The sequence below is a fragment of the Pseudomonas sp. Tn43 genome, assembly GCF_014192635.1.
Classification (GTDB): Bacteria; Pseudomonadota; Gammaproteobacteria; order Pseudomonadales; family Pseudomonadaceae; genus Aquipseudomonas.
The window spans coordinates 1-90,386 of record NZ_JACHYG010000010.1 but is presented as its reverse complement, the minus strand read 5'-3'; the positions used below and the strand labels follow the sequence as shown (position 1 = coordinate 90,386).

Here is a 90,386-nt window from a genome sequence, read left to right as displayed (position 1 = left end):
GCCGTTTGCGAAATCGGCGGACGACGAAAAACCTGTGGGAGCGTGGCTTGCCCGCGATGGGGCCCGAACAGTCACCGAAAATCTAGAAGGACGGAGCTGCCGCCGCCGCTCCCACAGGTTTCGTGCCGTTTGCGAAATTGGCGGACGACGAAAAACCTGTGGGAGCGTGGCTTGCCCGCGATGGGGCCCGAACAGTCACCGAAAATCTAGAAGGACGGAGCCTGCCGCCGCCGCTTCCACTGGCTCAGCCGCTGCTGCAAATTCAACGGGCTATGAATCTGCTGCTGTCGCGCCCGGCTGAACAGAATCAGCACCAGTTCCGCCGTCGCCAAGGCATCGGCACTGGCGTTGTGCCGCTCGAAAACCTCCAGCTTGAACCAGTCGATCCACTCGTCCAGCCCGGCCTCGCGGATGTGTGCCTGTGGGCAAAGCAGCGGCGCGATGTCGGCCACGTCCAGAAACGGATGCTGCAACTTATAGCCCAGATGTTCTTTCAGCGCGCGCCCCAGCATGTGCTGGTCGAACGGCGCATGAAACGCCAACACCGGACTGTCGCCGACGAACTCCATGAATTCGAGCAAGGCTTGCGCCGGGTCGCTGCCGGCGGCAATGGCGCTCGGGCCCAGACCGTGAATCAACACGCTGGGGCCGAGTTTGAGTTCGGTGCATTGCAGCGTGCGTTCGAACTGCTGGCTGAAATCGATCGCTCCGTCCTCGATCACCACCGCGCCGATGGACAGCAGCCGATCCTTATTCAGGTTCAGCCCGGTGGTTTCCAGGTCGAGCACCACCCAGCGTTGTTCGCGCAGGCTGCAATCGCACAGCTCGGTCACGGCAGGCAAACGCTCCAGACGTTGTTGCAGTTCGCCGGGCAAAATGGGGCTGACCGGGCGCAGCCATGAAAAAAGGCTCATAACTGATACCGCAGGGTCAGGCTGCTTTGCAGGCGTTGGGCCTGGCGCAGGGATTCACGCAGGATGCGTCGATCCAGATGGTTGAGACTGTCGGGATCGACGCGGTTGGAGTAGGGAAAATTCTCCCGGGTCTGTAGCTGATGTTGCTGCATGCGGGTTTGCTGGATGAAGTGATACGCCTCTTCATACGCCGCGCCGTCCAGCCGCTCGATGACTTCTTTGTCCACCAATTGGCGAAAGCGCTCCAGGGTATTGTTGGCGTCGATGCCATGGGCCAGGGCCAGTACTCGAGCGCCATCGACGAACGGGGTCAAGCCCTGGAGTTTCAGGTCGAGGGTGGCTTTCTCGCCATTCTTGCGCGCCAGCACGAATTCGCGGAAACGTCCTACGGGTGGACGGTTACGCAGGGCGTTTTCGGCCATCATCCGTTGGAACAAGCGGTTGTCGCCGACTTGATCGAGAATGCCTTGGCGCAGTTGCTCGCAGCCTCGCTCGTCGCCCCAGACCACGCGCAGGTCGAAATAAATGCTCGACCCCAAGAGGTTTTCCGGCGTCGCCTCGCGGATAAACGCCGCAAAACGTCGCGCCCATTCGGCCCGGGACAAACACAGTTCGGGGTTGCCGGCCATGATCTTGCCTTTGCACAGGGTGAAGCCGCACAGCGCCAGGTTCTGATTGATTTGCTGGGCGATGGGCAGCAACTTGCCGCGAATCTCGGCGGCGTGGGCCGCGTCGCGGGCCTCGAACAGAATGCCGTTGTCCTGATCGGTATGCAGCGTTTGCTCGCGGCGGCCTTCGCTGCCGAAGCACAACCAACTGAAGGGCACGCCGGGGTCACCTCTCTCGGCGAGCACCAGTTCGATTACCCGGCACACGGTGTGGTCGTTGAGCAGGGTGATGATGTGGGTGATCTGGGTCGAGGACGCGCCATGGGCCAGCATCCGCTCCACCAATTGGCCGATTTCACCGCGCATCGCTACCAGGTTTTCCAGCTTCTGGGCGCTGCGAATAGTCCGCGCCAGATGCACCAGATCAACCCGTTGCAGGGAAAACAGGTCGCGTTCCGAGACCACGCCGCACAGGCGCTGGTCCTTGACCAGGCAGACGTGGGCGATGTGCCGTTCGGTCATGGCAATCGCGGCATCGAAAGCGCTGTGGTCCGGCGTCAGGTAAAACGGCGCCCGGGTCATATGCCCTTCGATGGCTTCATTGAAGTCGCTGGTGCCGTTGGCCACCACATGTCGCAAGTCGCGCAGGGTGAAAATGCCCAGCGGCGCCTTGTGCTCATCAACCACCACAATGCTGCCGACTTGTTGATTGTGCATCAGCGTTACGGCTTCACGCAGCGCAGTGGTCGGGCTGCAAGTCACCGGGTGACGCATGGCCAGTTCACCCAGTCGGGTATTGAGCGAGTACTGGGTGCCGAGGGTTTCCACGGCTTTTTGCTGGACTTGCTGGTTGACCTGATCCAGCAAACTGCTGACCCCGCGTAGGGCAAAGTCACGAAACGGGCTGGAAAGGGCGAACAGTTTGATGAACGCCAGCTTATTGAGCTGTAGGCAAAAGGTGTCTTCGGCCGCCAGATGTTCGGTGCGAGTCGCCCGTTCCCCCAGCAGCGCGGCGAGGGGGAAACATTCGCCGATGGTGATTTCGAAAGTGGTTTCGGTCCCGCCCTTGGCCGTGTGCGGGCGTTCGCCCACGACCCGGCCCTGTTTGACGATGTAGAAATGCTCAACCGGGCCATCGGCGGGTTTGATGATGCTTTCGCCGGGGGCATAAAAACGCAGCTGACATTGCTCGACCAGATAGGCCAAGTGGGCGTTTTCCATCTGATTGAATGGCGGGAAGCGCTGCAGGAATTGCAAAGTGCCCTGGATGTTCTGCAACACCGCGGTTTTCCCTGCCTGGGTGAAGGCGTCCGCTTTACTCATAACCATTACCGCAGTCTTTTTTGAATTGTTGTGTCGGATCGTTGTGTCAGATCGTTACGGGCATGGTCGGCCCCTACGGGCAGGGTGCCCATTGGACGTAAGTCTAGGTAGGCAGTGCAGCGGCCGAAATACGGGAAAGGTCCGACACGATTGTGGGAAAAACCCCCTACATTGTCTATTGGAACAATTTCCGACGAAGTGCACATTGAAGCTCTGCTGAGCGATGTCAGACACACTGTGTCAGGGTTCGAATCAAAAACGTTGAGAAAGCCATGTCCGACCACGATATTTTGAGTGATGCCGAGCGCGAAGCGCTCAGTTCCGTCATGTTGGAACCAGACTTGCCGCCGCAACGGGTGCTGATCGTCGATGACGATAAAGACTCCAGGGAGTTGTTGTCGGAAATTCTGGGGCTGGACGGCATTCACTGCATGACGGCAGCCAGTGGCAAAGCGGCGCTCAAATTGCTGGAGACGAAGTCATCAATCGGGCTGGTGATAACCGACCTGCGGATGGCGAACGTCGATGGTCTGGAACTGATTCGTCAGGTACGGGAGTCGGCGCGAGCAGCGTTGCCGGTCATCATCGTTTCCGGTGATGCCGACGTGAAAGATGCGATCGAAGCCATGCACTTGCACGTAGTGGACTTTCTGCTCAAGCCCATCGACAGCGGCAAACTGCTTGAATTGGTCAAGCATGAGCTGGGGATGGATGTGTAGCGGCTCTCAGTTGTTGCACGTCGCCGTTGTGGCGAGGGGGCTTGCCCCCGTTCGGCTGCGCAGCAGTCGTAGATTCTGCCGATGCTGCGTACGAAAGAATGCATGGGGTCGCTTCGCGACCCAACGGGGGCAAGCCCCCTCGCCACAGGACCTCGCCACAGGAAAAGCATGCACAAATGAAAAAGCCCCGATCTTTCGATCAGGGCTTTTTCATTTACGACATCAGCGTTTACTCAAAGGCCATTGGCAGCCTTGAACTCGCGACGACGACGGTGCAACACCGGCTCGGTATAGCCGTTTGGCTGTTTGGTGCCTTCGACCACCAGTTCGACCGCCGCCTGGAAGGCGATGTTACTGTCGAAATTCGGTGCCAGCGGACGGTACAGCGGGTCGTTGGCGTTCTGACGGTCAACCACCGGCGCCATGCGCTTGAGGCTTTCCATCACCTGATCTTCAGTGACGATGCCGTGGCGCAGCCAGTTGGCGATGTGCTGGCTGGAAATACGCAGCGTCGCACGGTCTTCCATCAAGCCGACGTCATTGATGTCCGGCACTTTCGAGCAACCCACGCCCTGGTCGATCCAGCGCACCACGTAGCCAAGAATGCCCTGGGCGTTGTTGTCCAGTTCGTTCTTGATCTGCTCCGGCGTCCAGTTCGGGTTGACCGCCAACGGGATAGTCAGGATGTCGTCCACCGAAGCGCGAGCGCGTTTGGCCAGTTCGGCCTGACGGGCGAACACGTCGACCTTGTGGTAATGCAGCGCGTGCAGCGCGGCGGCGGTCGGCGATGGAACCCAGGCGGTGTTGGCACCGGCCATCGGGTGAGCGATTTTCTGTTCGAGCATCGCGGCCATCAGGTCCGGCATGGCCCACATGCCTTTACCGATCTGGGCGCGACCTTGCAGGCCGGTGCTCAGGCCGATGTCGACGTTCCAGTTCTCATAGGCACTGATCCATTTCTCGGCCTTCATGTCGGCCTTGCGCACCATCGGGCCGGCTTCCATGGAGGTGTGGATTTCATCGCCCGTGCGGTCGAGGAAACCGGTGTTGATGAACACTACGCGTTCGCTGGCAGCCTTGATGCAGGCCTTGAGGTTGACCGTGGTACGGCGCTCCTCGTCCATGATTCCGACTTTGAGGGTGTTGCGCGGCAAGCCCAGCACGTCTTCGATGCGACCGAACAACTCGTTGGTGAACGCCGCTTCTTCCGGGCCGTGCATCTTCGGCTTCACGATATAGACCGAACCGGTACGGCTGTTCTTGCGCGAGCTGTTGCCGTTGAGGCTATGCATCGCCGCGAGGCAGGTCACCAGACCGTCGAGAATGCCTTCAGGCACTTCGTTGCCGTCTTTATCGAGGATCGCGTCGATGGTCATCAGGTGACCGACGTTGCGCACGAACAACAGCGAACGACCGTGCAGGCTCAGTGCTTTGCCATCGACACTGGTGTAAGTGCGATCGGCATTCATGGTACGGGTGAAAGTCTGGCCGCCCTTGGCGACTTCTTCCGACAGATCGCCTTTCATCAGGCCGAGCCAGTTGCGGTAGATCACCACTTTGTCATCGGCATCGACCGCGGCAACCGAGTCTTCGCAATCCATGATGGTGGTCAGCGCGGCTTCCATCAGGATGTCTTTGACGCCGGCCGCATCGGTCTGGCCGACCGGGGTGCTGGCATCGATCTGGATTTCGAAGTGCAGGCCGTTGTGTTTCAACAGCACAGCGATCGGTGCCGAGGTATCGCCCTGGAAACCGATCAGTTGGGCATCGTCACGCAGGCCGCTGTTGCTGCCACCCTTGAGCGTGACGACCAGTTTACCGTCGATGATTTTGTACGCAGTGGAGTCGACATGGGAGCCGGCCGCCAGTGGGGCCGCTTCGTCGAGGAAGGCGCGGGCGAAGGCGATGACCTTGTCGCCGCGAACCTTGTTGTAGCCTTTGCCTTTCTCCGCGCCGTCCGCTTCGCTGATGGCGTCGGTGCCATAGAGCGCGTCATACAGCGAGCCCCAGCGGGCGTTCGAAGCATTGAGCGCGAAGCGCGCGTTCATCACCGGCACCACCAGCTGTGGGCCGGCCATGCGGGCGATTTCATCATCGACGTTTTGCGTCGTTGCCTGGAAATCGGCCGCTTCTGGCAGCAGATAACCAATGTCTTGCAGGAAGGCTTTGTAAGCCACCGCATCGTGCGCAACACCTGCACGAGCCTGGTGCCAGGCATCGATACGTGCCTGGAAATCATCACGTTTGGCGAGTAGGGCTTTGTTCTTCGGCGCCAGGTCATGGATGACCTTGTCGGCACCGGCCCAGAACGTGTCGGCGGTGAGGCCGGTTCCGGGAATGGCTTCGTTGTTCACGAAGTCGAACAGGACTTTGGCGACCTGCAGGCCACCGACTTGAACGTGTTCAGTCATTGCTTGCCTCACTCTGCTCAGCTATTTCGCTTTTCAGCTCTTCAATTTAACAATGAAGCCCCTGGCCATTTAAACCACAAACCCCTTCTACCAGTACATGCCATTGCTGGCGGCTGGGTTCGATCCGATCAACGGCTTTGCGGCCTTGCTGACAGGGCTTTGAGGGGTTGCGACGGACCTGCGGCAGACATCGATCCAGCGTTATGTAGTGCGTGCTGCGGCATACTACATGATGAATTGCGGTTGTGAAAATTAGACTAAATACGTCGTTCTGCGACCCCATGACGCATTGCGGTCATGGCGAGGAACAGGATGTTCTCAAAAAACCATTGGATTGTTCCAGTTAAATATAAAAACTTGTACACGATTTATGGTTTGGCAGAATTGCTGGAGGTGCCCCTTCGCGGGCAAGCCTCGCTCCTACAGATCTGCGTCGTTCATGCCAACGCTGACTTGTAGGAGCGAGGCTTGCCCGCGAAGACATCATCCGATTCAGCGCATGATCAACCCTTGCCTATACTTGTTTTTCTATAACAAAAGTCATGACCAGAGGGCTGCGCCATGGACCATCTCGTACTCACTGTAATTGCTCCAGACAAGCCCGGGCAGGTCGAGCGCATCGCTCAATGCATTGCCGCGCATGGCGGTAACTGGCTGGAAAGCCGCATGTCGCGCATGGCTGGACAGTTCGCCGGGATTCTTCGGGTGGGTGTGCCGGCCGAAGCCTACGACGAACTGGTCGATGCCCTACACGGATTATCGACCCATGGCATCCGTGTACTGATTGCCGAAAGCGGCATCGAACAGTCCTGCACCTGGAAGCCGATTGCCATGGAACTGGTGGGCAATGATCGGCCGGGCATCGTGCGAGACATTACGCGCCTGCTGAGTGAGATGGGCGTGAACCTGGAACAGCTGATGACCGAAGTTCAACCGGCGCCCATGAGCAGCGAGCCTTTATTCCGCGCTGAAGCGATTCTCGCGGTACCGCTGACCTTATCGTTGGAGAAGCTGCAATCGAGCCTGGAAACCCTGGCCGACGATCTGATGGTCGAATTGGTCCTGCGCAGCGAACCCTGAAAAGGTTATCCAAGTTATACGTGCACCGGCCTGTGGATAACCTGTAGAGACACCTCGCCAGGCCACGCCGGCCGAGGGTCTTCAGGATTTGATCAAAAAACCAGCAGTTTCAGTGACTTGCGCACAATCGCCGGGGATCACGCTGTGGATAACCTTGGGGCTGATCGATGCAGGCCACGGAAGACGTGGCCTGTAGAGGTTTGTACGTTTTCTGATCAGCTGCGGCGACGCAGACTTATCCACGCGTCGACGCTGTAAACCGCCAGACCTGCCCAGATAAAGATGAACGCCACCAGCGTGCTGGATGACAAGTGCTCGCCGAACAGCAGAACGGCCTGCAACAACACCAGCGTGGGCGCCAGGTACTGGAGAAATCCGAGCGTGGTGTAGGGCAGGTGTCGGGCGGCGGCGTTGAAGCACACCAGCGGCACCAGCGTCACGGGACCGGCAGCCACCAACCACCAGGCTTCGGAGGTGGTCCAGAATTCGGCTTGCGCACTGCTTGCCGTTGGATTGAACAACAACCAGGCGATGGCAATCGGCACCAGCATCCAGGTTTCCACCACCAGCCCCGGTAGCGCCTTGACCGGTGCCTGCTTGCGGATCAGTCCGTAGAAACCGAAGGTCAACGCCAGCACCAGCGACACCCACGGCAAGCTGCCGACTTGCCACACTTGCTGCGCGACACCGATCGCCGCGAGGCCAACCGCCAGCCATTGCATGCGCCGCAACCGTTCGCCAAGGATCAGCATCCCCAACAACACGTTGACCAGTGGGTTGATGTAGTAACCGAGGCTGGCTTCAAGCATGCGCCCGTTGTTCACCGCCCAGACATAAGTCAGCCAGTTGGCCGCGATCAGCGTGCCGCTCAGGGCCAGGATTGCCAGCCGTCGCGGGTTATCACGCAGCTCGCGCCACCAGCCGGGATGTTTCCAGACGAGCAGCAGCAAAGCGCCGAACAGCGCGGACCAGAGCACTCGGTGGATGATGATCTCTACGGCGGGTACGTTGGCAATGGCTTTGAAGTAGAGCGGGAACAGGCCCCAGATGATGTAGGCACTCAGGCCCAGGATATACCCGCGACGCAGGTTGGCGGCTTGCATGAGAATCCTTGCTTAGGCAGCTAACAAAGAGGGGATTGTATAGATGTGTCATGTTTTTTGTAGGAGCGAGACTTGCCCGCGAAGAACGATAACGCGGTTTGTCTGACGAACCGCATCATCGTTCTTCGCGGGCAAGCCTCGCTCCTACAGGGGGTGTGGGGTTTAGAAGAGTTTCAGTGGTTCTTCATTCAGCGCAGCCAATTGCTCACGCAATGCCAGCACTTGATCGCCCCAATAGCGCTCGGTGCCGAACCACGGAAAGCTGCGGGGGAAGGCCGGGTCGTCCCAGCGACGGGCGAGCCAGGCGCTGTAGTGCATCAGGCGCAAGGCGCGTAGCGGTTCGATCAGCGCCAGTTCCCTCGGGTCGAAGTCGTGGAATTCGTTGTAGCCGTCCATCAATTCCGACAACTGCCCCAGACATTCCTGACGATCACCGGCCAACATCATCCAGATATCCTGCACCGCCGGGCCCATGCGGCAATCGTCGAGGTCGACGATGTGGAACATCTCATCGCGGCACATCATGTTGCCGGGGTGGCAATCGCCGTGCATGCGGATGTTCTGATGCGGCGTGGCCTTGTAGACCTCTTCGACACGCTTGAGCAGGTCACGGGCCACGGACTCGTAGGCCGGCAGCAAGCTTTTGGGTACGAAATTGCCTTCGAGCAAAGTCGTCAGCGAATCCTGACCGAAGTTCTTTACTCCCAGCGCTTCACGGTGCTCGAACGGTTTGGTTGAACCGACCGCGTGCAGCCGACCCAGCAGTTGCCCCAAGCGATACAGCTGATCGAGATTGCCTGGCTCCGGCGCACGGCCGCCGCGACGGGGAAACAGGGTGAAACGGAAGCCGTTGTGTTCGTGCAGGCTGGTACCGTTGTGAATCATCGGTGCGACCACCGGTACGTCGCACTCGGCGAGTTCGAAGGTGAATTGGTGCTCTTCGAGAATCGCTTCGTTGGTCCAGCGTTGCGGGCGGTAGAACTTGGCGATCAGTGGCTCGGAGTCTTCGATGCCGACTTGATAGACACGGTTCTCGTAGCTGTTGAGCGCCAGAATGCGGGCGTCGCTGAGAAAGCCGATGCTTTCGACGGCATCGAGCACGAGGTCTGGGGTAAGCGTTGCAAACGGGTGGGCCATGCTGACTCCTGCGCGCGGCAGGCTGCCGCGTCGGGCCAGACATGGTAGCGCAGACGGGGCTTCTTTAGGGGGTGGGGTTGAGATCAGTGGTGTTTGGGATGACGCCTTCGCGGGCAAGCCTCGCTCCTACAGGTGCAGCGTGATCCCTTGTAGGAGCGAGGCTTGCCCGCGAAGAGGCCCGATCAGGCGCCGACGATCCCGCCATCCTCGCGGGAGATCGCCATCACCGAAGACCGCGGTTTGCCGTTGGGCAGGTGCTCAGGGAACGTCGAGCCGCCATTTTCCCCCGGATGCTGAATCCCGACAAACAAGGTTTTCTGATCCGGCGAGAAGCTGATCCCCGTCACCTCGCAGCCCACCGGGCCGACCATGAAGCGACGGATCTCGCCCGTCATCGGGTCGGCACAGAGCATCTGGTTGTTGCCCATTCCCGCAAAGTCGCCTGCGTTGCTCGAGTCGCCATCCGTGAGGATCCACAGGCGACCGGCCTCGTCGAAGCCCAGGCCGTCCGGGCTGTTGAACATGTTCTGCGGGGTGATGTTCGACGAGCCGGCCTTCGGCGTGCCGGCGTGCACGTTCGGGTTGCCGGCGACCACAAACAAGTCCCAGGCAAAGCTTTTCGAGCCGTGATCATCATGGTCGGTGCGCCAGCGCAGGATTTGCCCGTAGACGTTCTTCGCGCGCGGGTTGGGCCCGTCTACCGGTTGGCCTTCTTCGCCGCGTTTGGCGTTGTTGGTCAGGGTGCAATACACCTGGCCATCCTTGGGGCTGACGACAATCCATTCCGGGCGGTCCATGCGCGTAGCGCTCACAACGCTGGCTGCGAGGCGTGCATGAATCAGCACTTCGGCCTGATCGGCAAAACCGCTGCTGGCATCGATGCCGTTCTTGCCATGGGTCAGTTCGATCCACTGGCCTTGGCCTTTGGGGTGATCAACATTGCCATCGCCCGCGTCGAAACGCGCCACGTACAAGGTGCCGTGATCCAGCAGGTCGTGGTTGGCCTTGGGGTTTTTGTGGTTGATCTTGTCGCGGCTGACGAATTTATAGATGAATTCGCCACGTTCATCGTCGCCCATGTACACCACAGCGCGACCGTCATTGGTTTCGGCCAGGGCGGCGTTTTCATGTTTGAAGCGGCCCAGCGCGGTGCGTTTGACCGGCGTTGATTGCGGATCGAACGGGTCGATTTCCACCACCCAGCCATGACGATTGAGTTCGTTGGGGTTTTTCGCCAGGTCGAAACGCGGATCGTGTTGATGCCAGTTGATCTCTTTGCTGGCCGCTACCGCGCCGTAGCGTTTCTGCGCAGCGTCGAACTTCTGCTCGGCATTGCTGCTGCCGAAGCAGTCGGTGAAGTTCTCTTCGCAGGTCAGATAAGTGCCCCACGGCGTTTTGCCGTTGGCGCAGTTCTGGAAGGTACCGAGGACGTTCTTGCCGTGTTTGTCGGCGCTGGTTTTCATCAGCTCGTGACCCGCCGCCGGACCGCTCAGGTGCAACGGCGAGTTGCCGTGAATGCGGCGGTTGTAGCGCGAGCCCTGGACGAACTGCCACTGGCCGTTCTTGCGTTGCACTTCGATGACCGACACGCCTTCACAGGCCAGGGCCTTGCGCACGTCTTGCGCCGATTGCGGCATGCCGCCGTGGGGGTAAAGGTAATGGTAGTTGGTGTATTCGTTGTTGATTGCCATCAGCGCACGGTCTTTTTCACCGGGGAATTCGAACAGGCTCATGCCGTCGTTGTTGTCGCCGAACTGGACTTCCTGTGCCTGGGCCGTGCCGTTGCCGCTTGGGTCGAACGCCGGACCGTTCTTTTGCAGCGGCTGGCCCCAACTGATCAGTACCGAGGATTTGTAGCCCGGCGGCAAAGTGATAGTGTCGGTCGTGGCAGCGGCGATGCTGTCGAAACCCAACAGATTGCTGGAGCCGGCGCTGACGCTGGCGGCCAGTACGCTGCGACTCAGCAGGTTGCCGCCGAGAAACATCGCCGCACCGCAGAGGGCACCCGCGCTGATGAAGCCACGACGGCTGAGGCCGACCATTTTTTCCAGGTCGGTGGGTTGGTTGTCTTCTAATAAGCTCACATCAGGCTCCCTGCGGGTTTTTGCAGCCACCTTAATGGTGGTCGATGAAGCTTTTGTTGCAGCCGATGCTTTGATCTTCGTAGGAGCTGCCAAAGGCTGCGATCTTTTGATCTTAAATTCAGGATCAAAAGATCGCAGCCTTCGGCAGCTCCTACAGCGGTGTGCCCAGCAGAATGTTGGACGGAGCGAATTGCACCTGCACCGGTTTTCCGGCGGTGAGTTCGAGGGTTTTCAAGTGCCGCTGCTCGGCCAGGGAGCAAAGTGTCTGGCCATTGGGCAAGCCGATGCGCACTTCGCTGGGGCCGTCATCGGCGTCAAGGATTTCTTCGATAATGCCCTTCAGGCAGTTGTTGCCGGGCGTCGCGGCTTGATCGATGCCCAGCAATTCCAGCCAACCGGCTTTGATCAGTGCCACCACTTCGGTGCCGGTCTGCAGTTCCAGGCGCAGAGTGCTGTCATGGGTGATCTGTGCATCGATCCGCAAACCTTCGGCCAGTTCAAGGCATATGCGGTCGTTGCGTCCTTGTGCGTCGATCGCCACGACTTTGCCGTGCAGTTGGTTACGCGCACTGGTTCTGAGCATCAGCCGACCGAGCAGGTCCAGGTCACTGGCCTCTTCGGCGGCTTCCAGCACCTGCGTCTGCAAGGCTTGCAGCTTTTGATACAGGCGCAATACACGCTCACCTTCGCTGGATAGCTTGGCGCCGCCACCGCCCTTGCCGCCGACGTTACGCTCCACCAGCGGTTTCTGCGCGAGATTGTTAAGCTCGTCGATGGCATCCCACGCCGCTTTGTAACTCAGGCCCGCGCTTTTCGCCGCGCGGGTGATCGAGCCTTGTTCGGCGATGTGTTGCAGCAACGCGATGCGCTGCGGGCGGCGGGCAATGTGCTGGGACAACAACGTAGGCAAGGACATGGCGAGACGCTTTGGGCTGTGACGATGGACAGGACGTTGGCGGCTTGGCGTGCGGGAGTCAAGTCAGTCTCCATCGCCAGGTTTTGGGGTTCGGGCCAGGCAATAGACATCGACCTGCGCGGCGCCTGCCTCCTTCAACAAGCGAGCCAGGGCCTGGGCGGTGGCGCCGGTAGTCAGCACGTCGTCGACCAAGGCGAAGTGGCGGCCCTTGATTGAGGCCGCAGGCGCCAGGGCAAAGGCGTGGCGCAAGTTCTTTTTACGGGCGTCGGCATTCAGCTCTTGTTGCGCGCTGGTGTCCTTAATCCTCTGCAACAGCGTTTCATCACAGGGAATGTCGAGGCTGACGCTGAGCCAGCGGGCGAGCATCGCCGCCTGGTTGAAACCCCGCTGGCGCAGACGCCTGGAAGCCAATGGTACCGGTATCAGCGCAGCGGGCCGATCCAGATCCTCATCGAAGCGATGTTGCAGGAACTGAGCGAGAAGCTCGGCGAGCAGGCGACCAAACGGCCACTTCGCGCTGTGCTTGAAGCGCGTGATCAGACTGTCGACGGGAAAGCTGTAAGTCCAAGGCGCTGCGACTCGCTCGAAGGCTGGCGGTTGTTTCAAGCATTGGCCGCACGTCAGGCCCGTGGCAAGCAAGGGCAAGGCGCACGTCTGGCAATGCTCGCCCAGCCAGGGCAGGTCGGTTTCGCAGGCCATGCAGATTGGCCGGACATCTTCTGTCGCTTCGCTGCAGAGTAAGCAGTGTTGGTTATTGTTTAACCAGATGTAAACCGGTCCTACGTATCGTGGTTGACAGCGCATCGCTCTTCCTTAAATATGCCGAACATCCGTGTCGCGTCTGTGGGTATTCCATTCCCCAGCCGCTTGCCAAGCATAAACAAGGAAACGCCCATGAGCGCCAGCACCACTGCAACCCTGCGTCATGACTGGTCTTTGGCCGAAGTCAAAGCACTCTTCGTTCAGCCATTCAACGACCTGTTGTTCCAGGCGCAGACGGTGCATCGCGCGCATTTCGACGCCAACCGTGTCCAGGTCTCGACGCTGTTGTCGATCAAGACCGGTGCGTGCCCGGAAGATTGCAAATATTGTCCGCAGTCCGGCCACTACAACACTGGCCTGGAAAAAGAAAAGCTGATGGAAGTGCAGAAGGTCCTCGAAGAGGCCGCGCGCGCCAAGGCCATCGGTTCGACCCGTTTCTGCATGGGCGCGGCGTGGAAGCACCCGTCGGCCAAAGACATGCCTTACGTGCTGGAAATGGTCAAAGGCGTGAAAGCCATGGGCCTGGAAACCTGCATGACCCTCGGTCGTCTCGATCAGGACCAGACAGTCGCCCTGGCCGAAGCCGGCCTGGACTACTACAACCACAACCTCGACACCTCGCCGGAGTTCTACGGCAGCATCATCACTACCCGTACGTACAGCGAACGCCTGCAAACCCTGGCTTACGTGCGTGATTCGGGAATGAAGATCTGCTCCGGCGGCATTCTCGGCATGGGCGAGTCCCTCGACGACCGCGCCAACCTGCTGATCCAGTTGGCTAACCTGCCTGAGCATCCAGAGTCGGTGCCGATCAACATGCTGGTGAAAGTTGCCGGTACGCCGCTGGAAAATGCTGACGACGTCGACCCGTTCGACTTCATCCGCATGCTCGCTGTCGCCCGCATCCTGATGCCCAAATCCCACGTGCGTCTGTCCGCTGGTCGTGAAGCGATGAACGAGCAGATGCAAGCCCTGGCGTTCTTTGCCGGCGCCAACTCGATTTTCTACGGCGAAAAACTGCTGACCACCGCCAACCCTCAGGCGGACAAGGACATGCAACTGTTCTCGCGTCTGGGCATCCTGCCGGAAGCCCGCGAAGAGCACGCCGACGAAGTGCATCAGGCCGCCATCGAACAGGCGCTGGTGGAGCAGAAGAGCAGCGAGATGTTCTATAACGCGGCTGTCTGAAACCTTCACCGATTCTTCTGATGTTGGAAGTCATGGCCTCGCTCCCACAAGGAACTGCATAGAACCTGTGGGAGCGTGGCTTGCCCGCGATGGCCGCGACTCGGTTTGCAGTCACGTCCATTGTTCCTGCATCAGATTGTCAAATGACCGTCGAGGCCTGCATGTCTTTCGATCTCGCCGCACGCCTTGCTGCCCGTCGTGCCGAAAACCTTTATCGCCAGCGCCCGCTGCTCGAAAGCCCTCAAGGGCCGGAAGTGGTGGTCGATGGTCAGCCGTTGCTGGCGTTCTGTAACAACGATTACCTGGGCCTGGCCAATCACCCGCAAGTGATCGAAGCCTGGCGCGCCGGCGCGTCGCGATGGGGCGTGGGCGGTGGTGCTTCGCATCTGGTGATCGGTCATAGCGGCCCGCATCACGCACTGGAAGAAGCCCTCGCCGAGTTCACCGGCCGCCCGCGAGCCTTGCTGTTCACCACCGGTTACATGGCCAACCTCGGCGCGGTCACCGCATTGGTCGGGCAGGGCGATACGGTGCTGGAAGACCGGCTCAATCATGCGTCGTTGCTGGATGCCGGGTTGTTGTCCGGTGCGCGTTTCAATCGTTATCTGCATAACGACGCGGCCAGTCTGGCCAAGCGCCTGGAGAAGGCCACCGGCAATACGCTGGTGGTCACCGATGGCGTGTTCAGCATGGACGGTGACATCGCCGACCTGCCGGCGCTGGCGCGGGAAGCCAAGGCCAAAGGCGCCTGGCTGATGGTCGATGACGCCCACGGTTTTGGTCCGCTGGGTGCCAATGGCGGCGGGATCGTCGAGCATTTCGGTTTGAGCCAGGAAGACGTGCCGGTGTTGGTCGGCACGCTCGGCAAGGCTTTCGGTACGGCGGGTGCTTTTGTTGCCGGCAGTGAGGAGCTGGTCGAAAGCCTGATCCAGTTCGCTCGCCCTTACATCTACACCACCAGCCAACCGCCGGCGCTGGCCTGCGCGACGCTGAAAAGCCTGGAGCTGTTGCGCAGCGAACACTGGCGACGTGAGCATCTGCAGACGCTGATTCGCCAGTTCCGCCAAGGTGCCGAACAGATTGGCCTGGAGTTGATGGACAGCTTCACGCCCATCCAGCCGATCATGATTGGCGACGCCGGGCGTGCGGTTCGCCTGTCGCAGATGCTGCGCGAACGCGGACTTATGGTGACTGCGATTCGTCCGCCGACCGTGCCCGCGGGCAGCGCACGTTTGCGCGTAACCCTCACCGCCGCTCACAGCGAAGCGCAGGTACAGCTATTGTTAAATGGACTGGCCGATTGTTTTCAGCAACTGGGACCGGAGCCAAGCCATGCGTGATCGTCTGATTCTGCTACCAGGCTGGGGCCTCGGGATTTCGCCGCTCGAACCCTTGGCGGCGGCCTTGCTGGGATTGGATGAGCACCTGCGCGTCGATATCGAGCCGTTGCCGGAACTGGAGTCGAGCGACCTTGAAGAATGGCTCGATGAGTTGGACGCGACGTTGCCCCAGGATACCTGGCTCGGTGGCTGGTCATTGGGCGGCATGCTGGCGTCCGAGTTGGCGGCGCGACGCGGTGACCGCTGCTGTGGTCTGGTGACGCTGGCGAGTAACCCTTCTTTTGTCGCCCATGAACAATGGTCGAGTGCGATGCCCGATGAGACCTTCGATGCGTTTCTGACCGGTTGCAAGGCTGACCCGCGCATGACCTTGAAACGTTTTTCGCTGCTATGCGCCCAAGGTGGCAAAGACCCGCGCGCACTATCGCGACTGTTGCTCGCTGGCGCACCGCATACGTCTTCGCCGGTACTGATGAGCGGCCTGGAGTTGCTCGCACAACTGGACACCCGGCAAGCGTTGCAGGCGTTTGGCGGTCCGCAATTGCACTTGTTTGGTGGCCTCGACGGATTGGTCCCGGCCGAAGCGGCAGGGGATTTGCTGGCACTGCTGCCGGATGTCGAAATCGGTCTGATTGAACAGGCCAGTCACGGGTTTCTTCTGGAAGACCCCCACGGTTTGGCGGGGGCGATTCAGGCTTTTTTGCATGAGTTCGGTGATGACTGATTTATCCCTTCCCAACCTGCCCGGCGGCTTGCCCGACAAACGCCAGGTGGCGGCGTCCTTTTCCCGTGCGGCGGCGAGCTACGACAGCGTGGCCGAATTGCAGCGCGATGTGGGTAGCGAGTTAATACGTCGGTTACCGCAAGAGTTTGTCCCTGCTCGCTGGCTGGATATGGGCTGCGGCACCGGGTATTTCAGCCGAGCCTTGGCGCAGAGGTTTCCTGGGAGCGCCGGAGTGGCGCTGGATATCGCAGAAGGCATGCTCAATCACGCACGTCCCTTGGGCGGCGCGACCCATTTCATCGCGGGTGATGCCGAACGCTTGCCATTGCAGGATTCAACTTGCGACCTGGTCTTCTCCAGCCTGGCGGTGCAATGGTGCGCAGATTTCGCCTCGGTGCTCAATGAAGCGTATCGGGTACTGAAACCGGGCGGAATTTTCGCGTTTGCTAGTCTGTGTGTAGGCACGCTGTACGAATTGCGCGACAGCTGGCGTCAGGTGGACGGCATGGTGCACGTCAACCGCTTCCGCGAGTTCGGTGTTTATCAGCAGCTTTGCGCGGAAAGTGGCTTGAGGGGCATCAGCCTTGAAACGCAGCCGCATGTGCTGCATTACCCCGATGTTCGCAGCCTGACCCATGAGCTCAAGGCACTTGGGGCGCACAACTTGAACCCCGGTCGGCCGGGTGGTTTGACCGGCAGGGCGCGAATCCTCGGCCTGATTCAGGCTTACGAGCAGTATCGTCAGGCACAGGGATTGCCGGCGACTTATCAAGTGGTTTACGCCGTGTTGGAGAAACCCTTATGAGCGCAGCCTATTTCATCACCGGTACGGACACCGATGTCGGCAAGACCACCGTCGCCGCAGGGTTGCTGCATGCCGCGCGGTTGGCGGGCTTGAGCACGGCAGCGGGCAAACCGGTGGCCTCCGGCTGCGAGCGGACGCCCAAGGGATTGCGCAACGCCGATGCGCTGGCATTGTTTGCCGAGTGCTCGATACCGTTGACCTACGATCAGGTCAATCCGGTTGCGTTCGAACCGGCGATTGCACCGCATCTGGCGGCGCGAGAGGCTGGCGTGGCATTGACCGTGCAATCGCTGCTGACACCGATGCGGCAGATTCTCGATATGCAGGCGGACTTCACCTTGATCGAAGGCGCCGGCGGCTGGCGAGTGCCGTTGGCGGATCAGGACAATCTGTCGGACCTGGCCATGGCGCTGGGTCTGCCGGTGATCCTGGTGGTTGGTGTACGGCTCGGTTGCATCAATCATGCTCTGCTGACAGCCGAGGCGATCGCCCGGGATGGTTTGCAGTTGGCAGGATGGGTGGCCAACATCATCGATCCGAAGACGTCGCGCCTTGAAGAAAACCTCGCGACATTGGCCGAGCGCATCCCTGCGCCATGCCTGGGACGAGTGCCAAAACTCAAGTCGGTGACCGCCGACGCGGTGGCCGCGCATCTGCAGCTGGACCTGCTGGACTGAATTTGCTGGCTCGGGTTTTAGCTATGACAAGGCACTGTGCCATTAGTGTTTTTGTCGGGCCTTTTGTTGGTGTGTCTGATTCAATGGCCGCTGTTGATCCTTTGCAGGACGAGTTCTCCCATGGAAATCTCAGGAAACACCGCTTTTTATGCCGGTCTGAGCACTATTCAGACCGGGCAGAACCGCGTCGATCAGGCTTCGGGTCAGATCGCCAACAACACTATCGAGCGTTCGGTCACCAGTCAGTCCTCCCAGGTTCAGGTCGATCGCCTGCGTTCGGTAGACCGCAGCCAGCAATCGGACTTGGCCAGCAATATGGTCGAGATGTCCCAAGGCAAGTTCCAGGTGGAGCTGGGCGTCAAAGTCGCCAAGGCATCCGATGAAATGCTCGGTACGCTGATCGATACCTTTGCCTGAACCCTCGCTGAATTCGCTACTCCAACGCCGCGCCTGTTCGCGGCGTTTTTCTGCGTAAGTCCTTCTGCCTCAACTAATCTCTCCTACATGGCATGTTGCTCAATCAACGGCGGTGCGCGACTGCATGGCCGAGGTTTTCATGACGCGATGACGAACGGCAAAAGATCGGCGCTTGACAAGAATTGGGCGTAAACGTATGTTTCAAACAACTGTTTGACCGTCACAACAAATCAACACGGTCGTTCATTCCCGGTTACATCAGCAGAGGTTTATCGCTATGCCTGACTACAAGGCCCCCTTGCGTGATATTCGCTTCGTTCGTGACGAACTGCTCGGCTACGAAGCGCACTATCAGAGCCTTCCGGCTTGTGCAGACGCAACTCCGGACATGGTTGACGCCATTCTCGAAGAAGGCGCCAAGTTTTGTGAGCAGGTACTGGCTCCGCTGAACCGCGTGGGTGACACCGAAGGCTGCACCTGGAGCGAGTCCGGCGTTAAAACCCCGACCGGTTTCAAAGAAGCCTACAAGCAGTTCGTCGAAGGTGGCTGGCCAAGCCTGGCTCACGACGTAGAGCATGGCGGTCAAGGCCTGCCAGAGTCTCTGGGTCTGGCCGTCAGCGAAATGGTTGGCGAAGCCAACTGGTCGTGGGGCATGTACCCAGGCCTGTCCCATGGCGCGATGAACACCATTTCCGAACACGGTACGCCTGAGCAGCAAGAGGCTTACCTGACCAAACTGGTCTCCGGCGAATGGACCGGCACCATGTGCCTGACCGAACCGCACTGCGGCACTGACCTGGGCATGTTGCGCACCAAGGCCGAGCCTCAGGCCGACGGTTCCTACAAAGTGTCCGGCACCAAGATCTTCATCTCGGCCGGCGAACACGACATGGCCGACAACATCGTTCACATCGTTCTGGCACGTCTGCCGGATGCACCGGCCGGCACCAAAGGCATTTCCCTGTTCATCGTGCCGAAATTCCTGCCGAACGCGGACGGCTCGATCGGCGCACGCAACGCGGTGAGCTGCGGTTCCCTGGAGCACAAGATGGGCATCCACGGTAACGCCACGTGCGTGATGAACTTCGACGCGGCCACCGGTTACCTGATCGGCCCGGCGAACAAAGGCCTGAACTGCATGTTCACCTTCATGAACACCGCACGTCTGGGTACCGCGTTGCAAGGTCTGGCCCACGCCGAGATCGGTTTCCAGGGTGGTCTGAAATACGCTCGCGATCGTCTGCAAATGCGCTCCCTGACAGGCCCGAAAGCGCCGGACAAAGCCGCTGACCCGATCATCGTTCACCCTGACGTACGTCGCATGCTGTTGACCATGAAGGCGTTCGCCGAAGGCAACCGTGCGATGGTTTACTTCACCGCCAAGCAAGTCGACATCGTCAAGTACGGTGTAGATGAAGAAGAGAAGAAGAAAGCCGACGCACTGCTGGCCTTCATGACTCCGATCGCCAAGGCCTTCATGACCGAAGTCGGTTTCGAATCCGCTAACCACGGCGTACAAATCTACGGCGGCCACGGCTTCATCGCCGAGTGGGGCATGGAACAGAACGTTCGCGACAGCCGCATTTCGATGCTGTACGAAGGCACCACCGGTATCCAGGCACTCGACCTGCTGGGCCGTAAAGTGCTGATGACTCAAGGCGAAGCGCTCAAAGGCTTCACCAAGATCGTCCACAAGTTCTGCCAGACCAACGAAGGCAACGACGCGGTCAAAGAGTTTGTCGAACCATTGGCTGCGCTGAACAAAGAATGGGGCGAGCTGACCATGAAGGTCGGTATGGCCGCCATGAAAGACCGCGAAGAAGTCGGCGCGGCATCGGTGGATTACCTGATGTATTCCGGTTACGCCTGCCTCGCCTACTTCTGGGCTGACATGGCGCGTCTGGCTGCCGAAAAACTGGCTGCCGGCACCACCGAAGAGGCGTTCTACACCGCCAAGTTGCAGACTGCGCGGTTCTACTTCCAGCGCATTCTGCCGCGTACCCGCACTCACGTTGCAACCATGCTGTCGGGCGCCAACAACCTGATGGACATGAAAGAAGAAGATTTCGCACTGGGTTACTAAGCCCTACGCAGTCTCTTCACAAAACCGCTGCTTCCTCGGGGAGCAGCGGTTTTTTTGTACCTGAGGCAAACCGGCTGCGCCTGTAAAAATTCCTGACTAAAACGCTAAGAAGAACGCCGTTGCTGCCGTTAAAGAGGATGGCAATGTGACATACGTCACATTGCCTGTGCTTAGCTGCTCAAGTTGCAGGCACAACGCCATCTTTGTTTGACGGGTCGGAGCTTTACCCTTGCCGCGTTCTTCCGCTGTACGTTTCAGTCACTTTTTGCCATCGCTGCTGTTGTTACTGGCGGGGCTGGCGGCTGCCTACGTCAAGGATCTCAACGTCTTCTTCACCTCGCTGTTCAACGTGCTGCCGACGCTGGTGCTGCTGCTCGGCGGGGCGTATTGCGCGGTTTACCGACGTCAACGTGAACTGTTTCTGATGGTCACGGTGTACATTGCCTACTTCCTGCTCGACACCCAGACCGACTATTACCGCGACAACGCTAAAGTCCGTGAAGATGCCGCCGTGGTCTTCCATCTGTGTTGTCTGTTGCTGCCATTACTCTTCGGCTTGTTCGCCGCCTGGCAGGAGCGCACCCATCTGTTTCAAGATATGGTGGCGCGTTTCGCCGTATTGCTGGCGTTCGGCAGCGTGGCGCTGGGGCTGGAACAGAGTTACCCACAGGCGCTGTTGATATGGCTCTCGGAGATCCGCTGGCCTGCCCTGCATGGTGCCTGGATGAGCCTGATTCAATTGTCCTATCCGGTATTCATCGCCTCGTTCCTGTTACTGGCCTGGCAATACTGGCGCAACCCAAGACCCTTGCATGCCGCGCAGTTGGTGGGGCTGTCGGGATTGTTCTGGATGTTGCCGAAAACCTTCATCCTGCCATTTACCCTGAACATCATGTGCAGCCAGGTGATGTTGATGATTGCCGCTGCAGTTGCCCATGAAGCCTATCAAATGGCGTTCCGCGACGAACTCACCGGTCTGCCGGGTCGTCGTGCCCTGAATGAGCGCATGCAACGGCTGGGACGCACTTATGTGCTGGCCATGAGCGACGTCGATCACTTCAAGAAATTCAACGACACCCACGGCCACGATGTCGGCGATCAGGTGCTGCGACTGGTCGCCAGCAAGCTGTCGAAAATCGGCGGAGGCGGTAGGGCCTATCGCTACGGCGGTGAAGAATTTGCTCTGGTGTTCGCAGGTAAAACCCTCGAAGAGTGCATGCCGCATCTGGAAGTCATCCGCGACTCCATCGCCACCTACAATATCCAGCTGCGCAATCAGGACAGTCGCCCCCAGGATGACCAGCAGGGACGCCAGCGTCGTGCGGGTTCAGGCGCCTCGAGTGTATCGGTCACCGTCAGCATCGGGGTCGCCGAACGGTTGGAGCAGCGCACGCCGGAAGAAGTACTCAAATCCGCTGACCAGGCGCTCTACAGCGCCAAAGGCGCGGGGCGAAACTGTGTGATGGCTTTCGGTCAGAACCGCCGTGGCGCGGTGCGCATGGACGCCGCTGCGGGTTGAGTGATGATGGCGCATTCAGCGTCTGGACTGTGATTGTGAGGCGTGGTGCGCGCCAGTAGGTTTGAGCAATCTGCTGCCGGAGAAATGACCATGCCCGCGTACAAAGCTCCCCTGCGCGATATGCGCTTTCTGATCGACCACGTCTTCGATTTTCACAGCAACTACGCCGCGCTGGGTGCCACCGATGCCAGCCCGGACATGATCAATGCGATCCTCGAAGAAGGCGCGAAATTCTGTGAGAACGTTCTCGCACCGCTGAACCGAAGCGGCGACGAGGAAGGCTGCCATTTCGACAACGGTGTGGTCACAACACCTACAGGTTTCAAGCAGGCTTTCGCGCGGTACGTGGAAGGCGGCTGGCACGGTCTGGCGGCGGATCCGGCTTACGGCGGCCAGGGTTTACCCAGTTCTTTGGGGCTGGTCATCAGTGAAATGGTCGGTTCCAGCAATACCTCCTGGGGCATGTACCCCGGCCTGACTCACGGTGCGATGTCGGCGATCCATGCCCATGGCACCGAAGAACAGAAACACACCTATCTGAGCAAACTCACTGCCGGCCAATGGACCGGCACCATGTGCCTGACCGAAGCCCATTGCGGCACCGATCTGGGCATCATCAAGACCCGCGCCGTGCCTCAGGCTGACGGTAGTTACGCGATTTCCGGCAGCAAGATTTTCATCTCCGCCGGAGAGCACGACATGAGTGACAACATCATTCACCTAGTGCTGGCCAAATTGCCGGACGCGCCTGCCGGTACCAAGGGCATTTCGCTGTTTATCGTTCCTAAATATCTACCCAATGCCGAGGGCGAGGCGGGTGAGCGCAATGGTGTTTCCTGCGGCTCGATCGAACACAAAATGGGCATCAAGGCCTCGGCCACCTGTGTGCTGAATTTCGACGAGGCAAAGGGTTTCTTGATCGGTGAGCCGAACAAGGGCCTGAACTGCATGTTCACCATGATGAACCACGCGCGCCTGGGCACTGGTATGCAAGGTCTGTGTCTGGGTGAGGCAAGTTTCCAGGGCGCGATCAAATACGCCAACGATCGCCTGCAAATGCGCTCGCTGACCGGCCCGAAAGCCCCGGAAAAAGTCGCCGATCCGATCATCGTACATCCCGATGTACGCAGGATGTTACTGACCATGAAGGCCTTCAATGAAGGCAACCGGGCGCTGACTTATTTCACCGCGCAGTTGCTGGACGTCGCTCATCTGAGCCCGGATGAAACGGCGCGTCAGGAGGCCGAAGACCTGTTGGCATTCCTGACGCCGATCTGCAAGGCCTTCATGACCGACACCGGGCTGGAGGTGACCAACCTCGGCATGCAGGTGTTTGGCGGCCACGGTTTCATTCGTGAGTGGGGCATGGAGCAGCTGGTTCGCGACTGCCGGATCGCGCCGATCTACGAAGGCACCAACGGCATCCAGGCGCTGGACTTGCTTGGGCGCAAAGTCCTTGGCAGTCAGGGAAAACTGCTGCGCGGCTTCACCAGAATTGTCCATAAATTCTGCGCGGCAAACGCTGAACATCCGCAACTCGGCAGCTATGTGGCGCAGCTCAATGGTCTGAACCAGCAGTGGGGCGAATTGACCACCAAGGTCGGCATGGCGGCGATGAAAAATCCGGACGAAGTCGGCGCTGCCTCGGTGGATTACCTGATGTACAGCGGCTACATCATCCTCGGCTACCTGTGGCTACGCATGGCGTTGGTGGCTCAGGCGCAGTTGGATGCGAGCGGCGGCGATGCCGATTACTGCAAAGGCAAACTGGCGACCAGCGAGTTTTACTTCAAGCGTTTACTGCCGCGTACCGCCGCTCATCGGGCGGCCATCGAGGCGGGCAGCGATTGCCTGATGAAGCTGCCGGCGGAGTTGTTTGCGCTCTGACGGTTACCCGAAAAGCTTCGCGGGCAAGCCTCGCTCCTACGGTTCTATGTCGTCCCTGTGAAATGCGTGCGACACGACCTGTAGGAGCGAGGCTTGCCCGCGAATGCGCTCTGGCAGGCGAAAACTATCTCAGATGAAATGCCGATGACTAAAAATAACAAAACGGTCATGGGCTGACCCTATGTGTCGTAAAAGTTGTTGAGGTACACTCGGACACAACGAAATCACATTCTACGAACCACCTGTTTAGATCTTGCGAGGTTTGCCATGGCTGACTACAAAGCGCCCCTGCGCGATATGCGCTTCGTCCTCAATGAAGTTTTCGAGGTCGCCAAACTCTGGGCCGAACTGCCTGCGCTGGCCGAGACCGTCGATGCGGAAACGGTCGAAGCCATTCTCGAAGAAGCCGGCAAGGTCACCAGCAAAAGCATCGCGCCCCTGAGCCGTGCCGCTGACGAAGAAGGTTGCCACTGGGCGGACGGTGCCGTCACCACCCCGGCCGGTTTCCCGCAGGCTTATCAGACTTACGCTGAAGGCGGTTGGGTCGGTGTCGGTGGCGATCCGGCCTATGGCGGCATGGGCATGCCCAAAGCGGTTTCGGCGCAGGTCGAAGAAATGGTCAACTCCGCGAGCCTGTCCTTCGGTCTGTACCCGATGCTGACCGCCGGTGCCTGCTTGTCGATCAACGCTCACGCCAGTGAAGAGCTGAAAGCGGCGTACCTGCCAAACATGTATGCCGGTGTCTGGTCCGGCTCCATGTGCCTGACCGAGCCGCATGCCGGTACTGACCTGGGGATCATCCGCACCAAGGCCGAGCCTCAGGCCGACGGTTCCTACAAAGTCAGCGGCACCAAAATCTTCATCACCGGCGGTGAACACGACCTGACCGAGAACATCATTCACCTGGTACTGGCCAAACTGCCGGATGCACCGGCGGGGCCGAAAGGCATTTCGCTGTTCCTGGTGCCCAAGTTCATGGTCAATGCCGACGGCAGCCTGGGTGCACGCAACCCGGCAAATTGTGGTTCGATCGAACACAAGATGGGCATCCAGGCGTCCGCGACCTGCGTGATGAACTTCGACGAAGCCGTGGGTTACCTGGTCGGTGAGCCGAACAAAGGCCTGGCGGCGATGTTCACCATGATGAACTACGAGCGTCTGGGCGTCGGCATCCAGGGCCTGGCCACTGGCGAGCGCTCGTATCAGAACGCTATCGAATATGCTCGCGACCGTCTGCAAAGCCGCTCGCCCACCGGCGCGCAAAACAAAGACAAGGTCGCTGACCCGATCATCGTCCACCCGGATGTGCGTCGCATGCTGCTGACCATGAAAGCCTCGAACGAAGGCGGCCGTGCCTTCTCCACTTATGTGGCGATGCAACTGGACACCGCCAAATTCAGCGAAGACGCCACCACCCGCAAGCGCGCAGAAGACCTGGTTGCCTTGCTGACCCCGGTGGCCAAGGCATTCCTGACCGACCTGGGTCTGGAAACCACGGTTCACGGCCAGCAGGTGTTTGGCGGTCACGGCTACATCCGTGAGTGGGGCCAGGAACAACTGGTGCGCGATGTTCGCATTACGCAAATCTATGAAGGCACCAACGGTATTCAGGCGCTGGACCTTGTGGGACGCAAAATTGTCGGCAGCGGCGGGGCGTTTTACAAACTGTTCGCTGACGAGATTCGTCATTTCATCGCGACAGCCAATGCTGACTTGGCGGAATTCACCCAGCCGCTGAACAATGCGGTGGACACCCTCGACGAACTGACCGCGTGGTTGCTGGATCGGGCGAAAAACAACCCGAACGAGATCGGTGCGGCGTCGGTTGAGTACCTGCAAGCATTCGGCTACATGGCCTATGCCTACATGTGGGCGTTGATGGCCAAGGCAGCCTTCGGTAAAGAAGCGCAGGACGACTTCTACGCGAGCAAACTCGGTACGGCACGGTTCTATTTCGCCCGTCTGCTGCCGCGTATTCATTCGTTGAGCGCATCGGTAAAGGCGGGCAGCGAATCGCTGTTCCTGCTGGATGCAGGACAATTCTGATCCTGTAACGGTATGTAAGCATTCTCTTACATAACGTGCTGCTGTTTTCCCATAGGCGAGGATTGGATCCAGGGCTAATCTACTTCACATGGACGTCGCGCAGGAAGCGCAAAGCAACAACACGGACACGTAGGATTCTGCCAGGACGGCGGAGTGAAATGGATGTCAGGGAAACAGTCTGCAAAGCCCCGCTTCGGCGGGGTTTTCTTTTGTCCGCAAAAAAGTATTCAGCTCAACCCGTCCACTATCGCCGGACTTCTATTTTCTCCAGCAAAGTCCGCAACCAAAGCTGTAATCCGATTCCAGGCTGAACCCTGAAGAACACCCCAGTGTCGATAAACTGTATGGCCCATAGAGCCAACATCAATCAGGAGCTACCCCATGGATTTTATTCGCATCATCATCGCCATTCTGTTGCCGCCCTTGGGTGTGTTTCTGCAAGTCGGTTTTGCTGGGGCGTTCTGGCTGAACATTCTGCTGACGTTGTGCGGTTACATTCCGGGCATCGTGCATGCGGTGTACATCATCGCCAAGCGCTGAGTTTTGCTGCGTCAGGTAAATAGCCTTCGCGGGCAAGCCTCGCTCGTTGTGCAAGAGCGAGGCTTGCCCGCGAAGGGCGCGATGCGATTCAGCCCGCCAAGTCCATCACCCGCCGATAAAACAACCACTCCTGTTCCAGCGCATGGGCCTGGTTACCGGCCTTGCGAAAGCCATGGCGCTCGTCGGCGTAGTAATGCGCTTCGACCAGAATGCCGTTGTCCTGCAAAGCCTTGACCATGTCACGGGTCTGTTGTGGCACTACCACGGCGTCCAGTTCACCCTGAAAGAAAATCACCGGAACGCTGATGTTGTTCGCGTGCAGCAATGGCGTGCGCGCGGCATAGCGTTCAGCGTCCTGCACCGGGTCGCCGATCAACCAATCCAGATAGTCGCCTTCGAACTTGTGGGTGGCGCGGCCTAGCGCAACGGGATCGCTGACGCCATACAGGCTGGCACCCGCCCGAAAGACCTTGTGAAAGGCCAGTGCGCATAACGTGGTGTAGCCACCGGCGCTGCCTCCACGGATAAACGCCTTGTCGCCGTCGATCAGCCCCCGGTCGGCGAGGTAGCCCACCACCGAACAGGCATCTTGCACATCCACATCGCCCCAGCTCAAATGCAACGCCTGGCGATAAGCGCGGCCATAACCGCTGCTACCCCGATAGTTGAGATCGGCCACGGCGAAACCGCGTTGTGTCCAGTACTGGATCCGCGGGTCGAACATCGGGTAGCAGGCTGAAGTCGGGCCGCCGTGAATGAACACGACCAACGGCGGTTTCGTGTCCGTGTCACCGTTCATCGCCGGGTAGAAGAAACCGTGGGCCTCGCCCGAACCGCTGGGATAGCGCAGGGGCTGCGGGCGGCTGATCTGCTCGGCAGGCAATGGCGCAACACCGCCAGCCAGAATCTTGACCTGCCGGGTTTTACGGTCGATAGCAATCACCGCAGACGAACTGACCGGCGAAGCGGCGATGCAGTAGATGAACCGCTCATCCTGTGCGAGATGGCGGAAACGGCTGTAGTCGCCAGTGAAGTCGTCATGGGAACCATCGCCATGACAAAGCCCCAGCCGACCGAAACCTTCTTCAGTCCAACTCGCCAGACAAGTGTCTTCGTCCAGCGGGAGCCAGGTGCAACCACCCAGTTGCCAAGGCGCTGGACCATGGTCGGCGGCAGCGCTTGGGAGTGGGCTCAAGCCGTTGCCGGACTCCACCCACGGCTGCCAGAAACCGCCGCGATCGGTCAGACAAAACAGACGGCCACTGGCATCGAATCGTGGTTGCTGCAACGACTCCTGGGCATTGTCGCCAGCCACACAGCGCGGTGACGCAAAGGTTTGATCGCTCTGGCGTTCGGCAACCATCAGGCGGGTGGCGGTCCAGGGCTGATCCGGACGGTTCCACTCAATCCAGGCCAGACGCTGACCGTCAGGACTCAGGGTCGGAGCTGCGTAGAAATCGGCGCCTTCGGCCAGTAGATGACGCTGGCCGTCAGCCAGATCGATAGCCACCAGGCGATGTCGATCGCGGTTTTCTTCCACCGCCAGCACCTGCCCGTTGGCGAAATGCAAATCGCCGTAGCGGCATTCACTTGAAGTCAGCACCTCAGGCGCCTCACCGGTCAGTGATTGGCGATACAGCTGCTGATCGGCCTCATTGACAAAAACCAGCCCGTCATCAGTCAGGCAAAACGCGCCGCCGCCATATTCGTACACCCGGCTGCGCGCACTGAAGGTGGGCGGCGTCAGGCAACGAGCCTGGCCGTCGCGCCACTGCCATATCCGGCAGGCGGCGTCCTCGGGGCGGTATTCGTTCCAGAACAGGCCATGTTGCCCGACCTGCAACTCGGCGAAGTCGATGCCCGCCGCAACAGCCTTGGCGGCGCTCAAGGGTTCAGCTTTTGGCGATGAGGCGTGAGTTTCGTTCATTGCGAAAGGCCAGTTGTTCGATGGTCTGGGTGGCGTGTTCGGCTTCTTCGCGGGCCTTGAGGATCACGCCGTGATGTGCCGACTTGCTGCACACCGGGTCGGCGTTGCTCGCGTCACCCGTGAGCATGAATGCCTGGCAGCGGCAGCCGCCAAAATCCTTTTCTTTCTCGTCGCAGGAGCGGCACGGCTCGGGCATCCAGTCGTAACCGCGAAAGCGGTTTAAGCCGAACGAGTCGTACCAGATGTGCTGCATGCTGTGGTCACGCACGTTGGGAAACTGCACTGGCAACTGTCGGGCACCATGACAAGGCAGTGCGGTTCCGTCCGGCGTGACGGTCAGAAAAATACTGCCCCAACCGTTCATGCAGGCTTTCGGGCGTTCTTCGTAATAGTCCGGCGTCACGAAAATCAGCTTGCACGGATGCCCTTCGGCTTCCAGTTTGGCGCGGTATTCGTTGGTGATGCGTTCGGCGCGAACCAATTGTTCTTTGGTCGGCAACAGGCCGACCCGATTGAGCTGGGCCCAACCGTAGAACTGGCATGTCGCAAGCTCGACGAAGTCCGCTTCAAGGGCAATGCACAGCTCGATGATCCGGTCGATCTTGTCGATGTTGTGCCGATGAGTGACGAAGTTCAGCACCATCGGGTAGCCATGAGCCTTTACCGCGCGGGCCATTTCGAGCTTTTGCGCGAAGGCCTTTTTTGAACCGGCCAAGAGGTTGTTCACCTGCTCGTCGCTGGCTTGAAAACTGATCTGGATATGATCGAGCCCGGCCTTTTTGAAATCGCTGATTTTTTGCTCGGTGAGGCCAATGCCCGAGGTGATCAGGTTGGTGTAGAAACCCAGCTTGCGCGCTTCAAGGATCAGCTCGGCAAGGTCCTGGCGCACCAGCGGCTCCCCGCCGGAAAAGCCCAGCTGCGCGGCACCCATCTCCCGGGCTTCGCGAAAGACTTTGATCCACTGCTCGGTGGACAACTCTTTGCCCTGCTCGGCGAAATCCAATGGATTGGAGCAATACGGACATTGCAGCGGGCAACGATAGGTCAGCTCGGCCAGTAACCAGAGGGGCAGGCCGATTTCAGGCTTGGGCGGTAACGTGTCTGACGTACCGTCAGGCAAGTTCGATCCAGTGCTGAGCACGGGCGACCTCCATGAATTGCTCGATGTCGTCACCGAGCTCGGGCACGTCGGGGAATTGCGTTTTCAATTCGGCGATGATCGCCGCGACATCCCGCTGACCATCAATCAAACCGCCAATCAACGCAGCACTGTCGTTGAGTTTGATCATGCCTTCCGGATAGAGCAGCACATGGCCTTTCTGTGCCGGTTCGAACTGAAAACGATAGCCTGGGCGCCAGGTCGGGGTTTTGCTGCGATCGAAACTCATACGATGATTCCTTTATGCCAGACCCGCTGTTCGGTCACGCTGTGGTACGGCGGGCGATTCAGTTCATAAGCCATGCTCATGGCGTCGAGCATGCTCCAAAGAATGTCCAGTTTGAACTGGAGAATTTCCAGCATGCGCTCTTGGCCTTCCCGCGTCGTGTAATGCTGCAAAGTGATCGCCAGACCGTGCTCCACATCCCGGCGCGCCTGGCCCAGGCGCGTGCGGAAATATTCGTAGCCGGCCGGGTCGATCCACGGGTAATGCTGCGGCCAACTGTCGAGGCGCGATTGGTGGATCTGCGGGGCGAACAGCTCGGTCAAGGAGCTGCTGGCGGCTTCTTGCCAACGGGCCCGGCGGGCGAAGTTGACGTAGGCATCCACGGCGAAACGCACGCCGGGCAGCACCAGTTCCTGAGAGCGTAGTTGATCCGGGTCGAGGCCGACCGCTTGGCCAAGGCGCAGCCAGGCTTCGATGCCGCCTTCTTCGCCGGGGGCGCCGTCATGGTCCAGCAAACGCTGAATCCACTCACGACGAATCTCGCGGTCCGGACAGTTGGCCAGAATCGCGGCATCCTTGAGTGGAATATTCACCTGGTAATAGAAACGGTTGGCGACCCAGCCCTGGATCTGCTCGCGGGTCGCCCGTCCTTCATACATCGCCACGTGATACGGGTGATGGATATGGTAATAGGCGCCCTTGGCGCGCAGGGCCGCTTCGAATTCGGCGAGGGACATTGCGGTGTCAGTCATTGCGGTTCTCCGGGTACAACCGGTGGATTCTTTGGTGTCTGGTCTGACGTCTTCGCGGACAAGCCTCGCTCCTACTGGGGATAGCGCCGAACCTGTATGAGCGAGGCTTGCCCGCGAAGAGGCCATCCGCTACAGCACAATACTCATGCCGTCATACGCCACTTCAACCTCGCGCCGAACCAGCTCCGCACGCTCTGGGGAATCCTCATCGAGAATCGGGTTGGTGTTGTTGATATGGATAAGTACTTTGCGCTGTTTGGGCAACTGTTCCAGCACTTCGAGCATGCCGCCAGGGCCGTTCTGCGCCAAGTGACCCATTTCCCGGCCCGTGCGGGTGCCGACGCCACGGCGCTGCATTTCGTCGTCGTCCCACATCGTGCCATCCACCAACAGGCAATCGCTGCTGGCCATGATCTTCAGCAGCGCTGCATCGACCTTGCCCAGGCCCGGTGCATAGAACAGTTTGCCGCCGGTGCTCAGGTCTTCCACGATCAGGCCGATGTTGTCGCCCGGATGCGGGTCGAAGCGGTGCGGCGAGTAAGGTGGCGCGGCGCTGCGCAAGGGCAGGGGAGTAAAGCGCAGGTTCGGGCAGGCCGGAACGGTGAAGCTCTGATCGAGTTCGATGCGGTTCCAGTTCAACCCGCCATTCCAGTGCGTCAGCATGGTGAACAGAGGGAAACCGGTGCTCAGGTCTTCGTGGACCATGTCGGTGCACCAGACCTGATGCGGGCAACCTTCGCGCAGGCTGAGCAGGCCGGTGGTGTGGTCGATCTGGCTGTCCATCAGGATGATTGCGCTGATGCCGGTGTCACGCAGCGCGCGGCCCGGCTGCATTGGCGCGAAACTCTGGAGCTGGGCGCGGATGTCCGGTGAAGCATTGCACAGCACCCAGTTCACGCCGTCATCGGAAATCGCGATGGACGACTGGGTACGCGCCTCGGCCCGCAGGCTGCCGTCGCGAAAACCTGCGCAGTTCACGCAGTTGCAGTTCCACTGGGGGAAACCGCCGCCGGCGGCGGAACCTAGAATCTGGACAAACATGGCCGCTCCATCATTGAAAGCTGAAAATAAAAACGCCCCGGCGAGCCGAGGCGTAGCACTGCATCTCTACCAGACGGCAGAACTTAGCGGCTTGCGAAGTACATGGTGACTTCGAAGCCGATACGCAGGTCGGTGTAAGCAGGTTTGGACCAGGACATAGAAACGCTCCTTCAGGTGGATGGGACAGTTGAGACCTATACATATAGTCCACCTCCAGCCGGAGATGTTCAGATAGTTAGGTGGCTATGTTACTCAAAATTACAGAGCGATTGGCCACGAATCTTTGATAAAGCTAATTGCAGCGCCGGTAATGATCATTTTGCCACTTGCCAAGGCGCCCCGGAACAAGGTCCGTTTGCCAGGCAGCGCCACCCGCCTTCGGCCCGATTCAGTCGTTGGGCCGCCGCCAGCAAGGCTTCACGATCGATCATCAGAATCGCCTGAGGCAGACGCTGCAGGTAATCAGATGAATGGCCAGCCAGTTTGCCTTGCCAGAGCAGCTCGGCGGCCTGGTCGCTGGGCAGGGCGATGCTGTCGAATTGATTGACCAGGGCTTGACGCTGAGCGATGAAGGTCGGTTCATCGATGCATTCGATCATCCCTTCCAATTCGCCGAGGAACTGTTCGATGTGTTCCAGTAAATCCAGAGGCGCGACGCTCGGTGATTGCACGCCGAACAGCAGCCCGGTCTGACCGTTTATCTGGCGTAGTCCGCTGAACACGGCATACCCAAGTTGCAGCTCCACCCGCAGGCGCTGGTAGAACGGCGTCTGGCATACGTGTGCGAGCACACGCCAGGCGGCTTCATCGGCGATGTCTTGGGTTGCTGTCGGACAAAAAAGTAACAGCGCGTGTTCACTGGAGCCGGTATCGACGGCGTTCCACAGATGCTGCGAGCGAATCGAGGCAGGCGATGTCAGTTGATTGTCCGCAATGCCGGGGATACGACTCAACGCAAGCCCCATCGCCGCTTGTGTCTGGGCAGACAGGCCGACCGCCAGGCCATCCCAGCGTGCGCTCGACCAGAGTTGCTGCAGGTCATCCGAGACTACGCTGTGCTCATGGCATAGATCGGGCAATGCTTTGAGAAGCTGTCGAATCGGCATCAATGCAACGGCCGCTGGCGCTTCCTGTGAGAAATCGGCATCAGGTTTTGTCAGTTCTTTCAGCGCATGTTCGAGGACTGTCGGCATCGGTTCCTGCAGCCCCGTCATTTTCAATAGCCATTCGTTGCCCGAAGCACTGAAGGAAAAGTCGACACCGGCCTGACGCGCATCTTCGCGCAGCCTGCGCAGATTGTTTTCCAGATTCGACTGAAGGCGGCTGTGAGGGATGAACTCCAGGCGCCAGCGCAGATACACCGCACCTTGATCCGTGTTATCCGGCAACGCCAGACTGAACTGCATCGGCGATCGTTCTCGGCGACTGCGTGAGCGATCCTGGGCAAACGTTCGCAGGCCGCGGTGGGCGCTGGTCTGGCCGCGAATCAATCCGGCATTCGGGGCTGGTGTTTCGGCGCGCAGAAACGGGTTAGGAGTCGGCAGTTGCCACTGGCCGGTAACGTTATCCACAGCGCCGATTTGTTTGAGGATGGCCTTGAGGGCGACAACGCCCTGTACGGACAGTCCGAGCTCAAGCTGTTCGCTGTCTCGTTGGGCCAGTTGCAAGGCGCTACTGACTTGCTGTTGGCGCTGCAGCAGGGCTGCATACTCTTCGCGCAGCTCAACCCAATCCTGACAGGAGGCAAAAAAGCCCAGCCAATCCAGAAGCCGTTCGCGGATCACGTTGTCCGGTTGCGTGGCGCGGGCGGATCGCGTGAATTCGACATGCAGCACAGCTTGGCCAGCATACTGATAGAGCGGCGTGGCTTTAAGGGTGTCCGCCAGCCCTTGCTCTCGCAACTGTGCCACCAGGCCGCCGGATTTTTCCGCATTCAGCCAATGACACAGAAACCCCAGCGCTTGGGGCGATGAATCGGGCAGTGCTTCGAAGGCGAACAGCAGGTCCAGCCGACGCTCTCCAGCCTGTTGATAACTATTGTCTGAAGCATCCATCAACACGGCGGGTTTTGTCTGAGGGACTTTTTCGCCCGGGGTAATAGCAACGGCAAACGCCTGCGCCATCTCCTTCAACTCATCGAGATGCTGTGGCCCGACCAGGCTCAGCGTCATTTGCCCGGTCCGGTAAAACTGCTGATAAAAGCCCCTCAACGCTTGCTGAAATTCCGGTTGCGGCACCGGCAGGCTGTAACGGTTTCCCGCATGAAACGCCCGCAACGGATGAGCCGCCGAGAGTCCATCGTACAGCGCGAACTGTCGTTGGGCCGTCGCATCCCGTGACCAGGCGACAAATTCGGCGTGCAACACTTCCCGTTCCCGCCGCTGATCGTCCGGATGCATACGCGGATGAGCGAGCATGTCTGACAGACGCTCCAGCCCACCCCTGAACGCCTGAGGTGGCAGCTCGAAAAAAAAGTCCGTCGTACGTTCACTGGTTCGCGCATTTACCTGCCCGCCATGACCTTGCACGTAGGCCATCAGCCCTTGCCCTGCGGGAAAGCGCTCAGTGCCCAGGAACAGCAAATGCTCAAGAAAGTGCGCCAGCCCCGGCCAGGCCAGTGGCACGTCGTGACTGCCAGCGGCGACCCGCAACGCTGCGGCGCAACGCTTCAAATCGGGAGCGTGGCGCAGCGTCACCCGCAGGCCGTTGGCGAGGGTTTCAGTGTGGAGGCGAGGATGATTCAGCGCAGGCATGAGCACTTCCAGAACAGGGAAGCGCTCATGCTAGCGGATTAGTGCTTGTTCAGCTCGCCGTATAGCTGGGGACGGCGATCGTGGAAGTAACGATTGGCGGCGCGGGAATCGATCATCAGCTGACGATCCAGTTCGCCGACAATCAGCGCTTCATCAAGTCCGGCCTGGGCGATGCGGCTGCCATCTGGCGCGGCGATGCTGCTCTGGCCGCAATACTGGATATCGCCTTCTTGCCCGCAGTAGTTGGCATAAGCCACATAACACTGGTTTTCGAAGGCCCGTGCGCGGACGGTGACGTCGGCAATGAAATCGTAGGGAATCATGTTCGCCGTCGGCACCAGAATCAGCTCGGCGCCGGCCAACGCCAGGCGCCGGGCGTTCTCCGGGAACTCCAGGTCGTAGCAGATCAAAAAGCCAAGCGTCCAGCCATTGAGTTCAACCAGCGGAAACTCATCCGGCCCGGGGCTGAACATCGAGTGGTCGAGGTCGCCGAACAAATGAGTCTTGCGGTAGTTGCACAGCCGCTCGCCATTGGCGTCGATCAACTGCACGGCGTTGTATATCTTCCCGTCTTCGGTACGCTCCGGGTAGCCATACAAGATGGCGATCCCCGTCGTTTTGGCAATGCGCGCGATTTGCTGCGCCGATTCACCGTTGTGCACTTCCGCCAGCACCCTGACCGCATCGATGCCAATGTTGTAGCCGGTCAGGAACATCTCCGGCAGCACCAGCAAGTCTGCGCCCTTGGCCTCCAGCGCCAGTTGATGCAGGCGTTGCAGATTACCTGCGACATCCAGGGGCAGCGGTGGACATTGGTAAAGGGCTACGCGCATTTCGGATTCCTCTTACTCAGGCAGGGCGATCGGACCGATCTCGTTGAACACATCTCCTGGACCCGGGTTTTCGGCGTGAGTTTCACCACCGAAGTGTTTCATGATCCCCCACACCGCGTTGAGCGACGTCTGCACCGCGCCTTCAACCCAGGCCGGCGTCCACGAAACGTCATCGCCGGCGATGAAAATCCCCCGTTGCTCGGGCGGCATGTCGTCCTGCATGAAGTGCGCGTACATGCGCTGATTGTAGCGGTAATGACCGGGCAGGGCGCCTTTGAAGGCGCCGAGGAAATGCGGGTCGGCTTCCCACGACACGGTGATCGGATCGCCGATGATCCGCGCGGCGATATCAACTTTCGGGTAAATCTTCTTCAACGCATCCAGCGCCAGCTTCACGCGTTTTTCCACCGGGTGCGGGAGCATTTTCAGGGCGTCGCTCATCCACGAGTACGACAGGCAAATCACCCCTGGCTTATCGTCGCCGTTGTCGAACAGATAGGTGCCGCGGGTCAAGCGATCGGTGAGGGTCATGCTCATCAGGTCGCGACCGGTTTCCGGGTCCTTGTCCTTCCAGAATGGGCGATCGACCATCACGAATGTCTTCGACGATTGCATGTAGCGGGTGCGGTCCAGGGCCATCCACATCTTTTGCGAGAACAGGCTTTCGTCGCATTCGATCTGGGTGGTCAGCAGCCAGCTCTGGCAGGTGGTCAGTACGGCCGCGTATTCGCGTGTGTCGCCGTAGTTATCGGTGACCTTAAAACGCCCGTTCGGCGCATGGGCGATTTTCTTCACGCCGGAACGTGGCGCGCCGCTGTGCAATGAGCTGAGGCTGGTGCCTTCAGGCCAATGCACGCAACGCTCCGGCACATGGCGCCAGATACCCAGCGGCACTTGTTCCACACCGCCGACGACCAAGTGCTGATGATCGTCGCAGTTGGTCATCACCACCCGGAAGATTTCCAGCATCGAGTTAGGGAAGTCCGAGTCCCAACCGCCCGTACCAAAACCGACCTGACCGAATACTTCGCGGTGATGGAACGAGAGCTTGGCGAAGGCTTCGGAGGTGGCAACGAAATCGTAGAAGGTGCGGTCATCCCACAACGGCACCAAGGTGTTCCACAGCTCCTTGAGGCGTGGCACATCGCGGTCACGGATCGCTTGCTGGATATCAGAGAACTGCGAGCCGGCTTCCAGGGCATCCGCCCAGGCGTCAGCGACTTCCTGGAACAGTGCAGGAAGATCCGCCAGTTTCTGTGCGTAATGAGTTTTGCCTTCCAGATCGATTACCGTGCTGCCCGACGCAGGCGTCAGCGGGTTCGGGAAGGGTTTGGTTTGAAGGCCGAGCTTGTCGACATAGTGATAAAACGCGGTCGACGATACCGGGAAACGCATACCGCCGAGTTCGGCGATGATGCCTTCAGCACCGTTGAACGCCTGGGAACGCAGACGGCCGCCCATCTTCGAGGCTTCGTAGACGACGGGTTTGAGGCCCAGCTTCATCAATTCGTAGGCGGCCACCAGGCCTGCAATGCCTGCACCGACAATCGCCACTTCGGCGCCGTGGTTGTGGGCAGGAATGCTGCCCAGCCCGGCCGGGTGCTCGATCCAGTTATCGAAAGCGAAAGGAAAGTCCGGGCCGAAAACCGTGACCGGTTTTTTACCGTCTGCAGGATGGCGATTGTTCTTGTTCATGGCTGACCTTGCTGGCGCTGACGCTGACTGCGCGTCTGAGTATAGGAAAAGATGGCAGCCATTCTAAAGAGCGTAGAACACGTTAATAAGACGCAATGTGTCGTCATTTTGCTAATAACTTGATCAATATGACGACGTACCGCTACATACTGTAGGAGCGAGGCTTGCCCGCGAAGAGGCCCACCCAGACACCGAAGACCTACCGGCAGAAACTCAAACCGGCTGCCCCCGATCAATCTTGCTGCTCAAGATGATCGAAGTCGTCGTCTTCTCCACCCCATCCACACTGCCAATCTGATCCAGCAACTGATCCAGCTGCTCCGGCGAATCGGTGCGCAACCACGCCACGTAATCGAATTCGCCACTCACCGCACACAACTGCTGCACCTGCGCCATGGCGCTAAGACGACGCAACACTTCCTTGCCGGACCGTGGTTGCACCGTGATCCCGACGTATGCCTGCAATCCGCCATCCACCACGCGCTGTCCCAGGCGCACACCGTAACCGGTGATCACCTTGGCCTTTTCCAGCCGCGCCAGGCGCGATGTGACGGTGGTGCGGGCGATGCCCAGTTGACGGGCGAGCATGGCCACGCTTTCGCGGGCATTAATCTGCAAGGCCGCGATCAATTGGCGGTCGATTTCGTCAAGGACGGGCGGGCGGGTGTCAGGCAAAGGGCATCTCCAGCGGTATAGAGCAATGGGCAGGCATGTTACAGGCACTCCATGCCCTCAGCGGGTTAATTGGATGGACACAAATTGTCACTCGTAGTCGAATGCGCAACCAAGGGCTATGAAGCGAGGGGATCGAAATGAAGAGCATGCCAGCGGCTCTGCGAGACTATGCACTGCAGATTGCGAATCACGAAATGGGGCACTACGTAGTCGCCCGAGCCCTGGGCTTTGAAACGGGTGATGTGACCCTGAAAGTGACCATGGGCCTAACGCACCATGGAGGGGCCTCCATTACCTTGACGCGGTCAATTTCGTCGATCGACGGCATGAAGGAACATTTGGAGGCTCGGATAATGGTCCTCTTCGCCGGCTCCATGGCGCAGACATTACCTGCAAAGCATTCGCCCGAAAAACGCGTCGATAAGTCGAAAGCGGCAGCCATCCTGAAAGGAGAGTTTGGAGCGGAACAGGACTACGCGAAAATAAGAGAGCTTCGGTATTTGCTTCGAAATATCTCCTACCCCGATACGGACCCAGCGTCGTCTGACAGCGTCATTGCTGAGCTGACAGAGATTAATGATCGCTTGTGGTTGCGGACTCAAAAAATCGTAGAGGCATTGGCCGATACGATTACTGGATTGGCAGGGCTTCTGGTAGAGCGCATGGTCATTGTGGAGCAGTGGGGTAGGGGGGCGGATACGTATGAGGTTGTGTTGACGGGTGACGTGCTTGAAGGGCTGGTGCCCGTGCGGGCGATACCAGCGTTGAGTGTTTGGGAGTAAGTATCCAGGTGGCCGCTGGGCGCATGGGGTAAGTCGTAAATGAGCGGCTGATATTCATTAGAGTCTTGGTCTTGGTGAGCACCGGAGTTTTTGGTTTTCTATTGAATTACTCAGCTATTTGCCAGAATGGGTCTTGGTGCCAATCTTGTGGAAACCCCATTGCTCGCTGATTCACATTTGGAAACTCCTGCATCAAGTCCCGCAAGCGACGATCCCAGCTGGTGTGCGGGCTCACTTGGCGCATCAGGTGATTGAGAATGCACAAAACCGAAAAAATCCGTGGATGCTGTGCCTGCTGAAGTAATGCAAGCGGCCACGAGAAGCCAGTTTTCTTGGGCAGTTCTGGCCGTATACCCAGCTCTCGATTCCACAGCCTCGCATGATGGGCGCAAATATTACGGATGGTCGTCAATGTATGCAGCCATGACTGCAACAGTGGTGCTGGCAGTTCGAGGCATCTGGCGATGACTTTCTTGTCGGCGTCTCGCGCCAGCCCTTTATAAAGATGTGACAGATCACCCAAGGTCAGTTCTTCCAGCATGGCCCATCCGGGCATCAGTGACGGCTGGTCATACGTTACTGGATAGTGCCGCGCGTAGCTTTCCTTGGCTCGTTGGTGTTTTAGATGATCCTTTCGCCCTTCATCGGTTTGTAAGCGATCTATCCGTTGACACTCTTTTTCGTAATCGCGTCTAGCAGCATTTTGCTTGGTACGGATGGTTTCCAGCAATCGAGCATGGTCGTAGGAGTGCTGAAACAACCGCGCCTCCATGTACCAGTGCCCACCATGATTCGGTCCCATGTGATTGCTGATCAGAGAGCGAACTGCAACCTCGACGCGTTCGATGGCATCCATGACAAGTAGGCGCAGGCGGCGGTCGAAATCATAAAGCGTGGTCAGGTCACGAAACCCAGCGCCTTTGCGGAAGGGGTGGTCTTCGTCCTCCGCTTGCTGGAAAGTTCGCATGTAGGGGGTTAGGCGGAAGAAACTCACTGCCTGTAAAAAGTGGCGAGCCCGTGTGTCATCCTGAATATGCAACCCACGCTGCTTGAGCAATTCGATCTGTGCGGTGATATCGATGACGGGCTTATGGAAAACTCTCATGCCCTAAAAGCTCCAGGCAAAAAAAACCCGCGCAATTTGTGCTTAGCTGCCGAAGCAACCATAGGCATGGCGGGTGTGTTGCGGGCAAGACTAGGTACAACCGCATTGGTTTGCAAGTTTTTTGCTGAAGGCTCGATAGGCGGATGTACCTGGTTTTGCATGAGTGATCTCGATGCTCTTGTTGGCGGGGAACTGATCTTTTTCAGGTGAAAGCCACGCATTGCGTGGCTTTCTGATTGGTCCGACTAAGCATCGGATTCGTCTTTGGTCCGAGCCGGTCGCGGCGTAAGTACCTTTACCACATCATCAATCACCGCTTTGCTCATCGCCGTCAGATAGTGCGCGGCCCAGGCGTGGCGGTCGGTGTCTTTTGCGTAGGCTGCGTCCTCGGCAAATGATTTGGCGAGGAACAGCAGATCGGAGGCCTGAGTCAATGCGTCGAGGATGGGGACGCCAGCGCTGACGTGGAACAGTGGCTGATCCGAGCAATAGATGAAGGGCGTGAAACCGATGGTTTTTAGTTCTTATGCGGACGGAATTGCTTTGCTCATTGTTTCGCTCCTTAACTCGAGGAGCTGCCGCATTCGTTACCACACGAATGGGTGGCAGCTGTACGCAGGGTGGTAAACCGGGAGCCAAGGAACCGGCAGACCCGAAGGTCTCCCACGCACAGCCGCCATAACACAGGATTGCAGGTGTAGAAAACGCCTGAAGTCGTGATTGGGGACGCTGTTGCGCTTAGCCGCCGGGTTACCACACCCGATCACTGCATATGCAGCGACGTCCGGAGAGTATCCCGTTGAAGAAAAGCCCAACAAGGCGGAAAAGCGCCTAAACGCACCCATTACGCAATTATCGGAGTTTGCCTACAAGGTCTGCGGGCGTCATCCGATATTGCGACACCTTCAGCAAAACAAACCTACACGTCAGGCACGAAAAAGCCGCGTATTTACGCGGCTTTTTTGTTTGGTGGGCCCAGTAGGACTCGAACCTACGACCAAGGGATTATGAGTCCCCTGCTCTAACCAACTGAGCTATAGGCCCTCAGTAGGCCGCGGATTATAGCGATGGTTTCTCGGCTGTGCTATCCGAAAAATCCAATATGGCTGTACGAAGAAACGTCGCAGCAAATTCCTCGGGGGGAAGTGGCACGCTGACGATGTAACCCTGGATCTGTTCGCAGCCTTCGGCGGTGAGAAATTGCTGCTGCGCCTGGGTTTCGACACCTTCGGCGATGACGGTGAATTGCATGCTGCGGCCCAAGGCGATGATTGCGCGAACAATGGCCGCGTCGTGTGGGTCGTCCGGCAGGCCGCGGACGAAGGATTGGTCGATCTTGAGGATGTCCAGCGGCAGGCGTTTGAGGTAGCTCAGGGACGAATAGCCAGTGCCGAAATCATCGATTGCCAGTTGCACACCCAGGCGTTTGAGTTGATGCAGCACCGCCAGCGCCTCTTCGGCCTGGCTCATGATGAAGTTTTCAGTGATTTCCAGTTGCAGGAAGCCGGGATTGAGGTGGTTGTCTTTGAGCAATTGTTCGATCCGGCCAAGCAGGTTCGGCTGGCGCAATTGCGCGCCCGCGAGATTGACGGAGAGTGGGCCCAGGCACTCATAGACCTGACTCCACTCGTACATCTGTCGGCAGGCGGTCTCCAGCACCCAATCGCCGATTTGCAGGATCATGCCGTTTTCTTCGGCGAGGGGAATGAAGTGCTCGGGAGGGACATCGCCAAAGGTGGGATGACGCCAGCGGATCAGCGCTTCAGCACCGACCACTCGATGGTCATCCAGACTGATTTTAGGCTGGTAGTACAACAACAGCTCATTGCGCTCGATGGCACGCCGCAGTTCATGTTCCAGCGCCACGCGCTCGCTGGCTTGGGCGGTGAGGTCGCGGGTGTAGCTTTCAACCCGGTTACGACCCTTGGCCTTGGAGCGGTACATCGCGGCATCGGCGTTCTTGACCAGCGTCGCGACGTCGCAGCCGTCTTTGGGATACAGGCTGGTGCCAATGCTGGCGCTGATGAAAAACTCGTGCTCGCCGGCCTGGAAAGGGGCGGAAAAGCAATTGAGCAGCTTGGTGGCAATGTTGTCGGCATCGCTGGACTGTTGCAGCCCCGGAAGCAGAATGATGAATTCATCGCCACCGAGTCGCGCCACGGTATCGATATCGCGTAGCTGCTCCTTGAGGCGCACGGCGATGCCTTTGAGCAACAAGTCGCCGACCGGGTGGCCGAGGCTGTCGTTGATGTGCTTGAAGCGGTCCAGGTCGAGGAACAGCACGGCGCCCTGGCCGCCGTTTTCCTGCTGGCTGTTCAGTGCAGTCAGCAGCCGACTTTCGAACAAGGTGCGGTTGGGCAGGCCGGTCAGCGGGTCGTGGTGCGCCTGGTAGTCGAGTTTGGCCTGAGCGTGCTTGAGGCTGGAAATGTCTGCAAACACCGCAACAAAGTGGGTGATGAATTTGTCTCGGTTGCGCACTGCATTGATCGTCAGCCAGCTCGGGTAAAGCTCGCCATTCTTGCGTCGGTTGGAAATCTCGCCCTGCCAATGACCATCGGCGGTCAATTGATGCCACATCGCCGCATAAAAGGCGCTGTCATGCAGCCCCGAGGCAAGCAGGCGAGGGGTATGGCCCAGCGCTTCGCTCTCGCTGTAACCGGTAATTTCGGTAAAGGCACGATTGACCGCGCTGATGTGCTGCTGGGTGTCGGTGATCAGGACACCCTCGGCAGTGCTCTCGAACACCGTGGCGGCCTGTTGCAGTTTCTCCTGCATCAGGTGCCGCTCGGTAATGTCCCGGGCAATGGTCAACATGCAGTCTTCATCGCCGATGGGTAACGGCCGGCTGGAAACCTCACAGAGCCTGATCTGCCCGTCTTTGCGGCGGATGTGGCAACTGAAGTCGCGCACGAAACCGTCCCGGTGCAACAGCTCGAGCATCTGTTTTCGTTCGTTGAGGTTGACCCAGATCCCCAGGTCCAGGGCTGACCGATCCACGGACATCGCGCTGTTGAAACCGGTAATACGGCTGAAACCTTCGTTGACCTCCAATAACAAACCATCGCTCTGCCGGGACAGCAGCAAGCCATCGGGGGAGGCATGAAAGGCCTTGGCGAATTTTTCTTCGGAGGTTTGCAGTTGTTGCTGGGTTTCCTTGAGCTGGCTGATGTCCCGCACGACGACCACCAGGGCCGGGGTCGTATCGAGATCGAAGGGCTCGGCGGAAATCAGGCCGGTAAACATCTGACCATTGCTGCGGCGAAAGGGCATCTCCAGGTTGCGGATGCTGCCGGCCTGCAAACGCTGCAACAAACCTGGCCCCACGCCGGGAACGCCCCAGATGTTCAGGTCGGTGGCGGTCTGGCCGACGACGTCTTCGGCCTTGAGACCGATCTGTTCTTCGAACGCTTCATTGACTTCCAGCAGGCAACCGTCGGAAAGCCGCGCAATCACCAGAATATCCGGGCATTGCTGGAACACTGAAGCAAACTTCTGTTCCGACAGGCGCAATGCCTCTTCGGTGCGCTTGGCTTCGCTGATGTCGATCATCAGCCCGCGCAGTACCGGTTCATGGGCATGCTCGATCAGGCTGACGATATCGCGGACCCACAGGCAGCGGCCGTCGGCGGTGATGACCCGGTAATCGACGCTGTGATCGCGCCCGGCGGCTACTTCACGGTCGCAAAAGGTTTGGGCGCGGGTCAGATCCGCCGGGTGGATGATGTTGCGCCAGAAGCCTGGAATCAGCCAGTGGGACAGGGGGTAACCAAGGAGTTCCTCTGCATGGGGTGAGACGTAGCTGTAGGTGTAATCGCTGATCCGGGCTTCCCAGGCGATGGCCGAAAGACTCTCCACCAGCCCGCGATAATGGTATTCGCTGCTGCGCAGCTCCTGTTCCAGAGCGACCCGCCGGGCAATTTCCGAGCTGAGCCGGCGATTGATCCGGATAACCACCGCCAGCACGATCATCAGAAGCAGCAATCCAGGCAGGCCGTAAGTCAGCACGTCGAGCCAGATGGTCCGATGATCCAGGACGTTACCGACCCAATGTTCCTGGATGGCACTGATTTCACTTGGAGTCATGTCCGCCAGGACTTTGTCCAGGATGCTGACCAACAGCTTGTTGTTCGGTGGCACGGCCATCGCCAACTGGTAGCGATAGGGTGTTTCACCGCTGACGTAGAGGCCGTCGAGCTTGAGCTGGCGCAGGCTCCAGACACTGGAGGCAAGATCGCCTACTACGGCGTCCACAGCGTCGGTGGCAAGCGCTTGCAGCGCCGAGCTGACATTGGGCATTGCCACCAGATTCAGGTCGGGATGGCGGGTGCGCAACAGTTCATGGGGGGCGTAGTTTTCCACCACGGCGATCTTCAGGCCGTACAGGTCTTCGAGTTTGCGCGGTTGGGGGCCTCCGACATGAGCCAGAATGACAATCGGAAAGTCGAGATAGGGGCGGGTGAACGACAGATACGTCTGACGCTCGGGGGTCGACATGATGCCCGGCAAGATGTCTAGCTTGCCTTGTTTGGCCTGCTGCAAGACTTCAGTCCAGCTGACCGGCTCGATGGGCGTAAGTTTGGTGCCCAGCCGTTGACGGATGACGTTGATGTAGTCCGCTGCCAGGCCCTGATAACGCCCGTGCTCGTCGCGAAACTCAAACGGCGGCCAGGACGCGTCCACGCCCAGGCGCAATTCCGGGTGAGCCGTTAGCCAGCTACGTTCTTCGTCGGTCAGAGTCAACGCGCCAGCCGTTGCGGTCCAGGTCATTAGCGACAGCAAAAAAAGCACGGTCGGCCATCTGGGCATAACGGTCTCGTTACGGCTTGGGGGAATGCTTCGAGTGTAGACGGGCTATGCGGCGGGGGGGATGTACGGGGCATTTAATCTGCATAAAGCAAAACCCCCGGCCAGGGCCGGGGGTTTTGTGATCACTCGTCGAGGAAGGAGCGCAAATGCTCGCTTCTCGTCGGGTGGCGCAGCTTGCGCAGCGCCTTGGCTTCGATCTGACGAATCCGTTCACGGGTCACGTCGAACTGCTTACCAACCTCCTCAAGGGTGTGGTCGGTATTCATGTCGATACCGAAGCGCATGCGCAGAACCTTGGCTTCACGGGCAGTGAGGCCGGACAGGACTTCGCGAGTCGCTTCTTTAAGGCTCTCAACAGTGGCGACATCGATTGGCGACTGCATGGTCGAGTCTTCGATGAAGTCACCCAGATGAGAATCTTCGTCATCACCGATCGGGGTTTCCATGGAGATCGGCTCTTTAGCGATCTTCAATACCTTGCGGATCTTGTCCTCAGGCATTTCCATGCGTTCGCCCAGCTCTTCCGGGGTCGGTTCGCGACCCATTTCCTGCAGCATCTGCCGGGAAATACGGTTGAGCTTGTTGATCGTCTCGATCATGTGCACCGGAATACGGATGGTGCGGGCCTGGTCGGCGATCGAGCGAGTGATCGCCTGACGGATCCACCAGGTGGCATAAGTCGAGAATTTGTAGCCGCGGCGGTATTCGAACTTGTCTACCGCTTTCATCAGGCCGATGTTGCCTTCCTGGATCAGATCGAGGAATTGCAGGCCACGGTTGGTGTACTTCTTGGCGATGGAGATCACCAGACGCAAGTTCGCTTCGACCATCTCTTTCTTCGCGCGGCGGGCCTTGGCCTCACCGATCGACATGCGACGGTTGATGTCCTTGATCTCGGCGATCGTCAAACCGGTTTCGGTTTCCAGCGCGGTCAGCTTTTGCTGGCAACGAATGATGTCCGGTTGCAGGCGACCAATGGCTTCTGCGTATTTGCTTTTGCCTTTGGCCAGTGCATCGGTCCAGCTTTCGTCGACTTCGTTGCCCGGGAACTGGCGCAGGAAGTCGGCACGCGGCATGCGGGCATCACGAACGCACAGTTGCATGATCGCGCGCTCTTGCTGACGCAGACGATCCAGGGCGCTGCGAACACGCTCGACCAGGCCTTCGAATTGCTTCGGCACCAGTTTGATCGGCATGAACAACTCAGCCAGGACTACCAGCTCGGCAATTGCCAGCTTGTTGCCACGACCGTGCTTTTTCAGGGCCTTGCGGGTGATTTCCATCTGATCGGCGACAGCGCCAAAGCGCTGTGCGGCGATGACCGGATCCGGGCCGCTTTCGGCTTCTTCTTCGTCATCGCTCGCTTCGGCGTCATCGTCGTCGGTGTCGTCGTCCGCTTTCACGGCTTTCGGATCGACAGGCGGTGGCACTTCGGCCGCAGGCGGCGCAATGCCGTCGTCCGGGTCGATATAACCGCTCAGGACGTCGGACAGGCGGCCACCTTCGCTGGTGACGCGAGCGTACTCGGAGAGGATATGGTCAACCGTGCCAGGGAAGTGCGCGATTGCGCCCATCACTTCGCGGATGCCCTCTTCAATACGTTTGGCGATTTCGATTTCGCCTTCACGCGTGAGGAGTTCTACCGTACCCATTTCCCGCATGTACATGCGCACGGGGTCGGTGGTGCGACCAATGTCGGTCTCGACCGCCGCCAACGCTGCCGCCGCTTCTTCCGCGGCCGCCTCGTCGGTATCGGCGTCGGCCAGCATAAGGGCATCCTTATCTGGCGCAACCTCGAATACGTTGATCCCCATGTCATTGATCATGCGGATGATGTCTTCCACCTGTTCCGGATCTGAAATATCCTCCGGCAGGTGGTCGTTGACCTCAGCGTAAGTCAGGTAGCCCTGCTCACGACCCAATAGGATCAACTCTTTGATACGAGACTGCTGTTGCGCTTTTCCGGACATAACACCCTATCCACTGAAGGTCTTGGCGGGCAAAAAACAAGCCGAGGATTATACCTGAGCTATGACCTCACGCGCCAGTTGAGGTCGGGTTTGATGCGGAAACATTGCGACTTAAAAGGTCGCGCAGTTGGTTTTTCTCTTCGGTATTCAATTCACTTTGACGTGCTTTTCGAAGAAGTTGTTCCAGGTTTCGCTCGCGTTGGCGTGCTGACAAACTAGTTATGGTGTCGAAAAACTGTTGTTCAAGGTTATCTCCATCAATCAGCCATTCCTTCTCTGCCAGCGCTTTTAGCAGTCGGCCTTGTTCGGTGCCGTGCCAGCGAGCAATCAATTGAAATGAGTTTAGCTTGGGATTCTTCTGCACGGCTTCGAGCAGCGCGACCAACAGTTGCGTGTTGGTATGGTCCTCGGCGGCGAAGTGCCCGGCATCCTCGACTTTCTCAGCCAGTTGCGGGTGATGCAGCAGCGTACGCAAGGCGGCCAGGGTGGGCGGCTCTACAGCGGCCGGAATCCGTGGTGCGCGCGGTTGATCGCGATCACCACCCCGTTTGCCATTCTTGTCCCACGGCTTCTTGTCCCATTTCTTGCCGCTTGCGCCAGGTTTCTTCGGCGTCCATTCCTGCTGCGGCGCGTACATCTCTTGTGCCTGCGGCTGATGGTAGTCGCTGTAATCCGGCATGGCATCGTAATCGATGCCTGGATCATAAGCGGGGGGCGCTTCCTGAGGATGAGGCGTACTTTGAACCAGTTGACTCACGGCTTCACCGCTAAGCCCGGTAATTTCGCTCAGGCGCTGGCGCATCAAGATACGCAGGTTGGCACCCGGGACTTTGTCAATCAGCGGCGCGGCGAGGGTGGCCATGTGGGCCTTGCCTTCCAGGGAGCGCGGGTCCGATTCCTCGGTCAGCTGTTGAAAAAAGTAATCGGCCAGCGGCTGGGCGTGCTGATTGATCCGTGCGCGGAAGGCGTCAGTGCCCTCAGATCGGATCAGGGTATCCGGATCTTCGCCTTCAGGCAGGAACAGAAAGCGCGCCCGACGGCCGTCTTGCAGGCATGACAGAGTTGCCTCCAGTGCCCGCCAGGCGGCGTTTCGGCCTGCCTGGTCGCCATCAAAGCAGAACAATACGCTGGGCACGACGCGAAACAGGCGTTTCATGTGTTCTTCGCTGGTGGCGGTGCCCAGTGTTGCGACGGCATTGCGCAGGCCTTGCTGGGCGAGGGCGATGACGTCCATGTAGCCTTCAACGACGATGATTTCGTCGAGGTTGCGATTGTTCTTGCGTGCTTCATAAAGGCCATAGAGTTCCTGGCCCTTATGGAATACCGGAGTTTCAGGGGAGTTCAGGTATTTCGGCTTGTCGTCGCCCAGTACCCGGCCGCCGAAGGCAATAATGCGCCCGCGACTGTCGCGGATCGGGAACATCACTCGATCGCGGAAGCGATCATAGCGCTTGCCGGTTTCGGCGTTCTCGATCAGCAGGCCGGCATCGATCATGGCCTTTTGCTGCAGGGTATCGCTGCTCAAGTGCTTGTACAGATTGTCCCAGCCGGGCGGGGCGAAACCGAGGCCGAAGTCTCGGGCGATTTCGCCCGTCAGTCCGCGACCCTTCAAATAATCCACGGCGGCTTTGCGCAACGGATGGCTTTTCAGGGCTTGACGATAAAAGTCGGCGGCGGCGGTGAGCAGCGGGTACAGCGGCGAATCGGTAGGCTGGCGCGGTTTGTGCGGCCGACCGCTTTCTTCGCGGGGAATTTCCATGCCGGCGGCTTTGGCCAGTTCTTCGACAGCCTGGACGAAATCCAGATTGTCATGGTCCATCATGAAGCCGAGGGCGTTACCGCCAGCGCCGCAGCCGAAACAGTAATAGAACTGTTTGTCGGGGCTGACGCTGAAGGAGGGGGTTTTCTCTTTGTGAAACGGGCAGCAGGCCGTGTAGTTCTTGCCGGCTTTTTTCATTTGCAGGCGCGAGCTGACCACGTCGACGATGTCGGTGCGGTTCAGAAGGTCGTCAATGAAGCTCTGGGGAATTAGCCCGGCCATGGCGTTCTCGTCATCTGCGCTGAAATGGACCCAAAACGAAAGGCGGCCAAACGCGGGTCGTTGTTCGAGGCGCGCAAGGTGTGCGGCTCGACCTGTGTCGTCTGCGTATCGCTGTCGGGAAGTGTATCTGCCGAAAATCCACTGACGTTAATACCAATCAGTATTCGACTATTTGAAAGTGTTTCGCTGAATCCGGCGACGGCCAGTCATTGGCCTCGGATAGCTCATAAGCGGGCACGCAAGAAGGTGCCTTGGGCTGATCGTCGTGAGAGGAATCAGTGGGTGTGCTCGTCAGTAGCCTTGGAAGGCTCGTCAGAAAAGACGTGCACCGCTGGCAAAAGAGCCAGGTCTGACGCTGTGAAGCAGGTTTGTCTCGGTCGCGTCTGCGGCTTTGACGGTGAAGCATCAAGCGTTGTCCGCAAATGCCATTAGCCCGGCTGAGGGCCGGGCTTGGCAGAAGCTTGCTACGATCGTCTGTATATTAGTACAGACGAACGGCGCGGCGCTGTTCGCGCTGAACTTTCTTGGCGTGACGCTTAACAGCGGCTGCTGCCTTGCGCTTACGCTCAGAAGTTGGCTTCTCGTAAAATTCGCGGCTACGAACTTCAGCCAGTACACCGGCTTTTTCGCAGGAGCGCTTGAAACGACGCAGAGCTACGTCGAAGGGTTCGTTCTCTTTTACTTTGACGGCTGGCATCCAGAGCTACCTTCATTCATTACCGGGGTCAACATCCTCGCGGCAAAAGAGCACTTGAAGACGTCGGTTTTTAAGGGTTGCGGATGTTAACCCCTCATCGCTCGGAATGCAAAGCCTCTGATCGAAAACCGCTGGTCGGGGCATCACGCGACGACTATTATGCGCGCCTTCGAATTCAGCCTCTACAAGGCGCAAACCCATGCTAGTACTGGGATTAGAAACCTCTTGCGACGAAACCGGTGTCGCACTTTACGACAGTGAACGCGGGCTGTTGGCCGACGCGTTGTTCAGTCAGATCGATCTGCATCGTGCCTATGGTGGCGTGGTGCCGGAGCTGGCGTCCCGTGATCACGTCAAACGCATGCTGCCCTTGATTCGTCAGGTCCTGGCCGAGGCCGACTGTGTGCCGACCGAGATCGACGCCATCGCATATACCGCCGGTCCCGGCTTGGTGGGGGCCTTGCTGGTGGGAGCTTCCTGCGCACAGGCGCTGGCCTTTGCCTGGGGGATCCCGGCCCTGGGTGTGCATCACATGGAAGGACATTTGCTGGCGCCGATGCTGGAGAAGCAACCGCCTGAGTTCCCGTTCGTCGCTTTGTTGGTGTCAGGTGGTCATACACAGCTGGTTCAGGTCGACGGGATTGGCCAATACACGCTCCTTGGCGAGACCCTTGACGATGCTGCCGGCGAAGCATTCGACAAGACAGCGAAGATGATGGGCCTGAATTACCCGGGTGGCCCGGAAATCGCGCGTCTGGCGGAGCAGGGCGTTGCAGGACGTTTCACTTTTCCGCGTCCGATGTGTGATCGTCCAGGCTTGGCTTTCAGCTTCAGCGGCCTGAAAACCTTCGCTCTGAACACTTGGCAGCAGAGCGTCAGCGCCGAGGACGACAGCGAGCAAGCCCGTTGCGACATCTCGCTGGCGTTCCAGCAGGCCGTGGTGGAGACTTTGACCATCAAGTGCAAGCGTGCGCTGAAACAGGCGGGTCTCAAGCGTCTGGTCATCGCAGGGGGCGTCAGCGCCAACAAGGCGCTGCGGGCTTCACTGGAAAAAATGCTCGGCGACATGAAGGGTGAAGTGTTTTATGCCCGTCCGGAGTTCTGCACCGATAATGGCGCGATGATCGCGTTTGCCGGTTGCCAGCGCTTGCAGGCAGGCCAGCATGAAAGCCTGGCGATCAGCGTGCAGGCGCGCTGGCCGATGGAGCAATTGTCGGCGTTGTAATGAGCGGCGTTCACGTGCGGTATTTAAAAATGCCGTTCGCGCCCGGCAAACAGGTCGCGTAGATTGCCGCGATGACGCCAGACGATCAGGCCTGTGAGCGCGCTCATGGGGAGCAGTGCCGCCGGTTCTTGCCAGGCAAGCAGCGGCAGGGTCAGTGGTGTGGCAATCAGGGCTGCGAGTGAGCTGGTGCGGGTCAGGTAGAACGTCAGCAGCCAGGCGCAGACCGCCAGCAGTGCGGCGGGCGGGTAGAGTCCCAGCAGCATGCCGGCCGCGGTGGCGACACCCTTGCCACCGCGAAAGCGGAAGTACAGCGGAAACAGGTGCCCGATAACGGCGCAGACGCCGATCCAGGCTTGTTGCTGCAGCGAAAGGCCCGCTGCACCTGCGATCAATACGGGTAGCAGACCTTTGTTCAGGTCGCCGAGCAAGGTCAGGATGGCGAGTTTCCTGCCGGCCAGGCGCAACATATTGGTGGCACCGGCATTGCCCGAGCCACTCATTCGCGGATCGGGGTTACCGGTCAGGCGGCTGAGCAAAATGGCGAAGGACAGAGAGCCGAGCAGGTAGGCGAGGATCGCCAGTAACCAAAACATGCTAACTATTCCGGGCGAGGACGCCCTGATTCTAACGGCGCATTGCGCCCTTGTCGTGCAGTGGAGAGAAGTGCTTGGACAGAGTGTTTATCGAGGGCCTGGAAGTCGACACCGTAATCGGTGCCTACGACTGGGAACGAGGCATCCGACAGTGTCTGCGACTTGATCTGAGCTTCGCTTGGGACAATCGTCCGGCCGCAGCCGGTGATGACCTGACCCTGGCGCTCGACTACGCGAGCGTTTCGTCGCGCATCCAGGCATTTGCCGAGCAGGCTCAGTTTCAACTGGTCGAAACTTTTGCCGAGCGTCTGGCGCAAGTGCTGATGAGCGAATTCAAGATCACCTGGATGCGCCTCAAGCTGACCAAGCCAGGTGCCATCCCGGCTGCCACCGGTGGTGTGGGCGTGGAGATCGAGCGCGGATGTCGCTGACTCAGGTATACCTCGGGCTCGGTAGCAATATCGAGCGCGAAGCCCATTTGCAGGCAGGCCTGGATGCCCTGGCGGCTTTCCTGGTGGATATGCGCTGTTCGGCGGTATTCGAAAGCCAGCCGGTAGGGATCAAGAGCGGGCCGTTTTTCAACTTCGTGGTCTCGGCCTTCACCGATCTGCCGCTGATGGAACTGGATCGACGGTTGAAATTCATCGAGGCGGATAACGGTCGGTACGCGCCCGACCGCAAGGGCTTGCCGCTGGATATCGACGTGCTGCTGTTCGGCGATCTGGTGGGCAACTTCGATGGCTTGATCTTGCCCAGGGCAGAGATTCTGAAAAACGCCTTCGTGCTGTGGCCGTTGTCGTTGATTGCACCGGATCGTGTGCATCCGGGTGTAGGCAAGAGCTTTGCCACTCTGTGGGATGAAGCGCAGATCGATCAGGTGTTGGCGCCGGTGGCTTTTGAGTGGCGCGGTAAGCAGTTGACTCCTTCGAATTTGTTGTGAGGCGCAAGACGCCTTCGCGGGCAAGCCTCGCTCCTAAAGGTGACGCCGTTCATCACCTGTAGGAGCGAGGCTTGCCCGCGATGCTTTTCAAGCAGGCGCCGCCGCTTTGTAAGCCTTCAACGCCTTGAGCCGCTCGCCTTTGATTGCCTCACCCAATTCCGGTCCTTTGAATCCCTTCTCCAGCAACGGCTGAACGGCAACACTTCGCGCTGCAGTTGCCGCGCCCCGTAAATAATCCGCCTGTGGATAACTTCGCTGCTCCAAGCCTTTACGCCCTCGAGCGTCCATCTCGCACGCCGCGATAAACTCCTCAAAGCGCTGAGGTCGACGATAGACGTCGAAACTCTGCAGCAACTCCAGCAAGGTCGACGCTTTCAACTCCAGCGCACGATGGCCGTGGGTGTGATATTTGCCCACTAACAGCGCCAACTCCTGACAGTCTTTGGGTGCCTTGAAGCGCTCATTGACCGCTTTGATCAGCTTCAGGCCTTTGTGCTCGTGAGCGATGTGGCGGGGCCATTCTTCCTCAGGCGTCAAACCTTTGCCCAAGTCATGCAGCAAGCAGGCCCAGCGTACAGTCAGCGGTTGTCTGTGCAGCGCCGCTTGCTCCAACACGCTCAGGGTATGCACGCCCGTGTCGATTTCCGGGTGATGGGCTTCAGGTTGCGGTACACCGAACAGCGCGTCGACTTCCGGCATCAACACCTTGAGCGCGCCGCATTCGCGCAGCACCTCGATGAATACCTGGGGCTGGTCTTCCATCAGTGCGCGGGCGATTTCTTTCCAGCTGCGTTCGGGCGTCAATGCCTCCAATTCACCTGATTCGCTGAGTTGACGCATCAGCTCCAGAGTCTCGGGGGCGACGGTGAAACCCAGTTCCGCATAACGCGCGGCAAAGCGGGCAACGCGCAAAACACGGAGCGGATCTTCGGCGAACGCGGGGGAAACGTGGCGCAGCAAGCGAGCTTCGAGATCCCGTTGGCCATGGTAAGGATCGGTCAGGTTCTGTTGATCGTCTTCGGCCATGGCGTTGATCGTCAGGTCACGGCGAATCAGATCTTCTTCGAGGGTGACATCCGGGCTGGCGTGAAAGATGAAGCCGCCGTAGCCGCGCCCGTTTTTGCGTTCGGTGCGGGCGAGGGCGTATTCCTCGCCGCTTTTGGGGTGAAGAAACACCGGAAAGTCTGCGCCCACCGGACGAAAGCCCTTGGCGAGCATTTCTTCAGTGGTGGCGCCTACAACAACCCAGTCGATATCGGTGACAGGTTTGCCTAGCAGGCGATCGCGGACCGCACCGCCGACTTTATAAATCTGCATAGAGAGCCTCCGTTAGCCCGACAGAATAACCTTTGCGTCGAACTTGCGGAGGCAGAAAAGCAGATCAAAGATGAATGACTGCCAGGTCCAGCCGGCCATAATCCCCCTCGCCGTGTTCACTTCTGGGCGGAATATGGTGGGTTTTCATTACCTGATCCCCTTGCAAGGTTTCCAGGTGAATGTCGAAGCCCCAGAGGCGGTGCAGGTGCTTGAGTACTTCGTCGGTGGAATCGCCCAGCGGTTTGCGGTCGTGTTGCTGGTGACGCAAGGTCAGAGAGCGGTCGCCACGCCGGTCGATGCTGTAGATCTGTATGTTGGGTTCGCGATTGCCCAGGTTGTATTGCGCCGCCAGGGTTTCGCGAATGGTTCTATAGCCTTCTTCGTCGTGTATCGCCGGAACCAGCAGATCGTCTTTCTGATCGTCATCGAGGATGCTGAACAGTTTTAGGTCGCGGATCACCTTGGGCGAGAGGTACTGCAGAATGAAACTCTCGTCCTTGAAACTGCTCATGGCGAATTTGATACTGGACAGCCAGTCGGTACCGGCGATTTCCGGGAACCAGCGATAGTCCTCTTCGGTGGGGTGTTCGCATATCCGGCGGATATCGCGATACATGGCAAAACCCAAGGTGTAGGGGTTGATTCCGCTGTAATAGGGGCTGTCGAAACCGGGCTGAAACACCACGCTGGTATGGGAGGTCAGAAACTCCATCATGAAACCGTCAGTGACCAGGCCTTCGTCATACAAGTCGTTCATCAAAGTGTAATGCCAGAACGTTGCCCAGCCTTCGTTCATCACCTGGGTCTGGCGCTGTGGATAAAAATACTGGGCAATCTTGCGTACGATCCGCACGATCTCGCGCTGCCAGGGCTCCAGCAACGGCGCGTGTTTTTCGATGAAATACAGGATGTTTTCCTGAGGTTCGGCGGGGAAGCGTGCATTGTCCTTGTCGCTGTACTTGTCCGCGCCTTTTGGAATGGTCCGCCACAAATCATTGATCTGCTTTTGCAGATGCTCTTCCCGATCCTTCTGCCGACGGCGTTCTTCCTCGGCGGAAATCGGATAAGGACGTTTGTACCGGTCGACTCCGTAGTTCATCAGGGCATGGCAGGAATCGAGCAAGTCTTCTACCGCGTCGATGCCATGGCGTTCTTCGCACTGCATGATGTACTGCTTGGCGAACACCAGGTAATCGATGATCGAGCTGGCGTCGGTCCAGGTGCGGAACAGGTAGTTGCCTTTGAAGAAACTGTTATGGCCATAGCACGCGTGAGCTACCACCAGAGCCTGCATGCAAATGGTGTTTTCTTCCATCAGATAGGCGATGCAGGGGTCCGAATTGATCACAATCTCGTAGGCCAGCCCCATCTGGCCGCGACTGTAGGATTTTTCGGTGCTGAGGAAATGTTTGCCATAGGACCAATGGTGATAACCCAAGGGCATGCCGACAGAGGCATAAGCGTCCATCATCTGCTCGGCGGTGATCACTTCAATCTGGTTGGGATACGTATCCAGCGCGTAGCGGGCCGCGAGACGACTGATTTCGCGGTCGTAGGCCTGGATCAGCTCGAATGTCCATTCGGAGCCGGTGGAAATGGGTTGGCGCTTCTGCTCTTTGGCGGTCATGTCACTAACCTGCGCTGGAAGAGTTCACGAAAGACCGGATAGATATCCCCGGCCGAGACCAGTTGCTGCTGGGCAAAAGTGTCAGAGAAGGCTTCGGCGATGCGTTCGTATTCGAACCACAGGGCCTGATGTTCGCGCGGGGTAATCTCAACATAAGTGTAGTACTGCACGTACGGCATGATCTGATTGATCAGGATGTCGCGGCAGATCGGCGAATCGTCGTTCCAGTTGTCGCCGTCTGACGCTTGGGCGGCATAGATATTCCATTCGTTGCTCGGATAACGCTCGGCCATGATCTCTTGCATCAGTTTCAAGGCGCTGGAGACGATCGTGCCGCCGGTTTCCCGAGAATAGAAAAACTCCTCCTCATCCACTTCGCGGGCGCTGGTGTGGTGGCGAATGAATACAACGTCGATTTTGTCGTAGTTCCGCTTGAGGAACAGGTACAGCAGGATGAAGAAGCGTTTGGCGATGTCCTTGGTCGCCTGGGTCATGGAGCCGGATACGTCCATCAAGCAAAACATTACTGCTTTGGAGCTAGGGTTCGGCTGCTTGATCAGCAGGTTGTACTTGAGGTCGAAGGTGTCGAGAAATGGCACTCGGTGAATGCGCGCACTGAGTTTCTCGATTTCTGCTTCGAGGTCCTGGATATCGCCGAAGTTGTCCGGTTCTTCCCGTTTCAGCCGCAGCAGTTCCTCTTTGGCTTCGCGCAGCTTCGCCCTGCTGCTGCCGGACAAGGCAATGCGCCGGGCATGGGCCGAACGCAGCGTACGGATAATGTTGATCCGTGACGGGTTGCCTTCGTTGCTGATACCGGCGCGTACGGTCTTGAAGGTGTCGGTACCGGTCAGGTGGCGTTTTACCAGGTTAGGCAGTTCAAGGTCCTCGAACATGAATTCGAGGAATTCCTCCTGGGTAATCTGGAAGACGAACTCGTCCATCCCTTCGCCGGTGTTACCGGCCTTGCCAGGGCCTCTGCCGCCGCCTCCTCCTGGCGGGCGGGCAATGTGCTCACCGCTGGTGAATTCCTTGTTGCCGGGGTGCACGATGGTTTGCTTGCCGCCACGACCATGGTGAAGCACCGGCTCGTCGATGTCGCGACCGGGAATGCTGATCTGCTCGCCGTGCTCCATATCGGTGATGGAACGCCGGCTGACCGCCTCTTCGACAGCCTTTTTGATGTGATCACGGTAGCGCCGCAGAAACCGCTGACGGTTTACCGTGCTCTTGTTCTTGCCATTGAGACGTCGGTCGATCACATAGCTCATAGGGAGCCCTCCGGGCAGCTACCAGTAACAAGCTTCAAGCTGCAAGCTCGAAGCTTTCAAAGCAAGCAGAGCCACGAAACAGGGCCTCAAGCGCCCATACGGTGTGCTTGAGGCTTGTAGCCTGCCGCTTGCAGCTGCCTCACTGCGATTTCCTGACCCGCAAGTACCACTCGGACAGCAGTCGTACCTGTTTGTCGGTGTAGCCCCGCTCGACCATCCGTGTGACGAAGTCGTTGTGCTTCTGCTGGTCCTCTTTGCTGGCCTTGGCGTTGAAGCTGATGACCGGCAGCAAGTCTTCGGTGTTGGAGAACATTTTCTTCTCGATGACCACCCGCAGTTTTTCGTAGCTGAGCCAGGTTGGGTTCTTGCCGTTGTTGTTGGCTCGCGCGCGCAGTACGAAGTTGACGATTTCGTTGCGGAAATCCTTCGGATTGCTGATGCCGGCCGGTTTTTCGATTTTCTCCAGTTCTTCGTTCAAGGCTACCCGGTTGAGGATCTCGCCGGTTTCCGGATCGCGGTACTCCTGATCCTGAATCCAGAAGTCGGCGTACAGCACGTAGCGATCGAAGATGTTCTGGCCGTACTCGCTGTAAGACTCGAGATAGGCAGTCTGGATCTCCTTGCCGATGAATTCGATATAACGCGGTGCCAGATACTCCTTCAGGAAGCGCAGATAGCGTTCGCGGGTCTCTGCCTGGAACTGTTCCTGTTCGATCTGCTGTTCCAGTACGTAAAGCAGATGTACCGGGTTGGCGGCGATTTCATGCGGATCGAAGTTGAAGACCTTCGACAGAATCTTGAAGGCGAAGCGGGTCGACAGACCGTTCATGCCTTCGTCGACACCCGCTGCGTCGCGGTATTCCTGGATCGACTTGGCCTTCGGATCGGTGTCCTTGAGGTTTTCGCCGTCATACACACGCATCTTGGAATAGATGTTGGAGTTTTCCGGCTCCTTGAGGCGCGAGAGCACGGTGAACTGCGCGAGCATTTTCAGGGTATCGGGCGCGCAATGGGCCTTGGCCAATGAGCTGTTGAACAGAAGTTTGTCGTAGATCTTCACCTCGTCGCTGACGCGCAGGCAGTACGGTACTTTGACGATATAGATCCGGTCGATGAATGCTTCGTTGTTCTTGTTGTTGCGGAAGGTGTGCCATTCCGATTCGTTGGAGTGGGCCAGCAGGATCCCGGTAAACGGAATCGCCCCCAAACCTTCGGTACTGTTGTAGTTGCCTTCCTGGGTGGCTGTCAGCAATGGGTGCAGCACCTTGATCGGTGCCTTGAACATTTCGACGAATTCCATCAAGCCCTGGTTGGCCCGGCACAGCGCCCCCGAATAGCTATAGGCATCGGCGTCGTTCTGCGGGAACTCTTCCAGTTTGCGAATATCGACCTTACCCACCAGCGCCGAGATGTCCTGGTTGTTTTCATCGCCCGGTTCGGTTTTCGCTACCGCGATCTGGTTGAGGATCGATGGATAGAGTTTCACCACGCGGAACTGGCTGATGTCGCCGCCGAATTCGGCCAGGCGCTTGGTAGCCCATGGCGACATGATGGTATTGAGATAGCGCCGGGGAATGCCGAAGTCTTCCTCGAGGATCGCGCCATCTTCAGTGGCGTTGAACAGACCCAGGGGCGACTCGAAAACCGGCGAGCCCTTAATGGCATAGAAGGGCACTTTCTCGATCAATTGTTTGAGTTTTTCGGCCAGGGACGACTTACCGCCACCGACAGGGCCGAGCAGGTAGAGGATCTGTTTCTTCTCTTCCAGACCCTGGGCCGCATGGCGGAAATACGACACGATCTGGTCGATGCATTCTTCCATCCCGTGGAAGTCTTCAAAGGCCGGATAGCGGCGGATCACCTTGTTGGAAAAGATTCGCGACAGTCTCGAGTTGGTCGAGGTGTCGAGCAGCTCCGGTTCTCCGATAGCCAGCAAGAGACGCTCGGCGGCGGAAACGTAGGCGCTGCGGTCCTTTTTGCACAGTTCCAGATACTCTTGCAGCGAGAGTTCTTCCTGGCGCGTGGACTCGAAGCGTTGTTGGAAGTGGCTAAAGATACTCATGACGTCACCTCGCTCGATACGTGGAGCCGACGCCGGATCACTCAGTCGATGCTGGCAGCAACCGAACAGGCAGTTGCTGTTTACCCCCCAGAACTCTCCCGGAGATGACAACTCCGAAAGCTACTCCCGATGACCCGTGCGCCGGTGTACCGGCTCTCCCCTGTTTTGGATGGCCTGCGCTTAAGGATAGTTGGGAATTTGGAAGGGAAATGCAAGATGCGTAATAAGTTGTGGCAGACCGTTCGTCTGTCACCGCGCTAGCCCGCGGGGACCGGGGCTTGCGCGCATTGAAAAAAATTATTCGGAAGTGCCTTGCGCCGTTTCCGAAGGATAAGTCGTACGCCACAGTTCGAAACCGCCATCCATGCTGTAGACGTCGGAGAAGCCCTGGCTGATCAGATAGGCCGCCGCGCCCTGGCTGGAATTACCGTGATAGCAGACCACTACCGTCGGCGCGTCCAGGTCGGCGCCTTGAATGAACGCATGCAGGGAATGATTATCCAGATGCTTGGATCCGGCGATGTGCAGTGCGGCAAACGTTGCCGGGTCACGGACATCGACCACCACCGCGCCTTGTTCGCGCAAGACTTGGGCCTGTTCTGGGGGGATACGTTTGAATTCGCTCATGGCGGGCTCCTGTGGCTCGGCTGAATGCGCAGTCTAGCGCGGGGCGTTGGCTGACGTTTGTTCGGGGATAGAGGCGGCGACCGGCGGCCGGGTATTGCCCCGGGCGTCACATTTACATTGCAGGCGCTCGCCGGTGTCGACGTTCATCAGGGTCATGGCGCCACCCCAGACGCAACCGGTGTCGAGCGCAAACAGGCCTGGCTCATTGCATTGGCCTTCGAGCGCCGCCCAATGGCCAAAGATGATCTTCAGGCCTTTGGTCTTGCGCTCCTTGTGGGCAAACCATGGCGCATAACCCGGCGGTGCGGTGTCGATGCCTTCCTTGCCCTTGAGGTCGAGTTTGCCGTCGCTGGTGCAAAAACGCATCCGGGTGAAATAATTGGTGATGACCCTCAGGCGGGCCGCGCCTTTGAGGTCGTTGTCCCATTTCACCGGTTCATTGCCGTACATGCCGTCAAGGTAAGGCGCGAAGCGACTGTCATCGTGCAGGGCGTCTTCGACTTCGGCGGCGCACTTCAAGGCTTTGCGCAGCGACCATTGAGGCGGAATGCCGGCATGGACCAGGGCGATATCGCGCTGCTCGTCGTAATGCATGAGCTTTTGTTGGCGAACCCACTCCAGCAGCTCCCCGCAATCGGGTGCTTCAAGAATCTCGCGCAGCGTGTCGGCCTTCTTCAGGCGTTCGATGTTTTGCCCGACCGCCAGCAAATGCAGGTCATGGTTGCCGAGTACACAGATCAGCGATTCGCGGATGCTATAAAGGAAGCGCAAGGTCTCCAGCGACTGTGGGCCACGGTTGATGAGGTCGCCCACCAGCCACAAGCGATCCTTTGCCGGGTCGAAAGCGACTTGCTTGAGCAGGCATTGCAGTGGCTCAAGGCAGCCTTGCAAATCGCCGACGGCATACGTTGCCATCAGTGCAAGGCTCCGGGTACGGCCAGGCGAAACGGAGCGATGACGGCGTCGAAATATTTACCGTCCGCGGCGACCATCTCATACGTGCCCTGCATCGTGCCGACCTTGGAGGTCATGACGGTGCCGCTGCTGTAGGTGTGGCTTTTGCCCACGTCGATCAACGGCTGCTGGCCGACGACGCCTGCACCACGAACCTCCTCGACATGCCCGTCACCGTCGGTGATCACCCAATGCCGTGAAAGCAGTTTGGCGGGCACCAGGCCATTGTTCTGTACGGTGATGGTGTAGGCGAAGGCAAAGCGATTTTGCTCGGGTTGCGATTGTTCTGCCAGATAGCGGGTGACGACGCTGACGTCGACCTGATAACGAGGATCGGACATGCAAAAGGCCTTAGAAACGAAGCGGGACGCGGGGCATAGCTGATAGAACTCAGTCTAGGCCAAGTATCGGGTAGTAAACCAGAGTGGCGTCCTACCCGATAGCGCTCATCGCCTGTCAGTCGGTGGCAGGCTTGTGCAGGGCTTGTTCGCTGAGCTTGTCGGCCAGGCGAACGAAGGCCGCCAGATCGAGCTGCTCGGGACGTAGGCTGCCATCGACGCCGGCGGCTTCGATTTCAGCGTTGCTCAGCAACAATTTCAGCGTGTTGCGCAGGGTTTTACGGCGCTGGTTGAAGGCTTCGCGCACGATGCGCTCCAGCAGTTTGTGATCTTTGGCTGGATGCGGAAGTACCGCGTGAGGCACCAGGCGCACGATGGCCGAGTCGACTTTCGGCGGCGGATTGAATGCCCCCGGGCCGACGTTGAACAGATGCTCGACCCGGCAATGGTACTGAACCATGATCGACAGGCGACCCCAGTCACCGCCGCCAGGTCCCGCCGCCAGACGCTCGACCACTTCTTTTTGCAGCATGAAGTGCATGTCACGAATCAGGCTTGCGTTGTGCAGCAGATGAAAAATCAGCGGGGTAGAGATGTTGTACGGCAGGTTGCCGACCACTCGCAGGCTGTTCGGCGCGGCGTCCAGGCTGTTGAAGTCGAACTTCAGTGCGTCGCCCTGATGCAGGTGGAAGTTGCTCTTGCTGGCGAACTGCTGGTTGAGGATCGGGATCAGGTCCTTGTCCAGCTCCACCACGTCCAGTTGGGCGCCGCTGTTGAGCAGGCCTTGGGTCAATGCGCCCTGGCCCGGACCGATTTCCAGCAGACGGTCTTCAGGTTTGGCGTGAATGGAACGCAGGATGCGGTCGATGACGCCGGCATCGTGCAGGAAGTTCTGGCCGAAGCGCTTGCGCGCCCGGTGTTGGTAATGCTCGGTCATAAACGGGTCTCGGCCATCTGGTAGGCGGTTTCCAGGGCGACTTGCAGGCTGCCGGTATCGATTTTGCCGCTGCCGGCCAGATCCAGGGCGGTGCCGTGGTCGACCGAAGTGCGGATGATCGGCAACCCGAGGGTCACGTTGACTGCCGCGCCGAAGCCTTTGTATTTCAGCACGGGCAGGCCCTGGTCGTGGTACATCGCCAGCACTGCGTCGCAGTGCTCCAGATATTTTGGGGTAAACAGAGTGTCGGCGGGCAGGGGGCCGCGAAGGTCCATGCCCTCGCCGCGCAGGCGCTCTAATGTAGGTTCGATGATGTCGATTTCTTCATGGCCCAGATGACCGCCTTCACCGGCGTGCGGGTTGAGTCCGCAAACCAGGATGCGCGGCTGGGCGATGCCGAATTTTTCTTGCAGGTCGGCGTGCAGAATCCGCGTGACCCGCTCCAGTCGCTCCGGTGTGATTGCATCGGCAATCTCGCGAAGGGGCAGGTGAGTGGTGACCAATGCCACGCGCAAACCGCGGGTGGCGAGCATCATCACCACTTGCGCGGTATGAGTCAGGTCTGCGAGAAATTCCGTGTGCCCGGAAAAGGCGATCCCGGATTCATTGATCACACCCTTATGCACAGGGGCGGTGATCATGCCGGCGAAATGCCCGTCGAGGCAGCCCTGGCCAGCACGCGTGAGGGTTTCCAGGACGAAAGCCGCATTGGCCTTGTCCAGGTGCCCGGCGGTGACCTTGGCGCTAAGTGGCGTATCCCACACATACAGGCTGTTGGCGGGTGCGGGAACGTCCGGCCAGCTGTCGGGTGTTACCGGCAGCAGATCAACAACCACGCCCAGCTGCGCGGCCCGCTCGATGAGCAGGTCGCGGCTGGTAATGGCAATCAGGGGATGTGGCTGAGCTTGCGAGGCGAGCAGCAGGCACAGGTCGGGACCTATGCCGGCCGGTTCGCCGGGGGTCAACGCGAAACGCTTGGGTTTCACTGCGTTGCCTGGTCTGCGCCAGGGAGCTTGATTTCTACATACGCTTCGTCACGGATCTGACGCAGCCAGGTTTGCAGCTCTTCGTCGTATTTGCGGTTACGCAGTACGGTCATCGCTTGTTGTTCACGGGCCTGGGTGGTGCTGTCGGTAGCGCGGCGACCAAGGACTTCCAGAACGTGCCAGCCATATTGAGTCTGGAATGGCTTGGACAGCTGACCTTGTGGTGTCTTGGCCATCACTTCGCGGAATTCCGGTACCAGTGCATTCGGGTCGATCCAGTTCAGGTCGCCACCATTGAGGGCGGAACCCGGATCTTCCGAGAAACTTTTCGCCAGCTCGCCGAAATCTTCGCCTGCTTCGATACGGGAATAGAGCGAATCAGCCAGAGCCTTGGTTTTTGCTTCGTCGCGGATCGGGCTTGGTTTGACCAGGATGTGACGCACGTGCACTTCGTCACGCACCTGGGTCTCGCCGCCACGCTTGTCGAGGATCTTCAAAATGATGAAGCCGCCCGGTGTACGCATAGGCTGGGTGATGTCGCCAACAGACATGGTGCTCAGCAGGCGATCGAACGGAGGTGGCAGTTGGGCGGCTTTACGCCAGCCCATGTCGCCGCCTTCCAGCGCGGTTTCGCTGGCGGATCTGGCGATCGCCAACTGACCGAAATCAGCGCCTTGCTTGAGCTGCTGGTACACCGCGTCGGCTTGTTTGGCTGCATTCTGAATCGCGTCGGAGTTGGCGCTTTCCGGGGTAGGAATCAGGATGTTGGCCAGACGGAACTCTTCGGACAGTTGCATCTTGCCCAGGTCGGACGCCAGGAAGTTCTTCACTTCCTGCTCGGACACCTGGATACGCTCGGCCACCCGGCGCTGACGCACACGGCTGATGATCATTTCGCGGCGGATCTGGTCACGAGCGTCGTCATAAGACAGGCCGTCGCGAGACAAGGCGGCGCGGAACTGATCGATCGACATGTTGTTGCGCTGGGCAATGGTGCCGACTGCCTGGTTCAGTTCTTCATCGGTAATGCGAATGCCGGAACGCTCGCCGATCTGCAATTGCAGGTTTTCGACGATCAGGCGCTCGAGCACCTGCTGATCCAGTACGCCCGCAGGTGGTACGGCGGCACCGCGCTTGGCGATGGTTTGCTGAACTTCACGAACACGCTGGTCCAGTTGGCTCTGCATGACCACGTCGTTGTCGACGATGGCCACCACTTTATCGATGGACTGTACCGCGGCGTTGGCCGCAGTACCCAGGAACAGCGCGCCCAGCAGCAGCGGGCGCAGACAATCAGAAAGCTTGGTCTTCACGTTCACGATAACCTTGGATGCCTTTGTCGAGGAAGCTCTCTACCTTGGCGCCGGTGAGGCCGCCGAGTCCCTTCAGAACAATTTGGAGGAAGACGCCGTGGTCGCCTTTTTCGTTTTCCGGGGCGTTCTGACTGAACTCGTCATAGCTGACCCAGTAACGGTTGATCAGGCGCAATTTCCAGCAGCAGTTGTCGTATTCGAAACCACCGAAGGCTTCCAGAGTACGGTTGCGGTTGTAGTCATACTGCCAGCGGCTGATAGCGTTCCACTGCGGCACGATCGGCCAGATCACCGAGAAGTCGTGCTGCTCGATCTTGTAGTAGTCCTTCACGTAGCCGGGAGTGCCCGGAGTGCCGTAGTCACCGCCGCCCACCGACCATTTGCCGGTGTTCTGGTCATAACGAACCTGGTCATTGCGATAGCGATAACCGGCGTTGATGACCTTGTTCGGGTTGTCTTCAGGCTGGTAGTGGAACATCGCGCTGCCCGAGCGAGGGCTGCGGCTGTCCGGGTCCCAGTTGTAATCGGCGGTGGTGCGCCAATCGCGGTTCCAGCGGTATTCGTATTCCAGCGCATAAGGCGAAACACTGGATTTTGCGTCGTCGCGGGTTTTCGCATCGATACCTGGCAACTGTACTTCGCGGTCCTTGAAGTAGAAGGCCTGGCCGACGCTGATGCGTTGACGTTCGAAGCCGTTGTCTTCAATCCAGCGGTTGGTCACGCCCAGCGACAGTTTGTTCTCGTCGCCGACACGGTCGGAGCCGGAGAAGCGGTTGTCGCGGAACAGCGAGGCGTAGTTGAAGGTGTATTCGCCTGTGTCGAATACCGGAATGTCTTCCTGGTCTTCCTCGGGTACATAGAGGTAAAACAGGCGAGGTTCCAGGGTCTGGCGATAGTTTTTGCCGAACCATTGGGTATTGCGATCGAAATACAGGCCGCTGTCGATACTGGCAATGGGTACGCCACGGTTTTGATTGCTGCTGAACGTACCATTGACACGGTCCGCCTCTGCATCCTGCAGCGCGATGTCGCTTTTACCTTTGCCGTCCAGATCCAGTTGGTACTGGGTGTACTGATACTTGAGCGATGGCTTCAGGAACCCATAGGTCCAGTTCAACGGCAGGCTGACACCTGGCTTGAGATTCAAACGGTCGCCGGTGGCGCGAGCCAGGCCGGTCACGTTGTTATCAAGACGCGGTTCGACGGTGCCATCTTCGTTAACGAAGTTGCCATTTTTCAAATCACGGTCGAACCGGACGATTTCAGTCTCGTAATCGAAATCCAGACCTTGCGGATGATACGGCAGCTGGCCATTGAAGGTGATCTGCGGCAAACGATCATACGGCGTGATGTTCGAAACGGTTGCCAGCTGATAAGCCTGGGCATTCAAGCGAGCGGTATAACTGTCGCCACGATAGGTGACAGAACCCTGCTGATTCACGAAGTCGGCACTTTTCACACCGATCTGATCAGTCTGCAGGTCCTGGAAGTAATACGGATCGCTGATCTTGGTGTAATCGACCTGAGTCATTACGCGCGAGTCCAGGCCACCCTTGTGCTGCCAGTTGTACATGTAGCGGGTTTCTTCGTAGTCGGTCTGCAGCTTGCGATCGTCATTCTCGTCGTTGAGGTACGCGGCGCCGAACTGACCTTCGCTGGACTTGGTCAGGTAGCGGAATTCGCCTTCCATCAACAGGCCACGCTTGCTCATGTAACGCGGGTACAACGTGGCGTCGTAGTTCGGTGCCAGGTTGAAGTAATACGGGGTAACGAGCAGGAAGCCGGTATCGCTGCCGGTGCCCACCGTCGGCGGCAGGAAGCCGGACTGACGACGGTCGTCGATCGGGAAGTAGATGTACGGCGTGTACAGAACCGGAATGTCCTTGACCCGCAGCGTCACGTTGGTCGCGGTACCGAAACCGGTCGCCGGGTTCAAGGTGATGTTGTTGCCCTTGAGCTGCCAGGCATTGCTGTCCGGTTCGCACGTGGTGTACGTACCATCCTTGAGACGGATGATCGCGTTCTCGGCACGCTTGGCGTACAGCGCGTTGCCACGGATACGCGATTTGTGCATCACGTATTCGGCGTTGTCGACCTTGGCTTCGCCGGTGTCGAGCTGCACGTCGGCGTGGTCGCCCACGATCAGTGCGCCGTTGTCGCGAATGCGCACGTTGCCGTTCAGTTCGCCACGGCTTTCGGCCTGGTACAGGTTCGCTTCGTCGGCTTCGGCCTGCATGCTGCCCTGACGCATGACCACGTCACCGGCCAGGGTAGCAATCTGCTCTTCCTGCTTATAGCGGGAAGCCTTGGCGCCGATAAAGGTTGGCGCGTCACTTTTATCCGTCTGGTCATTCATGCCAGGACGAATCGGTTCGATATAGGAACCAGCGCAGTAAGGACCGGTTTCGGCCAATTGCGCTGCGGTGAGCTTCTCGCGTGGAACCCAGTCGAGGTGACTGTAGTCTTCACTACGCGACTTCAGGCCACGGCCCTTGGACTCGGTCACCAGGACTGGTTTGGCGCCGGTGTCTGCGCTGGAGCCGGTATCTGCCGCAGCTTCGCCAGTGGCGGAAACTGTGCTGCCGTCATGGACTGGGCGTGGCGGCAATGCAGCGGCCGGTGCCTTTGGCGCACAATCCCAGGCGCCCGAAGCAGAGACTGAGCAGTCATACTGTTGCGCAGCGACCACGAACGAAGTGGCTAGAGGTTGCAGGGCCAGCAGACTGCCGGTAACCAACAACGGAAATTTTTTACGAAACGCGGGGGATTTCAATGCCATCTTATTAGTCCGGGCTTCCTGCGTGCCATCTGCCCGCGGTGTGGGCCGCACGCCTCTCGATGGTCTGAAAAAGATGCTGGATAATAAAGCATGACCCGCTTGACGGCTAGCGCCGTCGGAGACCCTTGCAATGCCTGACCAAGATGTACGCTTGCAACACCTGAAAGTTTGGCTCGATGAACAGTTGGCTATCCTCTATGCAGAACAAAGTTGGGGCGTTGTGCCCCCGGCCACGTTGACTGCGGCCAGTAGCGACGCGAGTTTTCGGCGCTATTTCCGCTGGGAAGGCGCAGGCAGAAGTTTTGTCGTGATGGACGCGCCACCGCCCCAGGAAAACTGCAAACCCTTCGTGGATATCGCTTTTCTGCTGGCGAAATCCGGAATAAACGTGCCGAAAATTTATGCCGAAGACCTCGAGCGGGGTTTTCTTTTGCTCAATGACCTGGGCAACAAGACTTACCTGGACGTGATCGACAGCGAAAACGCCGACGATTTGTTCAAGGATGCCCTGCAAGCACTGCTGGCTTTCCAGCAGTTGCCGATGGTGGCACCGCTGCCAAGTTATGACGTGGCGCTGCTGCGTCGTGAGTTGGAACTGTTCCCTGAGTGGTACGTGAAGCGCGAGCTGGGCATTGAGTTTGACTCGGCGCAGCAAACACTTTGGCAGCAGGTCAGCGACTTGCTGATCGACAGCGCTCTGGCCCAGCCCAAAGTCCTGGTGCATCGCGACTTCATGCCGCGCAACCTGATGCTCAGCGAGCCAAATCCCGGTGTGCTGGATTTCCAGGACGCGGTTTATGGCCCGGTGACCTACGACGTGACCTGCCTGTTCAAGGATGCCTTCCTCAGCTGGCCTGAAGAGCGCGTGCGCGGCTGGCTGGAAGATTACTGGCAGCAAGCAGGCGCGCTCGACATCCCGGTGCAGCCAGACTTTGAAGATTTCCTGCGCGCCAGCGACCTGATGGGTGTGCAACGGCACTTGAAAGTCATCGGTATTTTTGCCCGCATCTGCCATCGCGACGGCAAGCCGCGTTACCTCGGTGACGTGCCGCGCTTCTTTGCTTATATAGACACGGTCATCGCCCGTCGCCCTGAGCTGGCGGAGCTGGGTGAATTGCTGGCCAGTCTGCGTGCTGGAGCGACGGCATGAAGGCAATGATTCTGGCGGCGGGTAAAGGCGAGCGCATGCGTCCACTGACCCTGACCACGCCAAAACCGCTGGTTCGCGTCGGCGGAGCGCCCCTGATCGAATATCACCTGCGCGCATTGGCGACAGCCGGGTTCAGGGAGATCGTGATCAACCATGCCTGGCTCGGTCAGCAGATCGAAGATTATCTGGGCGATGGTTCGCGGTACGGCGTGAGCATTCAGTATTCGGCGGAAGGCGAGCCACTGGAGACCGGTGGCGGTATTTTTCGTGCTTTGCCATTGTTGGGTGACGAGGCCTTTGTGGTGGTCAATGGTGACATCTGGACCGATTACGATTTCAGCGTGTTGCATCAGCCCATCGCCGGGCTCGCTCATTTGGTATTGGCGGACAACCCGGCGCATCACCCAAATGGAGATTTCACTTTAATCGATGGCCATGTGCAGGACGGTCGACCGGATACATCAACCTTGACCTACAGCGGCATCGCCGTGCTGCATCCGCAGCTGTTTGGCGGGTGCTCGGCCGGTGCCTTCAAACTTGCGCCACTGCTGCGCAAAGCCATGGCTGACGGGCAAGTGACCGGCGAACGCCTGAATGGGCATTGGGTGGATGTCGGCACCCACGAGCGCCTGGCAGAAGTAGAAGCTCTGATAGAAGCGAGACGCTGACATGTTGTGGCCAGGGACTCTGATTGGAGCCGGAGCGGGCTTTGCCATAGCCAGCATTCCGGGGGCCATGCTCGGCGCTTTATTGGGACAGGCGCTGGACCGTCGTCTGCACCTGCAAAGCTGGGCGCATTTATGGGAAAAATTCGGTGGTCGCTCGGTACTGCGCAACGATGAACTGCTGTTCGTGTTGCTGGGCCGATTGGCCAAGAGCGATGGACGGGTTGTGGATGGCCACATCCAGCAGGCGCGGCAGGAAATGCGCTCGCTGGAGATGACCGAGTCGGCGCAACGTCGGGCGATTGCGGCATTCAATCGCGGTAAATCGGGACACGACCGGTTGCGCGGTTATCTGCGACGCCTGAGTGCTCAACCCCATGCGGCCGAAGGGGTGTTGCGTGCCTGTTGGCGGATGGTCTGGGCGGATGGTCGCGCCGGTAGCAATGAGCGCGAGCTGATTGCCCAGTGGGGCAAATGGCTCGGCTGGACATCGCATCAAGTGCAGGCACTGGCCAGCGATTACGAGCCGCAGAAGCGACCGTTGGTCACTGGCTCGATCACGTATCAGGATGCCCTGCGGCTGTTGGGCGTGTCTGCCACCAGTGAGCCGGCACAAATCAAGCGCGCCTATCGACGCCTGCTCAGTCGGCATCATCCGGACAAGATTGCCGGCAGCGGTGCGACGGCGTTGCAGGTTCGTGAGGCGACGGACAAGACCCGTGAATTGCATACCGCTTATACGTTGATTCGTGAACGGCGGGATTTTCGTTAGCCAAAGGTTTGTGTCGCTAGTGATGCCGCCATCGCGGGCAAGCCTCGCTCCCACAGGATTTATGTCGATAGCAAAAATTGCGTACGACTCAAATCCTGTGGGAGCGAGGCTTGCCCGCGATGAGGGCGACTCGGTCTATCAGTCCGCCACCGGCTGCGGATTCAACCAACCGCGCACCCGCCGCGCCAATTGCTCTTGCTCGGCCTTGGCATTCCCCGGCAAAGCCTTGAGTGACACCTGGCTGAACCCCGAGGTTTTCAAGCGTTTGCTGGCCTGCAAACGTTCCAGCGCCGCGTTACGATCCACCGGCTTGTCCCTATAAAAGATGTCTGCGGTAGGCAGCTTCAACGTGGGTGTGAGCTCAGCCAGCCCCGGTTTTGCTGTAACAGGCGTCTGGGCGGCAATCATCACGAATTTTTCGACTTGCGATGGCTGCTTCTCGCTCAGATAACGCGCGGCCCAGTAGGCGCCGGTACCATGGCCCAGCACGACGATACTGCGAGCGCTTTGCTGTTCGGCGTAGGCGATGGCTGCATCGATACGGGCGAAAATTCGCTGCGCGTCGGCTTTGGCGTGTTCTTCGGTGGTTTCGACGATGGCCTTGTCGGCCACCTCCACTTCGCCGCCGGCCGCCTGTTCGATGGGCGCCGCAGTCGTCGCGTCTTTGCTGCCGGCATCAGGGGTTTTGGGCACTGGTGCCACTTCGACGATACGAGGCGCAATGGTGTCGCTTTGCAAATCGGGCAAGGTGATACTCAGGCTGCTCCACTCGGCGTCCGGCAATTTATGGCGCAATGGGCTGATCACTTGCGGCCAGTCAACGGTTTCGCCGGCGCCCGGGATGATAATCACCGCGCCTTTGGGGTCGGCGGTATTGGCCGGTTTCCACAAGGCGAGAAAGCTGTCGGTGCCGGCTTGCAGCTGTTGCTGTTCCTGTGCAGGGATTTTTCGCTCAAGTGCTGCCGCTTCTTCCTGACTACGCTCAAGCAGCGGCTGGCGTTCAACCGGTTTTTCTTCTGCGGGTTTCTCCGCGGTGGCAGGTGCCGGGTCAGCCGCTTCGACGGAAAACGCGCAAGGCAGGATCAACGACAGGCACAATGCTGGCAGTGCCAGGCGGTAGACAGGGGGCATCGGATATTCCAGGCCAGAAGTGATTCCGGCAGCCTAATGGGTTGGTCAGTATTTGTCAGTGTGTGAGACTTCGATGATGCATTTTCGCTGCCTGTGGGTTATCGGCTGTTTGTGGTTTCCCTTGATGGGCTGGGCGGCGCCCGCGCCACCGGCGCATGTCGTGCAACTGTCGCCAGCGCAACAGCAATGGCTGGCGCAGCATCGCGAGTTGCGGGTCGGCGTGGTGTTGCAAACGCCCTATGCCCAATACGATCGCCGTCTGCAGCGCCTGTCCGGGGTTAACATCGAGTTGATGAAGTGGCTGGCCAAGGCGCTCAAGCTCGAACTGAGCTGGCGTAATTATCCCGATCTTGCGCAACTGGAAGCCGCCGCCCGTGAAGGCGACATCGATATCGCGCCAGGACTGACGCAAACCCCCGTGGGTTTGCGGCTCTGGCAATTTTCCGACCCATACATGCGGGTGTCGCAACTGGTGGTCAGCGACCAGAAAAGCACCGGGGCGGTAGAACTGGAAAAACTCGACAGCCAGACCCGCGTTGCCGTGCGCATGCCCAGCGTCACCGCCGATTATCTGCGCAGCAATTATCCCCATCTGAACTTGCAGGGCGTGCCACTGGAGCGCCAGGCGCTGCAACTGTTGTTGAGTCAGCAGGCCGGTTACGCGGTAGTCGATGAAGCGCAGTTCGGACGACTGTCTGCCGAGCCCGAGTTCTCCGGCTTGGCGGTGGTGGGCGATATCGGTTTCCCGCAGTTGCTGCGGGTGGCCACGCGCCGGGACTGGCCGGAGTTGGCCGGCATCGTCGAAATCGCGCTGCGGGCGATCCCGGCCAAGGATCTGGAGCAACTGCACAATCAATGGGTGCAACCCAAGTATCCGCGGCTGTCCGAGTCGCCGGGTTTCTGGCAAAACCTCTGCCTGCTCTTGGTGGTGTTGCTGTTGAGCAGCATGGCCATTGTGTTCTGGCAGCGCCGTCAACAACACAGTCTGGAGCAACGATTGCTGGCGGCGCGCGAAGACATTGCCCTGCGCGAGGCCAGCGAAGAGGCCTTGCGCCTCACGCAGTTTTCCATCGATCAGAGCACCGTCGGCATCCTTTGGGTTAACTGGGACAGCCATGTGCGCTATGCCAACCGGGCGGCCGAAACCATGCTCGGCTACCCGGTGGGCGGGATCATTGATCGGCCCTTGATCGATTTCGAACCCGGCTTGCACATGGACCGCTGGCTGAGCCTGTGGAAACGCGCCCGGGCCAGTGACGAAGCGCCGCAAAGTTTCGAGACCCAATGCGTGCGAGCGGACGGCAGTATTCTGCCGGCGGATGTTTCATTGAGCTTCTTGCGTTTTCGCGATGGCGAATACCTGGTGGTTTACCTCAATGACGTCACCGAGCGTCGTCGCGCCCTGGCCGCGTTGCAGGAAAGCGAAGCGCGCCTGCAAGGGATCGCCGCCAACGTCCCCGGCCTGGTCTTTCGCCTGGAGCGCGCGCCGGTGACCGGGCAGATCGATTTTGCCTACATCAGTGAAGGCAGCGAGAGCCTGGTGGGTTACTCGCCCGCGACACTGGCCCATCGCGACAAAGGCCTGCGCAGCCTGGTGCATCCGGACGACAGGGCCAGTTATCACCAGACCCAGGATCACGCGCTGGACACCGACAGTGACTGGTCGTGGCAGGGCCGGATTCTGACCCGTCAGGGCGAACAGCGCTGGGCCGAGATCAAGGCCATTACCCGCCGACTTGAAGATGGCGCCTATGTCTGGGACGGGATCGTCTGGGACATCACCGAGAGCAAGCGCATCGAATTGGAACTGGCCAGCTCCCGCGAGCAATTGCGCGAGTTGTCCGCCCACCTGGAGAGCGTTCGGGAAGAGGAAAAGGCCCGCATCGCCCGGGAAGTTCACGATGAATTGGGTCAGATGCTGACCGTGTTGAAGCTGGAAACGTCCATGTGCGAATTGGCCTATGCCCAGCTCGATCCGGGGCTGCACGAGCGCTTGAACAGCATGAAGCGGCTGATCGCTCAGCTGTTTCAATTGGTGCGCGATGTGGCCACGGCGCTACGACCGCCGATTCTTGACGCCGGGATCGCCTCGGCCATCGAGTGGCAGGCGCGGCGGTTCGAGGCGCGCACGCAAATCCCGTGTCTGGTGCAAGTGCCGGATAACTTGCCGGTGCTCAGCGATGCCAAAGCCATTGGGCTGTTCCGGATCCTTCAGGAAGCCCTGACCAATGTCATGCGCCACGCTCAGGCGCATACTGTTGAACTGACGCTGGCCCTTGAGGGCGATGAACTCTGCCTGACTGTCAGCGATGATGGCGTAGGATTTGTCGCCGCCACTGGCAGGCCGACGTCCTTCGGTGTGGTCGGCATGCGTGAGCGGGTGTTGATCATGGGCGGGCAGTTATCGCTTGAGAGTGAGCCGGGGGAGGGTACGACCCTGACGGTAAGAGTGCCGCTGGATGAAGCCTGATGATTTTGTATTGTTTGAGCTGGCGCCTTCGCGGGCAAGCCAGCTCCCACAGGGGTTTGTGTAAGTGCACAGATCTTTGACACCCCCAAATCACTGTGGGAGCGGGCTTGCCCGCGATAGATCTTGGCTCTGACATAAGAAGAATGGAGAAGAACGTGATCCGTGTACTGGTAGCCGAAGACCACACCATCGTTCGTGAAGGCATCAAGCAATTGATCGGCCTGGCCAAGGATTTGCTGGTAGTAGGAGAGGCGAGCAATGGTGAACAGTTGCTCGAGACCTTGCGCCATGTTCCCTGCGAAGTGGTGTTGCTGGATATCTCCATGCCTGGGGTCAACGGCCTGGAAGCGATCCCGCGGATTCGCGCACTGAACAATCCCCCGGCGATCCTGGTGTTGTCGATGCACGACGAAGCACAAATGGCCGCCCGGGCATTGAAGGTTGGGGCTGCAGGTTATGCGACCAAGGACAGCGATCCGGCCTTGCTGCTGACGGCAATCCGCAAAGTCGCGGCGGGCGGGCGATACATCGACCCGGAGCTGGCTGACCGGATGGTCTTCGAAGTCGGCCTGACGGATTCGCGGCCATTGCACTCATTGTTGTCGGAGCGTGAATTCTCGGTGTTCGAACGCCTGGCCCAAGGTGCCAACGTCAACGACATCGCCCAGCAACTGGCTTTGAGCAGCAAAACCATCAGCACCCATAAAGCGCGGTTGATGCAAAAACTCAACATCACCTCCCTGGCCGAGCTGGTGAAGTACGCAATGGAGCACAAGCTCCTCTGATTCTGAGCGCGGTCCCCTGTAGGAGCGAGGCTTGCCCGCGAAGCTTTTAGCGTCAGTGAGGGCGCCTTCGCGGGCAAGCCTCGCTCCTGCGGGATTGTTGTGGCATGTCCATTTACGACATGCACACAAAGCCGCTTTTACCCATTCTTGCGGCTTGCAGCTTCAAGCTTGCCGCTGCTCCTATCCATCCCCGCCATCCTTGTAGGGCAATCCCTACCCCCAAACTTCCATACGTCTGAGGCGAATCTCTCCTGCGCCCCGATTTGCGCCGCTCCCAGCGTCCACTAGGCTTAATCCACAGCAGTCATCAATAACAAAGGTGTGGGTATGAGCCAGGTTGATTCAAGCGCAGGGGCCAGCAATATTCTGGTCAGCTTTCGTGGAGTGCAAAAGAGCTACGACGGCGAGAACCTGATCGTCAAAGACCTCAACCTGGATATTCGCAAAGGCGAATTCCTCACCTTGCTCGGGCCGTCCGGCTCCGGCAAGACCACCAGTCTGATGATGCTCGCCGGTTTCGAAACGCCGACCGCCGGCGAAATTCAGCTGGCCGGGCGTTCCATCAACAACGTGCCGCCGCATAAACGCGACATCGGCATGGTGTTCCAGAACTACGCGTTGTTTCCGCACATGACGGTCGCCGAGAACCTGGCGTTCCCGCTGACCGTGCGCGGCTTGAACAAGAATGACGTCAGTGACCGAGTCAAACGTGTTTTGAGCATGGTTCAGCTCGACACCTTCGCTCAGCGTTATCCGGCGCAACTGTCCGGCGGCCAGCAACAGCGTGTGGCCTTGGCCCGTGCGTTGGTGTTCGAGCCGCAACTGGTGCTGATGGATGAACCGCTCGGCGCACTCGACAAACAACTGCGCGAACACATGCAGATGGAAATCAAGCACCTGCACCAGCGCCTCGGTGTGACCGTGGTCTATGTGACCCACGACCAGGGCGAAGCCCTCACCATGTCCGACCGTGTGGCGGTGTTCCACCAGGGCGAGATCCAGCAGATCGCACCACCGCGCTCCCTCTACGAAGAACCGAAAAACACCTTCGTCGCCAACTTCATCGGCGAGAACAACCGTCTCAATGGTCGGTTGCACAGCCACACCGGTGACCGCTGCGTCGTCGAACTCGGTCGCGGTGAAAAGGTTGAAGCCCTGGCGGTCAATGTCGGCAAGACTGGCGAACCTGTCACGTTGTCGATTCGCCCCGAACGCGTGAGTCTCAATGGTTCGAGCGAATCCTGCGTCAACCGCTTCTCAGGGCGGGTGGCGGAATTCATCTATCTGGGCGACCACGTCCGGGTTCGCCTGGAAGTCTGCGGCAAGACCGACTTCTTCGTGAAACAACCGATTGCCGAGCTCGATCCCGCGCTCGCTGTCGGCGATGTGGTACCGCTTGGCTGGCAGGTCGAACACGTTCGCGCGCTCGACCCACTTCTAGAGGCGCATTGATCGCCCCCCTGCTTCAACAACACCAACCTGCACGTGGAGAGAACAATAAATGTTGAGATCCCTGAAATTCACCGCTTTGGTCATGGGCATGATCGGCGCGGCACACGCGATGGCGGCGGGCCCGGACCTGACCGTGGTGTCCTTTGGCGGGGCGAACAAGGCGGCGCAGGTCAAAGCCTTCTACGCACCATGGGAAGCGGCGGGCAACGGCAAGATCGTGGCGGGCGAGTACAACGGCGAAATGGCCAAGGTCAAAGCCATGGTCGACACCAAGAGTGTGTCCTGGGACCTGGTGGAAGTTGAATCGCCAGAACTGTCCCGTGGTTGCGACGAAGACATGTTCGAGCAACTCGACCCTGCGCTGTTCGGCAATACCGAAGACTACGTCAAAGGCGCTATCCAGCCGTGCGGTGTGGGCTTCTTCGTGTGGTCGACCGTGCTGGCCTACAACGCCGACAAACTGAAAACCGCACCGACCAGTTGGGCCGATTTCTGGGACACCAAGACATTCCCGGGCAAACGTGGCCTGCGTAAAGGCGCCAAGTACACCCTCGAGTTCGCCTTGATGGCCGATGGTGTTGCGCCGAAAGACGTCTACAAAGTACTGGCCGGCAAGGACGGTCAGGACCGTGCGTTCAAGAAGCTCGATGAGCTCAAGCCGAGCATTCAGTGGTGGGAAGCCGGCGCTCAACCGCCGCAGTACCTCGCTTCCGGTGACGTGGTCATGAGCTCTGCCTACAACGGCCGGATCGCCGCGGTACAGAAAGAAAGCAACCTGAAAGTGGTGTGGAACGGCGGTATCTACGACTTCGACGCGTGGGCGATTCCAAAAGGTCTGGACAAGACCCGTGCTGAAGCAGCGAAGAAATTCATCGCCTTCACCGTGCAACCGCAGCAACAGAAGACCTACTCGGAAAACATCGCCTACGGCCCGGCCAACACCAAAGCTGTGCCGTTGCTGGCCAAGGATGTCCTGAAAGACATGCCGACCACCCCGGAAAACATCGCCAACCAGGTGCAGATCGACGTCAGCTTCTGGGCTGACAACGGCGAGCAACTGGAGCAGCGTTTCAATTCCTGGGCTGCGAAGTAAGACCACTCCGTGGGCTTACCCACTCTTGTAGGAGCGAGGCTTGCCCGCGAAGACGTCAGCACATTCAACATCAATGTTGACTGACACACCGCCTTCGCGGGCAAGCCTCGCTCCTACAGGGGTGATGCGATGATCGTTCCCACGCTCTGCGTGGGAATGCCGCCTGGGACGCTCCGCGTCCCTGTGATGCAGAGTGTGGGAACGATCAGTACCAAATGTTCGAGGCGGCGTTTGTCGCCTCTGTAACGATCAAAGATTTTCGGAGTACGCCATGGCTATCGCCGTTCCCGTGAACGCGGGCACTGACCCCACCTTGAAGCAGCGGCTCAAGCACGCCGAGCGGATCAACCGCTGGAAAGCTCAAGCCTTGATCGCACCGTTGGTGTTGTTTCTGTTGCTGGTGTTCCTGGTGCCGATCGTGGCGCTGCTCTATAAAAGCGTCGGTAACCCCGAAGTGGTCGGCGCCATGCCGCGCACCGTGGCAGCCATCGCCAGTTGGGATGGCCGAGGCCTGCCGGCAGAGCCTGTGTACAAGGCCGCCAGCGAAGACCTCGCCGAAGCCCGCAAGAATCAGACCTTGGGTGACTTGTCCAAGCGCTTGAACATGGAGTTGGCCGGCTATCGCAGCCTGCTGACCAAAACCGCCCGCGCCTTGCCGTTCGCCACCGAGCCGACATCCTACAAGGAAGCGCTCGAAGCGCTGGACGAGCGTTGGGGCGATCCGGCCTATTGGCAGGTCATACGCCGCAATACCAGTAATGTGACGCCTTATTACCTGCTGGCCGCTGTCGATCATCGTATCGACGACCTCGGTGAGCTGGCCCCGGCCACCCCTGATCAGGCGATCTACCTCGATATCTTTGCCCGGACCTTCTGGATGGGCCTGGTCATCACCGTGATCTGCCTGGTGCTGGCCTATCCACTGGCCTACCTGTTGGCGAACCTGCCATCGCGGCAAAGCAATCTGTTGATGATTCTGGTGCTGTTGCCGTTCTGGACTTCGATTCTGGTGCGGGTCGCCGCATGGATCGTGTTGTTGCAGTCGGGCGGTTTGATCAACAGCGGGCTGATGGCCATGGGCATCATCGATAAGCCGCTGGAACTGGTGTTCAACCGCACCGGCGTTTATATCTCGATGGTGCACATCCTGCTGCCGTTCATGATTCTGCCGATCTACAGCGTGATGAAAGGCATCTCGCCAACTTACATGCGCGCGGCAATTTCCCTCGGCTGCCACCCGTTCGCCAGTTTCTGGCGGGTGTATTTCCCGCAAACCTATGCCGGTGTCGGCGCCGGTTGCCTGTTGGTGTTCATCCTCGCCATCGGCTACTACATCACCCCGGCGTTGCTGGGCAGCCCGAACGATCAGATGGTCAGTTATTTCGTCGCCTTCTACACCAACACCAGCATCAACTGGGGCATGGCGACCGCGCTCGGTGGGCTGTTGTTGCTGGCGACCGTGGTGCTTTATCTGATTTACAGCCGGCTGGTGGGCGCCAGTCGCCTGCGTCTGAGCTAAGGGGAGAACGAAATGCTGAGTCCTTACATGTCGCCCATCGAACGGGTGTGGTTCTACAGCTTGCGGATTCTCTGCGGCTTGATTCTGTTGTTCCTGATCCTGCCGGTGCTGGTGATCATTCCGCTGTCGTTCAACTCCGGCAGCTTTCTGGTCTATCCCCTGCAAGGCTTCTCGTTGCAGTGGTACGAGGATTTTTTTGCTTCGGCGGAATGGATGCGTTCGTTGAAGAACAGCATGATCGTGGCCCCCGCAGCGACGGTACTGGCGATGATCTTTGGCACGTTGGCGGCGATCGGCCTGACCCGGGGTGATTTCCCGGGTAAACCGCTGGTGATGGCGCTGGTGATTTCGCCGATGGTGGTGCCGGTGGTCATCATTGGTGTGGCGAGTTATCTGTTCTTTGCGCCGCTGGGATTGGGCAACAGCTTTTTCTCGCTGATCGTGGTGCATGCGGTGTTGGGCGTACCCTTTGTGATCATCACGGTGTCGGCAACCTTGCAGGGGTTCAACCAGAACCTGGTGCGGGCCGCTGCCAGCCTTGGGGCTTCGCCGCTGACCGCGTTCCGGCGGGTGACCTTGCCGTTGATTGCGCCGGGCGTGATTTCCGGTGCGCTGTTTGCCTTCGCTACCTCGTTTGATGAAGTGGTGGTGACGCTGTTCCTCGCCGGTCCTGAACAAGCGACCTTGCCTCGGCAGATGTTCAGCGGCATCCGTGAAAACCTCAGCCCGACGATCGCCGCTGCCGCGACGCTGCTGATTGCGTTCTCGGTGGTCTTGTTGCTGACACTGGAGTGGCTGCGTGGGCGCAGCGAAAAACTGCGTACCGCGCAGGTCTGACGGCCAGATGATCGTTCCCCCGCTCCGGGAACGATCAATCTCTGTAGGAGCGAGGCTTGCCCGCGAAGGGGACGCCCCGGTTGAATTGAAAGAACGCGTTATCGTTCTTCGCGGGCAAGCCTAGCTCCTACGGAAACACCTCGATCATTCGCCAACTGAATAGCAGACAAACCCCAATCCCCAGCTACTATTGTGCCCAGCTCCCCTATCTATAAGAGGCTGCGCACATGAGTCTTTCCTCTTTCAAAATCGCCCATAAACTGATCACCGGCGCAGGTGCCATCGAGCAACTGGCGGCTGAACTCACACGCCTGGACATCGATAACCCGTTGATCGTTACCGACGTCGCACTGGTCAAGTCCGGCACGGTAGAGCTGGCGCTGGCGCAGCTGGGCGAGCGCAGCTACGAGATTTTCGACCGGGTGCTGCCGGATCCGGAAATCGCCATCGTCGAAGATTGCATGCGGGTTTACCGTGAAGGCGGGCATGACGGATTGATTGGTCTGGGTGGCGGCAGTGCCATCGACATCGCCAAGAGTGTTGCAGCCTATGCCGGTTACCACGGCGCCCTGGAGGACTTGTTCGGCGTCGATCAGGTGCCGCGCAAAGGCCCGCCACTGATTGCCATCCCAACCACTGCCGGCACCGGTTCGGAAGTGACCAACGTGGCCATCCTCTCCGATAAGGTCGCGCAATTGAAGAAAGGTATTGTCAGCGATTACCTGTTGCCGGATGTCGCACTGATCAGCCCGCAAATGACCCTGACCTGCCCGCGCAGTGTCACCGCAGCCAGTGGCATCGATGCGCTGGTGCATGCCATCGAGTCCTACCTGTCGCTCAATGCCTCGCCCATCACTGATGCCTTGGCCATTGGTGCGATCAAGCTGATTACCCAAGCATTGCCCAAGGCCTACGCCAATCCTTCCCATCTGCAAGCCCGCGAAGACATGGCCACCGCCAGCCTGATGGCCGGCATGGCGTTCGGCAATGCCGGGGTCGGCGCTGTGCATGCGTTGGCGTATCCCTTGGGCGGGCGTTTCAACATTGCCCATGGCGTCAGCAATGCCTTGCTGCTGCCGTATGTCATGACCTGGAACAAAATGGCTTGCGTGGAGCGCATGCAAGATATTGCCGAGGCCATGGGGGTGAAGACCGCTCATCTGAGCGCCAACGAAGCGGCGGACAAAGCCGTGGAGGCGATGACCGAGCTGTGCGCCGCGGTGGAAATCCCGTTGGGCCTGCGCAGTTTCGGGGTGCCAGAGGACGCGATCCCGGCCATGGCTGTGGAAGCCGCTGGCATCGAGCGTCTGATGCGCAACAATCCGCGCAAGTTGAGTGCCGTCGATATCGAGAAGATCTACCGAGCGGCCTATTAGTACCCAATCATCGCAGCACGGTGCGCGCGTCAAAGCATGAGGTATACAATGCGCGCCATCGTGATTCTGCTCAAAAAAGGTGCGTCATGCAGCCCTTCGTCATTGCTCCGTCGATTCTCTCCGCCGATTTTGCCCGCCTGGGCGAGGAAGTGGACAACGTCCTGGCCGCCGGCGCCGACTTCGTGCACTTCGATGTCATGGACAATCATTACGTGCCCAACCTGACCATCGGCCCGATGGTGTGTGCCGCGCTGCGCAAGTACGGTGTGACCGCGCCGATCGATGCGCACTTGATGGTCAGCCCGGTGGACCGCATCGTCGGTGACTTCATCGAAGCCGGTGCGACCTACATTACTTTCCACCCGGAAGCCACGCAGCACGTCGACCGTTCCCTGCAACTGATCCGCGAAGGCGGCTGCAAGGCCGGCCTGGTGTTCAACCCGGCGACCCCGCTGGACGTGCTCAAGTACGTGATGGACAAGGTCGACATGGTGTTGCTGATGAGCGTCAACCCGGGCTTCGGCGGGCAGAAGTTCATTCCCGGCACCCTCGACAAACTGCGTGAGGCGCGGGCGCTGATCGATGCTTCCGGGCGTGACATTCGTCTGGAAATCGACGGTGGTGTGAATGTGAATAACATTCGCGAAATCGCGGCGGCGGGCGCCGACACGTTCGTGGCCGGCTCGGCGATCTTCAATGCGCCGAACTATCAGGAAGTGATTGAAAAAATGCGCGCCGAACTGGCACTGGCTCGCCCATGAGCGGGTTTGAGCAGCTGTTCCCCGGGCGTCTGCCACGGCTGGTGATGTTCGATCTGGATGGCACGCTGGTCGATTCGGTCCCCGACCTGGCGGCGGCCGTGGATAACATGCTGCTCAAACTCGGGCGTCAGCCTGCCGGTATCGAAGCGGTACGGGAGTGGGTCGGCAACGGCGTGCACCTGCTGGTGCGCCGGGCCTTGGCCAACCACATCGATGGCGAGGGTGTCGATGAGGTCGAAGCCGGGCATGCCCTGGAATTGTTCAACGGCTTTTATGAGGACGGTCACCAACTGACGGTGGTTTACCCCGGCGTGCGTGACACCCTCAAGTGGCTGAACAAACAAGGCGTCGAAATGGCGCTGATCACCAACAAGCCGGAACGCTTCGTCGCGCCGCTGCTGGATCAGATGAAGATCGGCCGTTACTTCAAATGGATCATCGGTGGCGATACCCTGCCGAACAAGAAGCCCGACCCGGCCGCGCTGTTTTTCGTGATGAAAATGGCCAACATTCCAGCGTCCCAATCGTTGTTCGTCGGCGACTCGCGCAGTGACGTGCTGGCGGCGAAAGCGGCGGGGGTCAAATGCGTGGCCCTCAGTTACGGCTATAACCATGGTCGGCCAATCGCCGAAGAATCACCGGCGCTGGTGATCGATGATCTGCGCAAACTAATTCCCGGTTGCCTGGATCCGGCCGCTGAGATAACGTTGCCCGACGCTGTTCAATCCCCCCCTGGAAACGCCATCGTGGTGGTCACTCGCAAACTCTGGATGAAAGTCATCAAGGCCCTGGCCCGCTGGCGTTGGCGCGCCTGACTGGTTCCTGGCCGGCGTACCGGCGCGTTTGCACACCTGACCGTTAGACCCTCAAACCACGAGGCACCTCATGATCCGCGAAGAATTCCTGCGTTTGGCCGCTGCCGGCTACAACCGCATCCCGCTTGCCTGCGAAACCCTGGCCGACTTCGACACGCCGTTGTCGATCTACCTGAAACTGGCCGACGAGCCCAACTCCTACCTGCTGGAGTCGGTGCAGGGCGGCGAGAAATGGGGCCGTTATTCGATCATCGGCCTGCCGTGCCGCACCGTGCTGCGGGTTCATGATCACCACGTCAGCGTGACCCACGACGGCGTCGAGATTGAAAGCCACGACGTTGAAGATCCATTGGCCTTCGTCGAAACCTTCAAGGCGCGCTACAACGTGCCGACCATCGCCGGTCTGCCGCGCTTCAATGGCGGTCTGGTGGGCTATTTCGGTTATGACTGCGTACGCTATGTGGAAAAGCGTCTGGGCAAATGCCCGAACCCGGATCCGCTGGGCGTACCGGACATTCTGCTGATGGTGTCCGACGCGGTGGTGGTGTTCGATAACCTCGCCGGCAAAATGCACGCGATCGTCCTGGCCAATCCATCGCAGGAAGACGCCTTCGAACAAGGTCAGGCGCGTCTGCAAGCGCTGCTCGAACAACTCCGTCAGCCGATCACCCCGCGCCGTGGCCTGGACTTCAGTAAACAGCAATCGGCTGACCCGGTGTTCCGCTCCAGCTTCACCCAGAACGATTACGAAAAAGCCGTCGACACCATCAAGGAGTACATCCTGGCCGGTGACTGCATGCAGGTCGTGCCGTCCCAGCGCATGTCGATCGACTTCAAGGCTGCGCCTATCGACCTGTACCGGGCGCTGCGCTGCTTCAACCCGACGCCTTACATGTACTTCTTCAACTTCGGTGACTTCCACGTGGTCGGCAGTTCGCCGGAAGTATTGGTGCGGGTCGAAGACAACTTGATCACCGTGCGCCCGATTGCCGGTACCCGTCCGCGAGGCGCCAACGAAGAGGCTGACGTGGCGCTGGAAAAGGACCTGCTGTCGGACGACAAGGAAATCGCCGAGCACTTGATGCTGATCGATCTTGGCCGCAACGATACCGGTCGGGTCTCCGAAATCGGTTCGGTGAAACTGACCGAGAAGATGGTCATCGAGCGTTACTCCAACGTGATGCACATCGTGTCCAACGTGACCGGTCAGTTGAAGGCCGGCCTGACGGCGATGGACGCACTGCGGGCGATCCTGCCGGCCGGCACCTTGTCTGGCGCGCCGAAGATTCGCGCGATGGAAATCATCGACGAGCTGGAACCGGTCAAGCGTGGTGTGTACGGCGGCGCGGTCGGTTACTTCGCCTGGAACGGCAACATGGACACTGCGATTGCGATCCGCACCGCAGTAATCAAGAACGGCGAACTGCACGTACAGGCCGGTGGCGGCATCGTCGCTGATTCGGTGCCCGCCCTGGAATGGGAAGAAACCCTGAACAAGCGCCGCGCCATGTTCCGCGCAGTAGCCTTGGCCGAGCAGACGCCAGACAACTGAGTACGCAAAACCTGTAGGAACGGGCTTTGTGGCGGGGGAGCTTCTGTGGCGAGGGGGCTTGCCCCCGTTGGGTCGCGAAGCGGCCCCCCGCATTTTTCCCTTTCAGGCTGATCAAGTCGCCTGGATTTGCGGCTGCTGCGCAGCCGAACGGGGGCAAGCCCCCTCGCCACAATAAGTGCTCACCATAAAAAACGCGGCGCCTTTAAGGGCACCGCGTTTTTTGTGCCTGGGTCAGAAGTCCAGCGCCACCCCAACGCTGATGCCCTGTTGGGTAAAGTCATCATCCTTGCGGAACGTATAACCGCCACGCAGGGCCAGGTCGGCGGTCAACTTATGGCTGACCCCCAGGCTCACGCGGTTCAAGTGACTTTGCGGCGTATAACCTTCCAGTGTGAAGTCATTGGCCGGCAGGCTATTGAGGGCCATGTTTACCTTCTGAACGTCATCTTCATACTCCCGCTCATAGGCATATTCGCCAAATACCTGGGTCTGAGGAGTGAAGTTGTATTTGCCTTGCAAGCCGACACCCAGGCGTTTCGAATCTCGGGTCTGATCATCAAAGGTCAGGGCCGTGGAGCGGGTGCTGTTTTCCGAATAGCCGTCGACTTCCACTTCGGCGTAATCGGCGCTGATGAACGGTGACAGGTGCCATTCGCTGCCCGGTTGCGCAATGTCATAGCCAAGACGAGTGCTGAAAGCCCAGAGATGGCCGTCGGTATCACCCTTTTCCCCACCTTCGCCCGCACCCAGGTCGAATTTGCGTTCGAGGTTGTCGTAGTCCAGCTTGCCACCGGTCAATGCGGCATCGGCCCACCAGCGATTCTGCTGGAACTGGGCGAAGGCGGTCGCCAGATAGCTATTGAGTTTGTAGTCCGAATCGTTACTGCCGGCGTCCAGGTTCTGACGATAGAAGCCTGCTGCCACACCCACGCGCCAGGCTTCATTGAGGCGATAGCTGCCGCCGATATTCAGGTTGTAGCCGCTGCCATCGGCGCTGGCGCCGCTGCTTTGGCTATCGAAATCCAGATGCTGACCACCGCCGGCGACAATCGCGCGCCATTGGCCAACGGCCTGCCAGTTCTCCCAATCGGATTGCCACTGGCTACGCAATTCATCCTGATGGGCGCGTAAGGTGGCGTGGGCCATTTCCGGCAGCAGCGTCAGTTCCCAGGGCGCCGACAGCAAGGAATAGGCGTAGTCGGCTATCAGCTTTTGCCCGGCTTCAGTGGGATGAACCGAGTCGTTATAAATCAGCTTGCTCGGATCCGGGGTGGCACTGTTGATGCCATACACGGCGTTCTGCGTACAACCACTGCCGCTAAAACAGGTGGCTGTCAGGTTCTGGTCGGTGGCGAGGCCGAAACGTGCCGGGTCGGCGAAGCTTTCCTGCAACAGCAGTGGAATGTTCAGCGGGATAATTTCGGCATTGATCCCCGCCAGGCGTGTGACCAACTGCTGATTGAAGTCGGTACTGAGCTGCGAGATCGAGGCTTGTAGCGGGGTGCCATTGACGGCGGGCGTCAATCCAAGGTCAGGCAGCAGCCAGACCACGATGTATTTGGCGCCGGCGGTTTGCAGAGTCTGCACGCTGTCGGCCAGTTGATTCGCCGCGGTGTTGGCCTGAGCGGTATTGAGTACGCGGCCTTGAAGGAAATCGTTGCCGCCCCCGGAGATGTAATACAGCGCATTCGGATCGGCGCGGAAATTATTCGTCGGCAGATAGCCTGGTCGGGTGCGTTCGCCCGTGGCGGATTCGGTAGTGATCGAATCCAGAATCTGGTCGGTGCGGTAACCGCCCACGGCCCAGTTGTTGCCATCCACCAACCCTTGATTGGCGCGCACAGCCGAAGTCGAGGCGGCGGTCTGGTCTGCTGAGAACCCCAGACGTCCACCCAATAGTTGGGTGGAGTTCAGCGAGCGAAATTCACCACTGCCATCCAGGTAGACCGGCCCGGTCCGGTTGGTAAAACGCTGGGTCGCCCCGGCAGGGCCGCCCGTGTCGGTAAACTGCCCGGCATCGTTGAGGCTGTCGCCGAAGACCACGAAATTCGAATAAGGGTTGGGCGCGGCGATCGCCTGGGCACAGGCAGCAGCGAGCAGGCATCCGGCGAGCGGTACAAGCAATGTCTGTTTGATCATGAGCAAGTCCGTTTAATTATTGTTGTTGTAAACGAAACGACAGTACCAAAAACTTCCGGCCCTTTGCCATCTATCGCGAACCCTTCGCTTGTTTCGCGCCCTGTCGCCCCGACCATATTGCACGCTCTGCCCAGCTAAGTTACTGTGCCGAGACGTATGAATGAGACCTTCCCCGTGTTGATCGTCAGCAAACTCCTGGATCAAGTCATCAAGGCACACGCCCGTTGGCGTTGGCGCGCCTGAATCTTTTCTGCCGGCCTGGCCGGGCCTGTACCGCTTTGCCTTCTTTACCTGTATGAAATGCCGCTTTGCTGGCGCCGCTCCCGCACCTGACAAAGCGCAGCGCACTGCGGGTAAATCATTCGAAGGCCGTCTTAAAAGTCAGTGAATTCAAGAGGTTCTTAACGCCATGTTGCTGATGATCGATAACTACGACTCTTTTACTTACAACGTTGTGCAATACCTTGGCGAGTTGGGCGCCGAGGTTAAAGTCGTGCGCAACGACGAACTCACCATAGCCGACATCGAAGCCCTCAAGCCTGAGCGTATCGTCGTGTCGCCCGGTCCTTGCACACCGACCGAAGCCGGTATTTCCATCGAAGCGATCAAGCACTTCGCCGGCAAGTTGCCGATTCTCGGTGTTTGCCTGGGTCACCAGTCCATCGGCCAGGCCTTTGGTGGCGATGTGGTTCGTGCCCGTCAAGTCATGCATGGTAAGACTAGCCCGGTATTCCACGAGGACAAGGGCGTGTTCGAAGGCCTGAATCGCCCGCTGACAGTCACCCGCTACCACTCGTTGATCGTCAAGCGTGAAACCCTGCCCGATTGCCTGGAACTGACCGCCTGGACCCGGCTCGAAGACGGCTCGGTCGACGAAATCATGGGGCTGCGCCACAAAACGCTGAACATCGAGGGTGTGCAGTTCCACCCAGAGTCTATCCTCACCGAACAGGGCCACGAGCTGTTCGCCAACTTCCTCAAACAAACCGGCGGCACGCGCTAAGGACTTTCCATGGATATCAAGACAGCCCTGAGCCGTATCGTCGGCCACCTCGACCTCAGTACCGATGAAATGCGCGATGTCATGCGCGAAATCATGACGGGTCAATGCACGGATGCGCAGATCGGTGCGTTCATGATGGCCATGCGCATGAAGAGCGAAAGCATCGATGAGATCGTCGGCGCCGTGACGGCGATGCGCGAGTTGGCGGACAAGGTTGAACTCAACACCCTTGATGGCGTGGTCGATGTGGTCGGCACTGGCGGCGACGGTGCGAACATTTTCAACGTCTCCACCGCTTCCTCGTTCGTGGTCGCGGCGGCCGGCTGCACCGTGGCCAAGCATGGTAACCGTGCTGTGTCGGGCAAAAGCGGCAGCGCCGACCTGCTTGAGGCGGCGGGGATCTACCTGAACCTGACACCGGTTCAGGTGGCGCGTTGCATCGACAACGTGGGCATCGGTTTCATGTTTGCCCAGACTCACCACAGCGCCATGAAGCACGCCGCCGGCCCGCGCCGCGAGCTGGGCTTGCGCACGCTGTTCAACATGCTCGGCCCGCTTACGAATCCGGCCGGTGTGAAACATCAGGTGGTGGGTGTATTCAGTCAGGCGTTGTGCCGGCCGTTGGCCGAAGTCTTGCAGCGCTTGGGTAGCAAACATGTGCTGGTGGTGCATTCGAAGGATGGCCTGGACGAGTTCAGTCTGGCAGCACCGACTTTTGTGGCTGAATTGAAGAATGACCAGATCACCGAATACTGGGTCGAACCCGAAGATTTGGGGATGAAGAGCCAGAGCCTGCACGGTCTGGCAGTGGAAAGTCCGGCGGCCTCCCTTGAGCTGATTCGCGATGCCTTGGGCAAGCGCAAGACCGAAAACGGTCAGAAAGCCGCCGAGATGATCGTGCTCAATGCCGGTGCCGCGCTGTACGCCGCTGATGTTGCCAGCAGTTTGAAAGAAGGCGTTGCCCTGGCGCACGATGCGCTGCACACAGGCCTCGCTCGGGAAAAACTTGAGGAATTGGGTGCATTTACCGCGGTATTCAAAGTGGAGAATGAGGGATGAGTGTGCCGACGGTTCTGGAAAATATTCTGGCCCGCAAAGTTCAGGAAGTCGCCGAGCGTAGCGCCCGTGTGAGCCTGGCGGAGCTGGAAAATCTGGCCAAGGCGGCCGATGCACCCCGTGGCTTTGCCAAGTCATTGATCGATCAGGCCAAAACGAAACAGCCGGCGGTCATTGCGGAAATCAAGAAAGCTTCGCCAAGCAAAGGCGTGATTCGCGAGAACTTCGTTCCCGCCGACATCGCCAAAAGTTACGAGAAGGGCGGGGCGACTTGCCTGTCGGTGCTCACCGACATCGATTACTTTCAGGGCGCCGATGCGTATCTGCAACAGGCTCGGGCGGCATGCAAGCTGCCGGTGATCCGCAAGGATTTCATGATCGACCCGTATCAGATCGTCGAGTCCCGTGCTCTGGGGGCCGACTGCGTGCTGCTGATCGTTTCCGCACTGGATGACGTGAAAATGGCCGAGCTGGCGGCGGTGGCCAAAAGCGTCGGTCTCGATGTGCTGGTGGAAGTCCATGACGGCGATGAGCTGGAGCGGGCCTTGAAGACACTCGACACACCACTGGTGGGCGTGAACAACCGCAATCTGCACACGTTCGAAGTCAATCTGGAAACCACCCTCGATCTGTTGCCGCGTATTCCGCGTGATCGTCTGGTGATAACCGAGAGTGGCATTCTTAACCGGGCCGATGTCGAGCTGATGGAAATCAGCGACGTGTATGCGTTCCTGGTCGGCGAAGCGTTCATGCGCGCCGAAAACCCGGGTACCGAACTGCAGCGCCTGTTCTTTCCCGAGCGTGGCGTTCCAGTGAGCGGCTCTACGCTCGACTGACTACAACGCAGACTGAGTCGACGCCATCGCGAGCAGGCTCGCTCCCACAAGAGATCTACTCAAATCAGAGATCCGGTGGCAGCGAGCCTGCTTGCGATGGCGGCATAAGTAGCGCCACAGACTTCATGTCCAACGGAATACCTTATGACCTCACCAATCCCCCTGACCATTGAAGCCGGCCTGCTCGCCGAGCAGGATCTGCTGGCTCATGTGTGCACCGGTGAGTCGGAATTCGGCTTGCTGTTCTGGCAACCCACTGACCGCGCATTGGTCATGCCTCGTCGCTTGAATCGTCTGCCACAATTCGAGGCCGCCTGCGAAGTCTCCGCCGCCGCCGGCTGGCCGGTATTGCTGCGCGAAACCGGCGGTGAGCCCGTACCGCAATCGGCCTCGACCCTCAACATCGCACTGGTTTATGCCCCGCCGCGCAGCGAAGGCGATTTGAACCGTATCGAAACCGGCTACCGTCGGCTGTGCGATCCAATCTGTCAGTTGCTCGATGAGCTGGGTGGCACTTCGTCGTTGGGCGAGATTGAGGGGGCGTTCTGCGACGGCCGTTTCAACGTCAACCTCGATGGCCGAAAGATGGTTGGCACCGCCCAGCGGTGGCGCCAGAGCAAGGGCGGTCAGCGTCCGGTCGGCCTGGTGCACGGGGCGATGTTGATCGATAACGAGCGAGAGTCGATGGTCGCGGCGGTCAATCGCTTCAATGAAGCCTGTGGCCTGGAGGCGCGGGTTCGCGCTGAAAGCCACATCGCCCTGCACGAAAAATTCGCCGCTCCTGATGCGCTGGAACGGCTGGAGATGTTGTACCGACAGTTACTGGCAGAAATGCTCGGGGTTTAAGTTCTCGGTGCTAAAGTTCTCGGAGCTAAAGTTCTGGGAGCTTAAGTACCCAGAGCTTGATTTTCGGGATTAGCGCGTACCGAAGACCACCATGGTCTTGCCTTTGACGTCGACCAGGTTGCGCTCTTCCAGGTCTTTGAGCACGCGGCCGACCATCTCGCGGGAACAACCGACAATCCGGCCGATTTCCTGACGGGTCACTTTGATCTGCATGCCGTCGGGGTGAGTCATGGCATCGGGCTGTTTGCACAGTTCCAGCAGACAGCGTGCAACGCGACCGGTCACGTCGAAGAAGGCCAGGTCACCGACCTTGCGCGTGGTATTGCGCAGGCGCTGTGCGATTTGTCCGCTGAGCACGTAAAGAATGTCTGGATCCTGTTGGGACAGCTCGCGGAATTTCGCGTAGCTGATTTCCGCCACTTCACATTCGACCTTGGCGCGTACCCAGGCGCTGCGCTCCTGTTCCAGGCCCGCTTGCTCAAACAGACCCAACTCGCCAAAAAAGTCCCCACAGTTGAGGTAGGCGATGATCATTTCACGGCCGTCGTCATCCTCAATCAGTATGGTGACCGAACCTTTGATGATGAAAAACAGCGTGTCCGAACGGTCACCGGCACAAATGATATTGCTCTTGGCGGCATAGCGACGGCGTTGGCAGTGCATCAACAGTTTGTCGAGGTTCTTGATTTTGGGTGTGGGAGTAATGGCAACCATGGTTGTATCCCGAAAAGACTGCACGGTGTGTTTGTTCTTTTGTAGGCGCTGGCCAGGCCTGCGATCCTTTCGGGATTCGCCACAAAGCTGGCAATGCGCCATTGAATTGGCGTCAGCTTAACAGACGTATTCCTTCAAGATTCGAGAATTTGCCTACGACGCATATGGTTATGTCCCAGGAAGGCGAAGCGCTGCCAATCAAAGACCCTGTGCTAAGCTGGCGACCCTTTTTTAGACAGTGGAGTCTTGGCGATGAAGGCACGCATCCAATGGGCTGGCGAAGCCATGTTCCTCGGCGAATCCGGCAGCGGTCATGTCGTGGTCATGGACGGTCCGCCCGATGCCGGCGGTCGTAACCTGGGTGTCCGGCCGATGGAAATGCTCCTGCTGGGTGTTGGCGGCTGCAGCAATTTTGATGTGGTCAGCATTCTCAAGAAGTCCCGTCAGGCCGTCGAAAGCTGCGAAGCCTTCCTCGAAGCCGAGCGTGCGACCGAGGATCCGAAGGTTTTCACCAAGATTCACATGCACTTCGTGGTCAAGGGCCGCGGGCTGAAAGAAGCCCAGGTCAAGCGCGCCATCGAGTTGTCGGCCGAAAAGTATTGCTCGGCCTCGATCATGCTTGGCGCAGCTGGCGTGGCGATTACCCATGACTATGAAATCATCGAGCTTGGTTGAATCGACGTGCAGACGCAGGTGAGGCAGATTTTCTACGCGCGCAACATGCCGAACCAAGAGTTCCGAGTACAAAAAAAGGCGACTACCTCGAGGTAGTCGCCTTTTTTGTTGCGAAACGCGGTTCCTGTGGGAGCGGGCTTGCCCGCGATTGGACGTCGCGGGCGCTGCAATACTTAGATCCGATACGTACTCTTGGTCATTACCTTGGCCAACAGACTCATGCCGAATTTCACCGGTGCCGGAAAACGAAATCCGCCGGCATCCAGCGCACTTTCAGCATGATGCTCTTCATCGATACGCATCTGCTCCAGAATCGCCCGGGATTTTTCATCCTCGGCCGGCAGTTGCTCAAGGTGTTCATTCAGGTGTTTGCAGACCTGGTGCTCGGTGGCAGCAACGAAACCCAGGCTGACCTTGTCGCTGATCAACCCGGCGACCGCGCCAATCCCGAACGACATGCCGTAGAACAGCGGATTGAGGATGCTGGTGTGGCTGCCCAATTGATGAATGCGTTGTTCGCACCACACCAGATGATCGATTTCTTCTTCGGCGGCATGCTCCATGGCGGCGCGCACTTTCGGCAGCTTGGCGGTCAGGGCCTGGCCTTGATACAGCGCCTGGGCACAGACTTCGCCGGTATGGTTGATGCGCATCAACCCGGCGACGTGTCGGGTGTCCTCGTCGCTCATTTGCGCATCCGGCTGCACGATGGCAGGCGACGGACGGTAAGGCTGACCACTGAAGGGCAGCAAAGTCCGCATCGCGGCATCGGCTTGCAGTAGAAGACGGTCAATCGGCGAGTAGTGACGTTGGGTAGTCATGCTGACCTCCGGGAAGAATCTCGGCGGCCAGTTTAACTCAATCGGCCGGGGGAGGGTTTGCGTTGGGTCATTTCCACTGGTGTCACCACCAAGCCTTCCTTGTAGGAGCCTTCCTAATGAAATGGCTACCCCCGCCTCCCCCCCTGTGATCGCCCACTAAGCTTTCACCGGGGGCTCATCGGAGATCATTGCCATGAACAACGTAGC

At 59.0% G+C, this 90,386-nt stretch carries 76 protein-coding genes and 1 tRNA gene; 36 read left to right on the top strand and 41 right to left on the bottom strand.

The window, feature by feature from the left end; translation table 11 throughout:
- Positions 1–206 precede the first annotated feature (206 nt).
- Positions 207–914 (bottom strand): PolC-type DNA polymerase III, encoded by a 708-nt coding sequence (locus FHW68_RS22560; RefSeq protein ID WP_183683176.1) that lies wholly within the window; start codon positions 912–914, stop codon positions 207–209.
- Positions 911–2,851 carry a putative nucleotidyltransferase substrate binding domain-containing protein gene (locus FHW68_RS22555; protein WP_183683174.1) on the bottom strand — a complete coding sequence of 647 codons (1,941 nt, stop codon included), beginning with the start codon at positions 2,849–2,851 and terminating at the stop codon, positions 911–913. The genes FHW68_RS22560 and FHW68_RS22555 overlap by 4 nt, the downstream gene beginning before the upstream one ends.
- 266 nt (positions 2,852–3,117) lie before the next feature.
- On the opposite strand from FHW68_RS22555, the gene FHW68_RS22550 reads away from it, so the two are divergent.
- Positions 3,118–3,564, top strand: a complete 447-nt coding sequence (locus FHW68_RS22550) for a response regulator (protein ID WP_095630869.1) — start codon at positions 3,118–3,120, stop codon at positions 3,562–3,564.
- 233 nt (positions 3,565–3,797) lie between these two features.
- Here the strand turns inward: FHW68_RS22550 and FHW68_RS22545 are convergent, their stop codons facing one another.
- The gene (locus tag FHW68_RS22545; protein ID WP_183683172.1) at positions 3,798–5,975 is read right to left on the bottom strand and encodes a malate synthase G; all 2,178 of its coding nucleotides are present in this window, start codon (positions 5,973–5,975) and stop codon (positions 3,798–3,800) included.
- 561 nt (positions 5,976–6,536) lie between these two features.
- Between FHW68_RS22545 and FHW68_RS22540 the strand changes: the two genes are divergently transcribed.
- On the top strand, positions 6,537–7,055 hold the full coding sequence (locus FHW68_RS22540; RefSeq protein WP_183683170.1) for a glycine cleavage system protein R: 519 nt from the start codon (positions 6,537–6,539) through the stop codon (positions 7,053–7,055).
- 215 nt (positions 7,056–7,270) lie between these two features.
- Here FHW68_RS22540 and rarD read toward each other — a convergent pair whose 3' ends face one another.
- The 5 genes from rarD to FHW68_RS22515 all read right to left on the bottom strand — a co-directional run bounded on the left by rarD (position 7,271) and on the right by FHW68_RS22515 (position 13,099).
- On the bottom strand, positions 7,271–8,158 hold the full coding sequence (gene rarD / locus FHW68_RS22535) for an EamA family transporter RarD (protein ID WP_095630866.1): 888 nt from the start codon (positions 8,156–8,158) through the stop codon (positions 7,271–7,273).
- Positions 8,159–8,320: 162 nt separating this feature from the next.
- Positions 8,321–9,295, bottom strand: a complete 975-nt coding sequence (locus FHW68_RS22530; protein WP_095630865.1) for a serine/threonine protein kinase — start codon at positions 9,293–9,295, stop codon at positions 8,321–8,323.
- A gap of 182 nt (positions 9,296–9,477) precedes the next feature.
- Positions 9,478–11,379: a PhoX family phosphatase gene (locus FHW68_RS22525; protein WP_183683168.1), complete on the bottom strand. Its 1,902-nt coding sequence runs from the start codon at positions 11,377–11,379 to the stop codon at positions 9,478–9,480.
- Positions 11,380–11,530: 151 nt separating this feature from the next.
- On the bottom strand, positions 11,531–12,295 hold the full coding sequence (locus FHW68_RS22520) for a TOBE domain-containing protein (protein ID WP_095630863.1): 765 nt from the start codon (positions 12,293–12,295) through the stop codon (positions 11,531–11,533).
- Positions 12,296–12,358: 63 nt separating this feature from the next.
- Complete coding sequence (locus FHW68_RS22515; protein WP_183683166.1) at positions 12,359–13,099, bottom strand: ComF family protein; 741 nt, start codon at positions 13,097–13,099, stop codon at positions 12,359–12,361.
- Between the two features lie 90 nt (positions 13,100–13,189).
- Here FHW68_RS22515 and bioB point away from each other — a divergent pair, with 90 nt between their 5' ends.
- The 11 genes from bioB (at position 13,190) to FHW68_RS22460 (ending at position 26,283) form a co-directional block, all read left to right on the top strand.
- On the top strand, positions 13,190–14,245 hold the full coding sequence (gene bioB / locus FHW68_RS22510; RefSeq protein WP_007904183.1) for a biotin synthase BioB: 1,056 nt from the start codon (positions 13,190–13,192) through the stop codon (positions 14,243–14,245).
- Positions 14,246–14,406: 161 nt separating this feature from the next.
- Positions 14,407–15,585 carry an 8-amino-7-oxononanoate synthase gene (gene bioF / locus FHW68_RS22505; protein WP_095630872.1) on the top strand — a complete coding sequence of 393 codons (1,179 nt, stop codon included), beginning with the start codon at positions 14,407–14,409 and terminating at the stop codon, positions 15,583–15,585.
- Positions 15,578–16,309: an alpha/beta fold hydrolase gene (locus FHW68_RS22500; protein WP_183683164.1), complete on the top strand. Its 732-nt coding sequence runs from the start codon at positions 15,578–15,580 to the stop codon at positions 16,307–16,309. The genes bioF and FHW68_RS22500 overlap by 8 nt, the downstream gene beginning before the upstream one ends.
- Positions 16,302–17,114, top strand: a complete 813-nt coding sequence (gene bioC / locus FHW68_RS22495) for a malonyl-ACP O-methyltransferase BioC (RefSeq protein ID WP_095630860.1) — start codon at positions 16,302–16,304, stop codon at positions 17,112–17,114. The genes FHW68_RS22500 and bioC overlap by 8 nt, the downstream gene beginning before the upstream one ends.
- Positions 17,111–17,791: a dethiobiotin synthase gene (bioD, locus tag FHW68_RS22490; RefSeq protein WP_095630859.1), complete on the top strand. Its 681-nt coding sequence runs from the start codon at positions 17,111–17,113 to the stop codon at positions 17,789–17,791. The genes bioC and bioD overlap by 4 nt, the downstream gene beginning before the upstream one ends.
- 120 nt (positions 17,792–17,911) lie before the next feature.
- Positions 17,912–18,208: a pyrroloquinoline quinone biosynthesis protein PqqE gene (locus FHW68_RS22485; protein WP_095630858.1), complete on the top strand. Its 297-nt coding sequence runs from the start codon at positions 17,912–17,914 to the stop codon at positions 18,206–18,208.
- 277 nt (positions 18,209–18,485) lie between these two features.
- Complete coding sequence (locus FHW68_RS22480; RefSeq protein ID WP_183683162.1) at positions 18,486–20,291, top strand: phenylacyl-CoA dehydrogenase; 1,806 nt, start codon at positions 18,486–18,488, stop codon at positions 20,289–20,291.
- A 229-nt stretch (positions 20,292–20,520) separates the two neighbouring features.
- A complete protein-coding gene (locus FHW68_RS22475) occupies positions 20,521–21,810 on the top strand; it encodes a GGDEF domain-containing protein (RefSeq protein ID WP_095630856.1) in 1,290 nt (429 codons plus the stop codon).
- Positions 21,811–21,900: 90 nt separating this feature from the next.
- Positions 21,901–23,697: an acyl-CoA dehydrogenase C-terminal domain-containing protein gene (locus FHW68_RS22470; RefSeq protein ID WP_183683160.1), complete on the top strand. Its 1,797-nt coding sequence runs from the start codon at positions 21,901–21,903 to the stop codon at positions 23,695–23,697.
- Positions 23,698–23,964: 267 nt separating this feature from the next.
- Positions 23,965–25,743: an acyl-CoA dehydrogenase C-terminal domain-containing protein gene (locus tag FHW68_RS22465; protein ID WP_095630854.1), complete on the top strand. Its 1,779-nt coding sequence runs from the start codon at positions 23,965–23,967 to the stop codon at positions 25,741–25,743.
- Positions 25,744–26,124: 381 nt separating this feature from the next.
- Entirely contained in the window at positions 26,125–26,283 is a 159-nt protein-coding gene (locus tag FHW68_RS22460; protein ID WP_007904205.1) for a YqaE/Pmp3 family membrane protein, read from the top strand.
- A gap of 88 nt (positions 26,284–26,371) precedes the next feature.
- On the opposite strand, the gene FHW68_RS22455 is transcribed toward FHW68_RS22460, so the two are convergent.
- From FHW68_RS22455 to FHW68_RS22410, 10 genes are all read right to left on the bottom strand, one after another.
- Positions 26,372–28,210 carry a S9 family peptidase gene (locus tag FHW68_RS22455; RefSeq protein ID WP_095630853.1) on the bottom strand — a complete coding sequence of 613 codons (1,839 nt, stop codon included), beginning with the start codon at positions 28,208–28,210 and terminating at the stop codon, positions 26,372–26,374.
- Positions 28,176–29,330, bottom strand: a complete 1,155-nt coding sequence (gene pqqE / locus FHW68_RS22450; RefSeq protein ID WP_183683202.1) for a pyrroloquinoline quinone biosynthesis protein PqqE — start codon at positions 29,328–29,330, stop codon at positions 28,176–28,178. The genes FHW68_RS22455 and pqqE overlap by 35 nt, the downstream gene beginning before the upstream one ends.
- A complete protein-coding gene (pqqD, locus tag FHW68_RS22445; protein WP_095630851.1) occupies positions 29,323–29,598 on the bottom strand; it encodes a pyrroloquinoline quinone biosynthesis peptide chaperone PqqD in 276 nt (91 codons plus the stop codon). The genes pqqE and pqqD overlap by 8 nt, the downstream gene beginning before the upstream one ends.
- Positions 29,595–30,347 carry a pyrroloquinoline-quinone synthase PqqC gene (pqqC, locus tag FHW68_RS22440; RefSeq protein WP_095630850.1) on the bottom strand — a complete coding sequence of 251 codons (753 nt, stop codon included), beginning with the start codon at positions 30,345–30,347 and terminating at the stop codon, positions 29,595–29,597. Before pqqC ends, pqqD begins: the two co-directional genes overlap by 4 nt.
- Before the next feature lie 129 nt (positions 30,348–30,476).
- The gene (pqqB, locus tag FHW68_RS22435) at positions 30,477–31,388 is read right to left on the bottom strand and encodes a pyrroloquinoline quinone biosynthesis protein PqqB (protein WP_095630849.1); all 912 of its coding nucleotides are present in this window, start codon (positions 31,386–31,388) and stop codon (positions 30,477–30,479) included.
- Positions 31,389–31,471: 83 nt separating this feature from the next.
- On the bottom strand, positions 31,472–31,546 hold the full coding sequence (pqqA, locus tag FHW68_RS22430; RefSeq protein ID WP_009045898.1) for a pyrroloquinoline quinone precursor peptide PqqA: 75 nt from the start codon (positions 31,544–31,546) through the stop codon (positions 31,472–31,474).
- Positions 31,547–31,702: 156 nt separating this feature from the next.
- On the bottom strand, positions 31,703–34,141 hold the full coding sequence (gene pqqF, locus FHW68_RS22425) for a pyrroloquinoline quinone biosynthesis protein PqqF (protein ID WP_183683158.1): 2,439 nt from the start codon (positions 34,139–34,141) through the stop codon (positions 31,703–31,705).
- A 38-nt stretch (positions 34,142–34,179) separates the two neighbouring features.
- Positions 34,180–34,974 (bottom strand): carbon-nitrogen hydrolase family protein, encoded by a 795-nt coding sequence (locus tag FHW68_RS22420; protein WP_095630847.1) that lies wholly within the window; start codon positions 34,972–34,974, stop codon positions 34,180–34,182.
- A 12-nt stretch (positions 34,975–34,986) separates the two neighbouring features.
- A complete protein-coding gene (locus tag FHW68_RS22415; RefSeq protein ID WP_095630846.1) occupies positions 34,987–36,669 on the bottom strand; it encodes an NAD(P)/FAD-dependent oxidoreductase in 1,683 nt (560 codons plus the stop codon).
- A gap of 213 nt (positions 36,670–36,882) precedes the next feature.
- Positions 36,883–37,344, bottom strand: coding sequence for an Lrp/AsnC family transcriptional regulator (locus FHW68_RS22410; RefSeq protein WP_007980298.1), 462 nt, complete (start codon positions 37,342–37,344; stop codon positions 36,883–36,885).
- A gap of 137 nt (positions 37,345–37,481) precedes the next feature.
- Here FHW68_RS22410 and FHW68_RS22405 point away from each other — a divergent pair, with 137 nt between their 5' ends.
- On the top strand, positions 37,482–38,126 hold the full coding sequence (locus FHW68_RS22405) for a peptidase M41 (RefSeq protein ID WP_183683156.1): 645 nt from the start codon (positions 37,482–37,484) through the stop codon (positions 38,124–38,126).
- Positions 38,127–38,232: 106 nt separating this feature from the next.
- Here the strand turns inward: FHW68_RS22405 and FHW68_RS22400 are convergent, their stop codons facing one another.
- Positions 38,233–39,231: an Abi family protein gene (locus tag FHW68_RS22400; RefSeq protein WP_183683154.1), complete on the bottom strand. Its 999-nt coding sequence runs from the start codon at positions 39,229–39,231 to the stop codon at positions 38,233–38,235.
- On the opposite strand from FHW68_RS22400, the gene FHW68_RS22395 reads away from it, so the two are divergent.
- The gene (locus tag FHW68_RS22395; protein WP_183683152.1) at positions 39,217–39,441 is read left to right on the top strand and encodes a hypothetical protein; all 225 of its coding nucleotides are present in this window, start codon (positions 39,217–39,219) and stop codon (positions 39,439–39,441) included. The genes FHW68_RS22400 and FHW68_RS22395 overlap by 15 nt on opposite strands.
- 35 nt (positions 39,442–39,476) lie before the next feature.
- Here FHW68_RS22395 and FHW68_RS22390 read toward each other — a convergent pair whose 3' ends face one another.
- The 6 genes from FHW68_RS22390 to rpsU form a co-directional block, all read right to left on the bottom strand.
- Entirely contained in the window at positions 39,477–39,743 is a 267-nt protein-coding gene (locus tag FHW68_RS22390) for a DUF3077 domain-containing protein (RefSeq protein WP_256582791.1), read from the bottom strand.
- A gap of 455 nt (positions 39,744–40,198) precedes the next feature.
- Positions 40,199–40,275 (bottom strand) — tRNA-Ile (locus FHW68_RS22385).
- 15 nt (positions 40,276–40,290) lie between these two features.
- Positions 40,291–44,037 carry a bifunctional diguanylate cyclase/phosphodiesterase gene (locus tag FHW68_RS22380; RefSeq protein ID WP_095630844.1) on the bottom strand — a complete coding sequence of 1,249 codons (3,747 nt, stop codon included), beginning with the start codon at positions 44,035–44,037 and terminating at the stop codon, positions 40,291–40,293.
- Between the two features lie 122 nt (positions 44,038–44,159).
- Positions 44,160–46,007, bottom strand: coding sequence for an RNA polymerase sigma factor RpoD (gene rpoD / locus FHW68_RS22375; RefSeq protein WP_095630843.1), 1,848 nt, complete (start codon positions 46,005–46,007; stop codon positions 44,160–44,162).
- Between the two features lie 67 nt (positions 46,008–46,074).
- The gene (gene dnaG, locus FHW68_RS22370; protein ID WP_095630842.1) at positions 46,075–48,048 is read right to left on the bottom strand and encodes a DNA primase; all 1,974 of its coding nucleotides are present in this window, start codon (positions 48,046–48,048) and stop codon (positions 46,075–46,077) included.
- A gap of 481 nt (positions 48,049–48,529) precedes the next feature.
- The gene (gene rpsU, locus FHW68_RS22365; RefSeq protein WP_002551877.1) at positions 48,530–48,745 is read right to left on the bottom strand and encodes a 30S ribosomal protein S21; all 216 of its coding nucleotides are present in this window, start codon (positions 48,743–48,745) and stop codon (positions 48,530–48,532) included.
- Positions 48,746–48,944: 199 nt separating this feature from the next.
- Between rpsU and tsaD the strand changes: the two genes are divergently transcribed.
- Entirely contained in the window at positions 48,945–49,970 is a 1,026-nt protein-coding gene (tsaD, locus tag FHW68_RS22360) for a tRNA (adenosine(37)-N6)-threonylcarbamoyltransferase complex transferase subunit TsaD (RefSeq protein WP_183683150.1), read from the top strand.
- Between the two features lie 23 nt (positions 49,971–49,993).
- Here the strand turns inward: tsaD and plsY are convergent, their stop codons facing one another.
- Positions 49,994–50,563, bottom strand: coding sequence for a glycerol-3-phosphate 1-O-acyltransferase PlsY (gene plsY / locus FHW68_RS22355; RefSeq protein WP_095630840.1), 570 nt, complete (start codon positions 50,561–50,563; stop codon positions 49,994–49,996).
- A gap of 74 nt (positions 50,564–50,637) precedes the next feature.
- Here plsY and folB point away from each other — a divergent pair, with 74 nt between their 5' ends.
- Both folB and folK read left to right on the top strand, forming a co-directional pair.
- Positions 50,638–50,994, top strand: coding sequence for a dihydroneopterin aldolase (gene folB, locus FHW68_RS22350; protein WP_007904249.1), 357 nt, complete (start codon positions 50,638–50,640; stop codon positions 50,992–50,994).
- On the top strand, positions 50,985–51,503 hold the full coding sequence (folK, locus tag FHW68_RS22345; RefSeq protein WP_095630839.1) for a 2-amino-4-hydroxy-6-hydroxymethyldihydropteridine diphosphokinase: 519 nt from the start codon (positions 50,985–50,987) through the stop codon (positions 51,501–51,503). The genes folB and folK overlap by 10 nt, the downstream gene beginning before the upstream one ends.
- Positions 51,504–51,590: 87 nt before the next feature.
- Here folK and FHW68_RS22340 read toward each other — a convergent pair whose 3' ends face one another.
- From FHW68_RS22340 to FHW68_RS22290, 11 genes are all read right to left on the bottom strand, one after another.
- A complete protein-coding gene (locus FHW68_RS22340; RefSeq protein WP_095630838.1) occupies positions 51,591–52,820 on the bottom strand; it encodes a multifunctional CCA addition/repair protein in 1,230 nt (409 codons plus the stop codon).
- 64 nt (positions 52,821–52,884) lie between these two features.
- Positions 52,885–54,447, bottom strand: coding sequence for a SpoVR family protein (locus tag FHW68_RS22335; protein WP_095630837.1), 1,563 nt, complete (start codon positions 54,445–54,447; stop codon positions 52,885–52,887).
- Positions 54,444–55,715, bottom strand: coding sequence for a YeaH/YhbH family protein (locus FHW68_RS22330; RefSeq protein ID WP_095630836.1), 1,272 nt, complete (start codon positions 55,713–55,715; stop codon positions 54,444–54,446). Before FHW68_RS22330 ends, FHW68_RS22335 begins: the two co-directional genes overlap by 4 nt.
- 139 nt (positions 55,716–55,854) lie before the next feature.
- Positions 55,855–57,777, bottom strand: coding sequence for a PrkA family serine protein kinase (locus FHW68_RS22325; protein ID WP_007904259.1), 1,923 nt, complete (start codon positions 57,775–57,777; stop codon positions 55,855–55,857).
- Between the two features lie 297 nt (positions 57,778–58,074).
- Positions 58,075–58,404 carry a thiosulfate sulfurtransferase GlpE gene (gene glpE, locus FHW68_RS22320; protein ID WP_183683148.1) on the bottom strand — a complete coding sequence of 110 codons (330 nt, stop codon included), beginning with the start codon at positions 58,402–58,404 and terminating at the stop codon, positions 58,075–58,077.
- 33 nt (positions 58,405–58,437) lie between these two features.
- Entirely contained in the window at positions 58,438–59,319 is an 882-nt protein-coding gene (locus tag FHW68_RS22315; protein WP_183683146.1) for a symmetrical bis(5'-nucleosyl)-tetraphosphatase, read from the bottom strand.
- Positions 59,319–59,699, bottom strand: coding sequence for a Co2+/Mg2+ efflux protein ApaG (gene apaG, locus FHW68_RS22310; protein WP_183683144.1), 381 nt, complete (start codon positions 59,697–59,699; stop codon positions 59,319–59,321). The genes FHW68_RS22315 and apaG overlap by 1 nt, the downstream gene beginning before the upstream one ends.
- A gap of 115 nt (positions 59,700–59,814) precedes the next feature.
- On the bottom strand, positions 59,815–60,633 hold the full coding sequence (gene rsmA / locus FHW68_RS22305) for a 16S rRNA (adenine(1518)-N(6)/adenine(1519)-N(6))-dimethyltransferase RsmA (RefSeq protein ID WP_095630833.1): 819 nt from the start codon (positions 60,631–60,633) through the stop codon (positions 59,815–59,817).
- Complete coding sequence (gene pdxA, locus FHW68_RS22300) at positions 60,630–61,619, bottom strand: 4-hydroxythreonine-4-phosphate dehydrogenase PdxA (protein WP_095630832.1); 990 nt, start codon at positions 61,617–61,619, stop codon at positions 60,630–60,632. Before pdxA ends, rsmA begins: the two co-directional genes overlap by 4 nt.
- Complete coding sequence (surA, locus tag FHW68_RS22295) at positions 61,616–62,932, bottom strand: peptidylprolyl isomerase SurA (RefSeq protein WP_095630831.1); 1,317 nt, start codon at positions 62,930–62,932, stop codon at positions 61,616–61,618. The genes pdxA and surA overlap by 4 nt, the downstream gene beginning before the upstream one ends.
- Positions 62,913–65,711, bottom strand: a complete 2,799-nt coding sequence (locus FHW68_RS22290; RefSeq protein ID WP_095630830.1) for an LPS-assembly protein LptD — start codon at positions 65,709–65,711, stop codon at positions 62,913–62,915. The genes surA and FHW68_RS22290 overlap by 20 nt, the downstream gene beginning before the upstream one ends.
- A gap of 130 nt (positions 65,712–65,841) precedes the next feature.
- On the opposite strand from FHW68_RS22290, the gene FHW68_RS22285 reads away from it, so the two are divergent.
- The 3 genes from FHW68_RS22285 to FHW68_RS22275 are packed head-to-tail and all read left to right on the top strand — an operon-like array spanning position 65,842 to position 68,298.
- A complete protein-coding gene (locus FHW68_RS22285; RefSeq protein ID WP_183683142.1) occupies positions 65,842–66,861 on the top strand; it encodes an aminoglycoside phosphotransferase family protein in 1,020 nt (339 codons plus the stop codon).
- On the top strand, positions 66,858–67,529 hold the full coding sequence (gene murU / locus FHW68_RS22280) for an N-acetylmuramate alpha-1-phosphate uridylyltransferase MurU (RefSeq protein WP_183683139.1): 672 nt from the start codon (positions 66,858–66,860) through the stop codon (positions 67,527–67,529). Before FHW68_RS22285 ends, murU begins: the two co-directional genes overlap by 4 nt.
- A gap of 1 nt (position 67,530) precedes the next feature.
- Positions 67,531–68,298: a TerB family tellurite resistance protein gene (locus FHW68_RS22275; protein WP_095630827.1), complete on the top strand. Its 768-nt coding sequence runs from the start codon at positions 67,531–67,533 to the stop codon at positions 68,296–68,298.
- A gap of 138 nt (positions 68,299–68,436) precedes the next feature.
- Here FHW68_RS22275 and FHW68_RS22270 read toward each other — a convergent pair whose 3' ends face one another.
- Positions 68,437–69,429 carry an alpha/beta hydrolase family protein gene (locus FHW68_RS22270; protein ID WP_183683137.1) on the bottom strand — a complete coding sequence of 331 codons (993 nt, stop codon included), beginning with the start codon at positions 69,427–69,429 and terminating at the stop codon, positions 68,437–68,439.
- Positions 69,430–69,502: 73 nt separating this feature from the next.
- On the opposite strand from FHW68_RS22270, the gene FHW68_RS22265 reads away from it, so the two are divergent.
- The 10 genes from FHW68_RS22265 (at position 69,503) to trpE (ending at position 82,089) form a co-directional block, all read left to right on the top strand.
- Positions 69,503–71,899 carry a PAS domain S-box protein gene (locus FHW68_RS22265; protein WP_095630825.1) on the top strand — a complete coding sequence of 799 codons (2,397 nt, stop codon included), beginning with the start codon at positions 69,503–69,505 and terminating at the stop codon, positions 71,897–71,899.
- 143 nt (positions 71,900–72,042) lie between these two features.
- Positions 72,043–72,684 carry a response regulator transcription factor gene (locus FHW68_RS22260; RefSeq protein WP_177409305.1) on the top strand — a complete coding sequence of 214 codons (642 nt, stop codon included), beginning with the start codon at positions 72,043–72,045 and terminating at the stop codon, positions 72,682–72,684.
- Between the two features lie 327 nt (positions 72,685–73,011).
- Entirely contained in the window at positions 73,012–74,136 is a 1,125-nt protein-coding gene (locus FHW68_RS22255) for an ABC transporter ATP-binding protein (protein ID WP_095630824.1), read from the top strand.
- 49 nt (positions 74,137–74,185) lie between these two features.
- Positions 74,186–75,229 (top strand): ABC transporter substrate-binding protein, encoded by a 1,044-nt coding sequence (locus tag FHW68_RS22250; RefSeq protein ID WP_095630823.1) that lies wholly within the window; start codon positions 74,186–74,188, stop codon positions 75,227–75,229.
- 271 nt (positions 75,230–75,500) lie between these two features.
- Entirely contained in the window at positions 75,501–76,748 is a 1,248-nt protein-coding gene (locus FHW68_RS22245) for an ABC transporter permease (RefSeq protein WP_095630822.1), read from the top strand.
- A 12-nt stretch (positions 76,749–76,760) separates the two neighbouring features.
- Positions 76,761–77,585 carry an ABC transporter permease gene (locus tag FHW68_RS22240; RefSeq protein ID WP_095630821.1) on the top strand — a complete coding sequence of 275 codons (825 nt, stop codon included), beginning with the start codon at positions 76,761–76,763 and terminating at the stop codon, positions 77,583–77,585.
- A gap of 227 nt (positions 77,586–77,812) precedes the next feature.
- Positions 77,813–78,961 (top strand): iron-containing alcohol dehydrogenase, encoded by a 1,149-nt coding sequence (locus tag FHW68_RS22235; RefSeq protein WP_095630820.1) that lies wholly within the window; start codon positions 77,813–77,815, stop codon positions 78,959–78,961.
- Positions 78,962–79,047: 86 nt separating this feature from the next.
- Entirely contained in the window at positions 79,048–79,722 is a 675-nt protein-coding gene (gene rpe / locus FHW68_RS22230) for a ribulose-phosphate 3-epimerase (RefSeq protein ID WP_095630819.1), read from the top strand.
- Positions 79,719–80,537 (top strand): phosphoglycolate phosphatase, encoded by an 819-nt coding sequence (locus FHW68_RS22225; protein ID WP_183683134.1) that lies wholly within the window; start codon positions 79,719–79,721, stop codon positions 80,535–80,537. Before rpe ends, FHW68_RS22225 begins: the two co-directional genes overlap by 4 nt.
- Before the next feature lie 70 nt (positions 80,538–80,607).
- A complete protein-coding gene (trpE, locus tag FHW68_RS22220; RefSeq protein ID WP_183683131.1) occupies positions 80,608–82,089 on the top strand; it encodes an anthranilate synthase component I in 1,482 nt (493 codons plus the stop codon).
- Positions 82,090–82,320: 231 nt separating this feature from the next.
- Here trpE and estP read toward each other — a convergent pair whose 3' ends face one another.
- Entirely contained in the window at positions 82,321–84,228 is a 1,908-nt protein-coding gene (estP, locus tag FHW68_RS22215) for an esterase EstP (protein WP_183683128.1), read from the bottom strand.
- A gap of 409 nt (positions 84,229–84,637) precedes the next feature.
- Here estP and FHW68_RS22210 point away from each other — a divergent pair, with 409 nt between their 5' ends.
- The 4 genes from FHW68_RS22210 to FHW68_RS22195 all read left to right on the top strand — a co-directional run bounded on the left by FHW68_RS22210 (position 84,638) and on the right by FHW68_RS22195 (position 87,969).
- Positions 84,638–85,231, top strand: coding sequence for an aminodeoxychorismate/anthranilate synthase component II (locus tag FHW68_RS22210; protein WP_095630815.1), 594 nt, complete (start codon positions 84,638–84,640; stop codon positions 85,229–85,231).
- A 9-nt stretch (positions 85,232–85,240) separates the two neighbouring features.
- Complete coding sequence (gene trpD / locus FHW68_RS22205; RefSeq protein ID WP_095630814.1) at positions 85,241–86,290, top strand: anthranilate phosphoribosyltransferase; 1,050 nt, start codon at positions 85,241–85,243, stop codon at positions 86,288–86,290.
- Positions 86,287–87,123, top strand: coding sequence for an indole-3-glycerol phosphate synthase TrpC (gene trpC / locus FHW68_RS22200; RefSeq protein ID WP_183683125.1), 837 nt, complete (start codon positions 86,287–86,289; stop codon positions 87,121–87,123). Before trpD ends, trpC begins: the two co-directional genes overlap by 4 nt.
- Before the next feature lie 144 nt (positions 87,124–87,267).
- Positions 87,268–87,969, top strand: coding sequence for a lipoyl protein ligase domain-containing protein (locus FHW68_RS22195; protein ID WP_095630812.1), 702 nt, complete (start codon positions 87,268–87,270; stop codon positions 87,967–87,969).
- A 69-nt stretch (positions 87,970–88,038) separates the two neighbouring features.
- Here FHW68_RS22195 and crp read toward each other — a convergent pair whose 3' ends face one another.
- Positions 88,039–88,683 (bottom strand): cAMP-activated global transcriptional regulator CRP, encoded by a 645-nt coding sequence (crp, locus tag FHW68_RS22190; protein ID WP_095630811.1) that lies wholly within the window; start codon positions 88,681–88,683, stop codon positions 88,039–88,041.
- Positions 88,684–88,935: 252 nt separating this feature from the next.
- On the opposite strand from crp, the gene FHW68_RS22185 reads away from it, so the two are divergent.
- Complete coding sequence (locus tag FHW68_RS22185) at positions 88,936–89,358, top strand: OsmC family protein (RefSeq protein WP_007941657.1); 423 nt, start codon at positions 88,936–88,938, stop codon at positions 89,356–89,358.
- 173 nt (positions 89,359–89,531) lie between these two features.
- Here the strand turns inward: FHW68_RS22185 and coq7 are convergent, their stop codons facing one another.
- Complete coding sequence (coq7, locus tag FHW68_RS22180; RefSeq protein ID WP_008008345.1) at positions 89,532–90,179, bottom strand: 2-polyprenyl-3-methyl-6-methoxy-1,4-benzoquinone monooxygenase; 648 nt, start codon at positions 90,177–90,179, stop codon at positions 89,532–89,534.
- Between the last annotated feature and the right edge of the window lie 207 nt (positions 90,180–90,386).

Bases quoted from the DNA above. Each gene is read 5' to 3' on its own strand.
- FHW68_RS22560 (WP_183683176.1), bottom strand. From the start codon at position 914: ATGAGCCTTTTTTCATGGCTGCGCCCGGTCAGCCCCATTTTGCCCGGC.
- FHW68_RS22555 (WP_183683174.1), bottom strand. From the start codon at position 2,851: ATGGTTATGAGTAAAGCGGACGCCTTCACCCAGGCAGGGAAAACCGCG.
- FHW68_RS22550 (WP_095630869.1), top strand. From the start codon at position 3,118: ATGTCCGACCACGATATTTTGAGTGATGCCGAGCGCGAAGCGCTCAGT.
- FHW68_RS22545 (WP_183683172.1), bottom strand. From the start codon at position 5,975: ATGACTGAACACGTTCAAGTCGGTGGCCTGCAGGTCGCCAAAGTCCTG.
- FHW68_RS22540 (WP_183683170.1), top strand. From the start codon at position 6,537: ATGGACCATCTCGTACTCACTGTAATTGCTCCAGACAAGCCCGGGCAG.
- rarD (WP_095630866.1), bottom strand. From the start codon at position 8,158: ATGCAAGCCGCCAACCTGCGTCGCGGGTATATCCTGGGCCTGAGTGCC.
- FHW68_RS22530 (WP_095630865.1), bottom strand. From the start codon at position 9,295: ATGGCCCACCCGTTTGCAACGCTTACCCCAGACCTCGTGCTCGATGCC.
- FHW68_RS22520 (WP_095630863.1), bottom strand. From the start codon at position 12,295: ATGTCCTTGCCTACGTTGTTGTCCCAGCACATTGCCCGCCGCCCGCAG.
- FHW68_RS22515 (WP_183683166.1), bottom strand. From the start codon at position 13,099: ATGCGCTGTCAACCACGATACGTAGGACCGGTTTACATCTGGTTAAAC.
- bioB (WP_007904183.1), top strand. From the start codon at position 13,190: ATGAGCGCCAGCACCACTGCAACCCTGCGTCATGACTGGTCTTTGGCC.
- bioF (WP_095630872.1), top strand. From the start codon at position 14,407: ATGTCTTTCGATCTCGCCGCACGCCTTGCTGCCCGTCGTGCCGAAAAC.
- FHW68_RS22500 (WP_183683164.1), top strand. From the start codon at position 15,578: ATGCGTGATCGTCTGATTCTGCTACCAGGCTGGGGCCTCGGGATTTCG.
- bioC (WP_095630860.1), top strand. From the start codon at position 16,302: ATGACTGATTTATCCCTTCCCAACCTGCCCGGCGGCTTGCCCGACAAA.
- bioD (WP_095630859.1), top strand. From the start codon at position 17,111: ATGAGCGCAGCCTATTTCATCACCGGTACGGACACCGATGTCGGCAAG.
- FHW68_RS22485 (WP_095630858.1), top strand. From the start codon at position 17,912: ATGGAAATCTCAGGAAACACCGCTTTTTATGCCGGTCTGAGCACTATT.
- FHW68_RS22480 (WP_183683162.1), top strand. From the start codon at position 18,486: ATGCCTGACTACAAGGCCCCCTTGCGTGATATTCGCTTCGTTCGTGAC.
- FHW68_RS22470 (WP_183683160.1), top strand. From the start codon at position 21,901: ATGCCCGCGTACAAAGCTCCCCTGCGCGATATGCGCTTTCTGATCGAC.
- FHW68_RS22465 (WP_095630854.1), top strand. From the start codon at position 23,965: ATGGCTGACTACAAAGCGCCCCTGCGCGATATGCGCTTCGTCCTCAAT.
- FHW68_RS22460 (WP_007904205.1), top strand. From the start codon at position 26,125: ATGGATTTTATTCGCATCATCATCGCCATTCTGTTGCCGCCCTTGGGT.
- FHW68_RS22455 (WP_095630853.1), bottom strand. From the start codon at position 28,210: ATGAACGAAACTCACGCCTCATCGCCAAAAGCTGAACCCTTGAGCGCC.
- pqqD (WP_095630851.1), bottom strand. From the start codon at position 29,598: ATGAGTTTCGATCGCAGCAAAACCCCGACCTGGCGCCCAGGCTATCGT.
- pqqC (WP_095630850.1), bottom strand. From the start codon at position 30,347: ATGACTGACACCGCAATGTCCCTCGCCGAATTCGAAGCGGCCCTGCGC.
- pqqB (WP_095630849.1), bottom strand. From the start codon at position 31,388: ATGTTTGTCCAGATTCTAGGTTCCGCCGCCGGCGGCGGTTTCCCCCAG.
- pqqF (WP_183683158.1), bottom strand. From the start codon at position 34,141: ATGCCTGCGCTGAATCATCCTCGCCTCCACACTGAAACCCTCGCCAAC.
- FHW68_RS22420 (WP_095630847.1), bottom strand. From the start codon at position 34,974: ATGCGCGTAGCCCTTTACCAATGTCCACCGCTGCCCCTGGATGTCGCA.
- FHW68_RS22415 (WP_095630846.1), bottom strand. From the start codon at position 36,669: ATGAACAAGAACAATCGCCATCCTGCAGACGGTAAAAAACCGGTCACG.
- FHW68_RS22405 (WP_183683156.1), top strand. From the start codon at position 37,482: ATGAAGAGCATGCCAGCGGCTCTGCGAGACTATGCACTGCAGATTGCG.
- FHW68_RS22395 (WP_183683152.1), top strand. From the start codon at position 39,217: ATGGAAAACTCTCATGCCCTAAAAGCTCCAGGCAAAAAAAACCCGCGC.
- FHW68_RS22400 (WP_183683154.1), bottom strand. From the start codon at position 39,231: ATGAGAGTTTTCCATAAGCCCGTCATCGATATCACCGCACAGATCGAA.
- FHW68_RS22380 (WP_095630844.1), bottom strand. From the start codon at position 44,037: ATGCCCAGATGGCCGACCGTGCTTTTTTTGCTGTCGCTAATGACCTGG.
- rpoD (WP_095630843.1), bottom strand. From the start codon at position 46,007: ATGTCCGGAAAAGCGCAACAGCAGTCTCGTATCAAAGAGTTGATCCTA.
- dnaG (WP_095630842.1), bottom strand. From the start codon at position 48,048: ATGGCCGGGCTAATTCCCCAGAGCTTCATTGACGACCTTCTGAACCGC.
- rpsU (WP_002551877.1), bottom strand. From the start codon at position 48,745: ATGCCAGCCGTCAAAGTAAAAGAGAACGAACCCTTCGACGTAGCTCTG.
- tsaD (WP_183683150.1), top strand. From the start codon at position 48,945: ATGCTAGTACTGGGATTAGAAACCTCTTGCGACGAAACCGGTGTCGCA.
- plsY (WP_095630840.1), bottom strand. From the start codon at position 50,563: ATGTTTTGGTTACTGGCGATCCTCGCCTACCTGCTCGGCTCTCTGTCC.
- folK (WP_095630839.1), top strand. From the start codon at position 50,985: ATGTCGCTGACTCAGGTATACCTCGGGCTCGGTAGCAATATCGAGCGC.
- FHW68_RS22340 (WP_095630838.1), bottom strand. From the start codon at position 52,820: ATGCAGATTTATAAAGTCGGCGGTGCGGTCCGCGATCGCCTGCTAGGC.
- FHW68_RS22335 (WP_095630837.1), bottom strand. From the start codon at position 54,447: ATGACCGCCAAAGAGCAGAAGCGCCAACCCATTTCCACCGGCTCCGAA.
- FHW68_RS22330 (WP_095630836.1), bottom strand. From the start codon at position 55,715: ATGAGCTATGTGATCGACCGACGTCTCAATGGCAAGAACAAGAGCACG.
- FHW68_RS22325 (WP_007904259.1), bottom strand. From the start codon at position 57,777: ATGAGTATCTTTAGCCACTTCCAACAACGCTTCGAGTCCACGCGCCAG.
- glpE (WP_183683148.1), bottom strand. From the start codon at position 58,404: ATGAGCGAATTCAAACGTATCCCCCCAGAACAGGCCCAAGTCTTGCGC.
- FHW68_RS22315 (WP_183683146.1), bottom strand. From the start codon at position 59,319: ATGGCAACGTATGCCGTCGGCGATTTGCAAGGCTGCCTTGAGCCACTG.
- apaG (WP_183683144.1), bottom strand. From the start codon at position 59,699: ATGTCCGATCCTCGTTATCAGGTCGACGTCAGCGTCGTCACCCGCTAT.
- rsmA (WP_095630833.1), bottom strand. From the start codon at position 60,633: ATGACCGAGCATTACCAACACCGGGCGCGCAAGCGCTTCGGCCAGAAC.
- FHW68_RS22290 (WP_095630830.1), bottom strand. From the start codon at position 65,711: ATGGCATTGAAATCCCCCGCGTTTCGTAAAAAATTTCCGTTGTTGGTT.
- FHW68_RS22285 (WP_183683142.1), top strand. From the start codon at position 65,842: ATGCCTGACCAAGATGTACGCTTGCAACACCTGAAAGTTTGGCTCGAT.
- murU (WP_183683139.1), top strand. From the start codon at position 66,858: ATGAAGGCAATGATTCTGGCGGCGGGTAAAGGCGAGCGCATGCGTCCA.
- FHW68_RS22275 (WP_095630827.1), top strand. From the start codon at position 67,531: ATGTTGTGGCCAGGGACTCTGATTGGAGCCGGAGCGGGCTTTGCCATA.
- FHW68_RS22270 (WP_183683137.1), bottom strand. From the start codon at position 69,429: ATGCCCCCTGTCTACCGCCTGGCACTGCCAGCATTGTGCCTGTCGTTG.
- FHW68_RS22265 (WP_095630825.1), top strand. From the start codon at position 69,503: ATGATGCATTTTCGCTGCCTGTGGGTTATCGGCTGTTTGTGGTTTCCC.
- FHW68_RS22260 (WP_177409305.1), top strand. From the start codon at position 72,043: ATGGAGAAGAACGTGATCCGTGTACTGGTAGCCGAAGACCACACCATC.
- FHW68_RS22255 (WP_095630824.1), top strand. From the start codon at position 73,012: ATGAGCCAGGTTGATTCAAGCGCAGGGGCCAGCAATATTCTGGTCAGC.
- FHW68_RS22250 (WP_095630823.1), top strand. From the start codon at position 74,186: ATGTTGAGATCCCTGAAATTCACCGCTTTGGTCATGGGCATGATCGGC.
- FHW68_RS22245 (WP_095630822.1), top strand. From the start codon at position 75,501: ATGGCTATCGCCGTTCCCGTGAACGCGGGCACTGACCCCACCTTGAAG.
- FHW68_RS22240 (WP_095630821.1), top strand. From the start codon at position 76,761: ATGCTGAGTCCTTACATGTCGCCCATCGAACGGGTGTGGTTCTACAGC.
- FHW68_RS22235 (WP_095630820.1), top strand. From the start codon at position 77,813: ATGAGTCTTTCCTCTTTCAAAATCGCCCATAAACTGATCACCGGCGCA.
- rpe (WP_095630819.1), top strand. From the start codon at position 79,048: ATGCAGCCCTTCGTCATTGCTCCGTCGATTCTCTCCGCCGATTTTGCC.
- FHW68_RS22225 (WP_183683134.1), top strand. From the start codon at position 79,719: ATGAGCGGGTTTGAGCAGCTGTTCCCCGGGCGTCTGCCACGGCTGGTG.
- trpE (WP_183683131.1), top strand. From the start codon at position 80,608: ATGATCCGCGAAGAATTCCTGCGTTTGGCCGCTGCCGGCTACAACCGC.
- estP (WP_183683128.1), bottom strand. From the start codon at position 84,228: ATGATCAAACAGACATTGCTTGTACCGCTCGCCGGATGCCTGCTCGCT.
- FHW68_RS22210 (WP_095630815.1), top strand. From the start codon at position 84,638: ATGTTGCTGATGATCGATAACTACGACTCTTTTACTTACAACGTTGTG.
- trpD (WP_095630814.1), top strand. From the start codon at position 85,241: ATGGATATCAAGACAGCCCTGAGCCGTATCGTCGGCCACCTCGACCTC.
- trpC (WP_183683125.1), top strand. From the start codon at position 86,287: ATGAGTGTGCCGACGGTTCTGGAAAATATTCTGGCCCGCAAAGTTCAG.
- FHW68_RS22195 (WP_095630812.1), top strand. From the start codon at position 87,268: ATGACCTCACCAATCCCCCTGACCATTGAAGCCGGCCTGCTCGCCGAG.
- crp (WP_095630811.1), bottom strand. From the start codon at position 88,683: ATGGTTGCCATTACTCCCACACCCAAAATCAAGAACCTCGACAAACTG.
- FHW68_RS22185 (WP_007941657.1), top strand. From the start codon at position 88,936: ATGAAGGCACGCATCCAATGGGCTGGCGAAGCCATGTTCCTCGGCGAA.
- coq7 (WP_008008345.1), bottom strand. From the start codon at position 90,179: ATGACTACCCAACGTCACTACTCGCCGATTGACCGTCTTCTACTGCAA.